Source organism: Collimonas arenae (assembly GCF_001584165.1).
GTDB lineage: Bacteria > Pseudomonadota > Gammaproteobacteria > Burkholderiales > Burkholderiaceae_D > Collimonas > Collimonas arenae.
Genome location: NZ_CP013233.1, coordinates 4,257,798 through 4,373,140 on the forward strand (window position 1 = coordinate 4,257,798; position 115,343 = coordinate 4,373,140).

Consider the following 115,343-nt stretch of genomic DNA (forward strand, 5'->3'; position numbering starts at 1 on the left):
CCCTGAGAACACTCGCTTAATTAATTAAGCGAGCAGCAAATTTATCACAGAAATTGCGGCGCTGCACAAGCCGGACGAATCCGGCGTCGCTGATCGAATCAATTCGCATCAATGGGTTTTCTTCGCCAATCCAAGGTAGGTGTCGATCACCTTTGGATCATTTGCCAGCTCCGCCGCCGGACCTTGCAAGACCATGTCGCCGGTTTCCAGCACATACGCATAATCGGCGGCCTGCAATGCGGCGCGCGCATTCTGTTCAACCAGCAGGATCGCCACGCCGGTCTGCTTCAGGCGCACGATGATGTGGAAAATCTCTTTGACGATCAACGGCGCCAGGCCGAGGCTTGGCTCGTCCAGCATCAGTAGCTGCGGCTTGGCCATCAGCGCGCGGCCGACCGCCAGCATCTGCCGTTCGCCACCAGACAAGCTGCCAGCCTGTTGCTTGCGCCGCTCCTGCAGGCGCGGAAACAGATCGTACACGACCGCCATCTGGTCGGCATAGGCACGCTCTCCGGCCTTGTAGCGGCGGTAGCTGCCGAGCAGCAAATTGTCTTCCACCGTCATGCTGGCGAACAACTCACGCTTTTCCGGCACCAGGCACATGCCGCGCGCGACGCGGGTTTCGATCGCCACGCCGGCAGTATCCTGGCCCAGCAAACGCACGGTGCCGCGCATGCTGCCGTTGTTCGGCATGGCGCCGGCAATCGCGTTGAGCATGGTCGATTTGCCGGCGCCATTGGGGCCGATGACGGTGACGATCTGGCCGGCGCCGACTTGCAGGCTGGCGCCGTGCAGCGCCTCGACCTTGCCGTAGGCGACATGCAGATCGGTGACTTCGAGCACGGGATTGACGACAGCATTAGTCATCGATACCTCCCAGATAGGCTTCCAGTACGGCCGGGTCTTGCTGTATCTCCGCCGGCAAGCCCTGAGCAATTTTGGTGCCGAATTCCATCACCACCAATTGATCGGTCAGGTTCATCACAAAATCCATATCGTGCTCCACCAGCAAAATACTCATGCCCTCCGCCTTCAGCTTGCGCAGCAATTCCGCCAGCGCCTGTTTCTCCTGATAACGTAAACCCGCCGCCGGTTCGTCCAACAGCAGCAAGGTCGGATCGCAACACAGCGCGCGAGCGATTTCCAGGATGCGCTGCTGGCCCAACGCCAGGCTGCCGGCCTCTTCATACAACAAATGCCCGAGGCCGACGCGTTCCAACTGCTGCTTGGCTTCAAACAGCAGTGCCCGCTCCTCATTGCGATTGAGCCGCAGCAGGCTGACGGCGATGCCATTGACATCGTTATGGCTGCCGCGCAGATGGGCGCCAATGGCAACGTTCTCCAGCACCGTCATGGCCGGCATCAGCCGCACATGCTGGAAGGTACGTGCAATGCCGCGCGCCACGATCTGGCGCGAAGGCAAGCCCGATATCTGTTGCAACTCGCGTTGCGCGCGGAAACGGATCGTACCGCTGGTCAGCGGCAAGACGCCGGTGACCAGATTAAACATGGTCGACTTGCCGGCGCCGTTGGGGCCGATCAAGCCGACGATCTGTCCGGCGCGCACATTGAAGCTGATGTCGTTGACTGCCACCAGGCCGCCGAATTCCTTGCGTGCGTTTTCAATCTCCAGCACCACGTCGCCATCCGCATGCCGGGCGCGAATCGGCAATGCTGTCGCCGATAGCGGCGCCACTGCCGTCGGTTTGCTCGGCACCAGCTTGCGCAAATACGGCCACAAGCCGTCGCGGGCGCGCTGCAACAGCAGCAGCATCAGGATGCCGAACACGATGGTTTCGAAATTGCCGCTGGCGCCGAGTAATTTCGGCAACAGCGATTGCAATTGATCCTTCAGCAAGGTCAGCAGCGCCGATCCGAGGATTGCGCCCCATACGTAACCGGCGCCGCCGACTACCGCCATGAACAGGTATTCGATACCGGCATTGAGGCCAAACGGCGTCGGGCTCACCGAGCGCTGCAGGTGTGCATACAGCCAGCCGGAGACGCTCGCCAGCAGCGCCGCCAGCACAAAGATCAGGACCTTGATCCAGGCCGTATTGACACCCATCGCCTCGGCCATCACGCCACCGCCGTTCAGTGCACGGATGGCGCGTCCGGGACGGGAATTCAGCAGGTTCTGCAAGCCGGCCAGTGCGATCAACAAGATCATCCAGATCAGGTAAAACATCTTGCGCCCGGTATCGAGTTCGATGCCAAACAGGTTGATAGAGGGAATGCCATTCAAACCGTCGTACTTGCCGAGAAATTCCAGATTGCCGAACAGGAAGTACAGCGACAAGGCCCAGGCGATCGTGCCAAGCGGCAGATAATGACCGGACAAGCGCATCGTGATGGCGCCGATGGCCAACGCCGCCAGCGTCGTCACACACAAACCGGCCAGCAGGCCGAGCCATGGCGACAGGCCGAACTGGGTACTCAGGTAAGCGGTCGAATAGGCGCCAAGGCCGACGAATGCCGCCTGGCCGAACGAAGTCAGACCGCCGACGCCGGTCAGCAGCACCAGGCCCAGCGCGACGATGGCATACAGGCCGATGTAGTTGGCCAGCGTGATCCAGAATTCCGGTGTCGGCAAGACTGGCAGCAAAACCAGGATCGCAGCGAAGACGATGAACGGCAGCTTGCCGATGGAGAGCTGACGCATCATTGATCCTCCTCGTCGACCTGCTTGCTGGTCAGCGAGCGCCACAGCAGTACCGGGATGATCAGCGTGAATACGATCACTTCCTTGAAGGCGCTGGCCCAGAACGACGAGTACGATTCCAGCAGGCCAACCAGCATGGCGCCGGCAGCGGCAATTGGATAACTGCCGAGGCCACCGATGATGGCGCCGACAAAACCTTTTAAGCCGATCAGAAAGCCGCTGTCGTAATACACAGTGGTCAATGGCGCGATCAGGATGCCGCACAAGGCGCCCAATGCAGCCGCCAGCGTAAACGCCAAGCGCCCCGCCTGCACGGTGCCGATGCCGACCAGCTGCGCACCGAGACGGTTGACGGCGGTGGCGCGTAGCGCCTTGCCGGACAAGGTTCGTTCAAAATACAGATAGAGCGCCACGATCAGCAGCAATGCCACGCCAATGATCACGCAACTTTGGCCCGATACAGTCAAGCCGCCGACCTGGAAGCTGGCATCGGAAAACGGTATGGTGCGCGACCCCTCGGCGCCGAACATCAGCAGCCCGATGCCAATCAATGCGTAATGCACTGCCACCGACACGATCAGCAGAACCAGGGTGCTGGCTTCCGCCAGCGGCTGGAACGCCAATCGATACACCATTGGCCCCATCGGCACCACGATCAACAAGGTCAACAGAACCTGCAGCGGCATCGCCAGCGTGGCATGGCCGTATAGGCGCGCGAACGCATAGACCGCCAGCGGGAACAGCACGAATTTCAGGAAAGCCAGGGCGATGCGGCGCACGATGGCGGGCCGACTTTCGCCGTTACGGCCAAGCATGGCCGCTACCGTTTCCTGGATGAAGCTGAGAATACCGAGCAGCACCAGCAGCGTTGCCGACAGGGGAAATTTGTCCGCTTGTATCGCGGCCAACGTCAATGCACCAAAGGCGACGAACTCGCCTTGCGGAATGAAAATGACGCGGGTAACCGAAAACACCAGTACCAGCGCCAGCGCCAGCAGCGCATAAACGGCGCCGCTGGTGATGCCATCCTGAGCCAAGATGGCGGCGATTGAAAGATCCATTTACTGCGCAGCGCCCAACAGTTTCCACTTGCCGTTGACGATTTCCACCATCACGCGCGAGCGCTGGTCGAAGCCCACGTGGTCGGTTGGACTCATGTTGACGATGCCTTGCGACACCGGCAGATTCTTGATCGCTTCGATGTCGTCGCGCAGCGCAGCTCGGAATTCCGGCGTGCCTGGCTTGCCCTTCTTCAGCGCTTGCGGGCGGCTGCGCCCAGCAGCATGCCGGCATCCCAGGCGTGGCCGCCGAAAGTGGAAATGCTGCCGGCGCCATAGGCCTTTTCATAGGCGGTACGGTAGGCCATGGCGGACTTCTTGACCGGATTGCTGTCCGGCAGCTGTTCGGCCACCAGCAACGGCCCGGCTGGCAGGTACGTGCCTTCGCAATCCTTGCCGCAGACGCGCAGGAAATCGTTATTGGCAACGCCGTGAGTCTGATAGATCTTGCCTTTGTAACCGCGTTCCTTCAACGTCTTTTGCGGCAATGCGGCCGGCGTACCGGCGCCGGCAATCAGCACCGCATCAGGGTTCGCGCTGACGATCTTCAGCACTTGTCCGGTTACGGAAGTATCGGGGCGAGCGAAACGTTCATTGGCAACAATCTTGATCTTGCGCAGTTCAGCCAGTTTGGAGAACTCGCGATACCAACCTTCGCCGTAAGCATCCGAAAAGCCGATGAAGGCCACGCTCTTGACGCCGGCATCCAGCATATGAGCGACGATTGCTGTCGCCATCTGCGAGTCGTTTTGCGGCGTCTTGAAAATCCAGCGGCGCTTGGCATCGACCGGCTCGACCAGCGACGCCGAAGCGGCCATCGAAATCATCGGCGTACCGGATTCGGCGGCAACGTCGCTCATCGCCAGCGAACCGGGAACCGCTGTCGAGCCGATCAGCAGATCAACCTTTTCTTCACTGATCAGCTTGCGCGCGTTCTTGACGGCGGTGGTGCTGTCGGTGGCATCGTCGAGCACGATGTATTGCACTTTCTGGCCGGCGATTTCCTTCGGCAACAGGGGGAAGGTATTTTTCTCGGGAATGCCGAGCGAGGCTGCGGGTCCGGTGGCAGAGACACTCACGCCGACCTTGATCTGGGCGAATGCACTGCCGTAGCTGGCAGCCAACGCCACTGTCATTAATGCGGAAAGGGTGGTCCCCAACCATGCTTTTTTCATTTGATGTGCTCCATTATGGTGGTAACGCCTGGTTTTAGCGTCTATGCTCAGCGGCAACAGCCTCGGTCGCCACGACCGCAGATGTTAGCAGGGTACTGAGTTGGCGGCTGCCAGTGTAGCTTTTCGACTACCGCCAGACAAGCAGGCCACACCACAACGAGATAGGCAAAATCGGGAAATTCGGCCAAATCGCATCGAACGGGACGGATCCAGCCAGGTAACATCATTACACCAGCATCAACGCGATCTGCTGTGCGGCATCCTCGCCCGGCTTGTGCTGGAAACGGCTCTTGGCGAAACGCTGCCAGCGCCCCAGCACAAAACTGGTGAGGATGTTGGCGCGCAGCGTCGCTTCGGTGTCATTCGTTTCGCCTTGCGAAGCGGCGAGCCGCAGCGCCTGCTTCAGCGCCAGCTCGATGCGGTCGACAAACTGGTTCATGCGCAATTGCAGACGTTCATCTTCGTTGACCAGCGCATCGCCGATGATGACGCGCGTCATGCCCGGATTGCGCTCGGCGAAATTGAGCAGCATCAGCGCAATCGCCTGCGCCTGGTGCAAGCCTTTTTCCTGCTGCTCGGTGATCTGGTTGACCAGCCCGAACACGGTCGATTCGATGAATTCGATCAGGCCTTCGAACATCTGCGCCTTGCTGGCGAAGTGCCGGTACAGTGCCGCTTCCGATACCTCGATCTTTGCAGCCAGCGCGGCGGTGGTGATTTTTTCACCCTTGGGCTGTTCCAGCATCGTCGCCAATGTCTGCAGGATTTGTAGTTTGCGTTCGCCAGGTTTGGTAGTTGCCATGATTTTTATTTTAGTAATGGATCGAATCGATCGAGATAAAGAAAACGAGACTGCCGCCATGCCTGCCGTTGTTGCACTCCCTGCAACGTCCGTGGCTATCCGTCGTGATTGACGGCGAACCCGGAATGGTAGACATTGAACGACTGAATTTCAACGCAGCCGATGCAAATTCCTTGCCAGCTTCCGGACGGATTTTACTTTGACATCGACGTAGCCGGGGCGCTTTATCACATCCCGATTGTCCCCCAGGTACTGCGTCACCCATGCCGTGCGCATGCCGACCCATTTGGCGGCCTTCAGCGTAGCGATCGTATCCTCTACCAGAATGCAGCGCCCTGCCGCCACCCGCTCCCGCGCAATCAGTTGCCGCAGCATGTGACGCGACGGTTTCGGCCGCAGTTGCCGGTGCACGTGCATCGACTCGATCGAGATATGCTTGCCGAAATGCCGCTGCAAGCGCAAATGCCGCATCACATCGCTCGAATAACGGTGCGGCGCATTGGTCAGCAATATCTTGCGGCCTGGCAGCCGCTTCAACAAATTGATCAGGCCGCGTTCGGCCCGAATCATACTCAACAAATCGTCGAAATGATGCGCTTCCCGCAAAAAATCCTCTGGCCGCACCTGGTGATGCTTGACCAGGCCCAGCAAAGTCGCGCCATAACGCCGCCAGTAGGTCTCCCTGGTAGCATCTACCGTGGCGGCGTCGGCATTGACGCCATCGCGGCCCAACGTGCGCGCCATGAATGCATTCATATTGTCATGAATCGCCGGAAAAATCGCGTGCGATGCATCATGCAGCGTGTTGTCCAGATCGAACAGCCAGAGCGCTGTAGTATTCGTCATTCGTTTGTGAGCCACTGTTTTGCCGGAAACGGAGAATCGTTGATCAAGGGGGAAATGTGTTTCGTCAGATTATAGTGATATTGGGCTTAAGCGCCGCATTACTCAACAGGCTGTCCCACTCGGCGCGGAACCGCGGGTTGGGACGACTGATGCTGCCGCTGGGCCTGGGTGCCTTGCTGGTCGCGGCAGCCCCGGCCGGCGCCAACGACGCTGCCGTGCCAGGAAAGCCGACGACGACAACCAGCCGCCAAGGCGGCGCGCTGTTCAAGATCCAGCGCGCCGGTCACAGCGCCTACGTGTTCGGCACCATCCACGTCGGCCGCGCCGATTTTTATCCGCTCGATGGCAAGGTCTTGCAAGCCCTACAACATTCGTCGTGTATCGCGCTGGAAATCGATCCGAACAATGCCCAGGCGCTGGCTCCGCTCATGGCCAAGTATGGCGTCTATGCCGATGGCAAACCACATCAGAAAGACCTGCCGGCCGCGCTGCAAAAGGATCTTGGCGCCTTGTTGGAAAAGTACGGCGTGACGCCGGCCAGCGTCGCCAACTTGAAGCCGTGGCTGCTGGCTACAGTGCTCGGCATCAGCGAATACACCAGCCAAGGTTATCTACCGCAATACGGCGTCGACACCAACCTTGCGAATTTCGCAAAAAGCAGCAACAAGCGCCTGGTTGAACTGGAAACGCCGGAACAACAATTGTCGTTGCTGGGCAGCCTGTCGGACAGCGAGCAAATCCAGTTCCTGCAGGACAGCGTCGACGAGATTCAGGACCCGGTCAAGGCGCAGCGCTCGCTGCAACTGATAACCCTGTGGCGCAACGGCGACACCGACGGCCTGGCGGCGATGCTGGCTGAGATGACCGGCGAAGACACGTTTACCGGCCGCTTCGTGCAACGCGCATTGCTCGATGGCAGGAATCCCGGCCTGGCGGACGGCATTGACAAGCTGACCAACGCCTCGCCCGATGCCTTCGTCGGCGTCGGTATGCTGCATCTGGTTGGCGCCAATAGCGTGCTGACGCTGCTCCAACAGCGCGGCTATACGGTACAGCGGGTTTACTAGGGCTCATCTGCGGCGTTTTCCGCTTATCTCGCAAATCTTTGATCGAAGTCAACGTCTGGCCTTTGCAAATCTTCTAAGATCGGCCGGCGTCTCTCTCTTCATTATCAAAGGTTTGTCCATGATTTCGTCCCACTTGCCCGATCCGGTGCCGCCGTCGGCACCCATGCCGCATCGCAAGGTGATCCGCTCCTGGCTGCTGCCCGTCGCACAACGCAACACCGGTCGCGCACTGGCCCTGGTGTTACTCGACCTGGCCCTGTTCGCGCTGGCGATCAGCGCCACTGTGTGGCTGCACAATGCCGCGGCAAAATTATTTTTCGGCTGCGTCGCAGGTTTCGTCATCGGTCGCCTGTTCATTCTCGGCCACGATGCCTGCCATCAAAGTTTCACGCCGCACCGGCGCCTCAACCGCTGGCTCGGGCGCCTGGTGTTCCTGCCGTCGCTGACGCCGTACAGCTTGTGGGATGTCGGCCATAACGTGGTGCACCACGGCTACACCAACCTGAAGGGTTTCGACTTCGTCTGGCATCCGCTCTCGCTGGAGGAGTTCCAGGCGCTGCCGCGCTGGCGCCAGTGGCTGGAGCGCATCTATCGCAGCGGCTGGGGCCCGTGGCTGTACTATCTGGTTGAAATGTGGTGGCAGCGCATGTACTTCCCGAGCCGCAAGACCATGCCGACGCGACGTTCGGTATTCATCTGGGACGGCATACTGGTAACCGTGGCGGCGCTGCTCTGGATCGCCGCACTGAGCGCCGCTGCACTGGCTACCGGGCAGGCGCTCTGGCTGACCTTGCTGGCCGGCTTTGTGGTGCCGTTCCTGTTCTGGAACGCAATGATCGGCTTCGTCGTGTATGTCCATCACACCCACACCGGCGTTGCCTGGTATGACCAGAAAACCGTCTGGGCCGCAGCGCAGCCATTTGTCTCGACCACAGTGCACCTGACCTTCCGCTATCGCATCGGCGCGCTGCTGCATCACATCATGGAACACACCGCGCATCACGTCGACATGAGCATCCCGCTGTATCGCTTGCAGGAAGCACAGCAGATCCTTGAAACCATGTTGCCGCTGCGAATCGTGATCCAGAAATTCTCGTGGCGCTGGTATTTCGATACGGCGCGGCGCTGCAAACTCTACGATTTCCGCCGGCGCTGCTGGACCGATTTCTCTGGCATACCGACCAGCGCAGCGACAATTGTCGCTTGATTTGGCCCGATAGCGGCAATTCATTGGTGCGTGGCGGTAGAATAGCGTGTCGTGGCATGTGCAACGCCACGCCTTCTATCGGACCGCGCCATGAATCAACCGTCACTCTGTACAGCGCCGCTGCTGGACATTTCCGCCTTACGCAGCAGCTGCTCCTCGTGCAGCATGCACCAGCTTTGCCTGCCGATGGGGCTGGAAGAAGCCGATATGCAACGTCTCGACCGCATTATCGGCCGCCGCCGCGTGCGGCGCGACGACACCTTGTATCGGATCGGTGACAAGTTCAGCTCACTGTATGCGGTACGGGTAGGACAATTCAAGACCTACCAGGCCAACCCAGATGGCGCGCAACAGATCACAGGCTTTCAGATGAGCGGCGAGCTGCTCGGCATGGATGCCATCAGCACCGACACCCATCAATGCGATGCAGTGGCGTTGGAAGATAGCGAAGTATGCGAAATTCCATTCTCCCGCCTGGAAGAATTGTTCAGCGACATCCCGACACTGCTGCGTCATTTCCATCGCATCATGAGCAAGGAAATCACGCGCGAGCAAAGCGTCATCCTGTTGCTCGGCAATATGCGTGCCGAACAACGTTTTGCGGCTTTTCTGGTGAACCTGTCGGCACGTTATGCCGCGCGCGGCTACTCTCCGACCAATTTTCAATTGCGCATGACGCGCGAAGACATTGGCAACTATCTCGGATTAACCATCGAAAGCATCAGTCGCATGCTTTCCAAGCTGAAGAAAGACGGCATGCTGAAGGTCAGCAACCGCGATATCGAATTGGTCGATCTGGCAGCCCTCAAAATAGTAGCGACCGGCGCCGAGGTCTGCAACTGATCCAGCCCCGCATCAAATGGTTTTCGAATAGCGCAACGGAGATTTTTCCGGATCAAGATAGCGGTCGAATACCATGCAGATATTGCGGATCAGCAGGCGCCCTTTCATAGTGACGGTAATCCATTCGTCATCCAGATTGAGCAAGCCGTCCGCGGCCAGCAGTTCCAGCTGCGCCAGTTCGCTGGCGAAATACTCGGAGAATTTGATCGGATGCGCTATCTCGATCGATGCCAGCGACAGCTCGAAGTGACACATCAGGTGCTGGATGATTAGACGCCGCAGCAAATCATCCATGCTCAGCTTGATGCCGCGCGCAATCGGCAACTCATGCCGATCGAGACGCTGGTAATAAGCCTCCAGCGTCTTCTCGTTCTGGCTGTAGCTGGCGCCGACCGCACTGATGGCAGATACGCCGCAGGCGACCAGATCGGCCTCGGCATGCGTCGAATATCCCTGGAAATTGCGGTGCAGGCGACCCTGACGCTGGGCAATCGCCAGGTCGTCATCCGGTTTGGCGAAATGATCCATACCGATGTAGACATAACCGGCATCGGTCAGGCGCTTGATGCACAGGAACAGCATGTCGATCTTGGCATCCGGGGTCGGCAGCTCACTCTCGGCAATGCGGCGTTGTGGCTTGAAAATATGCGGCATGTGCGCGTAATTGTAGATCGCGATGCGATCCGGCGATGCGGCAATTACCTTGTTCAGCGTTTGCGACATCGAGATTACATTCTGCCGCGGCAATCCGTAGATCAGGTCGATGCTAACTGACCGAAAACCTGCATAACGTGCGGCATCGATTATCTTCAACGTATCTTCTTCAGGCTGGATGCGATTGACTGCCTGCTGCACCGCCGGATCGAAATCCTGCACGCCCAGACTGATCCGATTGAAGCCTTGCCGCCGCAAAGTGACGATGCGAGCCGGCGTCACCGTACGCGGATCGATCTCGATCGAGTATTCGCCCTGTTCGTCCGCTGCGAACTCGAAGTTGCGATGCAGGTGCGCCATCAGTCCATCCATCTGATCGTCACTCAGAAAGGTTGGCGTGCCGCCGCCGAAATGCAACTGCTCTACCTGATTCATCCCTTCGAACAAGGCCGCTTGCATCGATATCTCGCGCTGCAGATATGTCAGATAGAGAGCCGCCTTGGCGGTATTCTTGCTAACCACTTTGTTGCAAGCGCAGTAATAGCAGATGGTGTTGCAGAACGGGATGTGCAGGTAGAGCGACAGAGCATGGCGCGCCCCCATGTCGCGCCGACGCGCAACCGCATGCTGATAATCATCGGCCGTGAACGCCTCTGAAAACCGGTCAGCCGTTGGATAGGAGGTGTAGCGCGGCCCAAGCTGATTAAGCTTGCGCAACAGCGCGGCGTCGAAAGCAACAGCTGCAACGGCAGGCGTCGATTCATTGGAAATCTGCATGTACAAGCTCCGGCAATTGGATGCGTCAGCAACTTGCACTGACCACATCGACCAGACCAAGCGTATCCTGCGCAGGTGGCGAGCGCTTTGACATAGATCAACTTGACGCGGCTCTTGCCAATGCTGCATATGGGTATTGCGCGCCGATACTGCATATAATCCGGTCTTATCCACTTACCATGCTGTCACTCCATGCCTTCAACCCACAACGCGACCGCATTGTCAGATCTCCGCCGTCGCTGGAACGGACGGCAGCGTTTCGTATTGCTGGATAACGAATTTGGCGACGGTGCGCATTTTCTTGCCGCCTGGCAGGCCTGGCGCGATGATCCTCAACGGCCGCGTCGGCTGAATTACCTGGCGTTGGCGCCGCACATGCCAACAGTGCAGGATGTGCAACGAACCTGCAACCGGCAACCTGCATGGCAAACGCTGTCGACCGAACTGTGCGCCTCATGGCCCGCAGCGCTCCCGGGATTTCATCGCCTGCTTCTGGAACGAGAACAGGTGGTTCTGACGCTGATGTGCGGCGACAGCGCCACCTGTTTGCGGCAAATTGCAGCTAGCGTTGATGCTTTCTACCTGCATGGGTGCAACTGGCAGGACTGGTCGCTGCCGACGCTCGGCACACTGGGTAAACTGGCCGGCAAACATGCCGGTCTCACACTTCCGGCCGTTGACGAAGCACGGCGCAAGAGACTTGAACAAAGCGGCTTCGCATTCGGCAACGATGCACCTGATGCCGATGGCATGCTGCATGCGGAGTTTGCACCGCGCTTCACCGCACGCGTACCTCTTGCAGCCGCGCGACCGGACGGCGAGCGCCACGCAATCGTCATCGGCGCCGGGCTGGCCGGCAGCGCCGCCTGCCAGCGCCTGGCGCGACGCGGCTGGCGCGTCACACTGCTGGAAAGCCACGCAGCGCCGGCGCAGGAAGCGTCGGGCAACAGCGCCGGCATTTTCATGCCGCTGCTGTCGCGCGACGACAACCCAAGCTCGCGTCTGAGCCGCAACGCCTACCAGTTTGCGCAACAAGTGTGGCGCAATCTCGGCGGCATCGGCCAGGCGTTCAGCGGCGCCACCTGTGGCGTCCTGCAAATTGCCCGCGACGATACGCATGCCGAAGCACAACGCCAATTGGCCGCGCACTGGCGCTATCCTGCCAAATTTGCCGAATGGATCGAGCAAACCGCGGCATCGCGCCTTGCCGGTTGCCGAGTCAGCGCCGGCGGCTGGCACTTCCGCGCCGCCGGCTGGGTGCAGCCGGGTAGCCTGTGCCAAGCCATGCTGGAAGATTGCGGCACCGCGCTGCAATCTCATTTTGGACAACGCGCGGCCAGCCTTGAACGCATCGACGAGGAATGGCTGGTGCGCGATTCACACGGCGCGAAGATTGCCAGCGCGCCGGTAGTCATCCTGGCCAACGCCTGCGGCGCATTGGATTTCCCGCAGGCGCAAGACCTGCCGTTGACAGCCATCCGCGGGCAGATTACCCATCTCGACACGGCCAGCGTGCCTGCCATCGCTCCGGTACTGTGCGGCGAAGCCTACCTGACGCCGGCCTATGCCGGTATCTGCAGCAGCGGCGCGTCGTACGATGAGGATGATCAACCGACGCTGCGGCAAACCAGCCAGGACGATAACCTGACGCGCCTGGCAAGAATGTTGCCGGACTGGCGTCAAGAAAATTTGCCATTGCGTGGACGAGTCGGCTTTCGCTGCGTGGCGAGCGATCGTTTGCCGTTGGTGGGTGCGTTGCCGGACAGCGGCGCGGCAAGCCCTGTGCGCGAACCAAAACTACACGACTTGCCACGCCTACACGGACTCTATGGTCTGCTCGGCTACGCCTCGCGTGGCCTGATCTGGGCGCCGCTGGCAGCGGAAATATTGGCGGCGCAACTGGACGGCGAACCGCTACCGCTGGAAAGCGAACTGGCGGCAGCACTTGATCCGGCGCGGTTTTTACTCAAAAAACAACGTCGCACCGAATAACGCCGCATGAAAAAAGGCGCCCACAGGCGCCTTTCGCATCAGATCAAGCGGCTTAGTAACCGGCTTAACGAGCCCACTGATTCGGCCTGAACCGCCAATCGCCGCGCGGACCACGCTCCCAGCGTGGTGGCACATAGCGGTAACCCGGCCGCGCCCTGATCCACGAACCGCTCATCCACACATGCCGACGGCCATCCCAGCGCCAATAACCCGGCGCCCAGACAAAACCGCGACGTGGCGGCGGCACCACTTCATAGCGTGGTGGAGGTGGTTGGCCGATACGGACACTCACATAGGCCTGCGCCTGCGCAGGGCTCATTGGCGCCATCAATCCTGCGCCCAAGGTCAGCAAGCTGATGCACAAAATGGATTTGATTTTCATCGACCACCTCCTGATTCGTTTAAAAACATCGAGCGACGATTAAATATAGGTCATAAATATGCAGGCACTTGTAATTTTGTGTTTCCAAAAGATACAGACTCCAGCCGCTCCTGAATCGCCCGCAGGGCTGCCACGGCGCCGCCCCTAAGGTAAAATGGCGCTCTGCCGGACGGCATTGTCGTTTTACAAAATAATTGTGGGGCAACGCAGCAAAGTTGCCGCAGTGCGACGCCAGACCCGAAACCCCACCTGACTTCCCGGAATACCCATGTTGCGATTGAATGAAGTACAACTCCCCCTCGACCACCCGGAAGACGCGCTACACAGCGCGATCCTGGAACGCCTGGGAATCGGCGCCGAAGCCATGCTTGGTTACACGATTTTCCGCCGTAGCTACGATGCGCGCAAAAAATCCGCGGTCATCCTGACCTACACCGTGGATGTCGAGTTGAAGGATGAAGCCGAAGTCCTCAAACGCCTGGCGCGCGACCGCACCGTGATGCCGACGCCGGATACCAATTACCACTTCGTGGCGCAAGCGCCGAGCCAGTTGAAATCGCGTCCGGTGGTGATCGGCACCGGCCCTTGCGGCCTGTTTGCCGGCCTGATCCTGGCGCAGATGGGTTTCAATCCGATTATCCTGGAACGCGGCAAAGCGGTGCGGGAACGTACCAAGGACACCTGGGGTTTGTGGCGCAAACGGGAGCTGCAACCGGAATCGAACGTCCAGTTCGGCGAGGGTGGCGCCGGCACTTTTTCCGACGGCAAGCTGTGGACCCAGATCAAGGATCCCAAGCATTACGGCCGCAAGGTGCTGACTGAATTCGTCAAGGCCGATGCGCCCGAAGAAATCATGTACGTCAGCAAACCGCACATCGGCACTTTCCGGCTGGTCAAGATGGTCGAGCAGATGCGCGCTACCATCGAAGCGTTGGGCGGCGAATTCCGCTTCCAGCAAAAGGTGGAAGACATCACCATCAAGTCCGAAAACGGCCAGGGCCAGGTACAGGCCGTGGTGCTGGCCAGCGGCGAGACCATCGTTACCGACCATGTGGTGCTGGCGATCGGTCACAGCGCCCGCGACACCTTCCAGATGCTGTACGACCGCGGCGTCTACATCGAAGCCAAACCGTTCTCGCTGGGCTTCCGCATCGAGCATCCGCAATCACTGATCGACCGCTGCCGCTTCGGCCCCAGCGCCGGCAATCCTATCCTCGGCGCGGCTGACTACAAGCTGGTGCATCATGCCGAAAATGGCCGTGCGGTTTACAGCTTCTGCATGTGCCCGGGCGGCACTGTAGTCGCAGCCACATCGGAGCCGGGCCGCGTCGTTACCAACGGCATGAGCCAGTATTCGCGCAACGAACGTAATGCCAATAGCGGCATCGTGGTCGGCATCACGCCGGCCGACTATCCCGGCCATCCGCTGGCCGGCATCGCCTTCCAGCGCGAGTGGGAATCGCGCGCCTTCGAACTGGGCGGCGGCACTTACGACGCTCCCGGCCAGCTGGTCGGCGACTTCCTCGCAGGCCGTCCATCGACTACGCTCGGCTCGGTGATCCCATCCTACAAACCCGGCGTGCACCTGGGCGATCTCAGCACCGCGCTGCCGGACTACGCTATTACCGCCATGCGTGAAGCATTGCCGGCATTCGACAAACAAATTCGCGGCTTCGCGATGGCCGATGCGGTGCTGACCGGCGTTGAAACCCGCACTTCGTCACCGATCCGCATCAAACGTCACGACGACAATCTGCAAAGCCTGAACACTACTGGCCTGTTTCCGGCCGGCGAAGGTGCCGGTTATGCGGGAGGCATCATGTCGGCGGCGATTGACGGCATCCGGGTGGCGGAAGCGGTGGCGCTGAGCATACTGGGGAAAAATTAAACGGTCGGATTTGGATTTTTCGATTCTTTGCCGCAAAAAAATACGCCAGTTCAAGCTGGCGTATTTTTTTGGAAAATCCTATCTACGACGAACGACTACTTGCTGGCGTCGCGCGTTGCCTGCACCAGACATTTCGACAATTTGTCGAAATGCAGCCAGGCGGCCTGGCTCAACTCGATCTGCTTGCGGCGCGTATCGTCGGTATCGCTGAGGACGATCCAGCCTTTTTCGCGCATTGATTTCAGGCGCGCATGCAGCATGGCCGGCGAACCGAGTTCACTTTGCGCCATCATGTCGCGCACCGACAGGCGCTCCTTCGCTTGCCCGGCGCGCGCCACGAAAGCCAGGATGCGATCTTCCAGCGGGTCCAGCGATGGCAACGACGGCAAGCCGCGCAAGGCATTCGCCAATTGCAGAAAACGCACGTAAATATCGGCGGGGCGATTATGTTTGTCCATGGCTACTTTATCAATTCTGTAATGTGGAACAGTCTGGTAGCGCTCTTAAATTTGTATCGATGATACTCGTCATTTAACAACATTCGCAAGTATCTTTCCTGCGCGCATACGGATACTTCGGTAATATACGCGCGCCATGTCCTCCACTTCGTCTCCTGCCGCGAAATTGCACCTCAGCCTGATGACGGTCAGTACCACCGTGGTCGTCTACATACTGGTCTACATGGCAAATGACTGGCTGTTCAAGCAAATCGAGTTTACACAAGGAATCGCCTGGGTCTATCTGCCTGCCGGCATACGGCTTATTTGCACCTTGCTGTTTGCCGAATCCGGCGTGCTCGGCATCCTCATCGCCTCGCTGCTGACCTCCAGCATCTATGCCATATTTCCCGGCGATCCAGTCACCACTGTCGGCTATAGCGTGATCTCGGCGCTGGCGCCCTATCTGGCTTATCGCTTCACGCTGCAGGAAATGCACCTGCAGCGCTCGTTGAGCAATCTGACAACCACCCGCCTGCTCGCTTGCATCCTGTTGTATGGCCTGACCAATCCACTGCTGCAGCTGATGTGGTTCGTCATGCGCGGCATCTCCTATCATTTCTGGTCGGGCCTGATCGTGATGTCGATCGGCGACCTGACCGGTTCGCTGATCGTGGTCTACGCGATCAAGATGCTACTGTCCTTCTTTCCACTGCCCCGCCGTTAATCATTTGCAATTACTCGCACGGCAATAACGCGCAAGCACGTGGTGCTGCGACCACATGCGCCGTAATTGAAACCGATTGTAATACTGACGAAATATTTCGTCGTTATCCTGCCGCACAGTTATAGAAATTATAGCGATCAAACAGATCGCTATCTCTGCAAATATTCAACTGGAGTGCGGCAATGCGTAGTTGGGACGAACCAAAAAAGCGGAAAGCCCGCGTCGAAATTATTCCGATGATCGACGTGATGATGTTCCTGCTGGTGTTTTTTGTATTGATCAGTCTCAACGTGATTCCCGCGCTCGGCTTGAAAACCCATTTGCCGAGCGCCAGCAGCGCGCAGGATTTAAAACCGCAAAACAAGGCCGTTATCACGATCGGTTTGAACGACGCATTGCAGGTGGATGGCGTCGATACCAAAATCGGTGAGCTGGCAACGCGCCTGAATCAAGCCAAGAAGGACGGCGAGAAACTTAACGTGATCGTCAATAGTGACCGTGGCGTCGAGGTGCAGCGCCTGGTGGAAGTCATGGACAACCTGAAGCAGAACGGCTTCGAGTCGATCTCCATCGCTACCCGCAAGCCGTAAGCCCAGACATGACGACCACGCCGTTTTTTTATCGATTCCGAGATGCGGTGGCAACGCTGCCGTCGCTACTCATACTCGCCATCCTGATCCTTGCCGGCATCCAGAAGGCAGTAAAGATCCAGGCACACACAGACGATTCCACAGTGCAGATTGCGTTGACGGAACCCGATCCACCTGCGCCGCCCGTGGTAACACCAGTGACGCCTACGCCGCCAACGCCAACACCGCCGCAGGTTGTGAAACCGGTTCCGGTAATGCAACCGGTGCGCCCGCAGCCGGTGCCGCAACCGACAGTCAACCCCACACCTGTCAGCACTCTACCGAGCGCTGAAATGGCTGCTCCGGCTCCAGCACCGATTCCTACCCCGGCGCCGCCAAAAGCCGTTCCGGCACTCCCGACGCCAGCACCGGAAGCGCCGCCCGCCAAGCCGAGCAACGCCAGCGTCGAGTCCGGCTATGTCGCCAAATTACGTGCACACCTGAACAGCATCAAGCGCTATCCGACAGGGCGTGAAGCCAGCCAGCAAAGGCCGCAAGGCAAGGTCAAGGTCTGGTTTGTCCTGAAGCGCGACGGCACGCTGGTCGAGCAAGGCATCGACGAGTCATCGAACTCCATGCTGCTTGACGACGCTGCCCGCAAAACCATCAACAGAGCTGCTTTTCCCGCTTTTCCCGAATCCAGCTGGACCGGAGAGGCGACACACCGATTCAGCGCCGAGTTGGAGTTCGTCCCGGGGGCGGGATGATTTTTGAAACACGCACTTTTTAATCACTTACAACACCGAAAACGTACAGGGAGTAATGCCATGCAATTCAAAGTCACCCGGCTGTCACTGCTGATCTCCGGGTTATTCATCGCCGCCAGTCCACTGACCTACGCTGCCGACACCACTGAAGTCGGCAAGGTCACCGTGCAAGGCGATGCCAACGGCGGTCAAAGCACTGGACTGATCCAGCAAGAAGAAACGCCGAAAGCGCGTAGCTCGGTCAATCGCGATTACATGGAAAAGCAAAGCACCACCAGCAATCCATACCAGATGATCAATCTGCTGCCAGGCGTGAACTCCTACGACCAGGACGGCACCGGCCTGTTCGGTGGCAACGTGCGTGTGCGCGGCTTCAACAGCGATCAGTTGGGCTTCACCATCAATGGCGCACCGGTCAACGATTCGGGCAGCTTCGCCGTCTATCCGCAGGAATACACCGACGCCGAGAACCTGTGCGACATCTTCGTCACGCAAGGCTCGACCGACACCGAAGCACCGCATGTCGGCGCCTCCGGCGGCAATATCGGCATGACCATGTGTACACCGGAAGACAAGCAACGCTTCCGCACCGAATACACATTCGGCTCCAACAGCCTGCAGAAGGGCTACGTGCGCTTCGATTCGGGCAAGATTTTCAACGACCGTTTCAAGTTCTTCCTGTCCTACTCGAAAACCCAGGCTGACAAGTTCAAGGGCGAAGGCCGTGCCGACAAGGAACACGTCGACTTCAACAGCAAGTTCGATCTGGGCGGCGGCAGCTATGTCGACACCGGCTTCATGTACAACTCTGCCATCAACAACAACTACCGTTCGCTGACCAAGGCACAGATCGCCCAGTACGGCCCGAACCTGGATTTCGGCACTGTCGCTCCAGTACATCAACCGGGTGGACCTGGCGCGCAAAACGATTCGACTTACGGTCCGAATGCCGGCATCAACACCGGCGCCAAGAACCTGTACTACGGCTACAACCTGAATCCGTTCAAGAACTGGCTCGGCACCATGAATGCCCACTTCCAGCTGGCACCGACATCGAGCATCGATGTCAGCCCCTACATGTGGTACGGCTTCGGCACCGGCGGCAACCAGTTGCAGACTGTCACCGAAGGCAATGCCGGCAACCTGTTGGGCGGCGGCGTACGTGATGCCAACGGCGACGGCGACACCAAGGACACCGTGTTTGCTTATGAAGGCAGCCGCACCCGCACGTATCGCCCAGGCGTGACGATCAAGTACAACCAACAGATCGACAATCACAAGCTGATGGTCGGCTACTGGTATGAGCGCGCACGTCACCAGCAAACCGGCCCATACACCACAATCGACAACAGCGGCAATGCTTCCGATGTCTGGCTCAACAACCCGAGCGCATGGCTGAAAAATCAGGATGGTTCCTACGTTCAGTATCGCGACACGATGACCATCAGCACCGGTAAATCGGCGTTTGCGCAAGATAGTATCAGCCTGCTGCAAGACAAGTTGAATCTGCAGGTTGGCGCCCGCTATTCCAGCATCGACCGCGACTTCACCAACAACCCGAGCCAAAGCTCGCCAGGCTTCTATACCTTACAGAAATCGTACTCCGATCTGCTGCCTAGTTTCGGCGCACGCTATCAGCTGGATCAGGTGCAATCGGTGTTCTTCAATGCGGCCAAGAACTTCAAGGCGCCTGGAAATTTCTCGTATTTCAACCTGATCTCCGGCGGCACTATCGTCAACGGCGTGTACACCGGCGGCACCGTCCGTCCTGTGCCGGTCGACAAGGAAACTTCGTGGAACTACGACCTCGGCTACCGTTACGCTGCTGACAAATGGACGTTCTCCGGCTCGCTGTTCTATATCAATTTCAAGAACCGCATCGCCACTTCGTACAACCAGGACACCAACAGCAATACCGATTACAACGTCGGCGATTCGACCTCCAAGGGCCTGGAACTGGAATCCGGTTACTCGATCACCAAGAACCTGAGCCTGTACGGTTCGCTCTCTTACATCAAGAGCAAGATGGACAACAACATGCAATATTCGGCGACCGCGACGTTGCCGACTGCCGGCAAGGAGTTTCCTGATACGCCGAACTGGCTGAGCGGCATGAGCCTGCAGTACGCGCAAGACAACTGGTATGTGTTCAGCCAGGCCAAATACACCGGTAAGCGCTACACCACGCTGGTCAACGACGACAGCATCGGCGGCTATACCGTGTTCAACGCCGGCGCAGGATACACCTTCCCGTCGTCGACCTGGCTGAAAAGCCCGACGCTCAAGTTCAACGTCAACAATATTTTTGACAAGAAATTCCTGAGCCTCAGCTCCGGCAGCGGCAGCCAATTCACCACGAACTCCGTGGCGATCGGCAGCATCGCGGCATCGGCGCCGTCGTTCTATGTCAGCCCACCGCGTACCTTCAGCGTATCGTTGATCGCGGATTTCTAATCCAGCTGTAGTAACCCCGGCGGTGGACTTCGGTCCACCGCCATGAATTTAAGTGCATTCGTGCGCAGAGAGGTCAATATGAACATGCAATTATTCCACGAACTCGCTTTCTACCTGATGTACGCCTGCGCCGCCCTGGCGCTCTTCGTGATTGTGGAACGCGGACTCTTCTTCAACTACACACTGCGCCAGGCCATCGGTCTGGAAAAGGCCATGACCCATGCAGTCCAGCATGTGCAGGAACTGCCGGCCGAGTTGACGGCGCGCGCCAGCCTGCCGCTGACCCTGGTGTCCGATATCCTGGCCGAAAAACATCAGTTGACCAGCGAGAAGGATCTTGAGGATTTCAGCGAGTCCGTTTATATCGCCAACCGCGGCGAAGTGCAGCACCGCCTGTGGATTCTCGACACCATCGTCACCGCAGCGCCGCTACTCGGACTGCTCGGCACGATTTTGGGTATTATCGATACCTTCAAGGCGTTGGCAGTATCCGGCGTATCCGATCCAGGCCAGGTATCGCAGGGCATCGGCACCGCACTATATGCAACAGCATTGGGGATCGGCATTGCCGTGGTCGGCATGTTCTTCTTCAACATGTTCCAGGAACGGATCGAGCGCATCAACGATCACCTGAAAGTCTTGATGTTGCGCGCCTGCGTCGGCCGAGTCGCTGATAATGGCGCCAAAGCCGCGGCTGCGGCAGAAGCCCGAAATTTACATTTGGCCTGATTAAATTCTATTTGAAGACTGGTTGAACTCCATGCGTGCAATCTCCATTGGCCGGACCAAGTTATTGTGCTGCATGGCCGCGGCCTTGCTGGGCGCTTGCAGCAGCTTGCCAAACGCCCCGGCCAGTGCGCCGGTAGAGCTCAACCTGGTCGCCATCAATGACCTGCACGGCCACCTCGAAGCCGAAACAAAGAGCTTTGCCAGCATTGCCGACGCCGTCGGCACCGCGCCGCGCAAGCTCAAGGTTGGCGGCATCGACACCATCGGCGGCGCCCTCAATGCCTGGCGCGCCGAAGATCCGCAACTGCTGCTGGTCGGCGCCGGCGACCTGATCGGCGCCAGCCCTGCACTATCCTCCATCTGGGCCGATGAACCAACCATCTCCGCCCTCGGCCAACTCGGCCTGCGCGTCAGTTCAGTTGGCAACCATGAATTCGACCAGGGCAGCGCAGAGTTGCTGCGCTATCAAAACGGCGGCTGTAAATCCACTCGCCCCGACAAGGCTTGCCAGTTCGAAGCCCATTATCCTGGTGCGAAATTTTCCTACCTCGCGGCCAACGTGATCGACAATGCCAGCGTCCAGCCAATGCTGCCGCCCTACCGCATCGAACAAATACGCGGCGTCAAGATCGCCTTCATTGGCGCAGTCGTGCGCGGCACCGAAAAAATGGTCTCCGCCGACGGCATCGCCAACGTCCATTTCATTGATGAGGCCGAGGCCATCAACCGTTGGGTGCCCGAGATCAAGGCACAAGGCGTCAGCGCCATCGTGGTCCTGATTCATCAGGGCGGCGAAACCAAGGAACCGTTCGACAAGGTGGCCTGCAGCCAATTGCAAGGCCCGATCGTCGACATCGTCAAACACCTCGATCCAGCCATCAAGCTGGTGATCAGCGCCCACAGCCACCAGGGCTACACCTGCCAGGTCGACGGGCGCACCGTCACGCAAGGCGAATCGTTCGGCCACATGCTGACCCGCATCAGCCTGACCATCGATCCGCGCGTTGCCGACCTGCCTGGAAAAATTACCGCGATCCGCGCATACAACGTGCTGATGGATACGCAGCGCTTCACTCCCGATCCGGCGCTGTCGGCGTTCCTGCAAAAACTCAAGGCACGCAGCGACGTAGTGCTGGCGCAACCGATTGCGCGCATCGCGGTGCCGCGCATCGATAACCACATCAACGAAGCCGGCGAATCGCCGCTCGGCGACGTGCTGGCCGATTCGCAACTGGCGGCCACGCGCAAGCTCGGTGCGCAAATCGCCATGACCAATCACAAGAGTATCCGCGAAAGCCTGGAAAGCGGTCCGGCCGGGACCAACTACGCACAGGTTGCCGCCACCACGCCGTATGGCAATACGCTGATCCTGCTGACGCTCACCGGCAGCCAGATCCAGGCCTTGCTGGAACAGCAAAGCTGGCTCGAACAGGATCGCCAGGGCGGCCGCGTCATGCTGCAGGTTTCACACGGCTTGAGCTATCGCTGGGACGCCGCCAAACCACTCGGACAGCGCGTGCTGCCCGGCAGCATCAAGCTGAACGGCGCCGCCTTGGATCCGCGCGGCCAATACCGCGTCAGCGTCAACAGCTTCATCTCGCAGGGCGGCGACGGTTTCAGTTTGCTGACCCAAGGCGCAGATCGCGTCGACACCGGCATCAACGACCTCGATGCGTTGAGCCATTACCTGATCGCCAGCGAGCACGATGGCCATCCGGCCGGCAGCGCCCAAACAGCCGGTCGCATCGTACGCGTTCATTAATCAAATTCTTCTGGATTCCAAATGCGTAAACTGATCGTCTCGATTGCCATCCTGCTTGGCTATGGCACTGCCGCCCATGCCGAGTTCGGCATCCCCGGCTATGAACTGGTGCATACAGTGCCAGTTGAAACCGCGCTGGCCACGCCCGATTTGCGTGAACCGCTGCAGGTCTGGAGCGAAATGTTCGACGGCGCCAAGCACGATATCGTGCTCGGTCAGTTTTACGTTGCCAGCCAGCCTGGCGCAGCGTTTGAACGCGTCATTGAACGGCTTGCCGCCGCCGGTAAGCGCGGCGTCAAGATCCGCTTCCTGATGGAAGAAAAAGGCAAGTTCGCCTCCGACATGCCGACCATCGAACGCCTGAAGAAATTCCCAATCTGGAATTCCGCTATCTCGATTATTCCAAGCTGACTGGCAACGGCATCATCCACGCCAAATACATGGTGAGCGACGGCAGCACCGCCTATGTCGGCAGCCAGAATTTCGACTGGCGCTCTTTCGCGCACATCCACGAAACCGGTTTGCGCATCACCGATCCGGTGGTGGTCGCCCAGGTACAAAATATTTTCGAGCATGATTGGCAGGCACAAGAATTGATCGCACAAGGCAAGCCGGTGCCACGCCTCAATCAAACCGCAGTGGCCGCCAACGACCAGCAAGCGACATTCCTGGTGGCCAGCCCGAACGCCTTCAATCCTCCCGGCGTTGGCGACTCCGAAACCGAGCTGCCGAAACTGCTGGCTGCCGCCAAATCCGAAGTACGGATCCAGCTGCTCGACTACGCGCCGCTCAGTTACGGCCCCAATCACACGCGTCCTTTTTACGCGGTGATCGACGATGCGATCCGCAGCGCATTGGCGCGTGGCGTCAAGGTCAAGCTGATGGTGTCAAACTGGAACACCGAGAAGCCGGCAATCGATTATTTGAAGAGCCTGGCGCTGCTGCCCGGTATGGAGATCAGGATTGTGACGCTGCCGCAAGCCAGCAGCGGCTTCATTCCGTTTGCGCGGGTGATCCACAGCAAAACCATGGAAATCGACGGCCAAGTGGCCTGGATAGGCACCAGCAACTGGAGCGGCGGCTATCTGGATAACTCACGTAACCTGGAAATCGTGTTGCGCAACGAGAAGATGGCGAAACGGATTGCCGATCTGCACCTGCAAACCTGGGATTCGGCGTATGCCGAGCCGATCGATGTGATGAAGGATTATCCCAAGCCGGTCAAGGGCAAGGAATAATCCTGGATGTCGATAAGCGCTGTTCATACTTATCGACTAGAGCCACTCAAACAAATCAAACAGATCAGGCCGTCCCCACCACCGCAGTCAGCATGCTGATCGAGCCGATATCGATGCCGTCCACCGCAATCGAAATCGCCTCGTCATCGTGCTTGGTGCCGGCAATGTACAACAGCGGCAGATAATGCTCCGGCGTCGGCACCGACAATTGCGCGTCCTGGCCCTGGTCGGCGTAGTCGATCACCGCCTGCAGATCGCCGTTCAGCAACGACGCGCGGATGTGGTCGTTGAAACGCAGCGCCCAATCGTGCGCCGCGGCGGGCCGCCGCGCGTCATCAGGCGCAGGTTGTGCACCACATCGCCGCTGCCAATGATCAGCACGCCCTGCTCGCGCAGCACCGCCAACTTGCGGCCCAGGTCAAAATGAAACTGCGCCGGCTGCGTGGCATCGATGCTCAGCTGGATCACAGGCACATCGGCCTTCGGAAAAGCCTTGACCAGCACCGACCAGGTGCCGTGATCCAAGCCCCAGGATTGATCCATCGTCACATCGAGCGGCGCCAGCAAATCACGCACCTGCGCTGCCAACGCCGGATCGCCAGGAGCCGGGTAGCGAACATCGAACAATGCCTGCGGGAAGCCACCGAAATCATGGATGGTTTTCGGTTGCGGCATCGCCGTCACGCCAATGCCGCGGGTGTACCAATGCGCGGAAATCGACAGGATCGCTTTCGGCTGCCGCAGCGCCACGCTGGCGCCCAGCTGTTCCCAGGCGGCGGTATAACGGTTGTCTTCCAATGCATTCATCGGGCTGCCGTGACCGAAGAAAATCGCCGGCATGCGGGTGGCGCTTGTGCTCATCTTGATCTCTTTCAAAAAAATTCCTGCAATGCGCTTATTTTGCCTTGCTCAACGCAAACGCGCCGTTACCCAGCAGGGCGATGGCAATCGCGGTCACCACCATGAATGCCGGATATTCCCAGCCGCCGTTCGGACTGGTAAATACCCAGCCGTTCGGGGCATGCACCGACAGGGCGCCGAGCAGCACCGGCAGCGAAATGATAGCTGCAATCCTTGCCTGCAATCCCAACACCAGCGCAATACCGGTCAGCACTTCAACCGCCACCACAGGGTACACCGACCAGCCTGGAAAGCCTTGACTGGCAAAAAATGCAGCGGCGCCCGGCAGCGTGAAGACAAACACTTTCAAGTAGGCGTGCGCCAGCAGCGCAATGCCCAAGGTCAGGCGCAGCAGGGTGGCGGCATAAGCGCCGGTGTCGATGGTTTTTGTCGTAGTCATGATGTTCTCTTCTTGATATTGGTTAAAAGCCGGAGCCATGCGCGTTTTGCGGGCAATAACTCGATGATTTGTTCATGGATCGGTTTTCACTATATATTCTTCCAATTGAAAGAAAAATACGATTTTATTGAAATATTATTTCCGAATTCCAAAATAATAAGGGTCGCCGATGAACCTGTTTGAAGCGATGAAAGTGTTTGTCAAAGTGGCCGAGGTTGGCAGCCTGTCGGGCGCTGCGCGCATCCTGGACTTGTCGAATCCGTCGGTGACGCGGCATATTGCCGATCTGGAAACCTATCTCGGTGCGCGCCTGCTCAATCGCAGCACCCGGCGCCTGAGCCTGACAGATACCGGCAGCGCCTACCTGGAACGGTGCCGCCAGTTGCTGGCCGACCTGGAACAGGCCACGCTGGCGGCCGGCATGCACGCGGCCAATCCGAACGGCGTGTTGCGCATCAATGCGCCGGTATCGTTTTCGGTCAATCATCTGGGTCGGCTGCTGCCGCTGTATGCGCAGCGTTATCCGAATGTCGAGCTGGACGTGACGCTGTCGGACCGGGTTGTTGATCTGGTCGAGGAAGGTTTTGACTTGGCGATCCGCATCGGCAAGCTGCAAAACTCCAGCCTGGTGATGCGCAAACTGGCGCCGGTACATGTCCTCACCTGCGCTGCCCCGGCCTACCTGGAACAGCATGGCGTGCCGCAGCATCCGGACGACCTGGCGCGGCACGCCTGCCTGACCTATGCCTATACCATGCCGGACAATGAATGGCGCCTGCAACGTGACGGCAAGGTACATACAGTACGTATCGGTGGCGGCTTGCGTTGCAACAATGGCGATCTGCTGCTAGCGGCAGCGCTGGCCGGCATGGGCATCATCCGCCAGCCGACCTTCATCATCGGCGATGCCATCCGTGCCGGAAAACTGCTGCCAATACTGACTGACTACCGCAGCGATCAACTAGCCATTCATGCGGTATATCCAAGCCGGCAGCACTTGTCAGCCAAAGTGCGCACTTACGTCGATTTCCTGGCCGAGCAGTTCGGCGAATCGCCGGAATGGGATCGTGACTTGCCGATATGACAAAAAAGGCCGCTGATGCGGCCTTTTCAACAAACGTTTTGTTAGCGCCTACTACCACGCCAACACTTATTCCGTCGCTTACTTCTTGCTGCGTGGGGTCGCTGCCTTGGTCAGCTGGGCAGTAGCATTACTCAGGTTTGCTTCCAGCGTCTCCACCGCCTGCTTGGTATTTTTTGTCAGCTGCTCATAGCCGGCATTGGCATTGCTGATGACGGTTTTCAGAATGGCAATCGCATTCTCCGAACCGGCCGGCGCGTTCTTGCTGACTTCTTCAATCAACGCGTTGATGCGGCGTGTAGTTTCTGCGACTTGCGCTTCCGCAGCGCGCGTCAATTCCGCCTGGGTGCCGGAAGCAATGCCGGCCAGATGACGGCCGTAGGCAGCGGCCTTGTCGGCTCCGGGCTTTGCCTGGGCGGCAGAGATGTTGAGAAATTCCTGTGGATCCTTGGCGCTCAACAACTGTTTGGCGGCGCCGCTGGATTCCTCCAGCGAGGCCTTGGCGGCATTCAAATTGAGTTCGATGACCTTTTCCACACCTTCGAAAGTCTTGGTGGTCAGGGTATTGAGTAATGCCAACTGGGCTTCGAAATGCGCTTTTGTAGCTGCGGCGAACTGTTCATGAAACGAAAACATGGTCTTCTCCTGTGTGAACAAATCAACTCTTGCAAGGTTGTATCCAACTGCGGCGAAACATATTACATAGCCACAAATGCAGGGTAGTTATCATATTAACGGCCCCGGCAAATTTTTGTCAGCCTGCTGCCGCTGCGCAAGCCTTGCGAGTCTTCGGCTGGCTGCCATGGGCATTGCGGCAAGAACGATAGCCGACGATCGATTCTTCAAAGGCGCGCCGCGCTTGCGCGACCGGCAGCTTCGCCATGCGCTCGGCCAACTTGCGGCTGACCTGGAAATGCTGGTAGTCGATCGGTTTTTTCCAGTCGCCGCCCCAGATCAGAAAGCCATGCTGCGCAAATAGTTCCACCACCTGTTCGCTGCTACCGGCTCGCTCCACCGTGCGCCGAGCGAACGCCTGTCCGGCCGGCGGGCTGTATTCCAGCCGACCTTGCATGTCGCTCTGCACATACGGATTTTGCAAAGGATTGATATCGATCGCCAAACCGTATGCGTGCAAGGATATTGCCTTGCCGCCGGTGATCGGCCGGTCGTTAAAGGCGGAAGTATTGTTGTCCGCCATCGACACATCGTCATTGCCTTGATAATGCTCCATCAAACGGGCCTGCGCAAGCGGGAATCGCCGCTTGAACAATTCCTCGAAGATCGCCCTCACTTGCGGCGCGACTGCCGCCATCACCATGATTTCACCATCCTCGTGGCGCTTGCCGTCGAAGTCGACATAGGGGAAACGCACAACCTGCAACTGCTGGCAATTTACCGGCGCCCCAGGCTGGAGAACGCGCTGCCTGACGGCCTCGCATTGCCGGGTATCCAATCCCGATCCATCGGACGACTGGGCATTGGCGAACATCGCCATGCCGAACAGCAGCGGTAACAATAACGCAAAACGAAATACCGGCATCTGCATCAGGTCACCGGCGGCATGACCAGTTCGTGTACCACCAGGCCGGCGTCGGAACTGCCGAAAGTTTCACCGTTGGCGCGGATGCGCTCTGCGGCTTGCATTGCGTCCGTGTAGCCTTGCTCCCAGCGCCATTCCACCGAACCGCGGGAGAAATTGATGTCCTTGGATGGCATGTTCCAGTCGTGGCCGCTGTAACGCAAGCGCACGATATGAATGGTACTGTTGTCGGACAAACCCTCGAATTCCTTGAGGTCAGACTTCTTCCGCAGCGCTGGAGGCAGCTTGTCATACAGTGCCTGCGCGGCCCGGCGCAATTGATACATGCGCAAGTAATTTTCGATGTGGCGTTCCGAACGCGAGGCGAATGTCACGTCTTTCTGGCGGTTGGTGATCTGGTCCAGGGTCACCGGCTCGGGGCCGTTGGCGCTCCACAAATCCACCATGACGCACAAGGTGTTGCCATCGACATCGGTTTTGGATTCATCGTCCAGCACCACTTCCAGCGGCGTATTCGAATACAGGCCGCCATCCCAATACAGGTCGCCATCGATGCGCACCGGCGCAAAGCCGGGCGGCAGGGCGCCGCTGGCCATGATGTGTTCGACGCCGATGGTCCGCTCCTGGGAATCGAAATTGACCAGGCTGCCGCAAGCGACGCGCATCGCGCTGACGGTCAGGCGCATCCCGCCCGGGGAGTTCAGGTACTTGAAATCGACCAGGCGTCCCAGCGTCTCAGCTAACGGGGTAGTGTCGTAAAAACTGGCTTGTTCGGCCTCCACCGGCATACCCAGCAGAAACGGATTGAGTCCACGTGGCGAGAAAAATCCTGGCACGCCTCGGGTGGTCACATCGGTGGTGGTCCACCAAGTATTGAACTGGCGCACACTGTCAGGAACCCGGCTGAGATCCATCAGGTCGCCGTGGCCGACCTGCTCCCAGAACTCCTTCAGGCGCGACAGGCGCAGATCGCGCTCGTTACCAGCGATGATCGCGGCATTGATTGCGCCAATCGAGGTTCCCACCACCCAATCCGGAGTCAAGCCATTCTCATGCATCGCATGGTAAACCCCTGCCTGATAAGCCCCCAGCGCGCCGCCTCCCTGCAACACCAGCGCCACGCGCGGTGTTGTGGACTCGGCCTTGCTCGTAGTGCGCGGTTGCGACTTGGAAGTGGTTCTATTGCTCATTTGACGCCCATCTTGTGTATGGAGGAACAACCATATTAACCGATCGCGATAATAGGCAACGACGGCGCCTTATATGTCATCAAATCATCATAAACAGTAACGATTCTCATTTGTGTTATATTTGGCAATCGCCAAGTGTAACAATTTGTTACAAGCAACAAAATATCATTTCAATCATCAAAAGAGGAATGCCCATGCTTTTGCGCTCCATCATCGCCACCGCCATCCTGGCTGCAGGAACCACAGCCTCTGTCGCACAGAACCAGGTCCTGAACCTGTATTCGGCGCGTCATTATCCAACCGACGAAGCGCTGTACAGCAACTTCACCAAGGCCACCGGCATCAAGGTCAACCGTGTCGATGGCGACGATGCCGGCACCATCGCCCGCCTGAAGAGCGAGGGCGCAGCCAGCCCGGCCGACGTGATCCTGCTGGTCGATGCCGCGCGCCTTTGGCGCGCCGAGAACGACGGCCTGTTCCAGCCGGTTAAATCGGCGGTCCTCGAGCAGCGCATCCCGGCCAACCTGCGCGGCAAGGACGACGGCAAAGGTTCGCAATGGTTTGGCTTTTCGACACGCGCCCGCGTGATCGTCTACAACAAACAGAATGTCCAGCCGCAAGACGTTGAAACCTACGAAGCGCTGGCCGATCCGAAGAACAAGGGCAAGCTGTGCACCCGTTCCGGTTCGCATCCGTACAACGTCTCGCTGTTCGGCTCCTTGCTGGAGCATCATGGCGAAGCCAAGACTGAAGCGCTACTCAAGGGCTATGTCGCCAACCAGGCGCGACAACCGGTCGGCGGCGATACCGACCAGATCAAGGCAGTCGCTTCCGGCGAATGCGGTGTGGCGATTTCGAATTCCTACTATGTGGCGCGCCTGATGAAATCAAGCAAGCCGGAAGATATCGACGTGATGAAAAAAGTCGCGGTGATCTGGCCTAACCAGAACACCACCGGCACCCACGTGAATATCGCCGGCGCCGGCGTCGCCAGGCATGCGCCGCATCGTGAAGCTGCGGTCAAGTTCCTGGAATATCTGTCGAGCGACGATGCCCAGCGCTATTTCGCCGAAGGCAATAATGAAACCCCGGCAGTCAAGGGCGTAAAGACTGGCAATCCGGCGCTGGATGCGCTGGGCCCGTTCAAGGCTGAAGTGATCGATGTCTCGGCGGTTGGCCGCAATCAACAAAAAGTGCAGCAATTGCTGGATCGCGCCGGCTACAAATAAGTCGCGCGAGCCCAGACATAAAAAAGGCTGGCGAACTGCGTGTTCGCCAGCCTTTTCCTATAACGGAGCAACAATTCATTTTCTCCTGATCATGTAGATTGCCAGTCCGATCAGCAGTACCACACCAAATTCCAGCCCGACCACAACATACTTTGCCATGATGATTTACCAAAAAAGTCGTTCAATTTACAACGGAAATGTCACCACGTGATTAACGTCCAGCTTGATGCCGATCCATTCGTCAATCGCATGATCGTGATGAGACGGCACCAAAGCCAGCAGCTCCTGCCCGCTCGCCAGTTGCAATGTGTACAGGAATTCCGCACCACGGAAAGACTTGCGCACGATCCTCGCCTTGAACGGCGACGCATCGTCATGCACGATATCATCCGAACGCAACAGTACATCGAATTGCCGACCGGCGTCGCTATCGGTCCGGATCTCCGGCAAGGCAGCTGCGCTGACATCCTGCAGTTCACCCAGCGCGGTCGATACCGTCAGCCGTCCATCGCTCTGAACCAAGCGCCCCGCCAACATGACGCCATGGCCGATGAAATCAGCGACAAACCGCGTCGCCGGCCGGTGATACAAATCGTAGGGCCTCGCCCATTGCTCCAACTGCCCGGCCTGCATCACACCGACCACATCGCCGACAGCGAACGCTTCCATTTGATCGTGGGTCACCATCAGCGCGGTGATGCGCGCCTGCGTCAGGATCTGACGCACGTCATGCGCAAGTCGTTCGCGCAGTTCGACATCCAGGCTGGAAAACGGCTCATCCAGCAACAGCAGCCGCGGCTCCGGCGCCAAGGCCCGCGCCAGCGCCACCCGTTGCTGCTGGCCGCCCGACAATTGATGCGGATATTTTTCCTGCGAACCTTCCAGCCCTACCAGCGCCAGCATCTCATCAACCCGCCGCATACGTTGCTGCTTGCCCATGCCGTGCAAGCCGAAGCCGATATTCGCCGCAATGTCCAAATGTGGGAACAACGCAAAATCCTGGAACACCATGCCGATCCGGCGTTGCTCGGCAGCGACCCGGGTGCCAGGCCCATCGAGCAATGTGTGATCGAGCACAATCTGTCCACTCTGCGCCTGCTCAAGGCCGGCAATCGCACGCAACAAGGAGGTTTTACCGCTGCCCGAGGGACCGATCAGCACGCCCAACTGCCCAGCGGCCAGTTGCAGCGACACGGCGTTGACCGCTGGCGCTGCTGCGGTCGGGTAACGGACACTGACTTGATCGAGGGTGAGAAACATGGAAGATCGATGCTGGAAGCTGGTTACAATTCGGTTGCTCGGCATGAACGCATACTAGCGGCTCATGTCGAAGAGAGCCTAGTTTACCGTACTCCCATTTAATCCCCCAACACTCCTTTGCTCGCTACATGCCACTAATCGGTTTAATCGCCCTGTTGATCGCCCTTCCCCTCCTCGGCATCGTCGGCGCCTGGGTGCATCTGGATGCACAAACGATCAACGTGCTGACGCAGCAGATGCACACTGTGCTGCCAGGGTACCTGGCGACGTCGGCCTGGCTGGCAGTGGCGGTGACGATCGGCGTGGTGATCGTTGGCGCGGCGACGGCTGTCACGGTCAGCCTGTTCGAGTTTCGTGGGCGACACTTTTTCCAGTGGGCACTGCTGTTGCCAATGGCGATGCCAGCCTACGTCTCCGCCTACGCGTATACCGATTTCCTGCAATATAGCGGCCTGCTACAAAGTGGTTTGCGCCAGTTGATCCCGGACTTGCGGCTGCCGGAAATACGTAGTTTGCCCGGCGCGATTTTCCTGTTCATTTTCACGCTCTATCCATACACCTACCTGCTGGCGCGTAATGCCTTGAACGAACGCGGCGCACATCTGATGGAAGCTGCACGCCTGCTTGGGACGCCGTTGGCGGCACGCATCCGTCGCGTGGCGCTACCGTTGGCAAGGCCGGCGCTGATGGCCGGCGCCGCGCTGGCATTGATGGAAACCTTGGCCGACTACGGTGTCGGCGCCTACTTCGGCCTGAGCACGTTTACCACCGGTATCTATAAAGCCTGGCTGGTCATGGATGACCGCATTGCCGCGGCACAACTGGCATCGGTATTGCTCGGTATCGTCGCGCTGCTGTTGTGGGTCGAACGCAAGGCCAGCAACGGCTGCGCTTTTCCAGCGTGCGCGGGCAACATAGCGATGCACCGGAAACCCGATTGGCGCCATTGCACGGCAGCCGCCAGTTGCTGGCATGGCTGGTGTGTGCACTGCCGATTCTGCTCGGCTTCGTGCTGCCGGTACTGATCCTGCTGCGGCTGATGTGGCGCGAATTCCTGCATCAGGAAATCGATCCCTACATGAACGCCGGTTTCGACCTGCTGCGCTACGCCGGCTGGGCCTGGAACAGCTTCCGCTTCGGCGCCATCGCCGCCATTCTTGCGGTAGCCGTCGCGCTGGCGCTCAGCTACGTACAACGCGCAAGCACCCTGCCGCCGCTGAAACTATGGCTATTGCGACTAGTCACGCGCATGGCGTCGATGGGTTACGCGGTGCCAGGCTCGGTGATTGCAGTCGGCATCCTGCTGCCGCTGGCGTGGCTGCAGGTGATCGCGCCACGCAACCAGATCGGCATCCTGGTCACAGCTACCTCGTTTGGCATCCTGTATGCCTATCTGGTGCGTTTCAGCGCAGTCGCAGTGCAATCGATCGAAGCCGGCTACGCCCGCATTCCGACGACACTGGATGAGGCGGCGCGCACGCTCGGCAGCAGCGGCTGGCGCATCGCCCGTATCCTCCACGCGCCGCTGCTGTGGCGCTCGATGGCGACGGCATTCCTGATGGTGTTCGTCGATGTCGTCAAGGAGTTGCCGGCCACGCTACTGCTGCGTCCATTCAACACCGATACGCTGGCCGTCATCGCGCACAACCTGGCGCGCGACGAAAGGCTCGGCGAAGCCGCGCTGCCGGCACTGACCATCGTCGCGGTGGGGCTGATCCCGGTATTGTTGGTGACAAAGGCCCTGGGCCGGCGCTGAAGCGTAAAATGGCGCATCCTGCAGTTTCTGCCGCCAATCTTTCCGTTAGCCAATTATGACCATCCTGCTGTCCACGCTCAACGCACGCTATTCCCATGCTTCCCTCGGGCTGCGTTACCTGCAGGCCAACATGGGCGAGTTGCGCGATGCCACCCAGCTACATGAGTTCGTGATCGGCGCCAAGACTACCGATATCGTCGAGAAGCTGCTGGCGCACAAGGCCAGCACAGGCACGACCATTGTCGGTTTCGGCGTCTACATCTGGAATATCGAGGAAACCACCAAGGTGGTGGCGATGCTGAAGCGGGTCGCTCCCGATATCGTAATCGTGCTGGGTGGACCGGAGGTATCCTACGAATCGGCTGAACAGCAGATTGTCCAGCTGGCCGATTACCTGGTCACCGGCTGGGGCGATGTGACCTTGCCGCAGTTGTGCAAGCAGATCCTGCATGGACCGAAGCCACTGATGAAAGTGCATGTCGGCGTGCAGCCGCCGATGGCCGATATCGCCTTGCCGTACAGCCTGTACAGCGACCACGACATCGCGCATCGCACGCTATATGTGGAAGCCTCGCGCGGCTGTCCGTTCAAATGCGAATTCTGTTTGTCGGCGCTGGACAAGACCGCGTGGCCGTTCGCGCTCGACGACTTCCTGGCCGAGATGGAATCGCTGCATGCACGCGGCGCGCGGCTGTTCAAGTTCGTCGACCGCACCTTCAACCTGAACGTCAAGACCAGCCTGAAGATCCTGCAGTTTTTCCTCGACAAGCTGGCGGCAAATCCGGACGATCCAGTGTTCGCCCACTTCGAGCTGGTGCCGGATCATTTGCCGGACGCGCTGAAGGATGCGATCACGCAATTCCCGCCGGGCGCGCTGCAATTCGAAATCGGCATCCAGAGCTTCAATCCGGAAGTACAGGCGCTGGTCAGCCGCAAGCAAAACAACGAGAAAGCGGCGGAAAACATCCGCTGGCTGATGCAGCAGTCGCACGCGCATTTGCACGTCGACCTGATTGCCGGCTTGCCGGGTGAAGATGTCGACAGTTTCGCCCGCGGCTTCGATAAGCTGGTGGCGCTGCAGCCGCATGAAATCCAGTTCGGCATCCTCAAGCGCCTGCGCGGCACGCCGATCATCCGCCATACCGAACCGTTCGGCCTGATCTTTGATCCGCATCCGCCGTACACCATCCTGGCGACCAACCTGATCGATTTCCCAACCATGCAGCGCCTGCAGCGTTTCTCGCGCTATTGGGATCTGGTTGCCAATTCAGGACGTTTTGCACATACGCTGCCGATCTTGCTGGGTGAGACGCCGTTCGCCAATTTCATGGCGTTCTCCGATTGGCTATACGGCAAGACCGACGCCACCCACCGGATTGCACTGGACCGGCTGGCAGGACTGGTCGGACAATGGCTACGCTTGCAGGGGATGACGGAAAAAGAAGTGAACGCCGTGCTCAGCACGGACTATGCGGGCAAACCTGCCAAGCAGGCAGATGTGCAGCAATTGGTAGTTAAGCAGGAAACCGAGGGCATGGCGGCGCCCAAACGGCAAGCGCGCCATTTAGCTCACTGATCTGGCGCTGGCGAGATCGAACATGTGCTGGCGCCACGCGGCAATCAACTGCTGGGCAACACTGCCCATCGACGCCAGCGCAACACTGCTGCTGCGATTGATGATCATCAGCGCATACACATCGGCAAGCGCGTTGACTTCGGGCGACAACGCGCACTCTTCCCCTACCGCAGGCCGTTGCAGGCGCCAGTAATTGATGGCTTGTTCCAGTTCGGGCAATGATATATCCATGCGTTTATTGTACCTGCCGGTAGCAGATTGTCAGAAATACCGCACAAATATTATCAAAACACTACGCCGGCAACCAGGATGATGTTGGCGTAGGGCGTGAACTCGCCGGTGCGGATCACCGCTTTGGCGCTATGCGTCATGCGTTTGAAATCGGCGTGCGACAAGGTGCGCTTGTCCGGCAGACCGAGCGCGTCAATCTGTTGCGCCAGTTGCGGACTGTGCAAAGGCAATTCATCGGCCAACACATGATGCTCGACCTGCATTTCGCTCAGGATCGTTTGCAGGGTCGCCATGAAACCGGGCACACCGCGAGTCAGGGCCAGGTCGATCAACGGCACGCCGGGCGGGACCGGCAAGCCGGCATCGCCGATCACGACGCTCTCGCCATGACCCAGCGATGCGATCAGTTGCGACAGTGCGATATTCAATAACGGGCTTTTCTTCATCTCAAGCTTCCAGTTCGTGACGATAAGGAATCGAGGTTTGCGCACCGATGCGCGCCACGCTCAACGCGGCAGCGCGTTGAGCGAAAGCGATGGCATCGGCTTCGCTGCGCCCTTCGGCCAGCGCCGCCACAAAACCGCCGATGAAGGTATCACCGGCGGCGGTAGTATCGATGGCCTTGGTCGGCTGTGCAGCAAAATGCACGGAGCCGCTGGACAACGCCGCATAAACGCCTTTTGCCCCCAGCGTCACCAGCACCTTGTCGGAACCGCTGGCGCGCAATGTCGCGATGGCGGCATCGATCGCCGCATCACTGTCGAGACTGGCTTCAGGCAAACCGGCCAGCATCGCCGCTTCAATTTCATTTGGAATCAGATACTGCACCTGCGCCAGCAAATCGCTTGGCAGAGCCTGTGCCGGAGCGGGATTGAGCACGACCACTTTGCCCAACTCGTGCGCCAGTTTGATTGCATGGCGGATGGTCGGCAACGGCGTTTCCAGTTGCAGCACTACGATCCGCGACTGCTCAATCAGCGCGCGTGCAGCATCGATATGCGCCGGGCTCAGTGCATCGTTGGCGCCTGCCGCCAGCACAATGCTGTTCTGACCACCGGCATCGACCAGGATCGACGCTACGCCAGACGCCACGCCTTTAATCGTGCTGACATGAGTGTCGTCGATGCCGTCGCTGCGCAACGCAGCGCGCAGCTCGGCGCCAAAGGCGTCGTCGCCGAGACAAGCGATCATCGCCACCTTGACGCTGTCGGCGCTGAGACGCGCGCAAGCGACTGCCTGGTTGGCGCCCTTGCCGCCCGGAATGGTCCGGAACTGGCCGCCGGACAAGGTTTCGCCGGGATGCGGCATGCGCGGCACGCGTAATACCAGGTCCATGTTGATACTGCCGATGATGACGATCATGTGAGTCTTGTAAAGATAAGTGAGCTAAAGTGTATCGCTGTCAGGACCTGACGGTCGAGTCGCGGACATGTAATTCGGGTGCAATCGTCTGCCGCTGCAATGGCCGCTCCGGCGCGGCGATCCGCTCCAGCAGGCATTGCGCTGTCAGTTGCCCCAGCTTGCGCGTGTTCTGGGCGACACTGGTCAGCGTCGGATGGACAAATTGTGCCAGATCGATATCGTCGAAGCCGACCACTGCCAGCTGCTCCGGCACCGCCATGCCGCGTTCCGCCGCCGCCCGCAGGGCGCCAATCGCCATCAGGTCGTTGCAACAGAAAATCGCATCCGGCAACTGCTTCATGGCCAGCAAGCTGCGCGCCGCAAGGTAACCGCCGGCACTGGTGAAATCCGCATACACCAATAAATCATCTGATAGCGCGACCCCGCCATCGAGCAATGTCTGGCGCAGGCCAGCAATCCGTTCACGCGAAATATCGATATCCGCCGGGCCGCCAATGCAGGCAATCCGGCGCCGTCCCAATTCCAGCAAATGCGCCGCCGCCAACGCGCCGCCAGCGACATTATCGACCGCTACCAGATCAATTCCCAACTCCTTCGGCGCCCGGTCCAGCAGCACGGTCGGCACTTTCATCTTGCGCAGCAATTCGCCGTCGGTCTGCGCCAGCGTCGCCACAATCAGGCCGTCGCAGCGTTTGGTCAGCAGCATGTTCAGGTAATCGCGCTGTTTGGCCGGATCATCGTCGGAATTGCACAGAATGACGCTGTAGCCGGCCGCATAGCAGCTATCTTCGATACCGCGCGCAACTTCTGAAAAATACGGGTTGGTGTTGTTTGGAATGATCAGGCCGATACTGCCGGTGGCCTTGCTCTTCAGCGAACGCGCCAGCGCGCTCGGCATGTAGGCCAGCGCCTCTACCGCCGCCAGCACGCGGGTCCGGGCATCGTCGCTGACCGGGCGAGTCTGGTTGAGGACGTGCGAAACCGTGGTGTACGAGACCCCCGCCTTGCGCGCTACATCCTTGATGGTTGCCATAGTGTTTGCTCAGTGTTCGAATGCATTCGCAGGGTGAACATAATTGCCCGGGCCTTGAATAACCACAATAAATCGCTACAATATTTTGCGCGGGAACCCAGATTCCGGCCTCGCATTAACCTGTCGTGCGTTCACCACGGCGACGATAGGTATCCAGCACCACTGCCGCCACAATCACTAGTCCGGTAACGATGCGTTTCATCGGTTCGCTGACGCCGACCTGCGCCAGTCCGGCTTCCAGCACCGAGATGATCAAGACGCCGATAAAGGTACTGATCACCGAACCGCGTCCGCCCATCAAGCTGGTGCCGCCGATTACAACCGCTGCGATCACCTGCAGTTCCATGCCAACGCCGCCGTTCGGATCGGCGGCTTCCAATCGTGACACCTGGAACAGCGCGCCGACGCCGGCCAGCAAACCCATCAACGCAAATACCAGCACTTTGCTCGGACGCGGATTGATACCGGCCAGGCGCACCGCTTCTTCATTGGTGCCAATGCCGATCCAGTGACGCCCCAGCACGGTCTTGGTCAATACCAGGTGGCCGATGATGACGATCAGGATCGCCGACAAGAAAGCCGGCGACATGCCGAGCAGGATCGGCGAACTGATGCCGTCGACCGCGCTACCGATGTATTCGGTACGCGAATTGGTCACCTGGTACGCCAGGCCGCGCGCCATTTCCAGCACGCCCAGCGAGACGATGAACGAAGGAATCCGCCAGCCGACCGAAATCACGCCGGTCACCATGCCGCACAAGCTGGCCACCAGCACGGCCAGCACACCCGCGCCGAACAGTGGCCAACCCCAGCGCACCATCGCCATCGACAGCACCGACGCCGCCAGCGCCATCACCGAGCCGACCGAGAGATCGATTCCACCGATGATCAGCACGAAGGTCATGCCGACCGCCATCACCACCAGCGTCGGGATATCGTTAGACAAGGTGGTAAACGTGGCAAGCGTCAGGAAATTTTCGCTCAGGAAGGAAAACAGCACGCACATCGCCAGCAGCGCGCCGATCAGGCCCAAGTAGTTCTTCAGGCCTGACATGCTGCGCGTGAGAGAAGAAGAACGGGAAGAAGAACTGGAAAGTGTTGTCATGATCTTGTGTATGTTGAGTGCATTGTCGGTGCTCGGCTCAGGCAGCCTGCGCGCTTGCCGGATCTGTTGCTGTATCGCCGTTGCCACCACCGTTTCCATTGACGTAACCGCTGAACGCCGCCGCCAGGATCGTTTCCTGGCTCCATTGGCCGCGTTCGAAAGTGTCGACCAGCTTGCCCGCGCTCATCACCGTGATGCGATCGCAGATCAGCATCAGCTCACGCAGGTCGCTGGAAACGATCAGCAGGCCCTTGCCTTGCCGCGATAGCTCGGCCAGCAGCTTGTAGATATCGAACTTGGCGCCGATGTCGATGCCGCGGGTCGGCTCGTCGAACAGCATGATCGGACAATCGCGATACAGCCAGCGGGCGATCACCACCTTCTGCTGGTTACCACCGGATAGCTCGCCAGCCGCCTGTGTGCCATCGCGCGAACGAATCCGCAGGCGCTTGATGTAATCGTCGGCCACCGCGACTTCGGCCTGCTGGTCGAGCACGCCGAATTTGCTGACCGACGACAGCTTGGCTAACGTGGCGTTGACGCCAATCGATTGCGGCAACAGCAGTCCCTGGCTCTTGCGGTCTTCGGTAATCATGGCGATACCGGAGGCAATCGCATTTTTCGGCGACGAAATATTCGCTGCCTTGGTTTGATCGCCAATGAACACTTCACCCTGATCGGCACGGTCGGCGCCAAAAATCAGACGCAACAATTCCGTGCGCCCCGATCCGATCAATCCAGCGATACCGAGGATTTCGCCGGCGCGCAAATCAAAGGAAGCAGGTGCCACCACGGCGCCGCGTCCGAGATTGCGTACCCGCAGCAATGGCGCGCCGATGTTGCGATGCCCCAGATCCAGCTCGGATTCCGCGGCACGCCCAACCATCAGTTGCACCAGCGCCTCAGTGTTATAGCCGCCGATGGCATCGTCACACACCAGCTGGCCGTCACGCAGCACAGCGATGCGGTCCGCCACACGCTTCAACTCTTCCAGCCGATGCGAAATATAGATGATCGCCACGCCTTCCGACTGCAGCCGCGCAATCTGAGCGAACAGCAGCTCAACCTCGCGGTTGGTCAGCATCGCAGTCGGTTCGTCCAGCACCAGCAAACGACAGCTGCCGATCAGGTTGCGCGCAATTTCCACCATCTGCTGGTGGCCAACGCCAAGTTCGCCGACCGGCGTCCAGGGATCGATATCGGTCAGCCCCACCGCCGCCATCTGGACGCGTGCAGCGGCCGCAAGCTTGGGCTTGTCGATCCAGCCGAAGCGTTGCGGCAACTGATTCAGGAACAGGTTTTCAGCGATGCTCAGGGTCGGGATCAGGTTCAGTTCCTGCATCACCATGCGGATGCCAAGCTGCTCGGCTTCCTTGCGCGACGCCGGTTGATAGGCTTGGCCATCGAGCAGCATGCTGCCGGTGGTTGCCTGCACCAGGCCGCAGACGATTTTCGAGAGCGTGCTCTTGCCGGCGCCGTTTTCACCGGTCAAGGCCAAGATCTGTCCGGCACTGATGCTGATCGAGACATCGCTCAAGACCGGTTCGACATAGGTCTTGCCGACTCCGGTCAAACTCAATAAGGGAACTGCAGGTGCTGCGGCGCGCATGTCGGACTCGTGCGCCGCGTTGAATTCATTGGACATTCAGCCTCCACCAACGTGGATCGTGGTTTTGTATCTGAATTGAGGGACGGGCAGCACTGCGCGCTTTGACGGCGCTTGCGCTTCGTTCCGCAATTATTTTCTGTATAACTTACACGTTACGCCTGATGCGCGGACACGGGGGAAACCGGCCGCATTGCAGCAGCCCGTACGCCCCCCGTTCCGGCAGAGTGTCTTACTTGGTGTCTTTGGTCACCAGTTCAACCTTGGTTTCAACCGTGCCGCCCAGGCTGTTCTGCGGCTTCTTGTCAGCGATTGCCTTCAATACCGTTTCGATGCCGAATACCGCTTGCTGCGAAGCGAACTGGTCAGCAGTCGCCAACACACGGCCATCTTGCAGCATTGGCTTGATGGCGTTGATGTTGTCATAGCCTACCACCAGCACCTTGCCGGTCTTGCCTGCTGCCTTGACCGCTGCCACTGCACCAAGAGCCATGTTGTCGTTACCGGCCAACAATGCCTTGATGTCAGGATGCGCATTCAACATCGCTGCAGCAACCTTGTTGCCAGGATCGATTTCCCATTGACCGGATTGCACTGACACCACATTGGCGCCTGCTGTCTTCATTGCATCCTGGAAGCCCAGCGTGCGTTGCTGCGCATTGATGGTGGTGGAAACGCCTTCGATGATGGCAACCTTGTCGCCGCTCTTGATCTGCTTGGCCAGGTAGTCGCCGACCAGCTTCGCGCCCTTGCGATTATCCGGGCCAACGAACGGCACTACGATGCCCTTTTCCTTGAGCGCGGCTTCATCCAGCTTGTTGTCGATATTGACCACGATGATGCCAGCGTCGATCGCCTTCTTGATGACCGGCACCAGCGCCTTCGAATCGGCGGGCGCGATCACCAGGCCGTTGACCTTGGAAACGATCATCTGTTCGACGATCTTGATCTGGTTCGATGTGTCCTGCTCGTCCTTGATGCCATTGGCGATCAAGTCGTACTGGGCGGCGTGCGCCTTCTGGTGCGCCTTGGCGCCGTTTTCCATGGTCAGGAAGAATTCATTGGCGAGCGACTTCATGACCAGAGCAACCTTCGGTTTCGGTGCAGTCTGGGCCAACGCCGGCAACGAAGGCAATGCGCAGACGAGAACGGTGGCGGCAATCAGCTTGAGGCGGATACGGGTATTCATCAAAAGTCTCCTGAAATTGTTATTAAACGCGTTGTGCAACGACATGTCCGTCGGATCGGCATGCCGGTATTTGGAACGCGCAAACGTTTGCGCGTTTTGATGATAGCATCAGATCCGGCAAAAAAAAAGATTCAAAAATGTCGTTTTTTTTGTTGCTTGGCATAGTGACAAGGGCGATCATGTAGCACGCCAAAGGGAAAATCGGCTACCGCCCGGAGACAGATACATGCGCGACGGGCACATTGCCGTCAATATTTTGACGGCGCTTCCCTGCTACGGCTACAGCTTGGCTTCAAAACATAAAACTGACAACATTAACAACCAGGCAAGAGAATCCCCCTTGATTGCAAGGGAAATGCGCAAATGAAGAAATTACTGGCTTTTCTTGCATGTGCACTATGCCTGGCAGGCTGCCACGGCGGCCTCTCTTCGGCCAGTCATGCAAAAATCATCATCGATAGTGATTACAACACCATAGACGACGATGGCCAACTGGGCGCGATGGCCGCTCAATTACATGCACAAGGTGCAGTCGATGTACTCGGCATCACCGTGGTATCGGGTCGCCAGTGGCTGCAGCAAGGAAGCGCCGATGCGCTGAAATCGATGGAGCGCCTCGGTGTCGGCGCGCAAATTGGCGTCTACAGCGGCGCCAACACGCCGCTCACCCATGACCTGGAGACGGTGCGCAGCGAACTGGCAAAATTCCCGGAACCACATGCACAACTGGGCGCATGGGAAACGCCCGAACCCATGTTCGCCAGCGACTTGAAAGCTCCGCCGGACGGCTTCGCGCAGCACACCACGCTGCGGCGCAAGAGCGCTGTCGACTTCATCGTCGACTCGGTCAAGCAGAACCCGCATCAGGTGACCATCCTGGCCGTCGGCCCGCTCACCAATATCGCGCTGGCCGTGCTCCAGCATCCAGAGATCGTACCGTTGATCAAACAGATTATTTACCTGGGCGGCGCATTCAAGGTCGCCGGCAATGCTACCGCACACGCCGAATTCAACTGGTGGTTCGATCCGGAGGCCGCGCAAATCGTGCTGCATCAGCCGATTCCACAAGTGGTGATCCCGCTGGACGCAGCCAATACGGTGGTCATGGATAAGAAGATTTACGACAGGATTGCCCACGATCCCAACAAGCATACCGCCGTGACCCAATTGTTCGCGCAGCTGGAGGGCTACGGCTTCCACCACAATTCCGGCTTTGAAACCGATCGCAACTTCACGGCGCACGTCATGGACAGCCTGACCATCGCCTATCTGCTCGATCCGCGTTTTGCAACCGAAACCGTCGATGAATGGGTCGATGTCGACATCGCGTTCGGTCCCGACGACGGTCGTTCCATTGCCTACCTGAAAACGCCTCCGACCCACCTCGGACTGAAGAAAATGCGGGTCGTCAAACGTTTCGACAACGCTCGCTTTTTCAATCTCTATGTCGACCTGCTGACGCGGCCGGTGCCGGTCAAGCTGTCCGGCTAGCCATATCAAACCGCGAGAAAGCGCTCCAGCCGTTGTACGCCATCCTCCAGACGCTCCAGTGAGCTGGCAAAGCACCAGCGCACATAACCTTCGCCTTCAGTGCCAAATGCATTGCCCGGTGCCAGGCCCAGCCCGGCGTCGCGCACCAGTTGCTTGCACAGCACCAGACTGTCGCTGACGCCATCGACACGGAAGAACAGATACATCGCACCCTTCGGCCGCGGCGCGGTAATTCCCGGCAATGCATTCAGACGCTGGTACAGGAAGTCCCGCGCGGCGCGATAGCGGGTGACAGTATTACCGATGATTTCATCGCCACGCTCAATCGCCACAATCCCGGCGCGCTGCACGAAACCCGGCGCGCATGAGGTGTTGTATTCGATCAGCTTGCCGATGTCGGTCATCAGTTCCGGCGGCGCCACCAGCCAACCCAGCCGCCAGCCGGTCATCAGCCAGGATTTGGAAAAGCTGTTCGATGAAATCACACGGTCATCGGCGTCGGCGATATCGAGGAAGGAAGGTGCACAGGCCTGCCGCTCCGAGCTTGGCTGCTCGCTGTACACCAACCGCTCATAGACGTCGTCAGCAACGATCCAGATGCCATGCCGGCGGCAATGCGCAAGCACCGCTTCCTGCTGTTCGCGCGGCATGACCCAACCAGTCGGGTTATTCGGCGAGTTCAGCAGCACGGCGCGCGTATCCGGCGTGAGTGCATCCAGCAACTGCTGCAGGTCGAGCTCCCAGGTCTCGCCAAATTGCAGCGCCACCCGCACTACTTCGGCTCCGAGAATTTTCGGGATTTCGGCAACGTTCGGCCACAACGGCGTCACAGCCACTACCCGGTCGCCGGGATTGATGATCAACTGCGACAACACCATCAATGCCGACACGCCGGAAGAAGTCACCGCGACGCGGCTCGCATCAATCGGCCGGTGCAGCGTCGATAGGTAGGCGGCAATCGCCGCCCGTAATGGCGGAATGCCATAGTTGTGCGTGTAGAACGTATCGCCATCATCCAGCGCCGCCTTGGCCGCATCGCGGATGAAAGCAGGCGTCACCTGATCCGGCTCACCGAACCAGAACGGCAGCACGTCGTCGCGCCCCATTCCAACATTGGCGACTTCGCGGATCCGCGATGCTTCCAATTGACGAACCACGTTGCGGGCGACTGCGGGATGATCCAAAGGCATGGCGCTTTCCTATTCACGGATTCAATAATCATGACCTGCGCCAGAAGCGCCGGCAACGTTGCTTATCAACAGACTTGACGGAAAGTGTAGCCGAAAGCACGACGCAAGGTGGACCGGCGCCGTCACCGAGCCAATCGCAGGTACGGCCTGTCGACAATAAAAAAGCCGCTCATCGAGCGGCTTTCATTTCCTGCGGCGCAACGCTTATGCGGCTTTGCGCTTGGCAACCACACGCTTGGGTGCAGCCTTCTTCGCCACCGTCTTCTTGGCCGCCGGTTTCTTCGCTACCACCGCGCTTGCCTCGCCAGCTTCGTCCGCGACAGCTGCGGCCTTGGCCTTGCCTTTGGCAGGCGCCTTTGCCTTGCGTTCTTCAAACTCAAAGCTCACCTTGCCATCCTTGCCCTTGACCAGGAACGCCTTGAATGGGCGACGCGTGCGTTGCGAAATGAATCCCGGCAGCAAATCGGTCTTGCCGTCGTTTAGCAGCTTGACCATCTGCTCCGGCAGGATTTCCTGCTGCAGGATGATACGGCCGCTACGGAAATCGCAGGTCTTTGGCTTGGCGACAGCTTTTTCGCAGACATAAGCCAAGCCCATTTCATACACGCCGCTGGCACATTTCGGACATGGTCCGAGCGCAGTCTGTCCAGTGAAATCGACACCCTCGCCATCTTCGCCTTCACCATCGTTCTGGCCGAAATCAAATTCCAGCTTGAAGTTCTTGATCTCTTCATCGCGGCTGATTTTCAGGATCGCGGCAAACGGCCGGCCCATCTTGGAGCGGAAACCTTGCAACGGACCAATGGTGCGCTTGGTAAGCAATTCCTCGACTTCAGGAATTTCAAACTGGCGGCTACCTGGCGTCTTGCTCATCGAGAATTCGCACTTGGTGCAAGCGAAGCGACGATAGTTTTCCTTGACCACGCCGCCGCAATTCGGACACGGCGCCAACAGCGTCGCGTAGTCGCCCGGGATGGTGTCGTTATCGTATTCCTTCGCGCGCTTGACGATGATCTGGGTCAGTTGCGCGATTTCGCGCATGAACTCTTCACGGCTGATGGTACCGCGTTCGATCTGCGACAGCTTGTGTTCCCATTCGCCGGTCAACTCCGGTTCGGTCAACTCATCGACGCCGAGGCCGTGCAGCAGCGTCATCAGCTGGAACGCCTTGGCGGTCGGCATCATTTCCCGGCCTTCGCGCAGCAGGTATTTTTCGTTCAGCAAACCTTCGATGATGGCAGCGCGCGTCGCCGGCGTACCGAGGCCCTTGCCGGCCATCGCTTCGCGCAACTCGCCATCGTCCAGCAACTTGCCGGCGCCTTCCATGGCCGACAGCAAGGTCGCTTCCGTGTAACGCGCGGGCGGTTTGGTGACCAGGCCGTTGGCGGTAATCTTGTCGGTCTTGACCTTCTCATCCTTGGCTACCGCAACCAGCGTGCCGCTGTTTTCCGGGTCTTTCTCATCCGCAGCTTCCTTGCCGTAGATCGCCAGCCAACCCGGATTTGTCATGACCTTGCCTTCAGTCTTGAACTGATGGCCGGACACTTCGGTGTAACGGGTAGTGACCTGGAACTCGGCAGCCGGGAAAAACACCGCCATGAAACGGCGTGTCACCAGGTCGTACAACTTCTGTTCAGGTTCCGACAGATTCTTCGGCGCCTGCGTAGTCGGAATGATCGCAAAGTGATCGCTGATCTTGGTGTTGTCGAAGATGCGTTTGTTCGGCTTGACCCAGCCCTTGTTCAGGATCTGCGCTGCGAACTGCTGGTAATTGTTGTTCTCGGAGACCGTTTCCAGCGTTTGCTTAACGGTGTTCAGGTAATCTTCCGGCAGATGGCGCGAATCGGTACGCGGATAAGTCAGCACTTTGTGCTTTTCGTACAGCGCCTGCGCCAGGCCGAGCGTATTCTTGGCCGAGAAACCGAAGCGCGAGTTGGCTTCGCGCTGCAGGCTGGTCAAGTCGAACAGGGCCGGCGCCATCGAGGTAGTCGGCTTCGACTCTTCACGCACAGAACCCATCTTGCCGCGGCAGGCAGCCACGATCGATTCGGCTGCAGCCTTGCTCCACAGACGCTCAGCGCGCTTTTCCGGATCGTTTTCATCTTTCTTGTGCGCAGCGTCGAGCCAGCGGCCTTCATAGATACCGGCGGCGCAGACAAACTCGGCCCGCACTTCCCAGAAATCGCGCGGCACGAATTTCTTGATCTTCTCTTCGCGCTCGACCACGATGGACAGGGTCGGCGTCTGCACGCGGCCGACGGTGGTCAAATAGAAACCGCCTTCTTTCGAATTGAAGGCGGTCATTGCGCGCGTGCCGTTGATGCCGATCAGCCAGTCCGCTTCGCTGCGACAGCGGGCGGCATCGGCCAGCGGCAGCATGTCCTTGTCTTCGCGCAAATGTGTGAAGCCATCGCGAATCGCGCCTGGCGTCATCGATTGCAACCACAGGCGCTTGACCGGCTGCTTGGCTTTCGTATATTGCGCGATCAGGCGGAAAATCAGCTCGCCTTCGCGCCCGGCGTCACATGCGTTGATCAGGGCGGTAACATCCTTGCGCTTGATCAGCTTGTTGAGCACCTTGAGCCGCGACTCGGTCTTGGCAATCGGATTGAGTGCAAAATGCGGCGGAATCATCGGCAGATGAGTGAAGGTCCATTTGCCGCGCTTGACATCATATTCTTCAGGAACCGCGATTTCCAGCAGATGGCCGACCGCGGAGGACAGGACGTATTCGTCGGATTCAAAGTACTCATCGTGCTTGGTGAAGCCGCCGAGCGTCTTCGCGATATCGTTCGCGACAGAAGGTTTCTCAGCAATGATGAGGGTCTTGCTCATAGTGTTGTCTCGAAAGTGGCGCATTATTTCAGCGCATTATTTTGCTTTTGCTCGCAATGGGTTAATCGTGCTCAAGGCAGCCTATGAGGCATGGGCTTGATTGCCTGGTGGAAATTTTTCCATAATATATCAGCAAACATCCCAGTCAACATCGCAGCAGACCTCAAGGCCAACCTCACAACTGCGGGCAATGATAAGCGGGTTGTTGGGAAAGTCGCAAGCGTGGCCGGCTTCGGCCGTGCAAGCACATAGCTGGGATCAATCGCGTTTAGTGCAACTGGCGCGGCTCCGGATCATCGTCTTCGTCGACAAACAATTCGTCGAACATCAGGCCGTCCGGCTCCTTGCCCTGGCTCCATAGCACCATCAATACGATCACCTTGAGTTTATCGAGCGGGACCGGAGTCTCGCTGACAGTCAACGCACGTTCGATGACGATCTCGCGCTGGACCGGGTTGAGCATCTTGGCCGATTCCAGGAACTGGATGAAGCCGATCGCAGGAATACCCAGCACGTCGATCTCCTGCTGAGCGTAGACGCGAATGCCAAAGGAAAAAGCCGTTTGCTGCGGATACTTATCGGCGAATTCGTGATTGGTTTCCGCCAGGTCCGTCAGCCAGCCGAGCGCCTTGGCGATCTCGTCTTCTTCAAAGCCGATCGCCGACAGCTTCTTGACCAAAGCCTCCGGTTCAGGGCAGGCATCGGGCCGATAATAAGTTTCATACAGATAAACGAGGACTTCAAACATGGTTCTACTGTATCGCTAAGGTAAAAGTAAGACAAGTGACAGAGAGATGGTTACCCGCTGCGGTATACGTATACAAGTATCGCAGGATTTATGCAACGCTGCCCATAGTGGCAAAATTGCATGCTGGCTTCCAATGGCGCAATCCGGCCGCATCAGCCGATCCGCCGATAGATTGCGCCCGGCAAAACTTCAACCAGGCCGGCCAGTTCCAGCTCGAGCAACTGCGCATTCAACGTTGCCACATCGCAACCGCTGCGCGCCGCCAGCAGGTCCAGGCTGACCGGATCATACCCGAGTACGGCGAGCAGCTTCTCTTTACCGCCATCCCCGGCGTCGCCGGCAGCCTCTCCTGCCCCGACTGCGACGCGCTCCGCATGGACTTCGATCTGCGGCACAACCGGACCGCGCAGCGCGCCCAGTTCTTCCAAAATATCCTGTGCCGATTCCACCAGCTTGGCGCCCTGTTTGATCAGTTGATGGCAGCCTTTCGCCAGGGGCGAATGAATCGAACCGGGAATCGCGAACACATCGCGTCCCTGTTCCGCCGCCATCCGTGCAGTAATCAGCGAACCGGATTTCAACGCCGCTTCGACCACCAGCACACCATTTGAAAGACCCGAGATTATGCGATTGCGCCGCGGAAAATTGGCAGCGACGCCGGGCATGCCGAGCGGATACTCACTGACAATGCAACCCGCTTCTGCAATGCGATGCGCCAGTTCACGATTACGCGCCGGATAGACAATGTCGGCGCCGGTGCCGATCACCGCCACCGTGCTGCCGCCATCGGTATTGCCTGCCGCACCGCGCAAACCGCCCTGATGAGCGGCCGCATCGATGCCCAGCGCCAGCCCGGAAACAATCGTCAAGCCGCGCTGGCTGAGTGTCTCGGCAAAGCGATCCGCATTGGCAACCCCTTGTACGGTGGCATTGCGGCTACCGACTACAGCCAGCGACGGCCGGCTCAACAGCTCTGCGCGCCCCTTGACGTACAGCATCAGCGGGGGATCCGAGATATCCAGCAGCGTCTGAGGATAGCCACTGTCGGCCAGCGTGAACAGCTGGTTGCCCGGCTGCTGCAGCCACTCTCGCGTGCGTTCGATCAGCGCCAGCAGTGCATCCGAGGGCGCAGCCAGCAGCGCATAGACAACCCGCTCCGGCACGACTTTGTGCAAGGCGGAAAACGAAGTGGAAAAAATATTGGCTGGCAGACCAAAAGCCGCCAATAGACGACGCGCGGTGTCGGTGCCGACACCGGCGGTCTGCTCAAGACGCAGCCATGAAGCGAGTTCAGCGACGTCAATTGAGGCGTTTCGGTGGTCAGGTCTGGCCCACCACCGACAGGGGAAATATCCGTATTAACAGCAACAACCTCTAAGGTTACTCCGGCGACCTGGCAACATCGCCGATGTCGACCGTATTCTGGACTTCCATGATCAAGCCATACGAAATATGGTTGAAGACGCGGAAAATGAACAGGGTACCGTATTGTTCGTCAGGCAGCTTGACCTTCTTGTTGTGATCGGCCGGATCGGCAATGGTTTTGCCAAAACGATACAGCTGCAGCACGGTACCGACATCGATGTTGTCATTCTTACCCTGGTTGATCGTCGCGATCTGGTTCTGCGCAGCCGTGGCGACGCCGCCGTAGATCGATACGATACGGGCGTTGACGCTATTGGCCGGAGCATGCGGCACGTAGTTCAGGATCGGCTCGACCGGACGAGGAATGATACGGTCGCCGACCTGCATTTCTTCCTTGGTGTCGACCACGCTGAAGGTGTGCGCCTCATCCGGCGTGCTGCCCTTGCGATCCAGCTTCAATGTACCGAGATACAAGGCCTCATTGGCGATGACCTTGCCAGTCACCGGATCCTTGAGCGCGTTGCCCGGACGGAACACCTGGAATGCAGTAGCGTCGCCCAGATCGCCACGTACATAAGCCTTGTCGCCCTTGCCCAAATTGAGGTGGCCATCCTGCACCGCGACGATGTGCGGTGCATGTGCCAGCTCCCCATCCTCGATGATCAGCGGCTGCGACAAGAACGGGCCGATTGCATCAGTCGAAATCGCCGTGATGGCATCGCGTCCGATACCTTGCACCCGCGTTTGCGGCGACAGCTTGACGACACCAGGCTCACCACCGGTCTCATTGCCAAGGCGCAGGCGGCCACTGGCGCGGTCAAAATAAACGATCTGGCCCGGATAAATCCAGTGTGGGTTATGGATCTGTTCCTGGTTCAAGCCCCAGACTTGCGGCCAGCACCACGGATGCTGCAGAAACCGCCCGGAAATTCCCCACAGCGTATCGCCACGCACCACCACATGCTGGTCGGGAGCATTGGCCAAAAACTCACAACGCATGGGCGTCGCCGTCTGCGCGTGAGCCATAGTCGAAATGCCAAATCCGGCGCTTAAAGCAAGAAGGAGTGCAGCTGTGCTAAACTTTTTCATATCGTTTCCGGTAGATACTGCGTTAAATTGGCGCCTATACCCTTGTTGGCTCGTCGCCATGGCTTTGATCGAGGCAAAGCAAAAAACTTGCCATAGTGAATCAAATTTTGCCCATAATCGATTGAACTAGCAAGAGAAAACCCCTTCCTAACCGCCTAATTTGTCACGCAACCTCGTATGTCTTTATTAAATATTCTGCGTTATCCTGACGCTCGCTTACACAAAATTGCCAAGCCAGTGACAGTTTTTGACACTCGCCTCAAAAAATTGATCGCCGACATGGCCGAAACCATGTACGACGCACCCGGCGTCGGCCTGGCCGCTTCGCAAGTCGATGTCCATGAACAACTGGTCGTCATCGACACCTCCGATACCGGCACTGACCTGCGCGTATTCATCAATCCTGAAATCCTCTGGGCCAGCGAAGAAAAGCAGATCTACGACGAAGGTTGCCTGTCGGTACCCGGCGTCTACGACGGCGTCGAACGTCCGGCACGCGTGAAGGTACGCGCTCTTGATGCTGACGGCAAGCCATTTGAAGTCGATGCTGACGGCCTGCTGGCGGTTTGCATCCAACACGAAATGGATCACCTGCAGGGCAAGGTATTCGTCGAATACCTGTCGCCGCTGAAGCGTAACCGAATCAAGGCCAAGATGCTCAAGGAAGAACGCGAGCAGAAACGCGACAAGCAATACGCAACAAGATAAAGCTGTTGTGATTACGAAACAAAGCGCAAGAATCGCCAACTGTGCGACTCTTGCGCTTTCGTACATTAAAAGCTCGCAAGGCCCGCGCTTTGCTGCGGGCTTGCGCAGTCCGTCATTGTCAAAATAGGTTGCTCGAATAAGTCGTTCGAAGCTCTTCCAATCGTCATTCGGATGAGCCCAAGCGCCGCATTGTTCACGTTACCGGTCTTTGAGCCCTGTCCTTCAATTGCTATGATCGCACCATGAAAATTATCTTTGCGGGTACGCCCGAATTTGCCGCCGTGGCATTGCAAGCCCTGCACGATGCCGGTCACGAAATCACGCTGGTGCTGACCCAGCCCGACCGCCCAGCTGGCCGCGGCATGCAACTGCACGCATCGCCGGTCAAGCAATTCGCACTGGCCCATCAGATCCCTGTGGCGCAACCGGTATCGTTGCGGCTCGACGGCAAGTATCCTGATGTCGCCAAGGAAGCGCACGCACTGTTGCAAGCAACGTCGCACGACATCATGGTGGTCGCTGCCTACGGCCTGATCCTGCCAACCAGCGTGCTGACCATTCCACCGCACGGCTGCCTCAACATCCACGGCTCACTGCTGCCGCGCTGGCGCGGTGCAGCGCCTATCCATCGCGCGATCGAAGCCGGCGACGCCGAGACCGGCATCACCATCATGCAGATGGACCAGGGGCTCGACACCGGCGCCATGCTGCTGATTGAAAAAATGCCGATCGCAGCCGGCGACACCACCGGCTCCTTGCACGACAAGATGGCGAAGCTTGGCGGTGACATGATCGTCGAAGCGCTACGCCGCCTCGAACAAGGCAACTTGCCGGCAACGCCGCAGCCGGAGCAAGGCGTCACCTATGCCGCCAAAATCAGTAAGGAAGAAGCCGCCCTCGACTTCACGCTGCCGGCTGAAGTGCTGGGACGCAAAATCCGCGCATTCAATCCGTTCCCAGCCGCTGCCGCGACATTCGCAGGCACCACGCTGAAACTCTGGCAGGCACAGGTTGTCGCAACCAGCGAAGGCAAGCACACCCCCGGCAGCATCATCAGCGCCGACCCGCAAGACGGCGTAATCGTTGCCTGCGGAAGCGGCGCGTTACGCATCACCGAGTTGCAGAAGCCTGGCGGCAAACGGCTGCCGGCGGCGGAGTTTTTGCGGGCTTTTCCGATGCAGGGTGGGAAATTCGATTGAAGAAATGCACTGCCCGTTCAAATTGAAAAATTTGCGGGCAGCGCATTCTGATTGGACTCCATCAAGTCAAATAAATCACGGCGCTGGCATTTCATTCTTTTCCTCACTCCCCAATTTTTTCACTTCCGTAATGGCGAATTCCGCCTCGCTATTTAAGACATTCGCCGATTTCATTTACGTGGCCCATCGATAAACTCCGTCATGTCCTGTCGCATCCCATATTGCATAAATGGGATCGACATCAGACGTCAGGTGTCGGATCAAGTCGGTGGAGGCAAATCGGCGATTTTTCCTTTTGCAAATTTGTCGGCACAACGTCGATGATCTGGCAAACACCCTCACTTTTTTACGTCGAGCTAGTCAGTAATTTCGTTTTCCTGATCTCAGGGAAACACGGGCTATTCACGCGTGAAATTTTCTCTTAATGGGATAGGAAAATGAAAAAAATGAAAATGGCGAAATCTTCGCAACGTGGTTTCACGCTGATCGAGCTGATGATTGTGGTGGCCATTATTGGCATCTTGGCGGCAGTATCACTACCGGCGTATCAAGATTACGCAACTCGTGCAAGAATGAGCGAAGTTTTGGTCATGTCTGAACCTGCCAAGCTTGCAGTTTCTGAAACTGCTTCATCGCTTGGCGGCTTGGCTGCAGTTACTCTTGGCAATAGTGGTTATACATTTCCTGGAGCGACAGCATTTGTTGCCGATGTCACGATTGCTGACACAACGGGAATCGTGACTGTTACCTCCAGCGTTCCGGGTGCAGCTGGGATCATCACGCTGACTCCCACAGAAGTAAATGTCGACGCACCCAATGGCCAATTGACTTGGGTATGCGCATCTCCAGCAGGAGATGACAACATCCCTGCCAGATTCTTACCTGCAAACTGCCGCTAATGTCCTAGCAGCGGCGACCATTTCCCGTCCGGTTCGCTCTTTCAAAACACTCACTCTGTCGGTAATGCAGTTCAGCTGAGGTTTTTCAGAGCGCGGACGGTATGACGCTGAGGCAAGTCTTCATGGTTCGGTCGAATTTTAGGCCGACCGATTCGTCCTTTAGAAGCGATGCCATACGTTCAAGACATCACTGCGGCAAGGAAGGCTTCACTCATGACCGTGGCCCAGTACGGTTTATATTGGATCACGTGGAGAGCCGGGATGATCGTAGGCGAAGTGAATTTGGTCTAACGTTAAACGACTGTCTCACACTCCAAATTTTGATACCCGCTCCAGCTGGCATGCGGCGTCAGCTTTATCGGATGTTCGATGGCAGCAGCTTCCACGCAGACGAAATGCTGATAGGCGTCGAGCTTCAGGTCGGCGATTTTTTCGCAGCCGTTTTCCCATGGGTTCCACACTACCGCGTCGTCGAACCCGGATTGCGTTGCGATGATGCTGTGTTTGCGGCCGCTGATGGTGATCGGTTTGTCGACCGAAAAATACACGCGGTCGACTTCTCTGGTGATATGCAGGGGTTCGTCACCCGCATGTTTGATGCGGCGGCCGTCGACTGAATCTCGGTAGCGATAGCCATTGAGGCCGTATAGCACGGTGTCGGCAATCTGTGCATCCAGATATGTATGCAGAGCGCAGGTGAAATCGAAGGATTGGTCGCTGTTGTTTGTCACCACCAGTTCAGTATTGAGTGTCTGGCCGGAGAACTTGACGCGCAGCTCCAACGCAAAGGCGTGAGGAAAAATCTTCCGGGTTTCCTCGGAATCACCCAGGGCGAGCCGCAGCAATCCACTGCCGTCGATCTGCTCCGACGACTCCAGCAAAGTCCATGGGCTGACGCGGGCAAAGCCGTGCTTGGGTAACGGACCTTCGCTGGCGAATTGCGGAAAAATCACCGGGATACCGCCGCGAATCGCGCTATCGCTGTGCCAGTTGTTCAGTGGGCTCATGAACAAACGTTCGACGCCGTCCGGCGTGCGCCAAGAGCAGACGTGGCCACCGTGCAGGGCGACCTCCACCTGTGCGCCGTCGGCTGCGGTAGCGACGATGAATTCGTTAGTCGGTTGTTGATTTTCCGGATTGGACAAGGTTTTCTCTCCTCAGGCTATCCGTCTATTATGCGCCCACGTTAGGCATTTCCCAATGCCCTGGCGAGCGTCAGCGTTCAGTCGACGTGCAGTCCGCGTATGGTCACGCCGACTTGGGCGCTGGAATGGCCAGACTGATCCCATGCTGTTTGAAACCGAAATGTTCATAGAAGCGATGAGCGTCCATGCGCTTCAGGTTGGACGAGAGCGCAATTTTGTAGCAACCAGCCTCGCCAGCAATCCGCACCGCGTGATCAAGCATCACACTGCCGATGCCTTGGCCGCGGCAGGCCCGGCTGATGACAACGGCATCCAGCACGGCTTGCTGGGTTCCTTCGTGAGTCAGGCTGCAGAACACCAGGATGCTGAAGGTGCCGACCGCAACGCCATCCGCGAAGACCAGATAGGCGCGGAAATACGGATAGGCGGCCATCTTGTTCATGATCTGGCGAGCACCGTCAGCATCCAATGTGACGTCGCGCGTCGGCTCGTCATCCATTTCGGCTAACAGGGTCACCAGGATTTCTGCATCGTCGAGGGTGGCCTGGCGTACAGTAATGCGCGGTAATGAAACGATGGAAGCGGGAGAAATCATGCGTCTTTACTCCGTGTCGGGATGATGCGGAAATAGAGATCATACCGAAAATCCGACACAAGAAAAAAATGGCGCCATCGACTTGCGATACCTCGCAAGTGACGCGCCATCAACGGGAATCGTAGAACTCATTTCATCAATATCCGTGAAATGAGTTCTGGTAAAACTTGATTAAATAAACAGCTTGCGTAAACGCGATGACACCAGATCGATCAGGCTGACTGCAATCACGATCATGATCAGCACCGAGCAGGTCTGTGCATATTCGAAACTGCGGATCACTTCCCACAGGATCACGCCAATGCCGCCGGCGCCGACCATGCCGACCACCGTCGCCGAGCGTACATTGGCTTCGAAACGGTACAGCACATAGGAAATCCAGAGCGGCATCACTTGCGGCAACACGCCGTAGACGATTTCTTCCAGCGCATTGGCGCCGGTGGCGCGTATGCCTTCGACCGGTTGCGGATCGATTGCTTCAACCGCTTCCGAAAACAGTTTCGACAAGGTACCTGTGGTTGCCACGAACAAGGCCAGAACGCCGGCAAACGGCCCCAGTCCGACCGCGACCACGAACAGCATAGCGAACACCATTTCATTGATCGCCCGCGCCGCATCCATCAAGCGGCGTACCGGTTGGTTAACCCAGGGCGGCGCGATGTTGGAAGACGCCAGCAGGCCACACGGCACCGCGCACACCACTGCCAGGGCTGTGCCCCAAACAGCGATCTGGATGGTGACCAGCAGCTCTTGCAGGTAAGTGCGCCACTCGTGGAAATCCGGCGGGAAGAAGCTGGCGGCATAGGTGCCCATGTTGCCGCCGTCGCGCAGCAGTTCCAGCGGCCGCATGTCGGCGCCCTTCCAGGAGGCGATCAGGACGGCCAGCAGCACGCCCCAGAACAACGTACGGCCAATCGATTGCTTCGGCGGCTCAGGGAACGTGGTTTGCATTTTTAAAGGTACGGAACTTGTCATTGCTTAGGATTTGGCCAGGTCGGACATTTTGCGATTGATGTCATCCAGCTTGGCTTTCTTTTCCTCGGCGCTCAGGTTGGCGTCCGATTCAATCTTGCCTTTTTGCTTAAACAGTTCCAGTTGGCGGATCGGGTTCAGCTGGGCATCATTCGATTCTGCGAAACCGCTGTATTGCAGCTTGGCCAGTTGCGCTTTTTCCTGCGCGGCGTTAGGACCGGTCTTGCCGTAGCTCAGGAAGAATTCCTTGATCTTGGCCTTGGTGTCGGCTGGCAGATCCTTGCGCCATACCAGTGGGTCAGCAGCGATCAGCGGCGATTTCCAGACGATGCGAACTTCCTTGGCGACGGCCGGTTGACGCTCTTCGATACGGTCCATCGTGTCAGATGCAAACACGGCGGAATCGATCTGCTTGTTGGCCACAGCCAGGATGTTGGCTTCGTGGTTCGAAGTACGGATCACTTTGAACGCAGTCTTCGGATCGACATTGTTCTTGGCGAAGATGTAGTAGTTCGGCAGCAGGTAACCGGAAGTCGAGTTCGGGTCGCCGATACCGAAAGTCAGGCTTTTCGAATTTTTCAGGATATCGTCGATGCTCTTGTATGGGCTGTCTTTGGACACGCCGACCAGGCTGTAATAGCCCGATGTGCCATCTGGATTGACCACGTGTGCAAACACTTCGCCGCTGGCGCGGTCAACCGCTTCCATCGCCGATTTGTTGCCGAACCAGCCCATCTGCACCTTACCGAAACGCATACCTTCGATGATGCCGGCGTAGTCGGAAGCGAAGAAGCCATTGACCTTGATGCCGATGCGCTTGCTCATTTCATCCAGCACCGGCTGCCAGTCCTGCTTCAGGTTTTGCGACGATTCGGTCGAGATGATGCCGAAGTTCAGCACTTTAGCGTCGTCAGCGTGAGCAACCGAAGCTGTCACTGCCAGCATTGCCATGGCCACGCCGGAAAATAATTTTGCAAACATGATTTGAAACTCCTGATTGTTATGAGAGCTGCGATGAGAGCTGCGAGTGATGTTAGGTAATTGGATTGTTGCCGGGTGTGATTCCATTCAGGCGGCAACCGCGAGTGCCGGTATGCTGTCGAACGGCGTCGGTACTGCTACCGCTGGGCGGGTCAAGGTATTGGAGCCGCCCAGGATGTCTTCTGCTTCACTGCCGTATAGTTCACGCAGCATTGGCTCGGTCAGTGCGCTGGAAGGGCCGTCGTACACAACGCGGCCTTTGTGCAAGGCCACCGTGCGCGGGCAAAAACGCAACGCCACGTCGACCTGGTGCAGCGACACGATCACGGTGCTGCGGTCGCGCTGGTTAACATCAGCCAGCGTTTGCATCACGCGGCGCGCCGATTCCGGATCGAGCGAGGCGATCGGTTCGTCGGCCAACACGATGCGCGCTTTCTGGACGATGGTGCGGGCGATTGCAGCACGTTGCTGCTGACCTCCGGACAATGCCGAGGCGCGTTTGTAGGCGTGGTCGGAAATACCCACGCGCGCCAACGCTTCCAGACCCAGGGCCTTTTCTTCAGCAGTAAACAATTTGAAGCAGCTGCGCCAGAGCGGGATGCGCGACAGGCCGCCGGTCAGAACATTGGTCAGGACCGGCAGACGGCCAACCAGGTTGAACTGCTGGAAAACGAAACCGACGTTGGCGCGCACCGCGCGGATGTTACGGTCGACGATGCCGTCTTTTTGAACCGACTTGCCATCAATGACAATTTCGCCGCCGCTGGCATCTGCAGACATCAATCCGGAAATATGTCGCAACAGCGTCGATTTTCCCGAACCGGATGCGCCGATCAACGCCACCATTTCACCTTGGTCAAACGATAGGGAAACATTATCGAGCGCGCGGAAGCCGCCTCGGAATGTCTTGGATAGACCTTTGATTTCAACCATGATATGTACCGCCACTGGGCTTTTGGAATGGCCGAAGTATTGCGGTCAAATATGTCAGGCGTATGAAAGTTTTATGACCATTCGGTTACAAGTCGAAAAATGTAAACAATCTACAACTCGAATTTTGGCCGCTTACGTCGTCTAAAAAGTATTCTTTTGCATGGAAAATGTGCTTGTACGGGGCTACGCCGTGCCTGCTCCGTAATTTGATGAAATGCCAGGGTCGGTTGCCGTGGCGCTGGCAACATGCCTCTGTCGCGCCGGGCGAAATGATGAAAGTTCCAAGGAGTGGAGCTGGTTGCAACGTACAGCATTGATGACGACAAGGAACCCCAGCTGTCCAGCTTGTGGGCTTATCGCGAGATACGCAGCATCAGGAAACGATACTGCCTAGCGCTGCACCACAATCGGATTGACGTTGCTGCGTTGGCGAATTTGCTGCAGGATGCTGTCGGCATCGGATCGGTTGGCGTAAGGTCCGGCGTACAGACGATACAGGCCGTTGACGGCGACACTGTTGAGCGCGGTGACCAGGCCGGACAATTCCTGCATCAGGCGGCTACGAGCGCCTTCAGCATTGGCTTGCTGCGCATAGGCGCCGAATTGCAGGTAAAACCCGCTGGCCAGGGTATTGTCGCCATCGCTCTGCACCATACTCGGCGCTGCAGTCGGCGCTACCGCGGAAGATGCGGGATCAAGCAGCAGCGGCTGCGCCGTGAGCACTGGCATGTCTACCGCTTCAGTCGTCACGATTGCCGGCGCACTGTTGTCCCGGACCGGCTCAAGCTGGACCTGCCGCTGCGATGACGCTGTGGCAGGCATGCCGTTCTGGCGCTGCTTGTTCATGGCGATGATATCGGCCGGCAGCAGGCGCTCCACTTCCAGTTCACCGCTGCCGCTACCGAGGTAACCGAGTTTCAGCGCCGCCGTATAGGAGAGGTCGATGATACGGCTGGAATGGAACGGGCCGCGGTCATTGACCCGTACGATCACCTGGGCCCCGGTTTTCAGGTTGGTGACACGGGCGTAGGATGGAATCGGCAAGGTCGGATGCGCAGCCGTCATCTTGTACATGTCGTACAGTTCACCGGACGAAGTTTTCTGCTTGTGGAATTTCTTGCCATACCAGCTGCCGATGCCGCGTTGCTTGAACGGTTGATCATCGGTCATGGGCGTGTAGGTTTTGCCAAACACGACATAAGGCTTGTTGCCGGTGCGCGAGTAGGGTTCGACGGTCGGTATCGCATCGGGCACATCGAGCAAACCTTCCGGTATGGCATCACCCGGCCCGTCATCCTTGTAATAGCCGCCGCGCCCCGAGCCGGCCGCTGGCAATGCCGGAATTCCTCGGCTGGCGTTGCCGCTGGAAGCTGTCTTGGTGGGCGGAACGGATGCCGACGGCGCTTTTGGCGAGCTGCCGCAGCCAACCAGAATCAGCGACAGCAATAGCGTGCTTGCATACCCAGCAATGCTGTAGCGACGTCGGTTATGGCTGAATGGCATGCACTCTCCCTGGCAATTCGATGGTTGGCGGAAATGAAATACTGAATCGATGGACCGCATGTTTGCCATGCAAGTTCAATCGCTGCATGTATGGCAATCAGGTCTGTATCAGCTTGCGATGACGCTGAATGCTCATCAGTATGCCAGCACCCAGGCCAAGCGTCACCAACGCCGTGCCGCCATAGCTCATCAATGGCAACGGTACGCCGACCACCGGCAAGATGCCGCTGACCATACCCATGTTGACGAAGGCATAAGTAAAGAAGATCAGCGTGATGGCGCCGGCCAGTAGGCGCGTGAACATGGTCGGCGCATTCACCGCGATCATCATGCCGCGGCCGATCAGCAAGATGTACAGGAACAGCAGTACGCCATTGCCGATCAGGCCAAACTCTTCGGAAAACACCGCGAAAATGAAATCGGTGGTGCGTTCCGGGATGAACTCCAGATGGGCTTGCGTGCCTTTCAGCCAACCTTTGCCAAAAATCCCGCCGGAGCCAACTGCGATGGTCGACTGGATAATATGGAAGCCTTTGCCGAGCGGATCTGAGGTCGGATCGATCAGCATCATCACGCGCTGTCGTTGGTAATCGTGCAATACCGACCACAATATTGGCAAGCTGGCGCCGACTGCGACCGCCAGGCCGATCAGGATGCGCCACGACAGGCCGGCCAGGAAGATCACATAGAATCCGGCAGCCAGCACAAGCGTCCCGGTACCCAGGTCCGGCTGGCGGATGATCAGGCCGACCGGCAGCACGAGCAGCAACGCCGCTACCAGGTAATCGCGCCAGTTGATCATGCCTTCGCGCTTCTGGAAATACCAGGCCAGCATCAGCGGCATTGCAATTTTCATGATTTCGGATGGCTGGATGACCATGCCGATGTTGATCCAGCGGCGCGAGCCTTTTTTCACGATGCCAAACACCGCCACTGCAATCAGCAGCGATACGCCAAGCGCATACACCGGTATCGCGAACCGCATCAGGGTCTGCGGCGGAATGTTCGCCGCCACCCACATGATCACGAACGCCACCAGGATGTTGCGCAACTGATCTTCGACACGTCCCGGAAAATCGATCCCGGCCGAGTACAGGGTGACAATGCCGACCGACAGGATCAGAAACATGATCAGCGACAAGGCGCCATCAAATACCGCGATATGCGATTTGATGCTTTGCCATATGGTATGTTTGTCGGTCAGATTCATGATTCTTCTAGTCACTCGCGATTGCCCGGCGTTGCCTCGCCGGGTTTATAGCTGTCTTCAGATTTGTCGCCGGACCTGACGTCAGCGTCGGGCGTGGGCGCGGTCGCATCCGGCGGTACTGCGGCGTCGTCTGTTGATTCAGCTGCGGTCGCGGCGCCCTGCGTCTTGCCGGCAACGCCAGGACGTTTCCCCAGCAAATAATAATCCATCGCCTTGCGCACGATCGGCGCCGCCGCCGTCGCGCCCCAGCCGCCGTTTTCGACAATCACGGCAATCGCAATGCGCGGCTTGTCGGCCGGAGCAAAACCGACGTACCAGGCGTTGTCGGCCAGCCGTGTGCCATTATGCCGCTTGTCGTATTTCTCACCTTGCTTGATGCCCAGCACCTGCGCCGTCCCGGTTTTGCCGCCTGAATCGTAGCCTGCGCCGGCAAAGATGGAGCGGCCGGTGCCTTCGCGCGTCACGCCCACCATTGCCTTCTTGATGAAGTCGACATTTTCCTGTTTCAGCGGAATCCGGTAGCTTTCCTTCGGCACGGTTTGCGTCTGCGCGCGCGTGGTGCCATCTTCGATGATCTTCACCAGATGCGGTTTCATCACCACGCCGTCGTTGACCAGCGTTGCCACCGCATGCGCCATCTGCAGCGGCGTAAAGGCGTTGAAACCCTGGCCGATGCCGAGTGAAATGGTGTCGCCGCCAAGCCACTTCTGCGCAGCTGCCCGCTTGTAATATTTGCGCTTCCAGTCGGTCGACGGCAAGATGCCGCGTTGTTCGTGTTCCAGATCGATACCGGTCAGCTGACCGAAGCCGAACGGCTTCATGAAGTCATGGATGGTGTCCGGGCCGAGGTCATTGGCCAGCATGTAGTAATAGGTATCGCAGGACTCGACGATCGACTTATACATGTCGACCCGGCCGTGGCCGCCTACCTTGTCGTCGCGGAACTGGTGGCCGCCCAACATGAAATAACCGATATCGTTGATGGCGAACGAAGTGGTGCGTTTGCCCAGTTCCAGCGCGGCGAGCGCCATGAACGGCTTATAGGTCGAACCGGGCGCGTAGGTGCCGCTCATCGGCCGATTGATCAGCGGATGATCGGGAGAGTTATTCAACTCGTCCCAGCTTTGCTGGTCGATGCCTTCGACAAACAGGTTTGGATCAAATGACGGCTGCGATACATAAGCCAGTACGTCACCGGTAGATGGCTCAATGGCAACCAGCGCGCCGCGTCGGCCGCCAAATGCTTCCTCCGCTACTTTCTGCAGTTCGATATCGATCGACAGGATCAGGTTGTCGCCCGGTGTCGCCGACACATGCGACATGCTGCGCACCGCGCGACCGCTGGCGGCGATTTCGATTTCCTCATAGCCGGTGGTGCCGTGCAGTTGGCGCTCGTAGCTTTTCTCCAGGCCATCCTTGCCGATGTAACTGGTGCCCTTGTAGTTGGCGGCATCATCACTGTCATCGATGCGGTCAGCATCTTTCTGGTTGATACGGCCGATATAACCGATCACATGCGCCGCCACTTCGCCCAGCGGATACTGACGGAACAGGCGCGCCTGCACATCGACGCCGGGGAAACGATAACGCTGTGCGGTGAAACGCGCTACTTCCTCGTCGGTCAGGCGAGACCGGATCGGCAAGCTGGCGAAGCTCTTCGAATCGTCCTGCAGCTTCTTGAAACGGCGCCTGTCTTTCGGCGTGATGGTGACCACCTGCGCCAAGTCGTCGATCACGCTTTCGAGGTCGCCCTTGATTTTGGAGCGGGTGATTTCCAACGTGTAGGCAGAATAATTGCGCGCCAGGATGACGCCGTTGCGGTCCATGATCAGGCCGCGATTCGGCACCACCGGCACCAGAGAAATCCGGTTGTCCTCCGCTTGCGCTGCATAGGCATCGTGACGCACCACCTGCAACCAGATAAATCGCGCGCACAACAGGCCAAAGCAGATCAGTACGAACACGATGGCGGCGGTGATCCGCAATCGGAAGTTTCGTAGTTCGCGTTCGGTGTTCTTGAATTCGGTCATAGCAAATATTGCACCGGCGGACACTCCACCTGCGGTTGCGGCATCGGCAAGCCATCCAGCCTGCCGTTGCGGGTATTCATGAAATGAGCGCTAAATGGGACGGTTGTCATCACGATTTACGGCACGTCGTTGTGGCGCCAGCAGCAGCCAGACCACGATCGGCCACAGCGCAACACAAACGAAGCTCTCGGCAAAATACAGCCAACCCGGAAACTTGCCGCTGACCGACATGCGGATCACGAGTTGTATCAATTGTGTCATCAACATCAGTGGCAAGACGTGCAAGGCTTGCACGCCGACCGAAAACCAGAGGACACGGCGATGGATCATGATCGCGAAATACGATAACAGGGTATACGCCAACGCATTCTGACCCAGCAGCGTCGCTTCATGCACGTCCATCAGCAGGCCCATGCAAAAGGCGATGCCGATACCGATCTTGCGCGGCTGATGAATACTCCAGAACACCAACACCAGCGCGACGAAATCGGGGACGCCGGGCCATTGGCCCCACGGCAGCAGGTTAAGCAGGAAAGCCAGCACCAGCGTGGTTGCAATGAACAACGGGTTGGCAGGCAACAGGATGTAATGTGGACGCATCATCGGGCACCTGCTTCCTGTGGACTCTTGCGCGCCGCTTCAGAACCGTCCTTGGCGGCTTCCTTCGCCGCCTCTTTCTTGTCGCGAGTGCTCTCGGTCAGGCGGCGCTTGCTGAGTATGTCTGCCTTGTTGTTGGCGACAGCCGGTTCATCGTCGGGGCGGGCGACCGGATTTGGATCAACCAGCAGAATCAGCAACTGAGTATGGCGATCGATACCGGCTACCGGCTCGCAAACGATATGGGCAAAAGCATCGGTCGACTTGCTCTCTACCTGGATCACCTTGGCCACTGCCAGGCCCGCGGGATAGACGCCGTCGATGCCAGAAGTCACCAGCAGGTCACCCTTCTGGATATCGGCATTGGAGGACATAAAACGCAAATCAAGATAGCCGGACTGGCCGCGCCCATAGGCAACGCTGCGCAACCCATTGCGCAGCACTTGCACCGGGATCGCCTGGTCCTTGTCGGTCAACAGCGTCACCTCAGACGTAAATGGGAAGACACGCGTGACCTGGCCGACGATGCCAGCATCGTCGATCACCGGCTGCCCGGTCGCAACGCCTTGTTGCGAGCCGCGGTCCATGATCACCTTGCGCGCAAACTGATCGCGCGCGTCGTACAGGATTTCACTCATCACCGACTTCACCTGCAAACGTTCCTGTGCTCCCAGCAATTTACGCAATTGCGCATTTTCGGCGGCAAGTTGTTGCGCCTGCTGCAGTTGCTGCGCACGCGCGCCTTGCTGGCTGCGCAATGCCTGATTTTCCTTCTCCACCGTCGACAGCGTCGAAAAGTAATCGACAACTTTATTCGCCGCGTCGCGCGGCATCAAGGCCACCATCTGCAACGGATAAAGCGCGGTGCCGACGGCTTGCCGCAATATCAGCAAGGCATGGATCCGGGAATCGGCAATCAGCAGCGCCAACGCCAGCAGCGTGCATATCACCGCCTTGGCGCGGGCTGAAGCACCTTGCTTGAAGAGGGGTGGTGGACTGTATTCCATCAATGACAGACAGATTGTGATTGGTCAGCCGCGGGTGGCATCGGCAGGCGCCGCATGGATTGCTGCACTTGCCTACGCCCCCGCTCAATTGCCGGTATCGCTGTGACGCAGATGCCGCAGATACGAAAGCGGGTCGCATGCACTAGTGCACCGACCCGGTTGCCGTCACCCGACCTCAAGACCAGCAAGGAGAGGTGGGGCAAGCGTCGCATCAGTCTGGATTATTCGTAGGAAAAAATCGAACCCAGCTTATCCATCCGCTCCAGCGCCATGCCGGAACCGCGCACCACGCAGGTCAACGGGTCTTCGGCGACGATCACCGGCAAGCCGGTTTCTTCCATCAGCAGGCGGTCCAGATCACGCAACAGAGCGCCGCCACCGGTCAGCATCATGCCCTTCTCGGCGATATCGGCGCCGAGTTCCGGTGGAGTCTGTTCCAGCGCGTTCTTGACGGCCGACACGATGTTGTTGAGTGGATCGGTCAGCGCTTCCAGGATTTCATTGCTGGAGATGGTGAACGAACGCGGGATACCTTCCGACAGGTTACGTCCCTTGACTTCCATTTCACGCACTTCGGAGCCAGGGAAGGCCGAGCCGATTTCCTTCTTGATCGCTTCCGCGGTCTGTTCGCCGATCAGCATGCCGTAGTTGCGGCGGATGTAGTTGACGATAGCTTCGTCGAACTTGTCGCCGCCGACACGGACCGAACCCTTGTAGACCATGCCGCCCAGCGAGATGATGCCGACTTCGGTAGTGCCGCCGCCGATGTCGACCACCATTGAGCCGGTTGCATCCGACACCGGCAGGCCGGCGCCGATTGCGGCAGCCATCGGCTCTTCGATCAGGAACACCTGGGAAGCGCCGGCGCCCAGAGCGGACTCACGAATTGCGCGGCGCTCAACCTGGGTCGAACCGCAAGGAACGCAGATGATGATGCGTGGAGAAGGCTTGAACAGTTTAGTGTCGTGCACCATGCGGATGAACTGCTTGAGCATCTGCTCGGTGACGGTGAAGTCGGCAATCACGCCGTCTTTCATCGGGCGGATCGCTTCGATATTGCCAGGGACTTTACCCAGCATCTGTTTTGCTTCCTTGCCGACGGCTTGAATCGTCTTCTTGCCGTTAGGGCCGCCTTGCTGGCGAATCGCCACGACCGATGGCTCATCCAGGACAATACCTTGATCGCGTACATAAATCAGCGTATTCGCGGTACCCAGGTCAATCGCCAGGTCGTTCGAAAAATAACTGCGTAAAAATCCAAACATGAATTGTTCCAATGCGCAACAATAATGCGCTTAAACGTTTATTTTAGGGGGGTGTCTAGTATCCGGCGCATGGCAAAGATCGATTACCTGCCGCATGGACGCAACATTCTACCTTATAATTTGACTCAAATTAGGGCGTATAGCGCTCAAAATGCTTGCTTTTTACAAATCCCGGGCAGTTCCCTTGGCAAGCACATACTTTCCTTTTTAACCACATTTACGCAAACGCGCTCCGGCGCGCCATCGAAAACCATGTCATTAGCCCTTTCCGACGTTAAGCGCATTGCCAATTTGGCACGTCTCGAACTCACTGAAGACCAAGCCGCCTCCACCCTGGACAAGCTGAACGGCATCTTCGGCCTGGTCGAGCAAATGCGTGCAGTCGACACCACCGGCATCGAGCCGCTAAGCCATCCGATTGCGGCCATCCGCCAGGATCTTTCACTGCGCTTGCGTGAAGATGAGGTGACGGAGCCGAATCGGCGCGAAGAATATCAGGCAGTTGCCCCGGCTACCGAAGACGGCCTGTATCTGGTGCCCAAGGTCATCGAATAAGCCAGCCGCATTCTGCTTGCGCCGAGTCGCAAGCGGCTTGTCGCCCCCGCCCTGAGCGGCTGTCACGCAAAGTCAATATTTGAAAATACTCATGCATACCAAAACACTCAAGCAACTGTCGGTGCTGCTGCACGAAAAGAAAATTTCTGCCGAGGAGCTGGCAAAACTGTATCTGGCGCGGATTCAGCAAAGCGACCTGAACGCTTTCTTGCATGTCGACCAGGACCTAACGCTGCAGCAGGCGCGCGCCGCCGATCAGCGGCTGGCGCAAAATGACAGCACCGTCCTGACCGGAGTACCGATCGCCCACAAGGATATTTTCGTGACGCGCGGCTGGCGCTCCACCGCCGGTTCGAAGATGCTGGAAAACTACGTCAGCCCGTTCGATGCTACCGTGGTGGAACACTTCAACAACGCCGGCATGGTGACCCTGGGCAAATTGAATTGCGACGAATTTGCGATGGGTTCATCGAACGAAAATTCGCATTTCGGCCCGGTCAAGAATCCGTGGGACAAGCATGCGATTCCGGGCGGCTCTTCCGGCGGTTCGGCTGCCGCGGTGGCCGCACGCCTGGCGCCAGCCGCCACTGCGACCGACACCGGCGGCTCGATTCGCCAACCTGCCGCCATGTGCGGCGTGACCGGCATCAAGCCAACCTACGGCAGCGCTTCGCGCTTCGGCATGATCGCCTTTGCTTCGTCGCTTGATCAGGCCGGTCCGATTGCGCAAACCGCTGAAGACTGCGCATTGCTGCTGAACGCAATGACCGGTTTCGATCCGCGCGATTCGACCAGCCTGGAACGTCCAAAGGAAGATTTCAGCCGCGATCTGAACAACGATCTGAAGGGCTTGCGCATCGGCATTCCGCGCGAATATTTCAGCGCCGGCCTGGCGCCGGATGTCGAGCAGGCGGTGCGTGTCGCCTTGCACGAATATGAAAAGCTGGGCGCCAAACTGGTTGAGATTTCGCTGCCAAAAACCGAGTTGTCGATCCCGGTTTATTACGTGATCGCGCCAGCCGAAGCGTCATCCAACCTGAGCCGCTTCGACGGCGTCCGTTACGGCCATCGCGCCGCGGATTACAAAGACCTGGCCGACATGTACAAAAAATCGCGCGCGGAAGGATTCGGCGAAGAAGTGAAGCGCCGTATCCTGGTCGGCGCCTACGTCTTGTCGCACGGCTATTACGACGCGTATTACCTGCAGGCGCAAAAGATCCGCCGCCTGATCGCCGAGGATTTCCAGAATGCGCTGAGCGGCCCGAACCGCCAGTGCGACGTCATCATGGGTCCGGTATCGCCGACCGTGGCGTGGGACCTGGGCGCCAAGGCCAACGATCCGGTCGCTAACTACCTGGCCGACATCTACACGCTATCGACCAGCCTGGCCGGCTTGCCTGGCATGTCGATCCCGTGCGGTTTCGGCCAGAGTGAAAAGAATGCGCGGCGTCCGGTCGGACTGCAGATCATCGGCAACTATTATGACGAAGCCAAGCTGCTGAACGTCGCGCACCAGTACCAGCGCGTGACCGACTGGCACCTGCGCGCGCCTGACTGAAAATGAAACGCGCCCTGCCATCGACCATGCGCAACAGCGTTCGCCACCGCGGCTGCCTGCTGCTGTTTATCCTGGGAACGACGCTGCTGGCGCCGTTCAGCCAGGCGCAACAGCTGCAGACCAAATTCGGCTGCAACATGACGCGCGATGAAGATGGCGAAAAAGTGATTTACGGCGACACCGGCGAATTCAAGCTGGACGGCGAGCGCATCGTGGCACTGCACTGGGAATCGGCGCTGTACCGGCCGACCCACGGCTTCGAATGCAGCATCGACACCGGCGACGATCCGCAAGCCGAAGTCGCGCAGGACGGCAGCAAGGAAAACTGGCGCATTACCTTGAAAGATCCTGTCGCCGCACGTCATCAGCGCGGCTACGATTTCTATAATCACGGCATGAACTGCAGTATCCGCCTGCAACGGGACGGCGACAAATTGCACGTGATACCGAGTTGCCCCGCGCTGTGCGGATCGAGAGGAAATTTTACGGAGTTGTCGGTGGACTTGAAAACCGGCGAATGCAGTTACGAACAAAAATAATTGCGGACAAAGCCGCTTGGGCAAAGTGAAAAGGCGCCGTCGTGCACCAAATTACTCGCCAGGCGACTCGGTCCTCAACTAATCAGATGGGGAAATAATTATGCAGTGGGAAGTCGTGATCGGTCTGGAAACGCATACGCAACTCTCGACCAAATCAAAAATTTTCAGTGGCGCGTCGACTCAGTTCGGCGCGGCTCCCAACACCCAGGCTAGCCCGGTTGACCTGGCGCTGCCGGGTGTGCTTCCGGTGCTGAATCGCGGCGCCGTGGAACGCGCGATCCAGTTCGGCCTGGCGGTGAATGCGAAGATTGCACCGCAATCGATTTTCGCGCGCAAAAACTACTTCTACCCTGACCTGCCGAAGGGCTACCAGATCAGTCAGTTCGAAATTCCGGTAGTGCAAGGCGGCAAGGTCTCTTTCGTCCTGGAAAAAGATGGCAAGAGCGAACTGCGCACTGTGCAGCTGACGCGCGCCCACCTGGAAGAAGATGCCGGCAAGTCGCTGCATGAAGACTATCAGGGCATGACTGGTATCGACCTCAACCGCGCCGGCACGCCGCTGTTGGAAATCGTCACCGAACCGGACATGCGCAGCGCAGCCGAAGCGGTTGCCTACGCCAAGGCATTGCATTCGCTGGTGATGTGGCTGGGTATTTGCGACGGCAACATGCAGGAAGGCTCTTTCCGGTGCGACGCCAACGTGTCAGTGCGCCCGGTCGGACAGGCGGCCTACGGCACTCGTAGCGAAATCAAGAACCTGAACTCGTTCCGCTTCCTGGAAGAAGCGATCAACTACGAGGTGCGACGCCAGATCGAACTGATCGAAGATGGCGGCACCGTGGTGCAGGAAACGCGCCTGTACGATCCGGACAAGAAAGAAACGCGCTCAATGCGCAGCAAGGAAGATTCGCAGGATTATCGCTACTTCCCGGATCCGGACCTGCCGCCACTGGCCATCAGCGCCGAATGGATTGAGCGCGTGCGCGCCACCATGCCTGAATTGCCGGGCGCGATGCGCGAGCGTTTCGTCAATGATTTCGGCCTGTCGGAATACGATGCTGCGGTGCTGACCCAATCGAAAGCGATGGCCAGCTACTTTGAAGCGGTGACCGCCAAGGCCGGCAAGGAACAGGCCAAACCTGCGGCCAACTGGCTGATGGGCGATGTGTCGTCAACCTTGAACCGGGAAAATGTCGACATCGCGGATGCACCGGTCAGTGCAGCGCAACTGGCGCTGTTGCTGCAACGGATCGCCGACGGAACCGTTTCCAACAAGATCGCCAAGGATGTGTTTGCAACGATGTGGGAAACCAAGTCGCCTCAGGAAAACCTGGCTGACGAGATCATCGAAAGCAAGGGATTGAAGCAGATTTCCGATAGCGGTGCGCTGGAAAAAATCATCGACGAAGTGCTGGCGGCGAATGCCAAGTCGGTCGAGGAATTCCGTGCCGGCAAAGAGAAAGCCTTCAACGCTCTCATCGGCCAGGCCATGAAAGCCAGCAAGGGCAAGGCCAATCCGGCCCAACTGACCGAGCTGTTGAAGCAAAAGCTAGCGGCTTAAAAAGCGGATTACGGCATGGGCGCTGAGCGCCTGTGCCGGTCCGTTGTATTGGTTACGTGACACGCGTGGGCACGAAAATCGTTGCCCACCCTACTTCTTTCTCGGGACATCGCTGCTAACGTGCAACCTGCGCGTCCGGCATGTTGCTGACCAATTCCCGATAATGCTTTAGCGTTTCATCATACTTGCCATTGATGCGCGCCAGCTCGGCCTGGTGATCCGTCATGTTCTTCTGGTTGGCGGCGATGGCGCGGTTGGCTTCGTCCATCTTGTTGCGCAATTCGGCTGGCAGGGTTTTGCGTTTTTTGTAGAATTCGGCCTCGGTGTTGGCGGCCTTCAGCTGGTTGCGCGCATCGTCGATCAAGGTCTGGTCACGCTTGATCAGGTCTTGCGACAACGACAGGTAGTAACGGCGCGAATCCTCGATATCGGTTTCGCTGCGATAGCGCGCCAGCAAAGCCCGGTCCTGTTGGCGCCGCTGCTCCTCCGCTGCGGCCTCCGCTCGGCGTTTTTCGTCCAGCACTTGCTGCTGACGCTTTTGCTCAGCGGTCAGCGGCGCCGGAATTTCGCGCTTGACCACGCCCATCTTGCTTAATTCGACAACTTTGCGATCGGCGCACTCCGGCATCGGATGATCGCCAGTAATCGTGCGCCCCGCCGCATCCTTGCAGGTGTAAATCTGGCTGTGCGCCAGCAGCGGCAACAAGCCCGCAACCGTCCACAGTGCAGCGCGTCCAATAGTTATAGCAATCCGATTCATTCCCATCATCCACGACATATGTCGACACACTTTTTCTATTCGCATAGCGCATAGAAAACACCACAGCCACGGCTTGTGTGTCGCATCAAGCCGCGGATCAGGCTACGCCGTAGCGCTCCCGGTAAGCCGCCACTGCCGCCTTGTAACGCGTCAGTTCCGCATTGGCGCCAGCGCCGGAAATGTATTCCAGCAAATCGTTCAGGTTGCCGATCGAAATCACCGGCATGCCATACGCCTTCGTCACTTCCTCGACGGCGGAATTGGCCGACAGTGCATCGTCCTTGCCTGACCGTTCCATCCGGTCCAGCGCAATCACCACCGCGCAGGGCGTGGCGCCGGCCGCACGGATCATTTCCACCGATTCGCGCACCGAAGTGCCGGCGGAAATGACATCGTCGATAATCAGCACACGGCCCTTCAATTCGGCGCCGACAATGTTGCCACCTTCGCCATGGTCTTTGGCTTCCTTGCGGTTGTACGCAAACGGCACGTTGCGTCCTTCCGCAGCCAGCGCGACCGCCGTTGCCGATGCCAGCGTGATGCCCTTGTAGGCTGGCCCGAACAACATGTCAAATTGCAAACCAGAATCGATCAAGGTACGCGCATAGAATTGCGCCAGCTGGCCCAGTGCAGCACCCTCGTTAAACATGCCCGCATTGAAGAAATACGGAGAGGTGCGTCCTGCCTTGGTCACAAACTCGCCGAATCGCAGCACCCCGGCCTTGACCGCAAACTCAATAAATTGTTGACGTAAATTGTTCAAAATGCATTCCAGACGGTTTAAGTTGACAAATTTTGTCGCTATTTGCCTCGCAAAAGCGACACCAAACCGCCATTTTAAATGGAGTTCATCCGATACACAGCAGTAAGTGCAAACACCGTGCCTGCCTTCCGGCAATGTTTTAAACCGCTGCCCGTTGCGCCTTCAGCGCCACTCGGGCGGAATCGGTTATCCTTGAGGCCTCCCTGCCCCCAACTTTTTTCATATCGACCAAACATGCCAAGAATCATTTCCGCCAATCTCAACGGTATTCGCTCCGCCGCCAGAAAAGGCTTCTTCGAGTGGATGGAAAAGCAATCCGCCGATTTCGTCTGCGTCCAGGAATTGAAGGCGCAGGAAGCCGACATGACGCCTGAATTCCTGGCTCCGAACGGATATCACGGTCATTTTCACTATGCAGAGAAGAAGGGCTATTCCGGCGTCGGCCTGTACAGCAAACGCAAGCCGAATGCGGTGCGGATCGGCTTCGGCAATGCCGAGTTCGATGCCGAGGGACGCTACGTCGAGTGTGATTTCGGCGACCTGACCGTGATTTCGCTGTATTGCCCTTCCGGCTCGTCGAGCGAAGAACGGCAGATCGCCAAATTCCGCTTCATGGAAGCCTTCCTGCCGCATCTGCAGGAACTCAAGGCAAGCGGACGCGAAGTGGTGATCTGCGGCGACTGGAATATCGCGCATCAGGAAATCGACCTGAAAAACTGGAAGGGCAACAAGAAGAATTCAGGCTTCCTGCCGGAGGAGCGCGCCTGGCTGACGCAGCTGTTCGACGAAGTCGGCCTGGTCGACGCCTTCCGCAAGGTCGATAAGCGCGACGAACAATACACCTGGTGGAGCAACCGTGGCCAGGCTTGGGCCAAGAACGTCGGGTGGCGCATCGACTATCACATCACCACGCCTGGCATCGCAGCCCAGGCACATACGGTTGGCATCTACAAGGATGAGCGCTTCTCCGACCACGCGCCGCTGACTATCGACTATTCGTAAAGCGCCGCCGACGGCAGCCGCGACCTCAAAGCGGCTCGCCGTCGACAAACACGATCAACTCGCCTTCGCCGAATTTGGTCCACACCTCATTGGTTGTCAGTGGCTCGGTGACGATCACCGCGACCCGATCCTGCGGCGTGGTGACTTGCGAGAAATCAACGCTGACATCCTCGTCCGACAAATGCGCTTCGGCGAATGGGAACTTGCGCACGATGTAATACAGGTTAGTCGAGCAATGGGTAAATAGCGCCGAACCGTCAGACAGCATCATGTTGAAGGTGCCATAGGCGGCAATTTCGCGCGTCAGCTCGGTCAGTGCCGCAGTCAGATCGGCCTGTGTCGGCGACGTGTCGCCAAAACGCTGGCGCAATTGCTGCAACATGTAGCAGAACGCCAATTCGCTGTCGGTGTTGCCGACCGGACGATACGGTCCATTCATGCTCGGCGCAAATTCCTTGAGGTCGCCGTTATGGGCGAACACCCAGTAGCGCCCCCACAATTCACGGACAAACGGATGGCAATTTTGCAAGGCAACCTGGCCCTGCGTCGCCTTGCGGATATGCGCGATGACGTTTTTCGACTTGATCGGGCAGCGCCGGATCAGCTCGGCCACTGGCGATGCGATCGCCGCCTGGTAATCGACGAAATGGCGCACCCCGCTGCCCTCGAAGAAGGCGATGCCCCAGCCGTCGCTGTGGTGGCCGGTCTGGCCGCCGCGTGTGGCAAAGCCGGTAAAGCTGAACACAATGTCGGTCGGCACATTGCAGTTCATTCCAAGTAACTGACACATATTCCTGAGCCAAATAAGATAAGCGAAATACAACCCGGTAACGGTATCACGCACCAGCCGTAATAAAAAGTGAAATATGGTGACGCATTTCCCCTCTTCTTTCCGGTCGCCGCTTGCAGCTGGCGCCCGGCATATCAGCATCGCGCAATAGCTTGTATAGCCCTCTCCAAATGGCAACCCGACGCTTTGCCAGCAATATGTGCGGACAACTGCGTGCCGGCATCAGATCCGGCGCCTTATAAAAAGGAAGAGACAATGCCGCACATCCCCCATGGCCCCAAAATCAAGCAATCCCGACCGCTAAACACAGGCTCGACATGGCAGCGCCTGCTGCTGGCGCTAGGGCTGGCTCTCGGATGCATCGCCGGTGCGATGGCCGCTGCCGCCGACCTGCCCAAGATCATTTATGTCAGGCCGGTGCCCAATAATGACGATGTCTTGCTTGCACAAGGCACCAGCGGCGTCAACAACGCCGCCAAGCTGTACCGGATGGAAGCGGTCACGCTTGAAAGCCAGGCAACCCGCGCCGGACGCCAGCAACAGCTCGACAACGCCATCAAACAAGGCGCCAGGATCGTAGTGGTGATGGGCATCGAGTTCAAGGACATCCTGGATGGCGTCGCGCGCCAGGCGCCGCAAACCCGCTTTTTGATTCTTGAACATTGCATCGACAACGCGGCAACCAATGTCACCTGCATCACGTTCCGTGAAAACGAAGCCAGCTACCTGGCCGGCATGCAGGCGGCGTTAGCGTCGAGCGGCGGCAAGATCGGCATGATCGGCGCCAGCAACACGGCTCTGCGCAAAAAAAACAGCGCAGCCTTCGCCAATGGCGCGCGCGCCGCCAAGGCGGGGATTGCCGTCCACGAAACGCTATGGCTGGAAGGGCCGCAACCGTTCAACGATCCGCCTCGTGCAGAAACCTTGACCAAAACCATGCTCGGGGATGGCGTCGATGTGATCTGGGCTGCGGCGGCCGGCAGCAATTCCGGCGTCTTCAAGGCACTGACACCGCAAACGCGCGCCAAGGCAATTGGCAGCGGCAGCAACCAATGCGTGCAGGCACCGGGACGGGTACTGGATAACGTTGAGGTGCACGCCGACACCGCGATCACCCTGGCCGTCGGCCTGCTGGTCAACGGCTCTACCGCACCGCGCTTTGACTTTGGACTGAAGGAAGGCGCAGTGACACTGACCGCACTCGGCCTGGATGCAGCTTACTCAGAATGCGACATCCTGCACCTGCGCCCGGTATTGCTCAAAGTGCGCGAAGCCAACAACGCCATCATCAGCGGCAAGCTAAAAATCGAATAAGCCGGCGCAAAGCAATGACAGCCCATCCAGTTGGATGGGCCTATGCCTGTCCGACGGTTCAGGTCTTCGACGATTTTTCGGTGGAATGGTATCGTATGCCGCGCGGGCAACAACGATGCTTAGTGCAGATGAAAATGACCTGTGCCGAACATGCCGATCAGGCCGATGGCGATCAGGTAGAAGGCGACGATATAGTTCAGGAGTTTTGGCATGACCAGGATCAGGACGCCGGCGATCAGGGAAACCAGTGGAATGACCGAAAGGTGAATATTCATAGGCAATCTTTTTATGATGAGGAATGGCAAATACGCAACGCAACTTGAAAGCAAGGCCGACTGTCGCAGCCGGCCTCGGGATTTTACAAGACGTTGTCATCATACGGCCATTTGGAATGGCGAATTGAGAAAGCGCAATCATGTCGGCTGACGACAAAAAACTCGCAGTGCGAATCACACCGAAGGACTGGACGTTCGACACATCCGCCACGATGCCGTTACTGGAAGCGGCACGCCTGGCGCGGATCGATCTGCCGAGCTCCTGTCGCAATGGCACCTGCCGTACCTGCATGTGCCGCTTACTCACAGGCACGATCAGTTACCAAATTGAATGGCCCGGCCTGAGCAGCGATGAAAAGAGAGATGGCTATATCCTGCCGTGCGTCGCTTTTGCAGAATCGGACCTGGTCATTGAAGAACCCAGAGCGCGGCGCTGTGCAGCCCCCGGCAAGAATTCTTCCTAATCCCCCAGCGGCAGCGGACTGGACGGCTTGATCTCTTCCAGGCAAACCATCGAGCGCACCCCCGCCACCCCCGGCACTTGCATCAGGCGATCGGTCAGAAATGCCGACAGCGATTTCAGGTCGCTCGCGGCCACTTTCAGCAGGTAGTCGAAATCCCCTGAAATCGTGTAGCACTCCAGGATTTCTGGAAACAGGCGGATCGCCTTTTCCAGCTTGCGCACCTGCTTGAACTGTTCACGCGCAATGTTCAGGTTGACGAAAGCCACCACGCCCAGCCCGATCGCCGCCGGCTCCACTTGCGCCGCATAGCCGCGGATGATGCCTTCCTTCTCCAGCCGCTGCACCCGTCGATAGCATTGCGGCGGCGACAGATTGACCTGCTCGGACAGTTCAACGTTAGAGGCGCGGCCGTTGGCCTGCAAGGTTCGCAGCAAAATACGGTCGTAACGATCCAGTTTTTCCATGCCAATCTCCTTTTATGCACGATTCTTGCGTATTAAACGCATTCCATGAGCAATTATGCACAAATATTTCCAGCGCTTGTGATTATCATGTAGCCAGATGCAATACACCTATACAACAGCATTTTGCAGCTACCTCTAAGCGTCTCAGCCAGAGTCCACCAGCGGACAAAAAGTCAGCGGCCCGTCCGCCTCTGACCAGGCTAGGTTTTTAGAAGTGGCCTCACCAGGAGCAGACCATGAAGAACCATGCAATAACTCTCGAAGACCGATACTGTGCGCACAACTATGAACCGCTGCCTGTGTACTCAGCAGCGGCAAAGGCATCTGGCTGTGGGATCAGGACGGCAAGCGTTACATGGACATGATGTCGGCCTATTCCGCCGTCAGTTTCGGCCATAGCCATCCAACCCTGGTCGGCGCGCTGACCAAACAGGCGGCGCAGTTGGCGATCGTCTCGCGCGCCTTCTACAGCGACCAACTTGGGCCGTTCCTGCAATTGCTGTGCGAAATGACCGGCATGCCGAAAGCGCTGCCGATGAACAGTGGCGCCGAAGCCGTCGAAACCGCGATCAAAGCCGCCCGCAAATGGGGCCACAAGGTGAAAGGCATTGCCGAAAACAGCGCTGAGATCATCGTTTGCCAAGGCAATTTTTCTGGCCGTACCACGACCATTATCGGTTTCTCGTCGGAAGCCCAATACCGCGACGGCTTCGGCCCTTTTTCCGGTGGTTTCGCCAGCGTGCCGTTTGGCGATGCTACCGCCATGGAAGCTGCGATTACACCGCGCACCGCGGCCTTCCTGCTGGAACCGATCCAGGGCGAAGCCGGCATCATCGTGCCGCCGGAGGGCTATTTGGCGAAATGCCGGGAAATCTGCGACCGTCACAACGTGCTGCTGATCTGCGACGAAGTCCAGACCGGCCTCGGCCGCACCGGCCGCCTGCTGGCCAGCGACCATGACGGCGTCAAGCCGGATGGCCTGATCCTCGGCAAGGCACTGGGCGGCGGCTTGCTGCCGGTGTCTGCCTTCCTGGCCCGCGAAGACCTGATGGCGGTGTTTACACCCGGCGACCACGGCAGCACCTTCGGCGGCAATCCGTTGTCGGCCGCGGTCGGTCATGCCGCGCTGCGCTTGCTGCGTGATGAAAAACTGGCCGACAACGCCGAGCGCATGGGCGAACGCCTGCTGGCAGGATTGCGTGCGATTAAGCATCCCGCCATACGGCAAATCCGCGGTAAAGGCCTGCTGATCGGCATGGATCTGGATCCTGCGTTTATCTCTGCACGCGAATTCTGCGAACGCCTGATGGAGCAAGGCATCCTGTCGAAAGACACCCATGACACCGTGGTGCGTTTTGCACCGCCGCTGATCATTACCGCCAACGACATCGACGCCGCACTGGAAGCGATTCGCCACACATTTACAACCATCGATACACCTGCAACTCACCTGACCGAAAGGAGCTACGCATGACCAACCACCTGCTGGACCATACCGCGGAAGACACATTCTTGATGTGCGCTCCGGACCATTTTGAAGTGTCTTATGTCATTAATCCGTGGATGGCTGGCAATATTGCGCATGGCAACCGTAGCGTCGCCATGCAGCAATGGCAAGCGCTGGTGGAAGCCATCGGCCAGGTGGCCAAGGTCAAGCTGATGCCGGCCATGCCGGGCGTACCAGATCTGGTGTTCACGGCCAACGCCGGCGTTGTGCTGGGCAACAAGGTAGTGTTGTCGCGTTTCCGCCACGTTGAACGACAAGCTGAAGAAGTCTATTTCGACGCCGCCTTCACCGCGCATGGCTTTGAAGTGCTGACCCTGCCGCCGGAACTGCCGTTCGAAGGCGCCGGCGATGCGTTGATGGATCGCAGCGAAAACCTGTTGTGGTTCGGTCATGGCCACCGTTCGGATATCGCCTGCGCTACCCGCCTGTCGGAATTGCTGGAGATTGAAGTACAGCCGCTGAAACTGGTCGACGCCCGCTTCTACCATCTGGATACCTGCTTCTGCCCGCTGGCCGGCGGCTACGTGATGTATTTCCCGGAAGCATTCGATGCTGCGTCGCAAGCCGCAATCACCGCCCGCGTGCCGGCCGACAAGCGCATCGTGGTCAGCAGCGAAGATGCCTTGCATTTTGCTTGCAATACCGTCAACTCCGGCCGTCATATCTTCCTGAACCAGGCGTCCCCGGCGCTGGTCGAGCAACTGCAAAGCCGTGGCTTCATCGTTCACCAGACTGCCCTGACCGAGTTCCTGAAGGCTGGCGGCGCGGCAAAATGTCTGACCCTGAAACTCAATGAACCACAACAAACGGTTGCGCGGGCAGTGGATCAGGAAGCTGCGTAATCAGCCTTTGAGGATACGCAAGCCCTTGATTTAACGTATAATTTCTGGCATTGCCATTGCAAAAAACCCGGCGCTATCGGCGACCGGGTTTTTTGCGTCCCTGACCAGAGTACCCCCATGACACTTGCCGTGACGCCTTCAGCAACGACTTCGACCGCTTCGATCAATCCCACCGAAACCCGCCTGCGCGAGCTGCTGGCGCAACGCATCCTGATCCTGGATGGTGCGATGGGCACCATGATCCAGCAATACAAGCTGACGGAAGAAGATTACCGTGGCGGTCCCAGCGGCCGTTTCATCGATTTCACCGGGCCGGGCCGTGAGCTGTTCGTCAAGGGCAACAATGAATTGCTGTCGCTGACTCAGCCGCACATCATCAGCGAAGTGCACGAGCAATACCTGGCGGCCGGCGCCGACCTGATCGAGACCAACACCTTCGGCGCCACCACAGTTGCGCAAGATGACTATCACATGGCCCATCTTGCTTACGAAATGAACGTGGTGTCGGCCAAGCTGGCGCGCGCCGCCTGCGATAAATATTCGACGCCGGACAAACCGCGCTTCGTCGCCGGCGCCCTCGGCCCGACACCGAAAACCGCGTCGATCTCGCCTGACGTCAACGATCCGGCGGCACGCAATGTCACTTTTGACCAGCTGGTCGCCGCCTACCTGGAACAAACCCGCGGCCTGGTCGAAGGCGGCGCCGACGTGCTGTTGGTCGAAACCATCTTCGACACATTGAATTGCAAGGCGGCGCTGTTCGCCATCGATACCTTCTTCGAAGAATCTGGCCTGCGCTTGCCGATCATGATTTCCGGCACCGTCACCGATGCATCCGGCCGTATCCTGTCAGGCCAGACCGTGCCGGCGTTCTGGAACTCGATCCGCCACGCCAAGCCGCTCACCGTCGGCCTAAACTGCGCGTTAGGTGCGGCGCTGATGCGTCCTTATGCGGAAGAATTGTCGAAGATTGCCGACACCTTCGTCTGTATCTATCCGAATGCGGGCCTGCCCAATCCGATGAGCGACACCGGCTTCGATGAAACACCGGACGTGACTTCCTCACTGTTGAAGGATTTCGCCGAAAGCGGCTTCGTCAATATCGCCGGCGGCTGCTGCGGCACCACGCCGCCGCACATCAAGGCGATTGCCGACACCGTGGCCAAGATTCCGCCGCGCACCGTGCCGGAAACCACACATGAAATGCGGTTGTCAGGACTGGAACCATTCACCATCGACGACAACTCGCTGTTCGTCAACGTCGGCGAGCGCACCAACGTCACCGGTTCCAAGGCGTTCGCACGGCTTATCCTCAACGAGCAGTACGACGAAGCATTGGCGGTGGCGCGCCAGCAGGTGGAGAACGGCGCCCAGGTGATCGACATCAACATGGATGAAGCGATGCTGGATTCGATCGCCGCCATGCAGCGCTTCCTCAACCTGATCGCATCCGAACCGGATATCGCGCGCGTACCGATCATGATCGACTCCTCGAAATGGACTGTGATCGAAGCTGGCCTCAAATGCGTGCAAGGCAAGGCGGTGGTTAATTCGATTTCGATGAAGGAAGGCGAACCGGAATTCCTGCGCCAGGCCAAGCTGTGCCGGCGCTACGGCGCGGCGGTGATCGTCATGGCCTTCGATGAAAAAGGCCAGGCCGATACCTTCGAACGCAAGATCGAAATCTGCGAGCGTGCCTATAAACTGCTGGTGGACCAGATCGGCTTCCCGCCGGAAGACATCATTTTCGATCCGAACATTTTCGCAATCGCCACTGGCATCGAAGAGCACAACAACTACGCGGTTGATTTCATCAACGCCACGCGCTGGATCCGCGAGAACCTGCCGCATGCCAAGATCAGCGGCGGCGTCTCCAACGTCAGCTTCAGTTTCCGCGGCAACGATCCGGCGCGCGAAGCGATCCACACGGTGTTCCTGTATCACGCGATCAAGGCCGGCATGACCATGGGCATCGTCAACGCCGGCATGATGGGCGTCTACGACAACCTGCCGGCCGAGTTGCGCGAGCGGGTCGAAGACGTGGTGCTGAACCGCCGTGAAGACGCCACAGAGCGCATGATCGAAATTGCCTCGACCCTGAAAGCCGGCGACAAGAAAGAAGAAGCCACGCTGGAATGGCGCAGCGGCACTGTGCAGCAGCGGCTGGCGCATGCGCTGGTGCAAGGCATCACGCAATGGATCGTCGAAGACACCGAAGAAGCACGCCAGGAATTGCTGAACAACGGCGGCCGCCCGATCCATGTGATCGAAGGACCGCTGATGGATGGCATGAACATCGTCGGCGACCTGTTCGGCCAGGGCAAGATGTTCCTGCCGCAGGTGGTGAAATCGGCGCGCGTGATGAAGCAGGCGGTCGCTCACCTGATTCCCTACATCGAAGAAGAAAAGCGCCTGCACGAAGAACTGACCGGCATCGCCGCCAAGCCCAAGGGCAAGATCGTGATCGCCACGGTCAAGGGCGACGTCCACGACATCGGCAAGAACATCGTCTCGGTGGTCTTGCAGTGTAATAACTTCGAAGTGGTCAACATGGGCGTGATGGTGCCGTGCTCGGAAATCCTGGCGATGGCCAAGGCCGAGAATGCCGACATCATCGGCCTCAGCGGCCTGATCACGCCCTCGCTGGAAGAAATGGCTTACGTCGCCAAGGAAATGCAGCGCGACCCGTACTTCCGCAGCGTCAAGATGCCGTTGCTGATCGGCGGCGCCACCACCAGCCGCGCCCATACCGCAGTCAAGATCGCGCCGAATTACGAAGGCCCGGTGGTGTATGTGCCGGACGCTTCACGTTCGGTCTCGGTGGCGCAATCGCTGCTGACGCCGGAACAACGCGACCAATACATCGAAGAGATCGCGGTCGATTACGAACGCATCCGCGAACAACACGCCAACAAGAAAGCCGTGCCGTTGCTGTCGCTGGCTGCTGCGCGCGAGAATCGTACCAAGCTCGAATTTGCGCCAGTCAAACCCAAGTTCATCGGTCGCCGCGTTTTCAAGAATGTCGATCTCGGCACGCTGGCGCGCTACATCGACTGGGGTCCGTTCTTTCAGACCTGGGACCTGGCTGGTCCGTATCCGGCGATCCTGACCGATGAAGTGGTCGGCGAAGCCGCCAGCAAAGTATTCGAAGAAGGCCAGGCGCTATTGAAGAAGCTAATCGATGGCCGCTGGCTGACCGCTAACGGCGTCATCGCGCTGATGCCGGCCAACACGGTCAACGATGACGACATCGAAATCTATACCGACGACACCCGCAGCAAAGTCGCGTTCACCTATTACGGCTTGCGCCAGCAAACCGTCAAGCCGGTGATCGATGGCCTCGCCCGGCCGAACCAGTGCCTGTCCGATTTCATCGCACCGAAATCGTCCGGCATTGCCGACTATATCGGCCTGTTCGCCGTGACCAGCGGCATTGGCATTGAAAAGTACGAGAAGCGTTTTGAAGATGCACATGACGATTACTCATCAATCATGCTGAAATCACTGGCCGATCGCCTGGCGGAAGCGTTTGCCGAATACATGCATGAGCGGGTGCGCAAGGATTTGTGGGGCTATGTGCCTGATGAAGAATTGTCCAACGAAGCCCTGATCAAGGAAAAATACAGTGGCATCCGCCCTGCTCCCGGCTATCCGGCCTGCCCGGAACACACTGTCAAGGCCGACATGTTCCAGCTGCTCCAATGCGACGAGATCGGCATGCAGGTGACGGAGTCCTTCGCCATGTTCCCGGGCGCCGCCGTCTCCGGCTTCTACTTCGCCCATCCGGAATCGAAGTACTTCGTGGTCGGCAAGATCGGTGACGACCAGGTCAGCGACATGGCGGCAAGGCGCGATGTGCCGAAGGAAGATGTTGAGCGCTGGCTGGCGCCCAATCTGTAACCGATATCGTAGGGTGGGCAGGTTTTTCTGCCCACGCGGTACGCCTGTATCATGCGATCAACGGATCGCGAAGTTCCGCGTGGGCACGCGTGCCCACCCTACGTTGTCAATCGTTGTCAATCGCCACCCAGATGGATGAACTTGAACAGGAAGATCGCAGCGATCACCCACACCATCGCCGGCACCTGCTTGGCGCGCCCGGTGAACAGCTTCAGCGCCGCATACGAAATGAAACCAAAGGCGATGCCGTTGGCGATCGAATAGGTGAAAGGGATCATCAGTATGGTGATCACGGCAGGCACGCTTTCAGTGCTGTCTTCCCAATTCAGATGCACCACTTCGCGCAGCATCAGGCCAGCGACATAAAACAAGGCAGGCGCCGTTGCGTAGGCCGGTACCGCGCCGGCCAGCGGTGAAATGAACAGGCAAGCCAGGAACAGGATGCCGACCGCCATCGACGTCAGTCCGGTGCGTCCGCCGGCCTGTACGCCCGCCGCACTTTCGACATAGGCGGTGGTGCTGGAGGTGCCCAGCATGGTGCCGGCCACAATCGCCGTACTGTCGGCCAGCAAGGCTTTGTTGAGGCGCGCCATCTTGCCGTTGACCAGCAGGCCGGCACGGTTCGCCACGCCCATCATGGTGCCGGTGGCGTCGAACATCTCAACCAGGAAGAACACCAACACGATGTTCAGGATACCCATCGACAAGGCGCCCATGATGTCGAGCTTGAACAAGGTCGGCTCTATCGATGGCGGCATCGCCACCACGCCGTTGAAGGTATTGCCGCCAACCACAAAGCTGAGCACGGTCACGGTCAGGATACCGATCAGGATCGCGCCCTTGACCTTGAGGTGATCCAGCACCACGATCAGCAGGAAACCGAGGATCGACAGGATTACCGGAATTTTATGCAGGTCGCCGATTTGCACGAAGGTCGCAGGATTCGCCACCACCAGGCCCGAGCTCTTCAGTGCGATGAAGCCAAGGAACAGACCAATGCCAGCGGTGATTGCAATCCGTATCGTCGGCGGAATGCCGTTGACGATCATGCCGCGAATGCCGACCAGGCTGACGATGATGAACAGGCAGCCGGAAATGAACACGGCGCCTAGCGCCACTTCCCACGACACACCCATGCCCTTGACCACCGCGTAGGCGAAATAGGCATTGAGCCCCATGCCGGGCGCCAGGGCAATCGGATAGTTGGCATACAAGGCCATGATCAGCGTACCGATGGCGGCGGCGACGCAAGTCGCAACAAATACCGCGCCCTTCGGCATGCCGGCATCGCCGAGGATCGCTGGATTGACGAAAATGATGTAAGCCATCGTCAAGAAAGTGGTCAATCCGGCAATCAATTCAGTGCGGACATCTGTGCCGTTTTCTTTCAGCTTGAAGAATTTTTCCAGAAATTGCATGGTCATGTCCCCTTTTTTATTGTGTAGAGACTGTCACGGCAAACTCGAATGCCGTTGATTTGCCATGACAAAGCGACATCGGCAACTCTGGTTTTTGCTCTATCCCGGTGAGGGAATTGGCGCCATTTTGGGGAAAACCGCGTCGCCGCGATGGGTTACTGAATGGGGTCAAGATAATGCTCCGAGATAAATATTGATTATTCCAGCGAGATGATAACCGGTCCCGGCGCAGCATAGCGGGGATTCACGCCGACAAATGATGCTCCTGAAACCTAATTAATTATCCGAGCAACCACATTTTCCGCGTTTGGCCTTTGAATGAATTGCCAAAAAAATACCAAACCAAACAGCACCATTCATGTGCATCGATATGCGTTGATTGGAATTACTTATTCTTTCTCTATTCCATATTGCAGATAATTGACATTAGCCCTTTCGCTATATAGACGACCGGCGCAAATGCTAATCTGCGATCATAATTAATAGGCCGTTGCAAAGCTCTTCTAGTTATCAGTACCGCACCCCGGCAAACCAGGCAATACGGTCAACAAGGCAGAAGTTTTGCAATAGTCGCCCATCCAGAATGGAGATCGTCTTGTCTACGTCCGCATCCAAATCCACGGCCGAAAATGTCATCCGTTTCTACTACCGTGGCGAAGTCCACACAGTGGATCAGGCCGCGCCTACCCGCACCATCCTGCAACACCTGCGTGAAGACCTTCACTGCACCGGCAGCAAGGAAGGCTGTGCGGAAGGCGATTGCGGCGCCTGCACGGTTGTCATCGGTGAACAGACTGCTGACGGCGTCACGCTGAAATCGGTCAACTCCTGCATTCAATTCCTGCCGACACTGGATGGCAAAGCCTTGTATACAGTCGAGGACCTGAAGCAAAACGATGGCGCCCTGCATCCAGTGCAACAGGCGATGGTCGAATGCCACGGTTCGCAATGCGGTTTCTGCACACCGGGCTTCGTGATGTCGCTGTGGGATCTGTACCTGAAGAACGACGGCAGCCAGGCGCCATCCTGCAAATCGGCAGGCGCATGCCAGCCGCTGCAACGCAAGGACATTGACATCGCGCTGTCCGGCAATCTGTGCCGCTGCACCGGCTACCGGCCGATCATCGACGCTGCGCACCGGATGGGCGAATTGCCCGCGGTCGGCTTCGATCGCCAGGCATTGGAACAGGCGCTGCAACCGCTGCAACGTGACGAGATGTTCACCTACCGCCACGAAGGCCAGACTTTTTACGCGCCGCGCACGCTGGCGCAACTGGTGGAAGTACGGGCCGCCTACCCTGCTGCACGCATCCTGGCCGGTTCGACCGATGTCGGCCTGTGGGTAACCAAGCAAATGCGCGACCTGGGCGACATCATCTATCTCGGCCAGGTGGCCGAATTGAACGCCCTGGCGGTGCGCAACCAGCAACTCGAAATCGGCGCCGGCGTTACGTTGAATGACGCCTATGCCGAGATCTGCAAGCACTACCCTGAGTTATCCGAGATGTGGCAACGCTTTGCCTCGCTGCCGATCCGCAATGCCGGCACGCTGGGCGGCAATGTCGCCAATGGTTCGCCAATCGGCGATTCGCCACCATGGCTGATCGCGCTCGGCGCGCAAGTGGTGTTGCGCGGCCCTGCCGGACAACGCGTGATGCCGTTGGAGGCGCTCTACCTCGATTACATGAAGAAAGACATGCAGGCCGACGAGTTCGTCGAGGCGGTACGGATTCCATTGCCGCACGCCGGGCAACGCTTCCGCACCTACAAACTGGCCAAGCGCTTCGACCAGGATATTTCCGCAGTCTGCGCCGCGTTTTCAGTCACGCTCGATGGCGACAAGATCAGCGATATCCGCATCGCCTTCGGCGGCATGGCGGCAACTCCGAAACGCGCCGCCCTGACTGAAGCTGCATTGCGCGGCCAGGTCTGGAGCGAAACAGTATTGGAAAAGGCCGTTGCCCTGATGATGGACGATTACAAGCCGCTGAGCGACATGCGCGCTTCCAGTGAATACCGGATGAAGACTTCGCAAAACCTGTTGCGCCGCTTCTGGCTGGAAACCCGCGTCGATGCGCCATTGCGGACCGATCAGGTGAATCCTTTCGTGTGTGCTTGAGACAGCGCCGTCGCCTACGAAAAAGACAACCGAGCCATAACTGAGACATTGCGAGTGAAACGGCATGAATAAGCAAACCGAAGATTTTATGAAAACCAATGCACCGGCGCAAAACGGTAGCGCGGCCTGGGCGGAAGTCGGGCAATCGCATCCACACGAATCGGCGATCCTGCATGTACTGGGCGAAGCCACCTACACCGACGACATCCCGGAAGCGCAAGGCACGCTGCACGCCGCGCTCGGCATGTCGCAAAAGGCCCATGCCCGTATCCGCTCGATCAACCTGGATGCAGTACGCAGTGCGCGCGGTGTGGTCTCGGTTCTGACCGCTGCCGATATTCCGGGCACCAACGATTGCGGCCCGATCATCCACGACGATCCGATCCTGTCCGAAGGCTTGGTCGAATATGTCGGACAGCCGATCTTCGCGGTCATCGCCGACACGCACGACAATGCCCGGCGCGCAGTGCGCAAGGTGGTCATCGATTACGAAGAATTGCCGGCCATCCTGACGCCGCAAGCTGCGCACGCAGCGAAATCGTATGTGCTGCCGCCGATGCGCCTGACGCGTGGCGATGCACAGAAGGCTTTTGAAACAGCACCGAACCGCGTCAGCGGCCAGCTATATGTCGGCGGCCAGGAACAGTTTTACCTGGAAGGCCAGATTTCCTACGCTATTCCGAAAGAACAGAACGGCATGCTGGTGCAATGCTCGACCCAGCACCCGACTGAAATGCAACACGTTGTCGCCCATGCGCTCGGCGTGCATTCACATAATATCGTGGTCGAATGCCGTCGCATGGGTGGCGGCTTCGGCGGCAAGGAATCGCAATCGGCCTTGTGGGCTGCGGTCGCCGCAATTGCCGCCGCCAAGCTGAAACGCCCGGTCAAACTGCGCGCCGACCGCGATGACGACATGATGGTCACCGGCAAGCGCCACTGCTTCCACTATGACTATGAAGTCGGTTATGACGACGCCGGACGCATCGTCGCCGCTCGCGTCGAGATGGTCAGCCGCGCCGGCTTCTCGGCCGACTTGTCGGCGCCGGTGGCAACCCGCGCGGTCTGCCACTTCGACAATACCTATTACCTGTCCGATGTCGACATCAAGGCGATGTGCGGCAAGACCAATACCCAATCGAATACCGCGTTCCGCGGCTTCGGCGGCCCGCAGGGCGCGATTGCGATTGAATACATCGTCGATGAAATCGCCCGCAACCTGGGGCGTGATGCGCTCGATATCCGCAAGCTGAACTTCTACGGCCGCAACGACGAGGAAGGCCGTAACGTCACCCAGTACGGCCAGAAAATCGTCGACAATGTGATCCACGAGCTGGTCGCCGAACTGGAAAGCAGCAGCGAGTACCGGCAACGCCGCGCCGCTATCGAGGCGTTCAACGCCGCCAGCCCAGTGTTAAAAAAGGGCTTGGCACTGACACCGGTCAAATTCGGTATCGCCTTCAACGTGACGCACTTCAATCAGGCTGGTGCGCTGGTCCATGTGTATACCGACGGTTCGGTGCTGGTCAACCACGGCGGCACCGAAATGGGCCAGGGCATCAACACCAAGGTCGCGCAGGTGGTGGCGCACGAACTCGGCATTCCGCTGGCATTGGTGCGCGTCAGCGCTACCGACACCAGCAAGGTCGCCAATACGTCGGCCACCGCTGCATCGACCGGCGCTGACCTCAACGGCAAGGCGGCGCAAGACGCAGCACACACGATTCGCCAGCGTCTGGCGGAGTTTTTTGCCAAACTGCACGGCGGCGACGCCAAAACGGTCACCTTCGCCGCTGGCGCGGTGCATCTCGGCGAACACAGCATGGCATTTGGCGACCTGGCGCAAAAGGCGTATCTGGCGCGGGTCCAATTGTGGTCCGACGGCTTCTACGCCACGCCGGGTCTGCATTGGGATCCGAAGACCATGACCGGCCATCCTTTCTCCTACTACGCGTACGGCGCCTCGGTGTCGGAAGTCGTAGTCGACACCCTCACCGGCGAATGGAAATTGCTGCGCGCCGATGCGCTCTACGATGCCGGCCAGTCACTGAATCCGGCGCTCGATATCGGCCAGGTCGAAGGAGCCTTCATTCAAGGCATGGGCTGGCTGACCACGGAAGAGCTGTGGTGGAACAAGGACGGCAAGCTGATGACGCACGCGCCGTCCACCTACAAGATTCCCGGCATTTCCGATTGCCCGCAGGATTTCCGCGTCAAGCTGTTCAAGAACCGCAACGTCGAAGACAGCATCCATCGCTCCAAGGCGGTCGGCGAACCACCGCTGCTGCTGCCGTTCTCGGTGTTTTTTGCGATCCGCGACGCCGTCGCCAGTGTTGGCGGCAACCGCTTCAATCCACCGCTGAATGCGCCAGCGACCAGCGAAGCGATTCTGAAATCGGTCGACGCGGTACGCGCCCTGGCTGCCGCCAGATCGAACGCGGCCTGATCCGTTACCCTCGGGAGCCTCATTATGAGCAACTGGCTGGATGCACTCACCACGCTGATCACGCAAGCTTCGCAACCCGCGACAGCGATCCTGATCACCGTCGCGCAAGTCGAAGGCTCGGGGCCACGCGAGCCAGGTGCAAAAATGGTGGTTACCAGCGTCGGCCAGTTCGACACCATTGGCGGCGGCCACCTGGAATTGCAGGCGATCAGGATCGCCCGCGAGATGCTGGCCGAAGGGCTGTCATTGAGCCGCGAACGCCGCTTGCAGCGCTTTTCCCTCGGCCCGTCGTTAGGCCAATGCTGTGGCGGCGTCGTGCACCTCGCATTTGAACGCGTGACCAACGCATCGGCCGACTACTACAGCTTCCTGCAACGCCGTTTGCGCAACACCGAAGACAGCTGGCGTTTGGTGGCGATGGATGACGATGCACCGCCGACGCTGTGCGACTCAGATGGCGAACGTCTACACGGACCGGGACGCTTGCCGACCCTGCCGGCGTTATCGGCACCGGCAATCGCACCGCAAGGCCAATGCCTGATTCTGCGCGACGACAATGGCGGCCGCTGGTTGCTCGATGCCTGCCTGGCCGCACGACCGCAATTGTTCCTGTTCGGCGTCGGCCATGTCGGCGCGGCGATTGTCAAGGCGCTTGGCGATTTGCCTTGCCGCGTCGTCTGGATCGACGAACGGGAGGAAATGTTCCCGGATGAACTTCCAGCCAATGTCAGCGTGGAAGCAACCGATACGCCGGAGGCCTTGGTGGATGGCGCCCCGGATGGTTCCAGTTTCCTGGTCATGACGCACAATCACGCGCTCGACCAGCGTTTGTCGGCACAAATCCTGCAGCGCGATGGTGTGGCCTGGTTCGGGCTGATCGGCTCCAAGACCAAACGCATGCAGTTCGAGCATCGCCTGCGCGAGCGCGGCATTTCCGCTGAACGCTTGGCCGATATGGTTTGTCCAATTGGCATACCAGGCATCGTCGGCAAAGAGCCGGCCGTCATCGCCGCCTCAGTTACGGCGCAATTGCTGCAAGTCTGGGAACAGATTGCCAAGCAGCAAAAAATGACATCTGCGGCACCGCAACTACGCTTGCAAGAGCAGGTTGCCGGCTCCATCTAATCGAAGATCGTTACTCACCCAATTACTCATATCTGCGCTTGTCCGCGCTTTCATTCAAGGATAGTTCTCATGGCAGTTCCCAATTTCAGCAACCTCGACCAGTCCACGCTGCAGGCATATCGCGCCAGTATCCTGCATTTCGGCGCAGACCCGGCACACCATGCCAACGCCTATGAATGGCATGAAGACGGTTTGCTGCTGATCGCCGACGGCAAGGTGGTGGCAGCGGGAGACTACCTTCAACTGTCGGCGCAGTTAAAGGCGTCGCTGCAAACGGAGCTGAATATCCAGGATTATCGTGGAAAAATCATCATGCCCGGCTTCATCGATAGCCATGTCCATTATCCACAGACCGACATGATCGCGTCGCCGGCGCCAGGCCTGCTGCCTTGGCTGGAAAAATACACCTTCCCGACCGAACGCAAGTTCGGCGATCCGGCGCATGCCAGCGATGTCGCGCACTTCTTTGTCGATGAACTGCTGCGTTGCGGCACCACCACTGCGATGGTGTTCTGTACCGTCAATCCTGTGTCGGTCGATGCGTTCTTCACGGAAAGCGAATCCCGCAACCTGCGCATGATCGCGGGCAAAGTGATGATGGACCGAAATTGCCCTGATTTTCTACAAGACACGGCAGAAGGCGGCATTCGCGAAAGCGAAGATCTGCTGAAAAAATGGCACAACCGCGGCCGCCAGTTGTACGCGATCACGCCGCGCTTTGCGCCGACCTCGTGCAACGCGCAGTTGCAGCTTGCGGGAGAACTGGCCGCCTCCTATCCGGATGTCTACCTGCAAACCCACGCCGCCGAAAACACCGACGAAGTTGCTTGGGTCAAATCGCTGTTCCCGGACGCGCGCAGCTATATGGATGTCTACGACAAGTACGGCATGCTGCGGCCACGCTCGATGTACGCGCATTGCGTCTGGCTCGATGACAATGATCGCCGGCGCATGGCGGAAACCCAATCGGCGATTTCGATCTGTCCAACCTCGAATCTGTTCCTGGGCAGCGGCCTATTCGACTTCGAAGCTGCCGACGCCGCACAAGTGCCGTTGTCGCTGGCCACCGACGTCGGCGGCGGCACCAGTTTCTCGATGCTGCAGACCATGAACGAAGCCTACAAGGTGGCGCGCATGGGCAACACCTACCTGCCGGCGTTACGCATGTTTTACCTGGCGACGCTGGGTGGCGCGCGCAGCCTGCAACTGGAAGGGACCATCGGTAATTTCGTAGCCGGCGCCGAGGCCGATTTTATCGTTCTCGATCCGCAATCGACGCCATTATTGGCACGCCGCACAGAGCGAACCGAAAGTCTGGAAGAATTGTTGTTTGCGCTGGCGCTACTGGGTGACGACCGCGCTATCGCCGCGACTTATGCGGCCGGCAAGCTGGTGCATCGCCGGGATGGAGCTAGCCTATAAGCATCGGTCTGGCCGTCACTCCTGCCTACCATCACCGTGGCACGATGCGCCCACCCTACCGCTACGGCCGCAATATATTGCCGCTGTAGTCATCTGGGGTCAGAGTAAGTTTCTGCAAAAAACGCGCAGAAAATTCACTCTGACCCCAGTTAGCTTCACGTGTTAAGCGCGACGAAAATCAGATTACGGTTTTTTTGCGTCTATGAAATTTTCAGTAAGATTCCCACCCTACGGGCGCAGTACATATCGGTTTTCGCTGACACATTCATAGCGCTGCAATACGTTGCCGCTATCGTCGACACTCTCAAGGTACACGTCGAACTGCCAGAGGCGCGCCATGTGGCGCAGCATTTCATCGGTACCATCCGCGAGCGGCCTGCCGTCGCTGCGGAAATGACGCAAGGTCAGGCTGCGGTCGCCGCGTGTGTTGACTGACCATACCTGGATATTCGGTTCCCGATGGTTGATATCGTATTGGCGCGACAATGCCTGCCTGACATACTGGTAGCCGGCGTTATTGTGGATCGCCGATACTTCCAGCTCGCTGCGGGTTTCATCATCGAGCACCGCAAACAAGCGCATGTCGCGTATCAGTTTGGGTGACAGATATTGCGCGACAAAGCTTTCATCCTTGAAATTGCGCATCGCATAATGCAAGGTATCGAGCCACAGCGTCCCGGCCAGTTCGGGAAACCATTCACGATCCTCGTCAGTCGGATTTTCGCAAATGCGCCGGATATCGCTCATCATTGAAAACCCGAGCGCGTATGGATTAATGCCGCTGTAGTACGACTTGGTCACCGGCGGCTGATACACCACATTACTATGCGAATGGAGAAACTCCATCATGAAACCATCCGTCAGACGGCCTTCATCGTATAGGGTATTCAGGATCGTGTAATGCCAGAATGTGGCCCAGCCCTCGTTCATGACCTGAGTCTGGCGCTGCGGATAGAAATATTGAGCGATCTTGCGCACGATACGGATGACCTCACGCTCCCAGGATTCCAGCAGCGGCGAATTTTTCTCGGCAAAATACAGCAGATTCTCCTGCGTCTCAGGCGGAAAGCGCCCTTCGACCTGCTCTGCCGCCTCAGCCTTCTTCTCCGGCAAAGTGCGCCACAACTCATTGACTTGCGACTGCATGTACTCTGCACGTTCGCGACGCTGCGCCTGTTCTTTCTCCAGCGACAATTTTTGCGGACGCTTGTAACGATCGACGCCGTAATGCATCAACGCATGGCAGGAGTCGAGCAGTTCTTCAACTTTGGAGAAACCGTAGCGCTCCTCGCACTCGGCAATATAACTCTTCGCATACACCAGGTAATCGATGATGGCGTGGGCATCGGTCCAAAGCTGAAACAGGTAGTTTCCCTTGAAAAAGGAATTATGCCCGTACGCTGCATGCGCGATCACCAGCGCCTGCATCGTCATCGTATTTTCTTCCATCAGATAAGCGATGCACGGATTCGAATTGATGACAATTTCGTAGGCTAGGCCCATCTGGCCGCGCTTGTAATCTCGCTCCGTCATCAGGAAATGCTTGCCGAACGACCAGTGCCGGTAATTCACCGGCATCCCTGCCGAAGCATAGGCGTCCATCATCTGTTCAGCAGTAATGATCTCCAACTGGATCGGATAGATATCCAGCTTGTAGCGCGCCGCCACGCGGGCAATTTCATCGTTGTACTGTTCGATCAGATCGAAACTCCAATCCGACGGACATGGCAACTGGCGATTGATCAGACGGTCATTCATGTCTGCACCTGCTTCTCGAATAATTCGCGGAACACCGGATAGATCTCGCTGGCAGTTTGCACTTTCTTCATTGCGAACTGCGGATTGACCGCGGCGATCTGCTCATATTCGGTCCATAGATTCTGTTCTTCGACTGTCACCTGGATGTAGGCAAAATAGCGTGAGCGCGGCAAGATTTCCTGCTCCAGCAGCTGTCGGCATTTCGGCGAATCGTCATTCCAGTTGTCGCCATCCGACGCCTGGGCGCCATAAATATTCCAGTCGCCCGGCGGATAGCGGGCATCGATGATCTGCTTCATCAACTCCAGTGCGCTCGACACCACCGTGCCGCCGCTTTCCTGCGAATGGAAAAAAGTATCTTCATCGACCTCGTCGGCACGTGTGTGATGGCGAATGAAAACCACCTCGATATGCTCATAATTTCTGGTCAGGAACAGATAGAGCAAGATGAAGAAGCGCTTCGACAAATCCTTGCGCTGCTCATCCATCGATCCGGATACGTCCATCACGCAAAACATCACGGCGCGGCTCGACGGCTGCGGCACCTTGACCCGGTTGACGTAGCGCAGGTCGAACGGATCAATGAATGGAATGCGCCAGATGCGGCCCTTGAGATGATGGATATCGTCCTCCAGGCGCTTGATCTCATCGCGCCGGTCTTGCGGATCGGCCTTGAGCGCCTCCATCAGCTGCTCCAGCTCGCGCAGCTTGACCACCAGCGGCGAACCCAATGCAATACGCCGCCCGAGCGAACTGCGCAGCGAGCGGACGATGTCGATATTGTTCGGTGTGCCGTCGGTAGAGTAGCCGGCGCGCATGTTTTTCCAGCTTGGTACAGCGATCAGGTTGGTCTTGATCAGGCGCGGCAACTCGAGGTCCTCGAAGAAGTATTGCATGAATTCTTCGCGCGACAGCTGGAAGACAAAATCGTCTTCGCTTTCGCCCTGATTGCTGGGTGAACTGCCGCCACCTCCAGCGCCGCCCTGAGGGCGGGCGATTCGGTCGCCTTGCAGGTAATCCTGGTTGCCAGGGTGGACCATCTCGCGCTTGCCGCCCGGCCCATGGCCGAATACCGGTTCACTGATGCCCCTGCGCGGAATGCTGATGCTCTTGGCGTTCTCGATTTCCTTGATGCCGCGGTCACGTACCGCTTCAGTCACCGAGCGATGAATAGCCGCCCGGAAGCGCCGCAAAAAGCGCTCCCGATTGGCAATGCTCTTGTTCTTGCCAGAAAGTCTACGGTCGATTATCTGATGCAACACGGTCGGCTCTCCTGGTCGGAATGCATCTGGTGAGCTGCTGGTAACTGGCGCTTTTCTTTATGCTACTTACCCGCGATCCACCTCATGAAGATTTGCGTACTCGCAGATACCATTCGCACAGTAATCGTACCTGTTTCGGCGTATACCCTTTGCTGACCATGCGATTCACAAAATCTTCATGCTTGCGCAATTCTTCGTTGGAACCCTTGGCGTTGAACGAGATAACCGGCAGCAAGTCCTCGGTATTCGAAAACATTTTCTTTTCGATAACGACGCGCAATTTCTCATAGCTGGTCCACAACGGGTTCTTGCCGGCATTCGAGACGCGCGCACGCAATACGAAATTGACAATTTCGTTACGGAAATCCTTCGGATTGCTGATGCCGGCCGGTTTCTCGATCTTTTCCAACTCTGCATTCAAGGCTGCGCGATCGAAACTTTCGCCAGTGTCATGGTCGCGGAATTCCTGATCCTGGATCCAGAAGTCGGCATAGGTCACATAGCGGTCGAAAACATTCTGTCCATATTCAGAATACGACTCCAGATAAGCGGTCTGGATTTCCTTGCCGATAAATTCGGCATAACGCGTTGCCAGCGTATCCTTGACGTAAGACAAATACTTCTGCTCCACCTCCTGCGGAAATTGCTCGCGCTCGATCTGCTGTTCCAGCACATACATCAGGTGCACAGGATTGGCCGCCACTTCGGTCGAATCGAAATTGAACACACGCGACAGTATCTTGAACGCGAAACGCGTCGACACCCCTGTCATTCCTTCATCGACACCCGCATAGTCGCGATATTCCTGGAACGACTTGGCTTTTGGGTCGCTGTCTTTCAGATTCTCGCCGTCATACACCTGCATCTTCGAGAAAATACTCGAATTTTCCGGCTCGCCAAGACGCGTCAGTATCGAGAACTGCGCCATCATCTTCAATGTGCCCGGCGCGCATACCGCCTTGCCCAGCGAGGATGTGCGAATCAATTTTTCATAAATCTTGATTTCCTCGGAAACCCGCAGGCAATAAGGCACCTTGACGATGTAGATCCGATCCAGCAGCGCCTCGTTGTTCTTGTTGTTGCGGAAGGCTTTCCATTCCGATTCGTTCGAGTGCGCCAGGATGATGCCGTCGAACGGAATCGCGCCAAAACCTTCGGTGCCCTTGAAATTGCCTTCCTGCGTTGCAGTCAGCAAAGGATGCAGCACCTTGATCGGCGCCTTGAACATTTCAACGAATTCCAGCAAGCCCTGATTCGACAGGCACAAGCCGCCGGAATAGCTGTAGGCGTCGGCATCATCCTGCGAATATTGTTCCAGCTTGCGGATATCGACCTTGCCGACCAGGGTGGATATATCCTGGTTGTTTTCATCGCCCGGTTCGGTCTTGGAAATCGCAACCTGCCGCAAGATCGACGGATAGCGTTTAACCACGCGGAACTTGCGGATATCACCGTTGAATTCATGCAGGCGCTTGACGGCCCAGGGGCTCAGGATCGATTTCAGGTAGCGGCGCGGAATGCCGTACTGTTCTTCCAGGATCGCGCCATCCTCTTCATAATCGAACAGACCGAGCGGCGATTCATTGACCGGCGATCCTTTCAGCGAATAGAACGGCACATGCTCCATCAGCTGCTTGAGACGCTCGGCGATCGACGACTTGCCGCCGCCGACCGGGCCCAGCAAATAAAGAATCTGTTTGCGCTCTTCCAGGCCTTGCGCAGCGTGGCGGAAATAGGCGACCACCTGCTCGATCACCTCTTCGGCGCCGTAGAACTCCTTGAATGCGGGATAGACCTTGAGAACCTTGTTGGCAAAGATGCGCGACAAGGAAGGGTCGTGGCGCGTATCGATCTGCTGCGGTTCGCCTATCGCCATCAGCATGCGTTCCCCAGCTGTCGCATAACAGCTTGGATCGTTCTTACAAAGCGCAAGATATTCTTCTAAGGAAAATTCTTCTTCTCTGGTTTTGTCGAACCGACTCGCAAAGCTGCTGTAGATATCCATATCACCCCCGCATCAACGATGTTGCGAAAACAAATTGAAGATTATTTCTACCGAATTCGACCTCTTCAGATATTCACAGTTCCTTGGTCAGCCAGCTTCATTTTTCGATGCGGCCCAGAAGAGGATTACGCGATTTGATTCTAAACCTTTTTCTAAGATGCAACAGGGTTTTCTGTTTTTTCACTCCACGGTGCGACCTTGAATAAAATCAACATTCCCGGCAGCGCCAGCGCGAAGCACAAAATGAAAAAATTGAACCACCCTGTTTGAGCAACGATGTAACCCACCGATGAGTTGACAAAGGTGCGCGGCACCGCGGCAAGACTGGTGAACAGTGCGTACTGCGTTGCAGTGTAGCGCGGATCGGTAGTACGGGCGATATAGGCGACAAACGCGGCGGTGCCGAGGCCAACGCCGAATGCTTCGCCGCCGATCACGATCGCCAGCACGAACGGATCGGGCCCGACCTGCGCCAGCCACGCAAACCCGAGAATCGTCACCGCCTGCACCACGCCAAAAATCCACAAGGCGCGATTGATGCCGATCTGGACCATCCATATGCCGCCGATCAGACCACCTACCAGGCTGGCCCACAGGCTGGTGGTCTTGGAAATCACGCCGATCTGCGTCAGCGAAAAGCCGAGATCGATATAAAATCTGGTAGCAAGCGCTGTGGCCATGCTGTCGCCCAGCTTGTACAGGAAAATGAATCCGAGCACCCACAACGCGCCACGCCAGCCATCTCTTGCGATGAATTCCTGGAACGGCAAGACCACCGCTTCGCGGATATTCTTCGGCGGCGAACCATACACCTCCGGTTCCTTGATCAGTAACGTGCAGATCAGGCCCGGCAACATGAACGCCGCGGTAATCCAGAACACCGCCTGCCAGCTCATGTGATCGGCCAGGAACAACGACAGCGCTCCCGGCACCATACCGGCCACCTTGTAGGCATTGACGTTGATCGCCGCGCCCAGGCCCTGCTCGTTGTCCGGCAGGATTTCACGACGATAGGCGTCAATGACAATATCCTGGCTGGCCGATAGGAACGCCACCACCGAAGCAACGAAGGCGATCGTCGCCACTTGCGTATGCGGGTCGAGCATGCCCATGCCGCCAATGGCAACGAACAGGCTGGCCTGGGTCAACATCATCCAGCTGCGCCGGCGCCCCAGCTTACCGAAATGGAAGCGGTCCATCAGCGGCGACCAGAGGAACTTCCAGGTGTACGGAAACATGACCAGCGCGAACAGGCCGAGCGCCTTGACGTCAAGGCCTGACTTGCTTAACCAGGCTTGCAGCAAACTCAGCAGAATGAACAGCGGCAGGCCGGAACTGAAGCCGAGGAAAGCGCAAATCAGCATGCGCCGGTTGAGGTAGTGATGCCAGGGATTTGAATCTGATGTCATGAATGCGCCCGCGTCGGCGGGGAGTTGGGTATCTGCCGCCAGACTACAGCATCAACTGCAGTCCGGCATTTTAAAATCGCCTTCATGCGCGCGCCGGCAGGGATCCATGTTGACAGCGAAATGGACCCCGCATGCGCGGGGATGACATGGCTAACGTTGAATCGAAACAGCTTTGCAGCCCTGCATACTTTTTCTTACCAGCCTTTCTTACCGGCTTATTTCTTGCGAAAACGGAATACCGCAAGACTACCACGCCAGTTGGGCAAGACCGAGATCGGTTGGCCGTCGTGTAGCGCCACGCATTCGAGTACTTCCAATCCGACCTCGTTCGCCAGCTCTTCAAAATCCTTGATGGTCGCGCAACGCAGGTTGGGGGTGTCATACCATTCGTAAGGCAGCGTCTTGGACACCGGCATGCGACCGCGCAATAGCGCCACTCTATGCGGCCAGTAGGCAAAATTGGGGAATGACACAATCGCCTCGCGGCCGACGCGAGCGATATCGCGCAGGACGCCCTCGACATTCTTCATCATCTGCAAGGCTGACAGGCACAGCACCGTGTCGAAGGCGTTGTCGGCAAACAGCGTCAAGCCGGCTTCCAGATCCTGCTGAATGACTGAAACGCCGCGCGTCACGCACGCCGGAATCTTGTCATCGTCGATCTCGACGCCGTAGCCGGCGCATTGCTTGTCGGACTGCAGGTAATCGAGCATGACGCCGTCGCCGCAACCCAGATCGAGCACCTGCGATTGATCGCGCACCCAATGTGCGATGAAGGCCAGGTCGGGACGCAAATTACTTAATTGCTGGAAATTCATGCGTTTGCTCCCGCCACTTCGGTCTTGTCATTCATTATCGATGATTGCTGCCGATCCAGCTCCTGCCAGATGCGGTTGTAGTATTCGCGCACCACGCTTATGTAGCGCGGGTCGTCGAGCAGGAACGCATCATGGCCGTGCGGCGCATCGATCTCAGCATAGCTGACGCGGCGCTTGTTGTTGACCAGCGCCTGCACGATCTCGCGGCTGCGCTCCGGCGAGAAGCGCCAGTCGGTCATGAACGACACCAGCAGGAACTGCGCCTGGGTCTTGCTCAGGGCGCGCGTCAGGTCGCCGTCGAATTCCTTGGCAGGGTCGAAATAATCGAGGGCCTTGGTAATCAGCAGATAGGTATTGGCGTCGAAATACTCAGAGAATTTATCGCCTTGATAACGCAGGTAGGATTCGATTTCGAAATCGATGCCGAAACCGAACTGGTACTCGCCGGAGCGCAGGTCGCGGCCGAATTTTTCGGCCATGTCGTCATCCGACAGATAAGTGATGTGCCCGACCATGCGCGCCACCCGCAAGCCGTTCTTCGGCACCACGCCATGCGCGTAGTAATCGCCGCCATGAAAACCCGGATCGGTCAGGATCGCCTGCCGCGCGACGTCATTGAAGGCGATATTCTGTGCAGACAGCTTGGGGGTCGACGCAATCACCACGCAATGGCGCAGGCGGGTTGGATACATCAGGCTCCAAGCCAGCGCCTGCATGCCGCCCAGCGAGCCACCCATCACTGCGGCGAATTGCACGATTCCGAGCGCATCGGCCAGCCGCGCCTGGGCCTGTACCCAGTCTTCGACCGTGACGACCGGAAAATCGGCGCCATAAGGCTTGCCGGTGGCGGCGTTGATGTGCATCGGCCCGGTCGAGCCAAAGCAGGAACCGAGGTTATTCACGCCGATGACGAAGAATTTATCGGTATCGAGCGGCTTGCCCGGCCCCACCATGTTGTCCCACCAGCCGACATTCTTTTCATCATCCTGATACACGCCGGCGACATGATGCGAAGCGTTCAGCGCATGGCAGACCAGCACCGCATTGGATTTGTCGGCATTGAGGCTGCCATAGGTTTCATATACCAGCGTGTAATCCGCCAGCAGCGCGCCGCTTTGCAACTGTAGCGGCGTCGCGAAATGCATCGATTGCGGTGAAACTATTCCTTGGGACATGGTTCGGGCGCCAGGAGGTAATTGACAATAAAAAGCCCGAGAGCTTTCGCTAGTCGGGCTAATAATGGGCTTGTACATCAAGCTCGCTTTAGCCGTATTTATTTGGCATTTCCAGATCGATAACGATTCCGGCAATGCCGCGCGCCCGCAAGCTGAGGTGGTGAGACCAATCAAATCGGCGCGATATACAAGAATAACCAAGTCGAAGCCTGGCGTCAAACGCTACCAGGTTGTCAGCCTTTCATGCTGTCGCACGCATTTGGCTGACCGCGGCTGCAATCGCGCTGGGTTCGGTGCTGCGCAGGATTTTCTTGGTTTGCAGCGTCAAGTCATCAAGATCGCTATTCAGGATTTCCTGCTTGACTGCCAGCAACTGCGCCGGATGCATCGAAAACTCCAGCAAACCCATGCCAAGCAGCAAACGCGTGAACTTGACGTCGCCAGCCATTTCGCCACACACCGACACCGGAATCCCGGCCTTGCGTCCCATCGCGATCACTGTCGACAGCAGGAACAGCACCGCCGGGTGCAGCGGGTTGTATAGGTGCGCCACTTCGTGATCGACGCGGTCGATCGCCAGCGTGTACTGGATCAGGTCGTTGGTGCCGATTGACAAAAAGTCCATACGTTTGATGAACATCGGCAGCGCCAGCGCCGCCGCCGGAATCTCGATCATGGCGCCGATCTTGATGCTCTCGTCGAACCCAATGCCTTCATCGCGCAACTGCTGCTTGGCTTGCTCGATGATGGCCAGCGTCTGGTCGATTTCAAATGCGTGCGCCAGCATCGGAATCAGCAATTTGACGGTGCCGAACGCGGAAGCGCGCAAAATTGCCCGCAATTGCGTCAGAAACAACTGCGGCTCTGCCAGGCAATAACGGATTGCGCGCAAGCCCAGTGCCGGGTTCAGCGCGGTTTGTTCTTCGGCGCTGAGCGGCTTGTCGGCGCCGACATCCAGCGTGCGGATCGTTACCGGTCGCCCCTTCATCGCTACCACTGCCTGCCGATACGATTCAAATTGCTCATCCTCGGTCGGCAATTCATGCTGTGGACCAATCCGGCCCATGAACAGGAATTCCGAACGGAACAGGCCGACACCATTGGCGCCGGACTCCATCGCCGACGCACAATCGCTTGGCAACTCAATGTTAGCCAGCAAACTGATTTCGGTGCCATCCAGCGTGACCGCGCGGGTTTTCTTGATCTTGCCGAGCTTGCGACGTGCGCGCAGCTGATGCGCCTGGAGCTCCCGGTATTGCTTCAATATCATCGGCGCTGGATCGACGATCACTACGCCGGCGTCGCCATCGATGATGATCCAGTCATCCTGCTTGATCAGCTTGGAAGCGTGGTTCATGCCCACCGCAGCCGGAATATCAAGGCTGCGCGCGACAATCGCGGTGTGCGAATTCTGACCACCGAGATCGGTCACGAAACCGGCAAAGGCGCGATCGCGGAACTGCAGCATGTCCGCCGGGGAAATGTCATACGCAACCACCACGATATTGGCGAACGATGCGCCGTCGCTATCGACTTCAGGCAGGCGGGTAGCGGTGCCGGTCAGGACTTTCAGCAAGCGCTCGCCAACCTGCAGCACGTCCATCTTGCGCTCACGCAGGTAGGTGTCTTCGATTTCGTCGAACTGCGCCGACAATTCGTCGATCTGCGTAACCAGCGCCCATTCTGCGTTGTAGTGACGGTTGCGGATGATGTCGAGCGACATTTCGGCCAGCATTGGGTCCGACAGGATCAGCAGGTGGACATCAACAAACGCGCCCAGTTCAGGCGGTGATTCTTTCGGCAAGTCGCTACGAATGGTCTGCAATTCAGTGCGCACCTTGGCCACTGCATTCTGCAGGCGCTGGACTTCAGCTTCGACCTCGGTTTCACCGATCAGGTAATGCTTGACGTCCATTGCCGCCGGCGCAAGCAGGTGCGAACGGCCAATCGCGATGCCGCGCGATACCGGAATGCCATGTAGGGTAAAGGATGCCATCTGGTCAGCCCGCTGGAAAATTCAATTCAAATAATCGTGGGACAGAGAAGTCGTGCCAATCTTGCCGTCTGGCGCAAGGTTTATACATCGGCAAGGCCGTCCTTGCGACAAATTACCTTATCGCCAACTGATTCAACAAGAAATATCAAGTCACCAAGTAAGTTGCCGCACCGGGCGGCTGCGGACCGGCTTTATTCGCCTTCGCCAAACTTGTCCTGAATCAGCTGGTGCAAGGCGTCGAAACAGGCCTTCTCATCCTCGCCCTCAGCTTCCAGCAGGATCGTGCTGCCCTTGCCTGCTGCCAGCATCATCACACCCATGATCGATTTGGCGTTGACGCGGCGTTTGTTGCGCGTCATCCACACTTCGCTTTTGAACTTGGTTGCCAGTTGTGTAAATTTGGCCGAAGCACGAGCGTGCAGGCCGAGCTTATTAATAATTTCGATTTCTTGTTGAATCATTTTGTCTTTTAGTTAATGTTGTTTTATCGAAATACAACGTTGAATGATCATGCGTTGCCAGCCGCTCCTAGTGCGACACCCGGACCCGATTATCGACCCGAACCGCCCCGCCCTGACCGCCAGCCAGCGCCATTTCCGTGACCACGTCGAGCGTATCGTTACGATAGGTCAGTGCCCGCAACAGCATCGGCAGACTGATCCCGGCAATGACCTGGGTCTGGTTGCCGCTGCAAAACGGTAGCGTGCAATTGGACGGCGTGCCGCCCATGACGTCGGTAATCACCAGTACGCCCGAGCCGTCGTCCAGGCGTGCAGCGGCCTGCTTGGCCAGTTGTTGCACTTCAGCGGGATTCTGGTCAGCGATCACGTCGATCGCTTCGAGCCGCTCCGGGGTCTGGCGAAACACATGAGAGGCAGCTGCGATAAATGCCTGGCCCAGTGGGGCGTGAGTTAATAGAAGAATGCCAATCATAGTTTCAATCTCAAATCCGCTTGGCGGATTTATCCGGGTTTACAACGGTTTTACAGCAACTGCATCGTGACTGGCCAACGGTTTTACAGCAACTGCATCGTGACTGGCATCGTTGAAAGCGCAGTCCTCTATAACGAAAAACAAACTTTCCTGTTTTTCCTGTTATTTCAGCGCTGCTTCCAGCGCATCGATGAACATCGCGGCGACATCGAAACCGCTTTGCTGCTTGATTTCCTGGAAACAGGTCGGGCTGGTGACATTCACTTCCGTCAGATAGTCACCGATCACATCTAATCCTACCAGTAACAAGCCGCGCTGTGCCAACACCGGGCCAAGCGCCTCACCGATTTCGCGGTCGCGCGCAGTCAGGGGTTGCGCTACGCCAATTCCGCCCGCCGCCAGGTTGCCGCGCACTTCGCTGCCTTGCGGAATCCGTGCCAGCGAGTAAGGCACCACCTTGCCGCCGATCACCAGCACGCGCTTGTCGCCGGCGACGATCTCCGGGATGAAGCGCTGGATCATGATGGTGCGCTTGCCATTATCAGTCAGGGTTTCGATGATCGAGCCGAGATTCAGGCCATCCTGGCGCACTCGGAATATCCCGGTGCCGCCCATGCCGTCGAGCGGCTTCAGGATCACGTCCTGGTGTTCCGCATGGAAGGCACGTAGACGCGTGGCGTCGCGCGTCACCAGCGTTGGCGACGTGAATTTGGAGAATTGCGCGATCGCCAGCTTTTCATTGTGGTCGCGGATCGCCTGCGGCTTGTTGAACACGCGTGCGCCTTGCGCTTCAGCCAGTTCCAGCAGGTAGGTAGTGTAGATGTACTCCATGTCGAAAGGCGGATCCTTGCGTAGCAGGATCGCGTCGAATTCCGACAGAAACATCGAAGTCGCCGGACTGGCCCGATACCAGTCCTTGTCGTCCCCGGTCAACGTGACGCGCGCCACGTTGGCAGTGACGATCCCGCTTTCCAGCGCCATGTCTTTTTGCTCGAAGGCATAGATCGTATGGCCGCGTTTGACGGCTTCAACCATCATTGCGTAGGTCGAATCTTTATACGTCTTGAAGGTGTCGAGCGGATCGGCGAGGAAAGCGATTTTCATTTTTTTGGGTCCATATGAGTGAATGGCTGTTTAGTATTCTTCCGGGTTCGGATCAGTCTTCTCCATCTCCAGAGACGCTGCCAGCAAACCGAGACGCGCCACTACACCATACATATAGAAGCGGTTCGGTGCAGTGGTGCCTGGCTTGGCCAGCATATCCGGCAACGCATGCTGCTGGGCGAAGGCGAGCGGCACAAAATGGGCGCCGGGGGCGTTCAGGTTTTCGTTGATGCCGCGTTCCGCATGGACCCGATAGAAACCGCCGACCACGTAGCGGTCGATCATATAGACCACCGGTTCCGCAACCGCATCGTTGATGTGCTCGAAGGTGTGCACGCCTTCCTGGATGATCAGGTCATGGATTTCGCCATCAACCTTGCCTTGTGACAGCTTCTCGCGCTGCTTGCGGCTGAGTTCCTTGATCTGGCCGACTTCGGTCACGCTCATCACGCCCATGCCTTCGGTGCCGGCATCAGCCTTGACGATGACGAACGGTTTCTCGGTGATGCCGTATTCTTTGTATTTCTTGCGAATCTTCGCCAGCAGCGAGCTGACGCTGGCAGCCAATTTGTCTTCGCCGTCGCTGGCCTGGAAATCGACCTGGTCAACCTTGGCGAAGAACGGATTCAGCATCCACGGATCGACATCGACCAGCTTGGCGAATTTTTTCACTACATCGTCGTAGGCGGAGAAATGGTTGCTCTTGCGACGCACGGTCCAACCGGCGTGCAGCGGCGGCAGCAGGTTTTGCTCGTTGAGGTCTTCCAGGATGCCCGGCGTGCCGGAAGACAGATCGTTATTCAACAGGATGGTGCACGGATCGAAATTCTTCAGCCCCAGACGACGGCCGTTGGCGGAACGCTCCAGCGGCTCAAGCGTGATCGTGCTGCCGTCCGGCAGTTCGATGGTCTTGGCTTCCTTCAAATCCGGCGACAACGAACCGAGTCGCACGTGCAGGCCGGTCTGGCGGAAAATCTGCATCAGCCGCGCGACATTCTGCAGATAGAAGGTATTGCGCGTGTTCTGTTCCGGCAGCAGCAACAGGTTCTTGGCGTCCGGACAATACTTTTCAATGGCCGCCATCGCAGCCTGCACGGCCAGCGGCAACATCTCTGGCGACAGGTTGTTGAAACCGCCCGGAAACAGGTTGGTATCGACCGGCGCCAACTTGAAACCCGAATTGCGCAGATCCACCGAGCAATAGAACGGCGGCGTGTGCTCTTGCCACTCCATCCTGAACCAGCGCTCGATGGCCGGGGTGGCTGCGAGAATTTTCTTTTCTAGATCGAGCAACGGGCCATTCAGGGCCGTGACAAGGTGGGGAACCATAAAAACTTTCTTTTGGGAACTAAATGGCGTCTTTTATTGCAACTTCCTGGGCAACCGCCCATTGCAAATGGCGTATTCCACGACAAACAGGAGACGCCGATTCTAACGGGAATTGCACAATTTCGCCGGTCACCCGGCGCGCTGTTGCGAAAATGGTGCGAAGACTCGGTGCACCTGGGCCAACTTTAAATCGGGTCGTTTATGTTTTTTTAAAGTGCCGGGAAAGCAAAAAAGCGCCACCCGGCGCTTTCCTGATTGTGTCATATTGCCATCAAATCCGATAGCAGGCGATTGCGCTGCGCTCAGGCAATTTTCTTGTACATGAAACTGGTATCGCTCAGTTTGCCCGAGGTCGAACGCGCATAGTCGGGAATAACGCCTGCCAATTCGTAGCCGAGCGAGCGATACAGGGATTCCGCCGCATCGCCGGTGCGCGTATCGAGCGTCAGCAGCAAACGGCCGTCGGCACGGGCAACGGTCTCGGCCTGCTGCATCAAACTGCGCGCCACGCCTTTGCGACGGACATCGGGATGTACCAGCAACTTGGAAATTTCTGCACGGTGGCCACCGTTGGCTGGGGTTGCTAGCACGACCTGCACCGTGCCGACTACCTGTCCGGCAAAGCGCGCAACCAGCAGACGCCTGCCGCCACTCACCAGCGAGCCATTCACGCCGTACCAGAATGAGAACGCGTCCTCGGCGTCCGGCGTACCCAGAAAGCCGACACTGGCCCCCTGCTTCACGCAAGCCATCAGGATGTCGGCGAGCGGGCCGATCACCTGATCGAACTGACTGGCCCTGACGTCTTCCACGGTGCATGTCGTCAGCCGTTGCGGCGTGATGCTCGGATCCACTGTACAACCTCCGGTAACGAATACCTCAAACAGTAAACAAAAAATCCCAGGCCTGGACTGCCGACCCGGGATTACAGTGCACTTCAACCAAGCCGCCGGACTGCCACTGCTGGGCGGCCCGGCGCAATCAAACCAGGCTTAGTCGTGATAAGCAGATTCGCCATGGCTGGAGATATCCAGGCCTTCGCGCTCTTCCTCTTCCGTCACACGCAAGCCCATGACAATATCGACCAGCTTGAACGCGATCAGCGAGACCACGCCGGACCAGATCAAGGTCGTCATCACGCCTTCGAACTGAATCAACAGCTGGCCGCTGATCGAGTAGTCTGGCGCTACCGCATTGGCGACATAGTCATAGATACCTGTGCCACCGAGACTAGGCGCAGCGAACACGCCAGTCAGCAATGCCCCCATGATGCCGCCCACGCCATGCACGCCGAACACGTCCAGCGCATCGTCCGCGCCCAGCAATTTCTTCAGACCGGTGACGCCCCACAGGCAGACGAAGCCAGCCAGCAGACCCATGATCAAGGCGCCCATCGGGCCGACAAATCCGGCCGCTGGAGTAATCGCCACCAGGCCGGCGACGGCGCCGGAAGCGCCACCCAGCATCGATGGCTTGCCTTTACCGATCCACTCGCCCGCACTCCAGCTCAGGACCGCAGCGGAAGTCGCCAACAGGGTATTGATGAAGGCCAGGGCAGCGCTGCCGTTTGCTTCCAGCGCGGAGCCGGCGTTGAAGCCGAACCAGCCGAACCACAGCAACGAAGCACCAACCATGGTCAAGGTCAGGCTATGCGGCTTGAATGCTTCCTTGCCGAAACCGACGCGCTTGCCGATGACATACGAACCAACCAGGCCAGCGATAGCAGCATTGATATGCACCACGGTGCCGCCGGCGAAGTCCAGCGCACCTTTTTGGAACAGCCAGCCGCCGGTTGCTGTCAGCTTCTCGGCAGCAGCAGCGTCGGTGAAGCCGTCCGGACCAGGCCAGAACCAGACCATATGGGCGATCGGCAGGTAGGCGAATGTGAACCACAGCACAGTGAACACCAGGATCGCCGAAAACTTGGCGCGCTCGGCGAAGGCGCCGATGATCAGTGCACAGGTAATGGCGGCAAACGCGCCCTGGAACACCAGGTAGCCGAACTCAGGCACGACCACGCCCTTGCTGAAGGTGGCGGCGACGGAATCCGGCGTCATGCCATGCAAGAACAAACGGCTGAAGCCACCAAAGAATGCATTACCTTCAGTGAACGCGATACTGTAGCCATAGATGCACCACAGCACGATGATCAGCGAGAAGATGGTGAAACATTGCATCAACACTGACAGCATGTTCTTGCTACGGACCAGACCACCGTAGAACAGGCCCAGGCCTGGCAGGGTCATCAGGATCACCAATGCGGTACACACCAGCAGCCAGGCGGTGTCGCCCTTGTTCGGCACTGGCGCAGCTGGGGCCGCCGCAGCAGGTGCTGCCGCGGTTGCTGTAGCAGGCGCCGGTGCTGCTGCAGCAGCAGCCGGAGCAGGTGCAATGGAGGCCGCCGGCGTTGCAGCGGATGCATCGGCGCTGGTCGACGCCACGCTGGCGCTGGCCGCCGCGGATGCTTCATCCGCGGCCGACGCCGGCGCCATGGCGGTAGCTGCGAGCATCAGCGTGCAGGACGCCAAAACCGTAGCAAACATTCTTTTGATGTTCATATTTTTATCCCCTTAGATTGCGTCTTTGCCGGTTTCACCGGTACGAATACGAATAACTTCTTGCAGATCGAAGACAAATATCTTACCGTCGCCGATCTTGCCGGTGCGCGCCGCTGTTTCGATGGCTTCCACCGCCTGCTCCAGGATCGCATCGTCAACTGCTGCTTCGATTTTTGTCTTCGGCAGGAAATCGACGACATACTCCGCGCCGCGATACAGCTCGGTGTGGCCCTTTTGGCGGCCGAAGCCCTTGACTTCGGTTACGGTGATGCCTTGCACGCCAATCGCCGACAGCGCTTCACGCACCTCGTCGAGCTTGAACGGTTTGATGATCGCAGTAATCAGTTTCATGTTGGCCTCGTTATGGTCAGTTCAAAATTTCTACGTTGCTCTATGTTGTTTCAAGCATTGCGCAATGCGTTAGAAGGTTTTTGCCAGCGAGAACACAACGCCATTGCGGCCCAGGTTCTTGCCACTTGGACTGACGTAAGCGCCATCCTTGGCGTTGGTGCCGACAAATGCCAGCCCCAAGGTCACGCCGCCGATCTGGTCGAAAGTCTTGGTGACACCGGCTTTCCAGTCAGTGTAGCTGGCGAAGCTGAAATTCTCGACAGTCTGGTGACCGATATGCAGGCCCAACGTAACGCCCGCACCGACATCAAAGTTGGCGCCGGCATCGTAGTAAGCGCTGTTCTTGCTATCGACAGTGCCGAACAGGGTGGTCATCGCATGCGAGTATTTGAAGTAAGCGGGGCCGTAGCCGAGCTGGCCGTACAGTTCGAAGGTATTGGCGTTGCGGCCAATCAGGCTGTAGTTATTGGTCGGATAGTAGTAATACAGGCCGCCGATGTCGTAAGTGAAACCGCCCGGCAGATCGCCACGCTTGCCGGCGTAGATATCCCATTCAACCGGACCCTTGCCGCCGGTGCCGGTGTTGGCGCTGTCGACCGCATCCTTGATCCACTTGATGTTGGATAGCCAGGTGCCTGCGTAGAGGCCGGTCGGGTTGTTGGTGTAATCGGCGCCGCCCTGCAAGGCAGGATCGAAACGCGTTTGCGAAATACCGCGGAAGCGGTAATCGTTAACCACGCCGATGTTGTAACTGACTTCATTATCGGGTTTGGCATCTTCCGCATGCGCAAACCCGGTGGCGAAACTTGCTGCTATTGCTGCGGCTAAAATCAGCTTTTTCATGGAAGTCCCTGTTGGTATGTTGAATGAAAAACCGATAAATCGTTACTCTCCCAACTTTCCATAGCAGAACCCATGCCAACCGCCGCCCCTCCGCCCTTTTCCCATGCCGCCGCCCGCTTGCGGGGCATTTGCCGGCGGCCCTTTCTGATTGTTAATCACCGAAGCTTTTCAAACGGAAATAATGTCGACAGATCGCACCATAATGAAGCGTTTTTATATTGTCCGCCTTGTTATGGTGCAATTGTCACTGATCCGCGCTACATGACAGACTGTAGCGGACTACATGACTAATTCCAGGCTTGCTGCAGGGCCAGCAGAGCGCGCTGGATCGCGATCTCGTCCACCCCCGCAAACCCAAGCGCCAGACCAGCCCGGTGCTGCGGGCTGACAACTTGCCCAGGCAGGCAGAAGCGACTGACAGGATTGATTTCGACGCCCGCTGCCAGTGCCTTCGCCACCAGTTCCGCCTCTTGACTGAAACTGTCCAGGGACAGGCTGAGATGGAGGCCGGCAGCAACCTTCGGCAACGGTAATTGCGCGCCGAACAACGGCGTCCAGCCAGTCATCAGGGCATCCCGACGCGCACGACTGGCGCGGCGCATACGCCTGATGTGGCGCTGGAAATGTCCGGCGGCGATAAATTCCGCCATCACCGCCTGATCGGCGGCGGGCGGATGACGGTCTGCCATGGCGCGCAAGGCGCTTAGCCCCGGTACCAGCTTCGGCGGCAGCACCAGATAGCCCAGCCGCAAGCCGGGGAAGGCGATCTTGGAAAAGGTACCGACATACAGCACGCGCGCGCTCTGATCGAGCGCAGCCAGCGGCGCCAGTGGCGTGCCGTCATAGCGGTACTCGCCGTCGTAGTCATCTTCGACGATCCAGGCATCGTGGCGCTCGGCCCAAGCCAGCAGCTCAAGCCGGCGCTGCAGCGACAGCGTGACGCCGATTGGATACTGGTGCGAGGGCGTCACATAAGCCATGCGGCAGTTGGCGTGTTGCGCCAGCTGCGTGGTGTCCATCCCGTCCTGGTCGAGCGGAATTCCCACCAGTTGCGCACCGGCCAGTGTCAACGCTGCCGCCGCCGACGGGTAGCAGGGATTTTCGACCGCGACCCGATCGCCCGCATCGAGCAGCAGTTGTGCGCACAAGGCAATCCCGTGCTGCGCACCGGCGGTAATCATGATTTGCGACGGATCGCAGATCAGGCCGCGCGCCTGCCGCAGATAGACGGCAATCAGTTCGCGCAGGCGAGAGTTGCCGGCGGCTTCGCCATAACCCATCTGCGCCAGCGGCGCGCGACGCCAGAAATTGCCTTGCAAGCGCCCCAGATTTCATTTGGAAACAAGTCGTAGGCCGGAATCCCCAGGCGAAAGGCCCGTGCCGGGCCATCGAAGCGGCGACGACCGCCAAAACCACTCAAGCGCCGCTGCATGGCCGATAGTTGGGTAGCAGTCGCGCCCGTCGCTGCCTGATCCGCACCCGGCGCCGTTGCGGCTGCCAGGCCATCGGCATAAGTGCCATCACCGACCCGGCTGCTGATATAGCCTTCGGCATATAGCTGTTCATAGGCGCGCACGACGGTGTTGCGTGAAACCCGCAAGGCCAGCGCCAGCTCACGCGAGGTAGGCAGCTTGATCCGATGCGTGTCGGGCGTCGCCAGGATACGCTGCCGCAGCGCCAGATACAGCTGCTTGGCAAGGCCCTTACGACCGTCCAGCGCGATGCCGGCGGGGTCCAGGTGCATCGACAGGGAGGAGGGTTTGGGTTGCGGCATCGCTAGCGCAGGAACAATGGCTTTGTATCGCACATGATTGGACCTATAAATACAATCATTATTGGATCTTTGATGATACCAACTTATGGCGCTACGATAAACGCTGTTTCGCATCGATAAACAAGCAATGACAACCACAGGAGCGTATTTTGGCCACAGATTCAGCAATCCGCCCGGCGGCCACTATCAAGCCGCTGACCGAACAAGACTATGACATCTGGTATCCGCAATGGCAGGGTTACCAGGATTTTTACCAGGTTGATATCCCGCTCGCCACCAGGAAGATAACTTGGCAGCGGCTGCTCGATCCCAAGGAACCGATGTTCGGCGCGCTGGCGATGGTTGGCGAACAAGCGGTCGGCATGGTGCACTGGATCTTCCATCGTTCCTGCTGGACGGTGGAATATTCCTGCTATCTGCAAGACTTGTATGTCGATGCCGGACAACGCGGCTTGGGCCTCGGACGCCTGCTGATCGAGCACGTGTGCGCACAGGCCAAGGCCGCCGGCAGCACACGCGTGCACTGGCTGACGCATGAAACCAACAGCACCGCGATGCAGCTCTACGACCGCATCGCGCAACGGCCGGGATTCGTGCAATATCGCAAACAGCTCGACTAGTTCGTCAACGCCATCCAACCAGACCATGCAAAGTACAACCATGCCACAACAATCCACCGCAGCCGACACCGGCCGCCCGTTACCCGACTGGAAGCCAGCACCGCTGCCGCAACCCATTCCGCTGCAAGGCGATAGCATACGCCTGCTGCCGGTCGATCCCGCGCGCGATGCATCGGACCTATACGAGGCTGAACATGCCGCCGACGCCGATCCGACCCAATGGGATTACCTGGCGGTAGGGCCTTTCGACAATCCGCAGGATTTCAGCGCCTGGCTCAAGAATTGCGCCGCCAGCCGCGACCCGCTGTTCTTCACCGTCGTCGACCAGCACAGCGGCAAGCCGACCGGCGTGTTGAGCTACCTGGCGATCACGCCGGAGCACGGCTCGATCGAAATCGGCCATATCTGGTTCAGCGCGCGCATGCAACGCACACGCCAGGCCACCGAAGCGATCTACCTGCTGGCGCGGCATGCCTTCGACGATCTCGGCTATCGCCGCCTGGAATGGAAATGCAATTCGCTCAACCTGCGCTCGCAAAAGGCGGCGCTACGCTTCGGCTTCACTCCCGAAGGCCTGTTCCGGCAACATCGCGTGTTCAAGGGCAAGAACCGCGACACCGCCTGGTTTTCGATGCTAGATAGCGAATGGCCGGCACAACGGGCCGTCTTCGAAGCCTGGCTGCACGCCGACAATTTCGACAGCGCCGGCAAGCAAAAAAAATCACTGCAACAAATCCGCGCCGAACAGGCCTGATTTCTACGGCGTCACGGCCAGGCGGAAAATTGCTTAAACCGCCGGGCCGGTACATAATTTGAATGTCAGGGTGGAACGCATCGGTTATCATTTTTCGTATTTGTCGAGGGTAGAGCAATCCGCCACGCAACGGCGGCATGGAACTCCGCCCCGCCAAACCTTTTCACTCCCAGAGGACGATCATGAACAAACCCAATTTCTTCGACGACATTCAAGCCAAGATCAACCAGGCTATCGAAAACTCGCCCGCCAAGGACATCGAGAAAAACGTCAAGGCCATGCTGGGCCAGGGTTTCTCCAAACTGGACCTGGTGACACGCGAGGAATTCGATGTGCAGGCACAAGTGCTGGCAACCACCCGCGCCAAGCTGGAAGCACTGGAAGCGCGCGTCACGGAACTTGAAGCGCAACTGAAACGCCCTTGATTCCGCCAAGCCGGTGACGCTAGCGGTATTGAAAAGTCGGGCGCTGGCAGGCATGCAGGCGCCCGAAGTCACAGTAGAAGTCCATCTGGCCAATGGTCTGCCCTCCTTCACCATCGTCGGCTTGCCCGAAACCGAGGTCAAGGAATCCAAGGACCGGGTCCGCGCAGCGTTGCAAAACGCGCGCTTCGAATTCCCCTCACGCCGTATCACACGGTTTTTCCGGACTATAGTATTAGTCAAGAGGCCAATAAGTCCTTTATTTATCGAAGACTAGTCCCTCTTTTGGCTGCATTTCTGACAAAGTTTTTTGACAGAAAGGAGGGATTTCGATGCTTTCCTTGAAGCTACAAAACCCAAATGCCCGATTCGTTCTTATTGTTGATGAACTCGATCAACACTTCAATCTTTCACTAAAGAATTTTTCTTGGCTAAACACGGCTGATCTTCAAGCCTTGTTAGAGCCTGTGACAGATTGGCTGAATGGCAAGGCCACGACGACCCAAAGACAGGTCCTTATTAAGTTCTGTGCGTTAGGAAAAGCCTTAAGCGGTCTTGGGATTAGCGAACTCCCACGGGACGAGGAAGGCTGGCAAGGCCTCATCTTCAGCGCCTTTTCCTTATGGTTCGAAAGAGATACGAGCGCAAAGCTTGAAAACACTGCCAGGGATTGGAACAGCGCGCACCTCAAGATATTCGAGCTGCTCAGGGATGCAACTGATCTCATACCGATTGGGGTCCTCATCCCCCGTGCATCAAAAAACTTGGCTTACGATATTCCTACACATGGAAGTGACCTTATCGGCTCACAACCACTGGTACAAACTGGCCGTGCTGATCAAACGATCGTCACCTTAGATCTCGAACGCAGCGATACCGAGTATCTCGATGAAATTCGACAACGACTGACTCGCCTTACTTCTGTTCTGGAGCGTTGCTGCCTCGAATGGTGGGAGCAGATTGAAAAGCACTTCCGTTACGGGCAAGCACTGATAGCGAAGGCTAATTGGGAGGCGATTGACGACCGGATTTCCAGGGGGGATATCTATGACGTCGCACCAAATGTACGCAACCCAAGGGGGGGATCACATAAGCATTTTCTCAAAGGTGACACCGAAGAGAGCTTTGGCGACCTACTTCTTGTACTGACCAAGAAACATGGGCGCCACTTCATCCGTGAAATGTGCGATAGGAATAGGCACCTTCCGTCTCACAAGTCCATCACTATCCCGCACTGCGCTCCTGAAGTTACCACTCCTCTGACACACAGGAGCGAGAGAATCAATTGGATGCTCGGCAATTTGTCCCCCACTGACTATATGATGGCAGCGGTATTGTTGACCATCTATCAGCCGAAATTCACACCACATGCGCTCGCCGCAGCCAAACTGGCTGATAAAAATAACCGCCCCTATTTGGAATCCGGAGATTTAGGCTTTTCTCTAAGGATTGATAAAAAGAGGGTGCATACGATTAAGGATGGCCATTTAAATCAGAAGTGCTTGGACATTCTAAATTTAATACTTGAGATGACTACGTCATCGCGAGCAGCGCTTCGCGATAAAGCTAGTCCCTACGCAAACAGTTTCTTTTTGGTTGGAGCCGGCGACGATGTCCGGCAACCACTAAATGATGCTCGATTTCTTTCCAAGCGCTCAGGCCCCTCCGGTCTTCCAGATCGCTGGATTGGCGATTTATTTCCGATTCTGGTCGAGGAAGGCGTGACCGCCGGCATGCTTACTTTGAGGAAAATCAGAACAACTCAAGGAGTGCTGGAATGGTTCGATACCCGCTCCATCGAAAAAATGGCCCGAAAACTTGGAAACTCAACTAGTGTTTCCATAACTCATTATTTGCCGCGATCTCTTGTTGAAGCGTGGTACACCCGCCAAATCCGTCAGTTTCAAAACATATGGCTAGCGACAAGCGCCGCAGGTGAATCATATCTATTGCACGTTACGGACTTCAGCACATTGCCAGCGCTTCATCGGTTTCTACTCAGAATAACCGATCTTTGCCCAGACGGATCCTCGCCACTTGCTAATGAGCTCCACAAGCGACTTGTCATTAAGAACGACGCCGGGGAGGCTCAACGCATAGGTGACTCACTCGCTATTGCGGCGTCTAAAGAAAGCTTTCTTTCGCTGTACCTATATAAAGAAGCTGCTCTTTCGAGTACTTCGTCGCACAGCTCCCTATCTGCCGTGGACCAATCAGCCGGCATGTCCCCAAATGACATCATCATGCTTTCAGATTTGGTGAAAGCAAGAGCTGAAGAAGACAAGAATCCCAAAATCCGAAAAGCGCATTTTGACGCGCTCGCCGAACTCCCTCTTGCTCGGCTCTCGACAAATTGGGGCGACCTTTTCGCGAAATGGGATCAGAACCATGCATAAAAACCATGCTCAAAGCGTCGATACGGCCAGAGCGAAGGCTATCTCCTGCTACATTGCCAATGCTTTCTCCCAGGTACAACCATACAAGGGGCCTTATACAGCACCTTGGCTATTGAGCTCTTTCGATTCAAACGTGTGGCTAATCAAAGTCCCAGGTTCCTATTGCGACAGCTCTGGAGAGTGGAAAGGCTTAAAAAAACTGACATGGGATATTTTGCTGGACGACGAAAGCAAGCTGACCGACTCCGCTAATCTGCTCATGTTCCGAGCCACTAAGTCCGTTCTCTTTCTATCCATAATCGTATCGAATGGCGATCTATCTCCAAAAATGATTCCCGATATATGGACCGAGTTCAGCAGGATCGTGAAATGGCTATATTTGCATCGAGAGATATATCAGCCGAGTACATACGCGTTTGCAAGAGTTGACGCAAATGCGGTTCAATCCTTTATCGCCGATTTCGTTATTCACGGTACAGGTGGTACGCTCAACTATTATGAGAAAATCCTTAAACCGATCTACCAGCAGACTCCAGAGCTGACTTGGTCGCCAGACCTATTGCAAGACCCCTATCGTCTGCCAAAAAAAGACTCCGAACTCATTGTGAGATGGTTCGAACAGCAAAATTTCTACACATGTCGCGTGCACCGTCAGCACGAAAAAAAAACCGAGGTGATTGATCGAGCGCTGATAGCGAAAGCTATCGGAGTTGACTTCAGCAGCTTAAACTCGGAGAAAATGACTGCGTTCTTTAGGCAATTCGAACCAAGCATGCTTCGCGTAAACCCATCTCTGCTTATTCCCGTTAACAGTGGAGACACTGAATATTACTCACACAATGTTCGTCTTATCGACGACGTAATCAACACTCCCAGCAGCGTCACTGCCAGCTTGGCGATGCTTCACAACTGGGAGAGGCTGTTCCGACTTCACCATCATCTCCCGGATCAGCTCCCCTCATCGACAGACTCTAAATATGGTCGCCTCCAGAAGGAAATACTAAGCGCCACGGCATCCTCTGGCTCAACACCTTGGATTCCCCTGCCGGTAGCGTTGAAATATACAAACGAGGCTCTCAGGTTAGTCGTCGTGCACGGTATGTCGATTGCAAAGTTCTACATCAAATCGCTTAAGTACTTCAAAGAGAACGACCTTCTCAGCGAGGACTCAGATGGGACTACCAGGAGTTTAACCAAGTTAAAAAAGCGCGATAAGTACATTGCCAACAACGTTCCAGAAGATCTTATGTCCCTAAATATTTCAGACTGGGCCACGCACTGGCGTGCGATCCACAAAGATCCTTGGGAATCACTGAGAACCGCACCCTCGGTGACAGACCTTTTGCAGGTCTTAGTCGGAGCCATCTCACTCCTCACGTCGATATTGAAACCAATGCGGCGTGGCGAATTCCCGAGTCTTCGTAATGACTGTCTCTACTTTAGACAAAATGACGGCTACTACTTACGTCAGCGCCGAGGAAAGAAGGGTGTACTACATCGGCTTGTAGAAGATTCGCGACCGATACCTCGTGTTGTCGCACTTGGCATAGAAATACTCAAATACCTCGGCGATGAGTTGAAACAGATAGCGGAGGAAAAGGATCCCCACAGTCTTGAAGCACTGATTTACCTTATTTCGCCAAAATCAAACAGATCAGCCAAACCAGGGACTGTTAGCGAAAAATTCATTATCACCGCTTTAGATCGCTTTTGTGATTGGGGTAACGATCCACCAGATAAATATGGGCGTCGATGG

The 115,343-nt window shown here is 57.8% G+C and carries 98 protein-coding genes, 5 pseudogenes and 1 riboswitch (2 of these 104 cut by a window edge); of the genes and pseudogenes, 41 read left to right on the plus strand and 62 right to left on the minus strand.

Translation table 11 applies throughout. The features are described from left to right. A riboswitch (FMN riboswitch) is annotated at nucleotides 1–14 on the minus strand; it reaches 134 nt to the left of the window's first position. A 94-nt stretch (nucleotides 15–108) separates the two neighbouring features. The 6 genes and pseudogenes from CAter10_RS19520 to CAter10_RS19545 form a co-directional block, all read right to left on the minus strand. Further along, nucleotides 109–867 (minus strand): ABC transporter ATP-binding protein, encoded by a 759-nt coding sequence (locus CAter10_RS19520; RefSeq protein WP_061534736.1) that lies wholly within the window; start codon nucleotides 865–867, stop codon nucleotides 109–111. Continuing rightward, complete coding sequence (locus CAter10_RS19525) at nucleotides 860–2,662, minus strand: branched-chain amino acid ABC transporter ATP-binding protein/permease (RefSeq protein WP_417924697.1); 1,803 nt, start codon at nucleotides 2,660–2,662, stop codon at nucleotides 860–862. Before CAter10_RS19525 ends, CAter10_RS19520 begins: the two co-directional genes overlap by 8 nt. Next, entirely contained in the window at nucleotides 2,662–3,723 is a 1,062-nt protein-coding gene (locus CAter10_RS19530; RefSeq protein WP_061534738.1) for a branched-chain amino acid ABC transporter permease, read from the minus strand. The genes CAter10_RS19525 and CAter10_RS19530 overlap by 1 nt, the downstream gene beginning before the upstream one ends. After that, nucleotides 3,724–4,895: pseudogene (locus CAter10_RS19535) on the minus strand (ABC transporter substrate-binding protein). 226 nt (nucleotides 4,896–5,121) lie between these two features. Then, entirely contained in the window at nucleotides 5,122–5,697 is a 576-nt protein-coding gene (gene slmA / locus CAter10_RS19540) for a nucleoid occlusion factor SlmA (RefSeq protein ID WP_061534739.1), read from the minus strand. Nucleotides 5,698–5,847: 150 nt separating this feature from the next. Continuing rightward, on the minus strand, nucleotides 5,848–6,543 hold the full coding sequence (locus CAter10_RS19545) for an HAD-IA family hydrolase (RefSeq protein ID WP_061534740.1): 696 nt from the start codon (nucleotides 6,541–6,543) through the stop codon (nucleotides 5,848–5,850). A 149-nt stretch (nucleotides 6,544–6,692) separates the two neighbouring features. Here CAter10_RS19545 and CAter10_RS19550 point away from each other — a divergent pair, with 149 nt between their 5' ends. The 3 genes from CAter10_RS19550 (at nucleotide 6,693) to fnr (ending at nucleotide 9,660) form a co-directional block, all read left to right on the plus strand. Next, nucleotides 6,693–7,610 carry a TraB/GumN family protein gene (locus tag CAter10_RS19550; RefSeq protein WP_061534741.1) on the plus strand — a complete coding sequence of 306 codons (918 nt, stop codon included), beginning with the start codon at nucleotides 6,693–6,695 and terminating at the stop codon, nucleotides 7,608–7,610. 118 nt (nucleotides 7,611–7,728) lie between these two features. Continuing rightward, the gene (locus CAter10_RS19555; protein ID WP_231879064.1) at nucleotides 7,729–8,817 is read left to right on the plus strand and encodes a fatty acid desaturase; all 1,089 of its coding nucleotides are present in this window, start codon (nucleotides 7,729–7,731) and stop codon (nucleotides 8,815–8,817) included. A 90-nt stretch (nucleotides 8,818–8,907) separates the two neighbouring features. Continuing rightward, complete coding sequence (fnr, locus tag CAter10_RS19560) at nucleotides 8,908–9,660, plus strand: fumarate/nitrate reduction transcriptional regulator Fnr (protein ID WP_061534742.1); 753 nt, start codon at nucleotides 8,908–8,910, stop codon at nucleotides 9,658–9,660. Between the two features lie 12 nt (nucleotides 9,661–9,672). Here the strand turns inward: fnr and hemN are convergent, their stop codons facing one another. After that, a complete protein-coding gene (gene hemN, locus CAter10_RS19565) occupies nucleotides 9,673–11,091 on the minus strand; it encodes an oxygen-independent coproporphyrinogen III oxidase (RefSeq protein ID WP_061534743.1) in 1,419 nt (472 codons plus the stop codon). A gap of 219 nt (nucleotides 11,092–11,310) precedes the next feature. Between hemN and mnmC the strand changes: the two genes are divergently transcribed. Next, on the plus strand, nucleotides 11,311–13,083 hold the full coding sequence (gene mnmC, locus CAter10_RS19570; RefSeq protein WP_231879071.1) for a bifunctional tRNA (5-methylaminomethyl-2-thiouridine)(34)-methyltransferase MnmC2/FAD-dependent 5-carboxymethylaminomethyl-2-thiouridine(34) oxidoreductase MnmC1: 1,773 nt from the start codon (nucleotides 11,311–11,313) through the stop codon (nucleotides 13,081–13,083). 64 nt (nucleotides 13,084–13,147) lie between these two features. Here the strand turns inward: mnmC and CAter10_RS19575 are convergent, their stop codons facing one another. Next, on the minus strand, nucleotides 13,148–13,465 hold the full coding sequence (locus CAter10_RS19575; protein WP_061534745.1) for a YXWGXW repeat-containing protein: 318 nt from the start codon (nucleotides 13,463–13,465) through the stop codon (nucleotides 13,148–13,150). A gap of 268 nt (nucleotides 13,466–13,733) precedes the next feature. On the opposite strand from CAter10_RS19575, the gene CAter10_RS23815 reads away from it, so the two are divergent. Further along, nucleotides 13,734–15,353 (plus strand): NAD(P)/FAD-dependent oxidoreductase, encoded by a 1,620-nt coding sequence (locus CAter10_RS23815; protein WP_061534746.1) that lies wholly within the window; start codon nucleotides 13,734–13,736, stop codon nucleotides 15,351–15,353. Nucleotides 15,354–15,448: 95 nt separating this feature from the next. Here the strand turns inward: CAter10_RS23815 and CAter10_RS19585 are convergent, their stop codons facing one another. Next, nucleotides 15,449–15,811 carry a hypothetical protein gene (locus CAter10_RS19585; protein WP_061534747.1) on the minus strand — a complete coding sequence of 121 codons (363 nt, stop codon included), beginning with the start codon at nucleotides 15,809–15,811 and terminating at the stop codon, nucleotides 15,449–15,451. A 136-nt stretch (nucleotides 15,812–15,947) separates the two neighbouring features. Between CAter10_RS19585 and CAter10_RS19590 the strand changes: the two genes are divergently transcribed. The 7 genes and pseudogenes from CAter10_RS19590 to CAter10_RS19620 all read left to right on the plus strand — a co-directional run bounded on the left by CAter10_RS19590 (nucleotide 15,948) and on the right by CAter10_RS19620 (nucleotide 24,036). Next, entirely contained in the window at nucleotides 15,948–16,517 is a 570-nt protein-coding gene (locus CAter10_RS19590) for a hypothetical protein (protein WP_061534748.1), read from the plus strand. A gap of 182 nt (nucleotides 16,518–16,699) precedes the next feature. Next, complete coding sequence (locus CAter10_RS19595; RefSeq protein WP_061534749.1) at nucleotides 16,700–17,107, plus strand: ExbD/TolR family protein; 408 nt, start codon at nucleotides 16,700–16,702, stop codon at nucleotides 17,105–17,107. A gap of 8 nt (nucleotides 17,108–17,115) precedes the next feature. Continuing rightward, on the plus strand, nucleotides 17,116–17,853 hold the full coding sequence (locus CAter10_RS19600) for a TonB family protein (RefSeq protein WP_061534750.1): 738 nt from the start codon (nucleotides 17,116–17,118) through the stop codon (nucleotides 17,851–17,853). 60 nt (nucleotides 17,854–17,913) lie between these two features. Further along, entirely contained in the window at nucleotides 17,914–20,307 is a 2,394-nt protein-coding gene (locus CAter10_RS19605; protein WP_061534751.1) for a TonB-dependent receptor, read from the plus strand. Between the two features lie 78 nt (nucleotides 20,308–20,385). After that, on the plus strand, nucleotides 20,386–21,036 hold the full coding sequence (locus CAter10_RS19610; protein ID WP_061534752.1) for a MotA/TolQ/ExbB proton channel family protein: 651 nt from the start codon (nucleotides 20,386–20,388) through the stop codon (nucleotides 21,034–21,036). Nucleotides 21,037–21,067: 31 nt separating this feature from the next. Continuing rightward, entirely contained in the window at nucleotides 21,068–22,798 is a 1,731-nt protein-coding gene (locus tag CAter10_RS19615) for a bifunctional metallophosphatase/5'-nucleotidase (protein ID WP_061534753.1), read from the plus strand. A gap of 21 nt (nucleotides 22,799–22,819) precedes the next feature. Next, nucleotides 22,820–24,036 (plus strand): annotated as a pseudogene (locus tag CAter10_RS19620) (phospholipase D-like domain-containing protein). A 64-nt stretch (nucleotides 24,037–24,100) separates the two neighbouring features. Here the strand turns inward: CAter10_RS19620 and CAter10_RS23820 are convergent. From CAter10_RS23820 to CAter10_RS19630, 3 genes are read right to left on the minus strand one after another with little or no spacing between them, the layout of a single operon-like run. Further along, on the minus strand, nucleotides 24,101–24,304 hold the full coding sequence (locus CAter10_RS23820; protein ID WP_236905417.1) for a class III extradiol ring-cleavage dioxygenase family protein: 204 nt from the start codon (nucleotides 24,302–24,304) through the stop codon (nucleotides 24,101–24,103). Continuing rightward, the gene (gene ygiD / locus CAter10_RS19625) at nucleotides 24,298–24,897 is read right to left on the minus strand and encodes a 4,5-DOPA-extradiol-dioxygenase (protein ID WP_236905418.1); all 600 of its coding nucleotides are present in this window, start codon (nucleotides 24,895–24,897) and stop codon (nucleotides 24,298–24,300) included. Before ygiD ends, CAter10_RS23820 begins: the two co-directional genes overlap by 7 nt. Before the next feature lie 34 nt (nucleotides 24,898–24,931). Continuing rightward, nucleotides 24,932–25,336 (minus strand): DoxX family protein, encoded by a 405-nt coding sequence (locus CAter10_RS19630; protein WP_061535472.1) that lies wholly within the window; start codon nucleotides 25,334–25,336, stop codon nucleotides 24,932–24,934. A gap of 169 nt (nucleotides 25,337–25,505) precedes the next feature. Here CAter10_RS19630 and CAter10_RS19635 point away from each other — a divergent pair, with 169 nt between their 5' ends. Continuing rightward, nucleotides 25,506–26,420 carry a LysR family transcriptional regulator gene (locus CAter10_RS19635; protein ID WP_061534754.1) on the plus strand — a complete coding sequence of 305 codons (915 nt, stop codon included), beginning with the start codon at nucleotides 25,506–25,508 and terminating at the stop codon, nucleotides 26,418–26,420. A gap of 78 nt (nucleotides 26,421–26,498) precedes the next feature. Here CAter10_RS19635 and phaP read toward each other — a convergent pair whose 3' ends face one another. The 3 genes from phaP to CAter10_RS19650 form a co-directional block, all read right to left on the minus strand. Next, a complete protein-coding gene (phaP, locus tag CAter10_RS19640) occupies nucleotides 26,499–27,053 on the minus strand; it encodes a TIGR01841 family phasin (RefSeq protein WP_061535473.1) in 555 nt (184 codons plus the stop codon). Nucleotides 27,054–27,171: 118 nt separating this feature from the next. Further along, entirely contained in the window at nucleotides 27,172–27,963 is a 792-nt protein-coding gene (locus CAter10_RS19645) for a M15 family metallopeptidase (RefSeq protein WP_061534755.1), read from the minus strand. Further along, the gene (locus tag CAter10_RS19650; protein ID WP_061534756.1) at nucleotides 27,963–29,147 is read right to left on the minus strand and encodes a patatin-like phospholipase family protein; all 1,185 of its coding nucleotides are present in this window, start codon (nucleotides 29,145–29,147) and stop codon (nucleotides 27,963–27,965) included. Before CAter10_RS19650 ends, CAter10_RS19645 begins: the two co-directional genes overlap by 1 nt. Nucleotides 29,148–29,341: 194 nt before the next feature. Between CAter10_RS19650 and CAter10_RS19655 the strand changes: the two genes are divergently transcribed. After that, nucleotides 29,342–30,376: a Fe(3+) ABC transporter substrate-binding protein gene (locus tag CAter10_RS19655; RefSeq protein ID WP_061534757.1), complete on the plus strand. Its 1,035-nt coding sequence runs from the start codon at nucleotides 29,342–29,344 to the stop codon at nucleotides 30,374–30,376. A gap of 186 nt (nucleotides 30,377–30,562) precedes the next feature. On the opposite strand, the gene CAter10_RS19660 is transcribed toward CAter10_RS19655, so the two are convergent. Continuing rightward, nucleotides 30,563–31,636 carry an ABC transporter ATP-binding protein gene (locus tag CAter10_RS19660; RefSeq protein ID WP_061534758.1) on the minus strand — a complete coding sequence of 358 codons (1,074 nt, stop codon included), beginning with the start codon at nucleotides 31,634–31,636 and terminating at the stop codon, nucleotides 30,563–30,565. A 128-nt stretch (nucleotides 31,637–31,764) separates the two neighbouring features. Here CAter10_RS19660 and CAter10_RS19665 point away from each other — a divergent pair. Together CAter10_RS19665 and CAter10_RS19670 are read left to right on the plus strand one after the other, a co-directional pair. Further along, nucleotides 31,765–33,392: pseudogene (locus tag CAter10_RS19665) on the plus strand (ABC transporter permease). Between the two features lie 55 nt (nucleotides 33,393–33,447). Then, nucleotides 33,448–34,968: a B12-binding domain-containing radical SAM protein gene (locus tag CAter10_RS19670; RefSeq protein ID WP_061534759.1), complete on the plus strand. Its 1,521-nt coding sequence runs from the start codon at nucleotides 33,448–33,450 to the stop codon at nucleotides 34,966–34,968. Here the strand turns inward: CAter10_RS19670 and CAter10_RS19675 are convergent. The 7 genes from CAter10_RS19675 to CAter10_RS19705 all read right to left on the minus strand — a co-directional run bounded on the left by CAter10_RS19675 (nucleotide 34,957) and on the right by CAter10_RS19705 (nucleotide 41,494). Then, entirely contained in the window at nucleotides 34,957–35,199 is a 243-nt protein-coding gene (locus CAter10_RS19675) for a DUF3717 domain-containing protein (RefSeq protein ID WP_061534760.1), read from the minus strand. The two genes, CAter10_RS19670 and CAter10_RS19675, sit on opposite strands and share 12 nt — an antisense overlap. 53 nt (nucleotides 35,200–35,252) lie before the next feature. Further along, on the minus strand, nucleotides 35,253–35,645 hold the full coding sequence (gene rbsD, locus CAter10_RS19680; protein ID WP_061534761.1) for a D-ribose pyranase: 393 nt from the start codon (nucleotides 35,643–35,645) through the stop codon (nucleotides 35,253–35,255). A gap of 1 nt (nucleotide 35,646) precedes the next feature. Continuing rightward, nucleotides 35,647–36,561: a ribokinase gene (gene rbsK, locus CAter10_RS19685; RefSeq protein ID WP_061534762.1), complete on the minus strand. Its 915-nt coding sequence runs from the start codon at nucleotides 36,559–36,561 to the stop codon at nucleotides 35,647–35,649. Between the two features lie 40 nt (nucleotides 36,562–36,601). Continuing rightward, complete coding sequence (locus CAter10_RS19690; protein ID WP_061534763.1) at nucleotides 36,602–37,594, minus strand: LacI family DNA-binding transcriptional regulator; 993 nt, start codon at nucleotides 37,592–37,594, stop codon at nucleotides 36,602–36,604. A 115-nt stretch (nucleotides 37,595–37,709) separates the two neighbouring features. After that, nucleotides 37,710–38,699 carry an ABC transporter permease gene (locus tag CAter10_RS19695; protein ID WP_061535474.1) on the minus strand — a complete coding sequence of 330 codons (990 nt, stop codon included), beginning with the start codon at nucleotides 38,697–38,699 and terminating at the stop codon, nucleotides 37,710–37,712. Nucleotides 38,700–38,736: 37 nt separating this feature from the next. After that, entirely contained in the window at nucleotides 38,737–40,344 is a 1,608-nt protein-coding gene (locus tag CAter10_RS19700; RefSeq protein ID WP_197467149.1) for a sugar ABC transporter ATP-binding protein, read from the minus strand. Between the two features lie 193 nt (nucleotides 40,345–40,537). Continuing rightward, nucleotides 40,538–41,494, minus strand: coding sequence for a sugar ABC transporter substrate-binding protein (locus CAter10_RS19705; RefSeq protein ID WP_061534764.1), 957 nt, complete (start codon nucleotides 41,492–41,494; stop codon nucleotides 40,538–40,540). 226 nt (nucleotides 41,495–41,720) lie between these two features. On the opposite strand from CAter10_RS19705, the gene CAter10_RS22945 reads away from it, so the two are divergent. Further along, nucleotides 41,721–41,861, plus strand: a complete 141-nt coding sequence (locus CAter10_RS22945; RefSeq protein WP_156477173.1) for a hypothetical protein — start codon at nucleotides 41,721–41,723, stop codon at nucleotides 41,859–41,861. Then, a complete protein-coding gene (locus CAter10_RS19710) occupies nucleotides 41,858–42,985 on the plus strand; it encodes a nucleoside hydrolase (protein ID WP_061534765.1) in 1,128 nt (375 codons plus the stop codon). Before CAter10_RS22945 ends, CAter10_RS19710 begins: the two co-directional genes overlap by 4 nt. A gap of 5 nt (nucleotides 42,986–42,990) precedes the next feature. On the opposite strand, the gene CAter10_RS19715 is transcribed toward CAter10_RS19710, so the two are convergent. From CAter10_RS19715 to CAter10_RS19735, 5 genes are all read right to left on the minus strand, one after another. Further along, on the minus strand, nucleotides 42,991–44,175 hold the full coding sequence (locus CAter10_RS19715) for a pyridoxal phosphate-dependent aminotransferase (protein ID WP_061534766.1): 1,185 nt from the start codon (nucleotides 44,173–44,175) through the stop codon (nucleotides 42,991–42,993). Between the two features lie 204 nt (nucleotides 44,176–44,379). After that, complete coding sequence (locus CAter10_RS19720; RefSeq protein WP_061534767.1) at nucleotides 44,380–47,010, minus strand: DNA topoisomerase III; 2,631 nt, start codon at nucleotides 47,008–47,010, stop codon at nucleotides 44,380–44,382. 268 nt (nucleotides 47,011–47,278) lie between these two features. Further along, entirely contained in the window at nucleotides 47,279–47,758 is a 480-nt protein-coding gene (locus CAter10_RS19725) for a Smg family protein (RefSeq protein WP_061534768.1), read from the minus strand. Nucleotides 47,759–47,910: 152 nt separating this feature from the next. Further along, complete coding sequence (gene dprA, locus CAter10_RS19730; RefSeq protein WP_061534769.1) at nucleotides 47,911–49,062, minus strand: DNA-processing protein DprA; 1,152 nt, start codon at nucleotides 49,060–49,062, stop codon at nucleotides 47,911–47,913. A gap of 76 nt (nucleotides 49,063–49,138) precedes the next feature. Then, nucleotides 49,139–50,212 (minus strand): LysM peptidoglycan-binding domain-containing protein, encoded by a 1,074-nt coding sequence (locus CAter10_RS19735; RefSeq protein ID WP_061534770.1) that lies wholly within the window; start codon nucleotides 50,210–50,212, stop codon nucleotides 49,139–49,141. A 177-nt stretch (nucleotides 50,213–50,389) separates the two neighbouring features. Between CAter10_RS19735 and def the strand changes: the two genes are divergently transcribed. The 3 genes from def (at nucleotide 50,390) to CAter10_RS22150 (ending at nucleotide 53,018) form a co-directional block, all read left to right on the plus strand. Continuing rightward, nucleotides 50,390–50,920, plus strand: a complete 531-nt coding sequence (gene def / locus CAter10_RS19740; protein WP_061534771.1) for a peptide deformylase — start codon at nucleotides 50,390–50,392, stop codon at nucleotides 50,918–50,920. Nucleotides 50,921–51,162: 242 nt separating this feature from the next. After that, nucleotides 51,163–52,119, plus strand: coding sequence for a methionyl-tRNA formyltransferase (gene fmt, locus CAter10_RS19745; RefSeq protein ID WP_061534772.1), 957 nt, complete (start codon nucleotides 51,163–51,165; stop codon nucleotides 52,117–52,119). A 437-nt stretch (nucleotides 52,120–52,556) separates the two neighbouring features. After that, nucleotides 52,557–53,018 (plus strand): pilin, encoded by a 462-nt coding sequence (locus CAter10_RS22150; RefSeq protein ID WP_082797997.1) that lies wholly within the window; start codon nucleotides 52,557–52,559, stop codon nucleotides 53,016–53,018. Nucleotides 53,019–53,311: 293 nt separating this feature from the next. Here CAter10_RS22150 and CAter10_RS19750 read toward each other — a convergent pair whose 3' ends face one another. From CAter10_RS19750 to CAter10_RS19800, 11 genes are all read right to left on the minus strand, one after another. Beyond that, on the minus strand, nucleotides 53,312–54,163 hold the full coding sequence (locus tag CAter10_RS19750) for a D-hexose-6-phosphate mutarotase (protein ID WP_061534773.1): 852 nt from the start codon (nucleotides 54,161–54,163) through the stop codon (nucleotides 53,312–53,314). Nucleotides 54,164–54,266: 103 nt separating this feature from the next. Further along, the gene (locus CAter10_RS19755; RefSeq protein ID WP_061534774.1) at nucleotides 54,267–54,758 is read right to left on the minus strand and encodes a GNAT family N-acetyltransferase; all 492 of its coding nucleotides are present in this window, start codon (nucleotides 54,756–54,758) and stop codon (nucleotides 54,267–54,269) included. Nucleotides 54,759–54,929: 171 nt separating this feature from the next. After that, entirely contained in the window at nucleotides 54,930–55,709 is a 780-nt protein-coding gene (gene phnE / locus CAter10_RS19760; protein WP_417924698.1) for a phosphonate ABC transporter, permease protein PhnE, read from the minus strand. 27 nt (nucleotides 55,710–55,736) lie between these two features. Continuing rightward, on the minus strand, nucleotides 55,737–56,711 hold the full coding sequence (phnD, locus tag CAter10_RS19765; protein WP_061534776.1) for a phosphonate ABC transporter substrate-binding protein: 975 nt from the start codon (nucleotides 56,709–56,711) through the stop codon (nucleotides 55,737–55,739). Between the two features lie 87 nt (nucleotides 56,712–56,798). Next, nucleotides 56,799–57,644 (minus strand): phosphonate ABC transporter ATP-binding protein, encoded by an 846-nt coding sequence (phnC, locus tag CAter10_RS19770; protein ID WP_061534777.1) that lies wholly within the window; start codon nucleotides 57,642–57,644, stop codon nucleotides 56,799–56,801. A gap of 390 nt (nucleotides 57,645–58,034) precedes the next feature. Further along, a complete protein-coding gene (locus CAter10_RS19775) occupies nucleotides 58,035–59,147 on the minus strand; it encodes a septal ring lytic transglycosylase RlpA family protein (protein WP_061534778.1) in 1,113 nt (370 codons plus the stop codon). Nucleotides 59,148–59,244: 97 nt separating this feature from the next. Then, a complete protein-coding gene (gene rodA, locus CAter10_RS19780; protein ID WP_061534779.1) occupies nucleotides 59,245–60,357 on the minus strand; it encodes a rod shape-determining protein RodA in 1,113 nt (370 codons plus the stop codon). An 11-nt stretch (nucleotides 60,358–60,368) separates the two neighbouring features. After that, nucleotides 60,369–62,387 (minus strand): penicillin-binding protein 2, encoded by a 2,019-nt coding sequence (gene mrdA, locus CAter10_RS19785; protein WP_061534780.1) that lies wholly within the window; start codon nucleotides 62,385–62,387, stop codon nucleotides 60,369–60,371. A 90-nt stretch (nucleotides 62,388–62,477) separates the two neighbouring features. Next, nucleotides 62,478–62,990, minus strand: coding sequence for a rod shape-determining protein MreD (gene mreD / locus CAter10_RS19790; protein WP_061534781.1), 513 nt, complete (start codon nucleotides 62,988–62,990; stop codon nucleotides 62,478–62,480). Continuing rightward, nucleotides 62,987–63,991, minus strand: a complete 1,005-nt coding sequence (gene mreC / locus CAter10_RS19795) for a rod shape-determining protein MreC (protein ID WP_061535476.1) — start codon at nucleotides 63,989–63,991, stop codon at nucleotides 62,987–62,989. The genes mreD and mreC overlap by 4 nt, the downstream gene beginning before the upstream one ends. A 221-nt stretch (nucleotides 63,992–64,212) precedes the next feature. Beyond that, nucleotides 64,213–65,256, minus strand: coding sequence for a rod shape-determining protein (locus tag CAter10_RS19800; RefSeq protein ID WP_061534782.1), 1,044 nt, complete (start codon nucleotides 65,254–65,256; stop codon nucleotides 64,213–64,215). 252 nt (nucleotides 65,257–65,508) lie between these two features. Here CAter10_RS19800 and gatC point away from each other — a divergent pair, with 252 nt between their 5' ends. The 4 genes from gatC (at nucleotide 65,509) to gatB (ending at nucleotide 69,469) form a co-directional block, all read left to right on the plus strand. Then, nucleotides 65,509–65,811 (plus strand): Asp-tRNA(Asn)/Glu-tRNA(Gln) amidotransferase subunit GatC, encoded by a 303-nt coding sequence (gene gatC, locus CAter10_RS19805; protein ID WP_061534783.1) that lies wholly within the window; start codon nucleotides 65,509–65,511, stop codon nucleotides 65,809–65,811. Between the two features lie 91 nt (nucleotides 65,812–65,902). Then, the gene (gene gatA, locus CAter10_RS19810) at nucleotides 65,903–67,369 is read left to right on the plus strand and encodes an Asp-tRNA(Asn)/Glu-tRNA(Gln) amidotransferase subunit GatA (protein WP_061534784.1); all 1,467 of its coding nucleotides are present in this window, start codon (nucleotides 65,903–65,905) and stop codon (nucleotides 67,367–67,369) included. A 2-nt stretch (nucleotides 67,370–67,371) separates the two neighbouring features. Next, nucleotides 67,372–67,908 carry a hypothetical protein gene (locus CAter10_RS19815; protein ID WP_231879074.1) on the plus strand — a complete coding sequence of 179 codons (537 nt, stop codon included), beginning with the start codon at nucleotides 67,372–67,374 and terminating at the stop codon, nucleotides 67,906–67,908. Between the two features lie 100 nt (nucleotides 67,909–68,008). After that, nucleotides 68,009–69,469: an Asp-tRNA(Asn)/Glu-tRNA(Gln) amidotransferase subunit GatB gene (gene gatB / locus CAter10_RS19820; RefSeq protein WP_061534785.1), complete on the plus strand. Its 1,461-nt coding sequence runs from the start codon at nucleotides 68,009–68,011 to the stop codon at nucleotides 69,467–69,469. A gap of 115 nt (nucleotides 69,470–69,584) precedes the next feature. Here gatB and CAter10_RS19825 read toward each other — a convergent pair whose 3' ends face one another. Both CAter10_RS19825 and pyrE read right to left on the minus strand, forming a co-directional pair. Beyond that, entirely contained in the window at nucleotides 69,585–70,229 is a 645-nt protein-coding gene (locus CAter10_RS19825; protein WP_164840471.1) for a DUF4124 domain-containing protein, read from the minus strand. A gap of 97 nt (nucleotides 70,230–70,326) precedes the next feature. Then, entirely contained in the window at nucleotides 70,327–70,992 is a 666-nt protein-coding gene (gene pyrE, locus CAter10_RS19830; protein ID WP_061534787.1) for an orotate phosphoribosyltransferase, read from the minus strand. 234 nt (nucleotides 70,993–71,226) lie between these two features. On the opposite strand from pyrE, the gene CAter10_RS19835 reads away from it, so the two are divergent. After that, complete coding sequence (locus tag CAter10_RS19835) at nucleotides 71,227–71,994, plus strand: exodeoxyribonuclease III (RefSeq protein ID WP_061534788.1); 768 nt, start codon at nucleotides 71,227–71,229, stop codon at nucleotides 71,992–71,994. A gap of 25 nt (nucleotides 71,995–72,019) precedes the next feature. Here the strand turns inward: CAter10_RS19835 and CAter10_RS19840 are convergent, their stop codons facing one another. Next, nucleotides 72,020–72,784 carry a class II glutamine amidotransferase gene (locus CAter10_RS19840; RefSeq protein ID WP_061534789.1) on the minus strand — a complete coding sequence of 255 codons (765 nt, stop codon included), beginning with the start codon at nucleotides 72,782–72,784 and terminating at the stop codon, nucleotides 72,020–72,022. Between the two features lie 255 nt (nucleotides 72,785–73,039). Between CAter10_RS19840 and CAter10_RS19845 the strand changes: the two genes are divergently transcribed. Continuing rightward, nucleotides 73,040–74,098: a BMP family ABC transporter substrate-binding protein gene (locus CAter10_RS19845; protein WP_061534790.1), complete on the plus strand. Its 1,059-nt coding sequence runs from the start codon at nucleotides 73,040–73,042 to the stop codon at nucleotides 74,096–74,098. Nucleotides 74,099–74,217: 119 nt separating this feature from the next. On the opposite strand, the gene CAter10_RS22155 is transcribed toward CAter10_RS19845, so the two are convergent. Then, complete coding sequence (locus CAter10_RS22155) at nucleotides 74,218–74,373, minus strand: DUF3096 domain-containing protein (protein WP_082797999.1); 156 nt, start codon at nucleotides 74,371–74,373, stop codon at nucleotides 74,218–74,220. A gap of 140 nt (nucleotides 74,374–74,513) precedes the next feature. On the opposite strand from CAter10_RS22155, the gene CAter10_RS19850 reads away from it, so the two are divergent. Next, on the plus strand, nucleotides 74,514–74,837 hold the full coding sequence (locus CAter10_RS19850; protein ID WP_061534791.1) for a 2Fe-2S iron-sulfur cluster-binding protein: 324 nt from the start codon (nucleotides 74,514–74,516) through the stop codon (nucleotides 74,835–74,837). Here CAter10_RS19850 and CAter10_RS19855 read toward each other — a convergent pair. Then, nucleotides 74,834–75,301 (minus strand): Lrp/AsnC family transcriptional regulator, encoded by a 468-nt coding sequence (locus CAter10_RS19855; protein WP_061534792.1) that lies wholly within the window; start codon nucleotides 75,299–75,301, stop codon nucleotides 74,834–74,836. The genes CAter10_RS19850 and CAter10_RS19855 overlap by 4 nt on opposite strands. 236 nt (nucleotides 75,302–75,537) lie before the next feature. Between CAter10_RS19855 and rocD the strand changes: the two are divergent. The 3 genes and pseudogenes from rocD (at nucleotide 75,538) to metH (ending at nucleotide 81,550) form a co-directional block, all read left to right on the plus strand. Further along, nucleotides 75,538–76,775 (plus strand): annotated as a pseudogene (rocD, locus tag CAter10_RS19860) (ornithine--oxo-acid transaminase). Next, a complete protein-coding gene (locus CAter10_RS19865) occupies nucleotides 76,772–77,650 on the plus strand; it encodes a dimethylarginine dimethylaminohydrolase family protein (protein ID WP_061534793.1) in 879 nt (292 codons plus the stop codon). Before rocD ends, CAter10_RS19865 begins: the two are co-directional and overlap by 4 nt. Before the next feature lie 117 nt (nucleotides 77,651–77,767). Then, a complete protein-coding gene (gene metH / locus CAter10_RS19870; RefSeq protein WP_061534794.1) occupies nucleotides 77,768–81,550 on the plus strand; it encodes a methionine synthase in 3,783 nt (1,260 codons plus the stop codon). A gap of 116 nt (nucleotides 81,551–81,666) precedes the next feature. Here the strand turns inward: metH and CAter10_RS19875 are convergent, their stop codons facing one another. Further along, nucleotides 81,667–82,968, minus strand: a complete 1,302-nt coding sequence (locus CAter10_RS19875; RefSeq protein ID WP_061535478.1) for an NCS2 family permease — start codon at nucleotides 82,966–82,968, stop codon at nucleotides 81,667–81,669. 583 nt (nucleotides 82,969–83,551) lie between these two features. On the opposite strand from CAter10_RS19875, the gene xdhA reads away from it, so the two are divergent. The 4 genes from xdhA to guaD all read left to right on the plus strand — a co-directional run bounded on the left by xdhA (nucleotide 83,552) and on the right by guaD (nucleotide 90,080). After that, entirely contained in the window at nucleotides 83,552–85,087 is a 1,536-nt protein-coding gene (xdhA, locus tag CAter10_RS19880; RefSeq protein WP_061534795.1) for a xanthine dehydrogenase small subunit, read from the plus strand. Nucleotides 85,088–85,151: 64 nt separating this feature from the next. Further along, nucleotides 85,152–87,533, plus strand: coding sequence for a xanthine dehydrogenase molybdopterin binding subunit (gene xdhB, locus CAter10_RS19885; protein WP_061534796.1), 2,382 nt, complete (start codon nucleotides 85,152–85,154; stop codon nucleotides 87,531–87,533). Nucleotides 87,534–87,557: 24 nt separating this feature from the next. Next, nucleotides 87,558–88,658 carry a xanthine dehydrogenase accessory protein XdhC gene (gene xdhC, locus CAter10_RS19890; protein ID WP_061534797.1) on the plus strand — a complete coding sequence of 367 codons (1,101 nt, stop codon included), beginning with the start codon at nucleotides 87,558–87,560 and terminating at the stop codon, nucleotides 88,656–88,658. A 69-nt stretch (nucleotides 88,659–88,727) separates the two neighbouring features. Then, entirely contained in the window at nucleotides 88,728–90,080 is a 1,353-nt protein-coding gene (gene guaD / locus CAter10_RS19895; RefSeq protein ID WP_061534798.1) for a guanine deaminase, read from the plus strand. 228 nt (nucleotides 90,081–90,308) lie between these two features. Here guaD and CAter10_RS19900 read toward each other — a convergent pair whose 3' ends face one another. The 17 genes from CAter10_RS19900 to CAter10_RS23180 form a co-directional block, all read right to left on the minus strand. Then, nucleotides 90,309–91,838, minus strand: a complete 1,530-nt coding sequence (locus tag CAter10_RS19900; protein ID WP_061534799.1) for a SpoVR family protein — start codon at nucleotides 91,836–91,838, stop codon at nucleotides 90,309–90,311. Then, the gene (locus CAter10_RS19905; RefSeq protein ID WP_061534800.1) at nucleotides 91,835–93,100 is read right to left on the minus strand and encodes a YeaH/YhbH family protein; all 1,266 of its coding nucleotides are present in this window, start codon (nucleotides 93,098–93,100) and stop codon (nucleotides 91,835–91,837) included. The genes CAter10_RS19900 and CAter10_RS19905 overlap by 4 nt, the downstream gene beginning before the upstream one ends. A gap of 82 nt (nucleotides 93,101–93,182) precedes the next feature. After that, the gene (locus CAter10_RS19910; RefSeq protein WP_061534801.1) at nucleotides 93,183–95,105 is read right to left on the minus strand and encodes a PrkA family serine protein kinase; all 1,923 of its coding nucleotides are present in this window, start codon (nucleotides 95,103–95,105) and stop codon (nucleotides 93,183–93,185) included. A gap of 152 nt (nucleotides 95,106–95,257) precedes the next feature. Beyond that, the gene (locus CAter10_RS19915; protein ID WP_061534802.1) at nucleotides 95,258–96,514 is read right to left on the minus strand and encodes an AmpG family muropeptide MFS transporter; all 1,257 of its coding nucleotides are present in this window, start codon (nucleotides 96,512–96,514) and stop codon (nucleotides 95,258–95,260) included. Nucleotides 96,515–96,729: 215 nt separating this feature from the next. Next, entirely contained in the window at nucleotides 96,730–97,332 is a 603-nt protein-coding gene (gene metW, locus CAter10_RS19920; protein WP_061534803.1) for a methionine biosynthesis protein MetW, read from the minus strand. Next, nucleotides 97,329–98,507, minus strand: coding sequence for a homoserine O-succinyltransferase MetX (metX, locus tag CAter10_RS19925; protein ID WP_061534804.1), 1,179 nt, complete (start codon nucleotides 98,505–98,507; stop codon nucleotides 97,329–97,331). Before metX ends, metW begins: the two co-directional genes overlap by 4 nt. A gap of 241 nt (nucleotides 98,508–98,748) precedes the next feature. Then, a complete protein-coding gene (ptsP, locus tag CAter10_RS19930; RefSeq protein ID WP_061534805.1) occupies nucleotides 98,749–100,503 on the minus strand; it encodes a phosphoenolpyruvate--protein phosphotransferase in 1,755 nt (584 codons plus the stop codon). A 191-nt stretch (nucleotides 100,504–100,694) separates the two neighbouring features. After that, nucleotides 100,695–100,964: an HPr family phosphocarrier protein gene (locus CAter10_RS19935; protein ID WP_061534806.1), complete on the minus strand. Its 270-nt coding sequence runs from the start codon at nucleotides 100,962–100,964 to the stop codon at nucleotides 100,695–100,697. A 67-nt stretch (nucleotides 100,965–101,031) separates the two neighbouring features. Continuing rightward, nucleotides 101,032–101,436, minus strand: coding sequence for a PTS sugar transporter subunit IIA (locus CAter10_RS19940; protein WP_128083149.1), 405 nt, complete (start codon nucleotides 101,434–101,436; stop codon nucleotides 101,032–101,034). Between the two features lie 162 nt (nucleotides 101,437–101,598). Beyond that, nucleotides 101,599–102,540 carry a glutathione synthase gene (gshB, locus tag CAter10_RS19945; RefSeq protein WP_061534808.1) on the minus strand — a complete coding sequence of 314 codons (942 nt, stop codon included), beginning with the start codon at nucleotides 102,538–102,540 and terminating at the stop codon, nucleotides 101,599–101,601. Between the two features lie 30 nt (nucleotides 102,541–102,570). Continuing rightward, a complete protein-coding gene (gene gshA / locus CAter10_RS19950; protein WP_061534809.1) occupies nucleotides 102,571–103,869 on the minus strand; it encodes a glutamate--cysteine ligase in 1,299 nt (432 codons plus the stop codon). A 302-nt stretch (nucleotides 103,870–104,171) separates the two neighbouring features. Further along, complete coding sequence (locus tag CAter10_RS19955; RefSeq protein WP_231879075.1) at nucleotides 104,172–104,723, minus strand: GNAT family N-acetyltransferase; 552 nt, start codon at nucleotides 104,721–104,723, stop codon at nucleotides 104,172–104,174. Nucleotides 104,724–104,861: 138 nt separating this feature from the next. Then, nucleotides 104,862–106,412, minus strand: coding sequence for an ammonium transporter (locus tag CAter10_RS19960; protein WP_417924731.1), 1,551 nt, complete (start codon nucleotides 106,410–106,412; stop codon nucleotides 104,862–104,864). Nucleotides 106,413–106,439: 27 nt separating this feature from the next. After that, the gene (locus CAter10_RS19965; protein WP_061534811.1) at nucleotides 106,440–106,778 is read right to left on the minus strand and encodes a P-II family nitrogen regulator; all 339 of its coding nucleotides are present in this window, start codon (nucleotides 106,776–106,778) and stop codon (nucleotides 106,440–106,442) included. Nucleotides 106,779–106,847: 69 nt separating this feature from the next. After that, nucleotides 106,848–107,621 (minus strand): TorF family putative porin, encoded by a 774-nt coding sequence (locus CAter10_RS19970; protein ID WP_061534812.1) that lies wholly within the window; start codon nucleotides 107,619–107,621, stop codon nucleotides 106,848–106,850. 287 nt (nucleotides 107,622–107,908) lie between these two features. Continuing rightward, on the minus strand, nucleotides 107,909–108,940 hold the full coding sequence (pdxR, locus tag CAter10_RS19975) for a MocR-like pyridoxine biosynthesis transcription factor PdxR (protein WP_205630269.1): 1,032 nt from the start codon (nucleotides 108,938–108,940) through the stop codon (nucleotides 107,909–107,911). After that, complete coding sequence (locus CAter10_RS23180; protein WP_205630270.1) at nucleotides 108,856–109,428, minus strand: GntR family transcriptional regulator; 573 nt, start codon at nucleotides 109,426–109,428, stop codon at nucleotides 108,856–108,858. Before CAter10_RS23180 ends, pdxR begins: the two co-directional genes overlap by 85 nt. Nucleotides 109,429–109,544: 116 nt before the next feature. On the opposite strand from CAter10_RS23180, the gene CAter10_RS19980 reads away from it, so the two are divergent. The 6 genes and pseudogenes from CAter10_RS19980 to CAter10_RS20005 form a co-directional block, all read left to right on the plus strand. Next, on the plus strand, nucleotides 109,545–110,015 hold the full coding sequence (locus tag CAter10_RS19980; RefSeq protein ID WP_231879076.1) for a GNAT family N-acetyltransferase: 471 nt from the start codon (nucleotides 109,545–109,547) through the stop codon (nucleotides 110,013–110,015). A 40-nt stretch (nucleotides 110,016–110,055) separates the two neighbouring features. Further along, on the plus strand, nucleotides 110,056–110,769 hold the full coding sequence (locus CAter10_RS19985) for a GNAT family N-acetyltransferase (RefSeq protein ID WP_061534813.1): 714 nt from the start codon (nucleotides 110,056–110,058) through the stop codon (nucleotides 110,767–110,769). Between the two features lie 182 nt (nucleotides 110,770–110,951). Beyond that, nucleotides 110,952–111,194: an accessory factor UbiK family protein gene (locus tag CAter10_RS19990; RefSeq protein WP_061534814.1), complete on the plus strand. Its 243-nt coding sequence runs from the start codon at nucleotides 110,952–110,954 to the stop codon at nucleotides 111,192–111,194. A gap of 13 nt (nucleotides 111,195–111,207) precedes the next feature. Continuing rightward, nucleotides 111,208–111,405, plus strand: a pseudogene (locus CAter10_RS19995) (magnesium chelatase domain-containing protein); the annotation flags it as partial. 118 nt (nucleotides 111,406–111,523) lie between these two features. Next, nucleotides 111,524–113,587: a hypothetical protein gene (locus tag CAter10_RS20000; protein ID WP_061534815.1), complete on the plus strand. Its 2,064-nt coding sequence runs from the start codon at nucleotides 111,524–111,526 to the stop codon at nucleotides 113,585–113,587. Continuing rightward, nucleotides 113,580–115,343: the 5' portion of a hypothetical protein gene (locus tag CAter10_RS20005; RefSeq protein ID WP_061534816.1), read on the plus strand. The gene runs 450 nt beyond the window's last position; the window shows 1,764 of its 2,214 coding nt (coding positions 1–1,764); the start codon lies at nucleotides 113,580–113,582; its stop codon lies beyond the right edge, outside the window. The genes CAter10_RS20000 and CAter10_RS20005 overlap by 8 nt, the downstream gene beginning before the upstream one ends.

Bases quoted from the DNA above. Each gene is read 5' to 3' on its own strand.
- mrdA (WP_061534780.1), bottom strand. From the start codon at position 62,387: ATGACCGAATTCAAGAACACCGAACGCGAACTACGAAACTTCCGATTG.
- CAter10_RS19985 (WP_061534813.1), top strand. From the start codon at position 110,056: ATGCCACAACAATCCACCGCAGCCGACACCGGCCGCCCGTTACCCGAC.
- CAter10_RS22150 (WP_082797997.1), top strand. From the start codon at position 52,557: ATGAAAAAAATGAAAATGGCGAAATCTTCGCAACGTGGTTTCACGCTG.
- CAter10_RS19825 (WP_164840471.1), bottom strand. From the start codon at position 70,229: ATGAATCGGATTGCTATAACTATTGGACGCGCTGCACTGTGGACGGTT.
- CAter10_RS19610 (WP_061534752.1), top strand. From the start codon at position 20,386: ATGAACATGCAATTATTCCACGAACTCGCTTTCTACCTGATGTACGCC.
- CAter10_RS19635 (WP_061534754.1), top strand. From the start codon at position 25,506: ATGAACCTGTTTGAAGCGATGAAAGTGTTTGTCAAAGTGGCCGAGGTT.
- CAter10_RS19655 (WP_061534757.1), top strand. From the start codon at position 29,342: ATGCTTTTGCGCTCCATCATCGCCACCGCCATCCTGGCTGCAGGAACC.
- guaD (WP_061534798.1), top strand. From the start codon at position 88,728: ATGGCAGTTCCCAATTTCAGCAACCTCGACCAGTCCACGCTGCAGGCA.
- CAter10_RS19715 (WP_061534766.1), bottom strand. From the start codon at position 44,175: ATGCCTTTGGATCATCCCGCAGTCGCCCGCAACGTGGTTCGTCAATTG.
- CAter10_RS19850 (WP_061534791.1), top strand. From the start codon at position 74,514: ATGTCGGCTGACGACAAAAAACTCGCAGTGCGAATCACACCGAAGGAC.
- gatC (WP_061534783.1), top strand. From the start codon at position 65,509: ATGTCATTAGCCCTTTCCGACGTTAAGCGCATTGCCAATTTGGCACGT.
- CAter10_RS19520 (WP_061534736.1), bottom strand. From the start codon at position 867: ATGACTAATGCTGTCGTCAATCCCGTGCTCGAAGTCACCGATCTGCAT.
- CAter10_RS19835 (WP_061534788.1), top strand. From the start codon at position 71,227: ATGCCAAGAATCATTTCCGCCAATCTCAACGGTATTCGCTCCGCCGCC.
- CAter10_RS19720 (WP_061534767.1), bottom strand. From the start codon at position 47,010: ATGAGCAAGACCCTCATCATTGCTGAGAAACCTTCTGTCGCGAACGAT.
- rbsK (WP_061534762.1), bottom strand. From the start codon at position 36,561: ATGATCGTCATCATCGGCAGTATCAACATGGACCTGGTATTACGCGTG.
- CAter10_RS19800 (WP_061534782.1), bottom strand. From the start codon at position 65,256: ATGTTTGGATTTTTACGCAGTTATTTTTCGAACGACCTGGCGATTGAC.
- CAter10_RS19965 (WP_061534811.1), bottom strand. From the start codon at position 106,778: ATGAAACTGATTACTGCGATCATCAAACCGTTCAAGCTCGACGAGGTG.
- xdhC (WP_061534797.1), top strand. From the start codon at position 87,558: ATGAGCAACTGGCTGGATGCACTCACCACGCTGATCACGCAAGCTTCG.
- CAter10_RS19600 (WP_061534750.1), top strand. From the start codon at position 17,116: ATGACGACCACGCCGTTTTTTTATCGATTCCGAGATGCGGTGGCAACG.
- gshB (WP_061534808.1), bottom strand. From the start codon at position 102,540: ATGAAAATCGCTTTCCTCGCCGATCCGCTCGACACCTTCAAGACGTAT.
- CAter10_RS19725 (WP_061534768.1), bottom strand. From the start codon at position 47,758: ATGTTTGAAGTCCTCGTTTATCTGTATGAAACTTATTATCGGCCCGAT.
- xdhA (WP_061534795.1), top strand. From the start codon at position 83,552: ATGGAGATCGTCTTGTCTACGTCCGCATCCAAATCCACGGCCGAAAAT.
- CAter10_RS19675 (WP_061534760.1), bottom strand. From the start codon at position 35,199: ATGGATATATCATTGCCCGAACTGGAACAAGCCATCAATTACTGGCGC.
- CAter10_RS19605 (WP_061534751.1), top strand. From the start codon at position 17,914: ATGCAATTCAAAGTCACCCGGCTGTCACTGCTGATCTCCGGGTTATTC.
- ptsP (WP_061534805.1), bottom strand. From the start codon at position 100,503: ATGGCATCCTTTACCCTACATGGCATTCCGGTATCGCGCGGCATCGCG.
- metH (WP_061534794.1), top strand. From the start codon at position 77,768: ATGACACTTGCCGTGACGCCTTCAGCAACGACTTCGACCGCTTCGATC.
- CAter10_RS19525 (WP_417924697.1), bottom strand. From the start codon at position 2,662: ATGCGTCAGCTCTCCATCGGCAAGCTGCCGTTCATCGTCTTCGCTGCG.
- CAter10_RS19910 (WP_061534801.1), bottom strand. From the start codon at position 95,105: ATGGATATCTACAGCAGCTTTGCGAGTCGGTTCGACAAAACCAGAGAA.
- CAter10_RS19935 (WP_061534806.1), bottom strand. From the start codon at position 100,964: ATGATTCAACAAGAAATCGAAATTATTAATAAGCTCGGCCTGCACGCT.
- gatA (WP_061534784.1), top strand. From the start codon at position 65,903: ATGCATACCAAAACACTCAAGCAACTGTCGGTGCTGCTGCACGAAAAG.
- CAter10_RS19970 (WP_061534812.1), bottom strand. From the start codon at position 107,621: ATGAAAAAGCTGATTTTAGCCGCAGCAATAGCAGCAAGTTTCGCCACC.
- CAter10_RS19875 (WP_061535478.1), bottom strand. From the start codon at position 82,968: ATGCAATTTCTGGAAAAATTCTTCAAGCTGAAAGAAAACGGCACAGAT.
- CAter10_RS19735 (WP_061534770.1), bottom strand. From the start codon at position 50,212: ATGAAAAAGTTTAGCACAGCTGCACTCCTTCTTGCTTTAAGCGCCGGA.
- CAter10_RS19840 (WP_061534789.1), bottom strand. From the start codon at position 72,784: ATGTGTCAGTTACTTGGAATGAACTGCAATGTGCCGACCGACATTGTG.
- CAter10_RS19650 (WP_061534756.1), bottom strand. From the start codon at position 29,147: ATGAGCAATAGAACCACTTCCAAGTCGCAACCGCGCACTACGAGCAAG.
- mreC (WP_061535476.1), bottom strand. From the start codon at position 63,991: ATGGAATACAGTCCACCACCCCTCTTCAAGCAAGGTGCTTCAGCCCGC.
- CAter10_RS19550 (WP_061534741.1), top strand. From the start codon at position 6,693: ATGCTGCCGCTGGGCCTGGGTGCCTTGCTGGTCGCGGCAGCCCCGGCC.
- CAter10_RS19670 (WP_061534759.1), top strand. From the start codon at position 33,448: ATGACCATCCTGCTGTCCACGCTCAACGCACGCTATTCCCATGCTTCC.
- CAter10_RS19645 (WP_061534755.1), bottom strand. From the start codon at position 27,963: ATGCAGATGCCGGTATTTCGTTTTGCGTTATTGTTACCGCTGCTGTTC.
- CAter10_RS22155 (WP_082797999.1), bottom strand. From the start codon at position 74,373: ATGAATATTCACCTTTCGGTCATTCCACTGGTTTCCCTGATCGCCGGC.
- CAter10_RS19700 (WP_197467149.1), bottom strand. From the start codon at position 40,344: ATGTCCAATGAATTCAACGCGGCGCACGAGTCCGACATGCGCGCCGCA.
- xdhB (WP_061534796.1), top strand. From the start codon at position 85,152: ATGAATAAGCAAACCGAAGATTTTATGAAAACCAATGCACCGGCGCAA.
- CAter10_RS19690 (WP_061534763.1), bottom strand. From the start codon at position 37,594: ATGGCAACCATCAAGGATGTAGCGCGCAAGGCGGGGGTCTCGTACACC.
- def (WP_061534771.1), top strand. From the start codon at position 50,390: ATGTCTTTATTAAATATTCTGCGTTATCCTGACGCTCGCTTACACAAA.
- CAter10_RS19855 (WP_061534792.1), bottom strand. From the start codon at position 75,301: ATGGAAAAACTGGATCGTTACGACCGTATTTTGCTGCGAACCTTGCAG.
- CAter10_RS20000 (WP_061534815.1), top strand. From the start codon at position 111,524: ATGCTTTCCTTGAAGCTACAAAACCCAAATGCCCGATTCGTTCTTATT.
- phnC (WP_061534777.1), bottom strand. From the start codon at position 57,644: ATGGTTGAAATCAAAGGTCTATCCAAGACATTCCGAGGCGGCTTCCGC.
- CAter10_RS19960 (WP_417924731.1), bottom strand. From the start codon at position 106,412: ATGTTTGCTACGGTTTTGGCGTCCTGCACGCTGATGCTCGCAGCTACC.
- metW (WP_061534803.1), bottom strand. From the start codon at position 97,332: ATGAATTTCCAGCAATTAAGTAATTTGCGTCCCGACCTGGCCTTCATC.
- ygiD (WP_236905418.1), bottom strand. From the start codon at position 24,897: ATGAGCACAAGCGCCACCCGCATGCCGGCGATTTTCTTCGGTCACGGC.
- CAter10_RS19705 (WP_061534764.1), bottom strand. From the start codon at position 41,494: ATGAATACCCGTATCCGCCTCAAGCTGATTGCCGCCACCGTTCTCGTC.
- CAter10_RS19555 (WP_231879064.1), top strand. From the start codon at position 7,729: ATGATTTCGTCCCACTTGCCCGATCCGGTGCCGCCGTCGGCACCCATG.
- CAter10_RS19940 (WP_128083149.1), bottom strand. From the start codon at position 101,436: ATGATTGGCATTCTTCTATTAACTCACGCCCCACTGGGCCAGGCATTT.
- CAter10_RS19990 (WP_061534814.1), top strand. From the start codon at position 110,952: ATGAACAAACCCAATTTCTTCGACGACATTCAAGCCAAGATCAACCAG.
- CAter10_RS19595 (WP_061534749.1), top strand. From the start codon at position 16,700: ATGCGTAGTTGGGACGAACCAAAAAAGCGGAAAGCCCGCGTCGAAATT.
- CAter10_RS19590 (WP_061534748.1), top strand. From the start codon at position 15,948: ATGTCCTCCACTTCGTCTCCTGCCGCGAAATTGCACCTCAGCCTGATG.
- CAter10_RS19775 (WP_061534778.1), bottom strand. From the start codon at position 59,147: ATGCCATTCAGCCATAACCGACGTCGCTACAGCATTGCTGGGTATGCA.
- slmA (WP_061534739.1), bottom strand. From the start codon at position 5,697: ATGGCAACTACCAAACCTGGCGAACGCAAACTACAAATCCTGCAGACA.
- CAter10_RS19915 (WP_061534802.1), bottom strand. From the start codon at position 96,514: ATGACATCAGATTCAAATCCCTGGCATCACTACCTCAACCGGCGCATG.
- CAter10_RS19630 (WP_061535472.1), bottom strand. From the start codon at position 25,336: ATGACTACGACAAAAACCATCGACACCGGCGCTTATGCCGCCACCCTG.
- CAter10_RS19710 (WP_061534765.1), top strand. From the start codon at position 41,858: ATGAAGAAATTACTGGCTTTTCTTGCATGTGCACTATGCCTGGCAGGC.
- CAter10_RS23815 (WP_061534746.1), top strand. From the start codon at position 13,734: ATGTTGCGATTGAATGAAGTACAACTCCCCCTCGACCACCCGGAAGAC.
- CAter10_RS19585 (WP_061534747.1), bottom strand. From the start codon at position 15,811: ATGGACAAACATAATCGCCCCGCCGATATTTACGTGCGTTTTCTGCAA.
- metX (WP_061534804.1), bottom strand. From the start codon at position 98,507: ATGTCCCAAGGAATAGTTTCACCGCAATCGATGCATTTCGCGACGCCG.
- phnD (WP_061534776.1), bottom strand. From the start codon at position 56,711: ATGTTTGCAAAATTATTTTCCGGCGTGGCCATGGCAATGCTGGCAGTG.
- CAter10_RS19815 (WP_231879074.1), top strand. From the start codon at position 67,372: ATGAAACGCGCCCTGCCATCGACCATGCGCAACAGCGTTCGCCACCGC.
- CAter10_RS19900 (WP_061534799.1), bottom strand. From the start codon at position 91,838: ATGAATGACCGTCTGATCAATCGCCAGTTGCCATGTCCGTCGGATTGG.
- phnE (WP_417924698.1), bottom strand. From the start codon at position 55,709: ATGCAAACCACGTTCCCTGAGCCGCCGAAGCAATCGATTGGCCGTACG.
- CAter10_RS19755 (WP_061534774.1), bottom strand. From the start codon at position 54,758: ATGATTTCTCCCGCTTCCATCGTTTCATTACCGCGCATTACTGTACGC.
- hemN (WP_061534743.1), bottom strand. From the start codon at position 11,091: ATGCAGATTTCCAATGAATCGACGCCTGCCGTTGCAGCTGTTGCTTTC.
- gatB (WP_061534785.1), top strand. From the start codon at position 68,009: ATGCAGTGGGAAGTCGTGATCGGTCTGGAAACGCATACGCAACTCTCG.
- CAter10_RS19660 (WP_061534758.1), bottom strand. From the start codon at position 31,636: ATGTTTCTCACCCTCGATCAAGTCAGTGTCCGTTACCCGACCGCAGCA.
- CAter10_RS19575 (WP_061534745.1), bottom strand. From the start codon at position 13,465: ATGAAAATCAAATCCATTTTGTGCATCAGCTTGCTGACCTTGGGCGCA.
- rodA (WP_061534779.1), bottom strand. From the start codon at position 60,357: ATGAATCTGACCGACAAACATACCATATGGCAAAGCATCAAATCGCAT.
- fmt (WP_061534772.1), top strand. From the start codon at position 51,163: ATGAAAATTATCTTTGCGGGTACGCCCGAATTTGCCGCCGTGGCATTG.
- CAter10_RS19695 (WP_061535474.1), bottom strand. From the start codon at position 38,699: ATGACAACACTTTCCAGTTCTTCTTCCCGTTCTTCTTCTCTCACGCGC.
- fnr (WP_061534742.1), top strand. From the start codon at position 8,908: ATGAATCAACCGTCACTCTGTACAGCGCCGCTGCTGGACATTTCCGCC.
- CAter10_RS19530 (WP_061534738.1), bottom strand. From the start codon at position 3,723: ATGGATCTTTCAATCGCCGCCATCTTGGCTCAGGATGGCATCACCAGC.
- mreD (WP_061534781.1), bottom strand. From the start codon at position 62,990: ATGATGCGTCCACATTACATCCTGTTGCCTGCCAACCCGTTGTTCATT.
- CAter10_RS22945 (WP_156477173.1), top strand. From the start codon at position 41,721: ATGCGCGACGGGCACATTGCCGTCAATATTTTGACGGCGCTTCCCTGC.
- rbsD (WP_061534761.1), bottom strand. From the start codon at position 35,645: ATGAAGAAAAGCCCGTTATTGAATATCGCACTGTCGCAACTGATCGCA.
- CAter10_RS19865 (WP_061534793.1), top strand. From the start codon at position 76,772: ATGACCAACCACCTGCTGGACCATACCGCGGAAGACACATTCTTGATG.
- phaP (WP_061535473.1), bottom strand. From the start codon at position 27,053: ATGTTTTCGTTTCATGAACAGTTCGCCGCAGCTACAAAAGCGCATTTC.
- gshA (WP_061534809.1), bottom strand. From the start codon at position 103,869: ATGGTTCCCCACCTTGTCACGGCCCTGAATGGCCCGTTGCTCGATCTA.
- CAter10_RS19615 (WP_061534753.1), top strand. From the start codon at position 21,068: ATGCGTGCAATCTCCATTGGCCGGACCAAGTTATTGTGCTGCATGGCC.
- CAter10_RS19545 (WP_061534740.1), bottom strand. From the start codon at position 6,543: ATGACGAATACTACAGCGCTCTGGCTGTTCGATCTGGACAACACGCTG.
- CAter10_RS19845 (WP_061534790.1), top strand. From the start codon at position 73,040: ATGCCGCACATCCCCCATGGCCCCAAAATCAAGCAATCCCGACCGCTA.